Source organism: Persicobacter diffluens (assembly GCF_036244895.1).
Taxonomy (GTDB): Bacteria; Bacteroidota; Bacteroidia; order Cytophagales; family Cyclobacteriaceae; genus Persicobacter; species Persicobacter diffluens.
Map to the genome: position 1 here is coordinate 3,460,285 of NZ_BQKE01000001.1, position 115,343 is coordinate 3,575,627.

At 43.0% G+C, this 115,343-nt stretch carries 95 protein-coding genes, 8 tRNA genes and 1 riboswitch (2 of these 104 only partly in view); of the genes, 41 read left to right on the forward strand and 62 right to left on the reverse strand.

Annotated features, from left to right (window positions below):
• The 3 genes from AAA970_RS14280 to hemH form a co-directional block, all read left to right on the forward strand.
• Positions 1 to 484, forward strand: partial view of a Glu/Leu/Phe/Val family dehydrogenase gene (locus AAA970_RS14280; RefSeq protein WP_338237593.1) — the final stretch only. It extends 794 nt beyond the left edge of the window; only the last 484 of its 1,278 coding nucleotides appear in the window; its start codon lies beyond the left edge, outside the window; it ends in the stop codon at positions 482 to 484.
• A 133-nt stretch (positions 485 to 617) separates the two neighbouring features.
• Positions 618 to 1,286 carry a phosphatidylserine decarboxylase family protein gene (locus tag AAA970_RS14285; protein WP_060684908.1) on the forward strand — a complete coding sequence of 223 codons (669 nt, stop codon included), beginning with the start codon at positions 618 to 620 and terminating at the stop codon, positions 1,284 to 1,286.
• Positions 1,287 to 1,460: 174 nt separating this feature from the next.
• Positions 1,461 to 2,510, forward strand: coding sequence for a ferrochelatase (gene hemH / locus AAA970_RS14290; protein WP_338237594.1), 1,050 nt, complete (start codon positions 1,461 to 1,463; stop codon positions 2,508 to 2,510).
• A 405-nt stretch (positions 2,511 to 2,915) separates the two neighbouring features.
• Here hemH and AAA970_RS14295 read toward each other — a convergent pair whose 3' ends face one another.
• The 3 genes from AAA970_RS14295 to AAA970_RS14305 all read right to left on the reverse strand — a co-directional run bounded on the left by AAA970_RS14295 (position 2,916) and on the right by AAA970_RS14305 (position 5,944).
• Entirely contained in the window at positions 2,916 to 4,046 is a 1,131-nt protein-coding gene (locus AAA970_RS14295; protein ID WP_338237595.1) for a cysteine desulfurase family protein, read from the reverse strand.
• A 155-nt stretch (positions 4,047 to 4,201) separates the two neighbouring features.
• Positions 4,202 to 5,608 carry a phosphoglucosamine mutase gene (gene glmM / locus AAA970_RS14300; protein WP_338237596.1) on the reverse strand — a complete coding sequence of 469 codons (1,407 nt, stop codon included), beginning with the start codon at positions 5,606 to 5,608 and terminating at the stop codon, positions 4,202 to 4,204.
• A gap of 99 nt (positions 5,609 to 5,707) precedes the next feature.
• A complete protein-coding gene (locus AAA970_RS14305) occupies positions 5,708 to 5,944 on the reverse strand; it encodes a hypothetical protein (protein ID WP_338237723.1) in 237 nt (78 codons plus the stop codon).
• A gap of 185 nt (positions 5,945 to 6,129) precedes the next feature.
• Here AAA970_RS14305 and AAA970_RS14310 point away from each other — a divergent pair, with 185 nt between their 5' ends.
• From AAA970_RS14310 to AAA970_RS14325, 4 genes are all read left to right on the forward strand, one after another.
• Complete coding sequence (locus AAA970_RS14310; protein ID WP_338237597.1) at positions 6,130 to 7,188, forward strand: endonuclease/exonuclease/phosphatase family protein; 1,059 nt, start codon at positions 6,130 to 6,132, stop codon at positions 7,186 to 7,188.
• 133 nt (positions 7,189 to 7,321) lie between these two features.
• Complete coding sequence (locus AAA970_RS14315; RefSeq protein ID WP_338237598.1) at positions 7,322 to 7,555, forward strand: hypothetical protein; 234 nt, start codon at positions 7,322 to 7,324, stop codon at positions 7,553 to 7,555.
• A 124-nt stretch (positions 7,556 to 7,679) separates the two neighbouring features.
• Positions 7,680 to 7,783: riboswitch (SAM riboswitch) on the forward strand.
• A gap of 251 nt (positions 7,784 to 8,034) precedes the next feature.
• Positions 8,035 to 9,354, forward strand: coding sequence for an O-acetylhomoserine aminocarboxypropyltransferase/cysteine synthase family protein (locus AAA970_RS14320; RefSeq protein WP_338237599.1), 1,320 nt, complete (start codon positions 8,035 to 8,037; stop codon positions 9,352 to 9,354).
• 71 nt (positions 9,355 to 9,425) lie between these two features.
• On the forward strand, positions 9,426 to 10,457 hold the full coding sequence (locus AAA970_RS14325; protein ID WP_338237600.1) for a homoserine O-acetyltransferase family protein: 1,032 nt from the start codon (positions 9,426 to 9,428) through the stop codon (positions 10,455 to 10,457).
• A gap of 380 nt (positions 10,458 to 10,837) precedes the next feature.
• Here the strand turns inward: AAA970_RS14325 and AAA970_RS14330 are convergent, their stop codons facing one another.
• The 3 genes from AAA970_RS14330 to AAA970_RS14340 form a co-directional block, all read right to left on the reverse strand.
• The gene (locus AAA970_RS14330) at positions 10,838 to 11,770 is read right to left on the reverse strand and encodes a lytic transglycosylase domain-containing protein (RefSeq protein WP_338237724.1); all 933 of its coding nucleotides are present in this window, start codon (positions 11,768 to 11,770) and stop codon (positions 10,838 to 10,840) included.
• 76 nt (positions 11,771 to 11,846) lie between these two features.
• Positions 11,847 to 12,581 carry an LOG family protein gene (locus AAA970_RS14335; RefSeq protein WP_338237601.1) on the reverse strand — a complete coding sequence of 245 codons (735 nt, stop codon included), beginning with the start codon at positions 12,579 to 12,581 and terminating at the stop codon, positions 11,847 to 11,849.
• Between the two features lie 17 nt (positions 12,582 to 12,598).
• Positions 12,599 to 13,516 carry a TIGR01777 family oxidoreductase gene (locus tag AAA970_RS14340; RefSeq protein ID WP_338237602.1) on the reverse strand — a complete coding sequence of 306 codons (918 nt, stop codon included), beginning with the start codon at positions 13,514 to 13,516 and terminating at the stop codon, positions 12,599 to 12,601.
• A gap of 296 nt (positions 13,517 to 13,812) precedes the next feature.
• On the opposite strand from AAA970_RS14340, the gene AAA970_RS14345 reads away from it, so the two are divergent.
• Together AAA970_RS14345 and AAA970_RS14350 are read left to right on the forward strand one after the other, a co-directional pair.
• Entirely contained in the window at positions 13,813 to 14,151 is a 339-nt protein-coding gene (locus tag AAA970_RS14345; protein WP_338237603.1) for a carboxypeptidase-like regulatory domain-containing protein, read from the forward strand.
• A gap of 327 nt (positions 14,152 to 14,478) precedes the next feature.
• The gene (locus AAA970_RS14350; RefSeq protein WP_338237604.1) at positions 14,479 to 14,943 is read left to right on the forward strand and encodes a toxin-antitoxin system YwqK family antitoxin; all 465 of its coding nucleotides are present in this window, start codon (positions 14,479 to 14,481) and stop codon (positions 14,941 to 14,943) included.
• A gap of 247 nt (positions 14,944 to 15,190) precedes the next feature.
• On the opposite strand, the gene AAA970_RS14355 is transcribed toward AAA970_RS14350, so the two are convergent.
• From AAA970_RS14355 to AAA970_RS14410, 12 genes are all read right to left on the reverse strand, one after another.
• Positions 15,191 to 15,928 carry a hypothetical protein gene (locus tag AAA970_RS14355; RefSeq protein ID WP_338237605.1) on the reverse strand — a complete coding sequence of 246 codons (738 nt, stop codon included), beginning with the start codon at positions 15,926 to 15,928 and terminating at the stop codon, positions 15,191 to 15,193.
• A 64-nt stretch (positions 15,929 to 15,992) separates the two neighbouring features.
• Positions 15,993 to 17,195 (reverse strand): hypothetical protein, encoded by a 1,203-nt coding sequence (locus AAA970_RS14360; protein ID WP_338237606.1) that lies wholly within the window; start codon positions 17,193 to 17,195, stop codon positions 15,993 to 15,995.
• A gap of 120 nt (positions 17,196 to 17,315) precedes the next feature.
• A complete protein-coding gene (locus AAA970_RS14365; RefSeq protein ID WP_338237607.1) occupies positions 17,316 to 20,078 on the reverse strand; it encodes a TonB-dependent receptor in 2,763 nt (920 codons plus the stop codon).
• Between the two features lie 862 nt (positions 20,079 to 20,940).
• On the reverse strand, positions 20,941 to 21,924 hold the full coding sequence (locus AAA970_RS14370) for an AAA family ATPase (protein WP_053406522.1): 984 nt from the start codon (positions 21,922 to 21,924) through the stop codon (positions 20,941 to 20,943).
• A 191-nt stretch (positions 21,925 to 22,115) separates the two neighbouring features.
• Positions 22,116 to 22,188 (reverse strand) — tRNA-Gly (locus AAA970_RS14375).
• Positions 22,189 to 22,198: 10 nt separating this feature from the next.
• Positions 22,199 to 22,282: transfer RNA gene (locus AAA970_RS14380), tRNA-Leu, on the reverse strand.
• A 56-nt stretch (positions 22,283 to 22,338) separates the two neighbouring features.
• Positions 22,339 to 22,411, reverse strand: a tRNA-Gly gene (locus tag AAA970_RS14385).
• A gap of 66 nt (positions 22,412 to 22,477) precedes the next feature.
• A tRNA-Gly gene (locus AAA970_RS14390) sits at positions 22,478 to 22,550 on the reverse strand.
• Positions 22,551 to 22,560: 10 nt separating this feature from the next.
• A tRNA-Leu gene (locus tag AAA970_RS14395) sits at positions 22,561 to 22,644 on the reverse strand.
• A gap of 54 nt (positions 22,645 to 22,698) precedes the next feature.
• Positions 22,699 to 22,771: transfer RNA gene (locus AAA970_RS14400), tRNA-Gly, on the reverse strand.
• Positions 22,772 to 22,802: 31 nt separating this feature from the next.
• Positions 22,803 to 22,878: transfer RNA gene (locus AAA970_RS14405), tRNA-Gly, on the reverse strand.
• Positions 22,879 to 22,911: 33 nt separating this feature from the next.
• A tRNA-Gly gene (locus AAA970_RS14410) sits at positions 22,912 to 22,987 on the reverse strand.
• Positions 22,988 to 23,227: 240 nt separating this feature from the next.
• Here AAA970_RS14410 and ung point away from each other — a divergent pair.
• Positions 23,228 to 23,893, forward strand: a complete 666-nt coding sequence (gene ung / locus AAA970_RS14415; protein ID WP_338237608.1) for a uracil-DNA glycosylase — start codon at positions 23,228 to 23,230, stop codon at positions 23,891 to 23,893.
• Between the two features lie 1,409 nt (positions 23,894 to 25,302).
• A complete protein-coding gene (locus AAA970_RS14420; protein WP_338237609.1) occupies positions 25,303 to 26,400 on the forward strand; it encodes a Fic family protein in 1,098 nt (365 codons plus the stop codon).
• A 48-nt stretch (positions 26,401 to 26,448) separates the two neighbouring features.
• On the opposite strand, the gene AAA970_RS14425 is transcribed toward AAA970_RS14420, so the two are convergent.
• From AAA970_RS14425 to glyA, 3 genes are all read right to left on the reverse strand, one after another.
• Positions 26,449 to 26,874 (reverse strand): RpiB/LacA/LacB family sugar-phosphate isomerase, encoded by a 426-nt coding sequence (locus tag AAA970_RS14425; RefSeq protein ID WP_338237610.1) that lies wholly within the window; start codon positions 26,872 to 26,874, stop codon positions 26,449 to 26,451.
• 205 nt (positions 26,875 to 27,079) lie between these two features.
• Positions 27,080 to 27,952 (reverse strand): twin-arginine translocase subunit TatC, encoded by an 873-nt coding sequence (gene tatC, locus AAA970_RS14430; RefSeq protein ID WP_053406515.1) that lies wholly within the window; start codon positions 27,950 to 27,952, stop codon positions 27,080 to 27,082.
• Between the two features lie 164 nt (positions 27,953 to 28,116).
• Complete coding sequence (gene glyA / locus AAA970_RS14435) at positions 28,117 to 29,385, reverse strand: serine hydroxymethyltransferase (RefSeq protein ID WP_060684927.1); 1,269 nt, start codon at positions 29,383 to 29,385, stop codon at positions 28,117 to 28,119.
• A gap of 659 nt (positions 29,386 to 30,044) precedes the next feature.
• Here glyA and AAA970_RS14440 point away from each other — a divergent pair.
• The gene (locus tag AAA970_RS14440; RefSeq protein ID WP_338237611.1) at positions 30,045 to 31,172 is read left to right on the forward strand and encodes an AAA family ATPase; all 1,128 of its coding nucleotides are present in this window, start codon (positions 30,045 to 30,047) and stop codon (positions 31,170 to 31,172) included.
• A 77-nt stretch (positions 31,173 to 31,249) separates the two neighbouring features.
• On the opposite strand, the gene AAA970_RS14445 is transcribed toward AAA970_RS14440, so the two are convergent.
• The 8 genes from AAA970_RS14445 to ccoN all read right to left on the reverse strand — a co-directional run bounded on the left by AAA970_RS14445 (position 31,250) and on the right by ccoN (position 39,234).
• Positions 31,250 to 31,894 (reverse strand): hypothetical protein, encoded by a 645-nt coding sequence (locus tag AAA970_RS14445; RefSeq protein ID WP_338237612.1) that lies wholly within the window; start codon positions 31,892 to 31,894, stop codon positions 31,250 to 31,252.
• Positions 31,895 to 32,276: 382 nt separating this feature from the next.
• A complete protein-coding gene (locus AAA970_RS14450) occupies positions 32,277 to 33,053 on the reverse strand; it encodes a GNAT family N-acetyltransferase (protein ID WP_338237613.1) in 777 nt (258 codons plus the stop codon).
• Between the two features lie 26 nt (positions 33,054 to 33,079).
• Positions 33,080 to 33,787, reverse strand: a complete 708-nt coding sequence (locus AAA970_RS14455; protein ID WP_338237614.1) for a sulfite exporter TauE/SafE family protein — start codon at positions 33,785 to 33,787, stop codon at positions 33,080 to 33,082.
• A gap of 10 nt (positions 33,788 to 33,797) precedes the next feature.
• Positions 33,798 to 34,238, reverse strand: coding sequence for a FixH family protein (locus AAA970_RS14460; RefSeq protein WP_338237615.1), 441 nt, complete (start codon positions 34,236 to 34,238; stop codon positions 33,798 to 33,800).
• Positions 34,239 to 34,258: 20 nt separating this feature from the next.
• Positions 34,259 to 35,686: a cytochrome c oxidase accessory protein CcoG gene (gene ccoG / locus AAA970_RS14465; protein ID WP_338237616.1), complete on the reverse strand. Its 1,428-nt coding sequence runs from the start codon at positions 35,684 to 35,686 to the stop codon at positions 34,259 to 34,261.
• 310 nt (positions 35,687 to 35,996) lie between these two features.
• Positions 35,997 to 36,839 (reverse strand): cbb3-type cytochrome c oxidase N-terminal domain-containing protein, encoded by an 843-nt coding sequence (locus AAA970_RS14470; RefSeq protein WP_338237617.1) that lies wholly within the window; start codon positions 36,837 to 36,839, stop codon positions 35,997 to 35,999.
• Between the two features lie 20 nt (positions 36,840 to 36,859).
• Positions 36,860 to 37,045, reverse strand: coding sequence for a cbb3-type cytochrome c oxidase subunit 3 (locus tag AAA970_RS14475; RefSeq protein WP_053406508.1), 186 nt, complete (start codon positions 37,043 to 37,045; stop codon positions 36,860 to 36,862).
• Between the two features lie 56 nt (positions 37,046 to 37,101).
• Positions 37,102 to 39,234 (reverse strand): cytochrome-c oxidase, cbb3-type subunit I, encoded by a 2,133-nt coding sequence (gene ccoN, locus AAA970_RS14480; protein ID WP_338237618.1) that lies wholly within the window; start codon positions 39,232 to 39,234, stop codon positions 37,102 to 37,104.
• Positions 39,235 to 39,674: 440 nt separating this feature from the next.
• Between ccoN and AAA970_RS14485 the strand changes: the two genes are divergently transcribed.
• On the forward strand, positions 39,675 to 41,696 hold the full coding sequence (locus AAA970_RS14485) for an alpha amylase C-terminal domain-containing protein (RefSeq protein ID WP_338237619.1): 2,022 nt from the start codon (positions 39,675 to 39,677) through the stop codon (positions 41,694 to 41,696).
• Between the two features lie 37 nt (positions 41,697 to 41,733).
• Here AAA970_RS14485 and AAA970_RS14490 read toward each other — a convergent pair whose 3' ends face one another.
• On the reverse strand, positions 41,734 to 42,165 hold the full coding sequence (locus AAA970_RS14490) for a hypothetical protein (RefSeq protein WP_338237620.1): 432 nt from the start codon (positions 42,163 to 42,165) through the stop codon (positions 41,734 to 41,736).
• Between the two features lie 180 nt (positions 42,166 to 42,345).
• Between AAA970_RS14490 and AAA970_RS14495 the strand changes: the two genes are divergently transcribed.
• The gene (locus AAA970_RS14495; protein ID WP_338237621.1) at positions 42,346 to 42,798 is read left to right on the forward strand and encodes a hypothetical protein; all 453 of its coding nucleotides are present in this window, start codon (positions 42,346 to 42,348) and stop codon (positions 42,796 to 42,798) included.
• A gap of 389 nt (positions 42,799 to 43,187) precedes the next feature.
• Here AAA970_RS14495 and AAA970_RS14500 read toward each other — a convergent pair whose 3' ends face one another.
• On the reverse strand, positions 43,188 to 44,249 hold the full coding sequence (locus AAA970_RS14500) for an imelysin family protein (protein WP_338237622.1): 1,062 nt from the start codon (positions 44,247 to 44,249) through the stop codon (positions 43,188 to 43,190).
• Between the two features lie 168 nt (positions 44,250 to 44,417).
• On the opposite strand from AAA970_RS14500, the gene AAA970_RS14505 reads away from it, so the two are divergent.
• On the forward strand, positions 44,418 to 44,708 hold the full coding sequence (locus AAA970_RS14505; RefSeq protein WP_338237623.1) for a hypothetical protein: 291 nt from the start codon (positions 44,418 to 44,420) through the stop codon (positions 44,706 to 44,708).
• Positions 44,709 to 44,751: 43 nt separating this feature from the next.
• Here the strand turns inward: AAA970_RS14505 and AAA970_RS14510 are convergent, their stop codons facing one another.
• A complete protein-coding gene (locus tag AAA970_RS14510; RefSeq protein WP_338237624.1) occupies positions 44,752 to 47,190 on the reverse strand; it encodes a TonB-dependent receptor domain-containing protein in 2,439 nt (812 codons plus the stop codon).
• 228 nt (positions 47,191 to 47,418) lie between these two features.
• Between AAA970_RS14510 and AAA970_RS14515 the strand changes: the two genes are divergently transcribed.
• The 3 genes from AAA970_RS14515 (at position 47,419) to AAA970_RS14525 (ending at position 49,676) form a co-directional block, all read left to right on the forward strand.
• Positions 47,419 to 48,555: a Na/Pi symporter gene (locus AAA970_RS14515; protein ID WP_338237625.1), complete on the forward strand. Its 1,137-nt coding sequence runs from the start codon at positions 47,419 to 47,421 to the stop codon at positions 48,553 to 48,555.
• Positions 48,556 to 48,621: 66 nt separating this feature from the next.
• On the forward strand, positions 48,622 to 49,137 hold the full coding sequence (locus tag AAA970_RS14520) for a hypothetical protein (protein ID WP_338237626.1): 516 nt from the start codon (positions 48,622 to 48,624) through the stop codon (positions 49,135 to 49,137).
• Between the two features lie 149 nt (positions 49,138 to 49,286).
• Positions 49,287 to 49,676 (forward strand): DUF4890 domain-containing protein, encoded by a 390-nt coding sequence (locus tag AAA970_RS14525; protein WP_157601131.1) that lies wholly within the window; start codon positions 49,287 to 49,289, stop codon positions 49,674 to 49,676.
• Positions 49,677 to 49,738: 62 nt separating this feature from the next.
• Here the strand turns inward: AAA970_RS14525 and arsC are convergent, their stop codons facing one another.
• Positions 49,739 to 50,077, reverse strand: coding sequence for an arsenate reductase (glutaredoxin) (gene arsC, locus AAA970_RS14530; RefSeq protein ID WP_338237627.1), 339 nt, complete (start codon positions 50,075 to 50,077; stop codon positions 49,739 to 49,741).
• A gap of 14 nt (positions 50,078 to 50,091) precedes the next feature.
• Complete coding sequence (locus tag AAA970_RS14535) at positions 50,092 to 50,616, reverse strand: adenine phosphoribosyltransferase (protein ID WP_060684943.1); 525 nt, start codon at positions 50,614 to 50,616, stop codon at positions 50,092 to 50,094.
• Between the two features lie 186 nt (positions 50,617 to 50,802).
• Here AAA970_RS14535 and miaA point away from each other — a divergent pair, with 186 nt between their 5' ends.
• Together miaA and AAA970_RS14545 are read left to right on the forward strand one after the other, a co-directional pair.
• On the forward strand, positions 50,803 to 51,723 hold the full coding sequence (gene miaA / locus AAA970_RS14540; RefSeq protein ID WP_338237628.1) for a tRNA (adenosine(37)-N6)-dimethylallyltransferase MiaA: 921 nt from the start codon (positions 50,803 to 50,805) through the stop codon (positions 51,721 to 51,723).
• An 88-nt stretch (positions 51,724 to 51,811) separates the two neighbouring features.
• A complete protein-coding gene (locus tag AAA970_RS14545) occupies positions 51,812 to 52,948 on the forward strand; it encodes an acyloxyacyl hydrolase (RefSeq protein ID WP_338237629.1) in 1,137 nt (378 codons plus the stop codon).
• A gap of 43 nt (positions 52,949 to 52,991) precedes the next feature.
• Here the strand turns inward: AAA970_RS14545 and AAA970_RS14550 are convergent, their stop codons facing one another.
• The 7 genes from AAA970_RS14550 to AAA970_RS14580 all read right to left on the reverse strand — a co-directional run bounded on the left by AAA970_RS14550 (position 52,992) and on the right by AAA970_RS14580 (position 62,383).
• The gene (locus AAA970_RS14550; RefSeq protein ID WP_338237630.1) at positions 52,992 to 54,704 is read right to left on the reverse strand and encodes a Na/Pi cotransporter family protein; all 1,713 of its coding nucleotides are present in this window, start codon (positions 54,702 to 54,704) and stop codon (positions 52,992 to 52,994) included.
• A gap of 328 nt (positions 54,705 to 55,032) precedes the next feature.
• The gene (locus AAA970_RS14555) at positions 55,033 to 56,547 is read right to left on the reverse strand and encodes a GH3 auxin-responsive promoter family protein (RefSeq protein WP_338237631.1); all 1,515 of its coding nucleotides are present in this window, start codon (positions 56,545 to 56,547) and stop codon (positions 55,033 to 55,035) included.
• 29 nt (positions 56,548 to 56,576) lie between these two features.
• Entirely contained in the window at positions 56,577 to 57,308 is a 732-nt protein-coding gene (gene lptB, locus AAA970_RS14560) for an LPS export ABC transporter ATP-binding protein (protein WP_053406491.1), read from the reverse strand.
• A gap of 97 nt (positions 57,309 to 57,405) precedes the next feature.
• Positions 57,406 to 59,109, reverse strand: coding sequence for a single-stranded-DNA-specific exonuclease RecJ (gene recJ / locus AAA970_RS14565; protein WP_338237632.1), 1,704 nt, complete (start codon positions 59,107 to 59,109; stop codon positions 57,406 to 57,408).
• 105 nt (positions 59,110 to 59,214) lie between these two features.
• The gene (gene purE, locus AAA970_RS14570; protein ID WP_053406489.1) at positions 59,215 to 59,724 is read right to left on the reverse strand and encodes a 5-(carboxyamino)imidazole ribonucleotide mutase; all 510 of its coding nucleotides are present in this window, start codon (positions 59,722 to 59,724) and stop codon (positions 59,215 to 59,217) included.
• On the reverse strand, positions 59,721 to 60,863 hold the full coding sequence (locus AAA970_RS14575) for a 5-(carboxyamino)imidazole ribonucleotide synthase (protein ID WP_053406488.1): 1,143 nt from the start codon (positions 60,861 to 60,863) through the stop codon (positions 59,721 to 59,723). Before AAA970_RS14575 ends, purE begins: the two co-directional genes overlap by 4 nt.
• Positions 60,864 to 60,964: 101 nt before the next feature.
• Positions 60,965 to 62,383, reverse strand: a complete 1,419-nt coding sequence (locus AAA970_RS14580; protein WP_338237633.1) for a hybrid sensor histidine kinase/response regulator — start codon at positions 62,381 to 62,383, stop codon at positions 60,965 to 60,967.
• A 686-nt stretch (positions 62,384 to 63,069) separates the two neighbouring features.
• Here AAA970_RS14580 and glgP point away from each other — a divergent pair.
• The 3 genes from glgP (at position 63,070) to AAA970_RS14595 (ending at position 67,177) form a co-directional block, all read left to right on the forward strand.
• Entirely contained in the window at positions 63,070 to 64,743 is a 1,674-nt protein-coding gene (gene glgP / locus AAA970_RS14585; protein WP_338237634.1) for an alpha-glucan family phosphorylase, read from the forward strand.
• 73 nt (positions 64,744 to 64,816) lie between these two features.
• A complete protein-coding gene (locus AAA970_RS14590) occupies positions 64,817 to 66,673 on the forward strand; it encodes a TraB/GumN family protein (protein WP_338237635.1) in 1,857 nt (618 codons plus the stop codon).
• 30 nt (positions 66,674 to 66,703) lie between these two features.
• Positions 66,704 to 67,177, forward strand: a complete 474-nt coding sequence (locus AAA970_RS14595) for a hypothetical protein (protein WP_338237636.1) — start codon at positions 66,704 to 66,706, stop codon at positions 67,175 to 67,177.
• A 156-nt stretch (positions 67,178 to 67,333) separates the two neighbouring features.
• Here AAA970_RS14595 and mazG read toward each other — a convergent pair whose 3' ends face one another.
• The 5 genes from mazG to dapF all read right to left on the reverse strand — a co-directional run bounded on the left by mazG (position 67,334) and on the right by dapF (position 74,844).
• Complete coding sequence (mazG, locus tag AAA970_RS14600) at positions 67,334 to 68,149, reverse strand: nucleoside triphosphate pyrophosphohydrolase (RefSeq protein ID WP_338237637.1); 816 nt, start codon at positions 68,147 to 68,149, stop codon at positions 67,334 to 67,336.
• Positions 68,150 to 68,221: 72 nt separating this feature from the next.
• On the reverse strand, positions 68,222 to 69,409 hold the full coding sequence (locus AAA970_RS14605; protein ID WP_338237638.1) for a M20 metallopeptidase family protein: 1,188 nt from the start codon (positions 69,407 to 69,409) through the stop codon (positions 68,222 to 68,224).
• 6 nt (positions 69,410 to 69,415) lie between these two features.
• Positions 69,416 to 69,952, reverse strand: coding sequence for an SPOR domain-containing protein (locus AAA970_RS14610; RefSeq protein ID WP_060684952.1), 537 nt, complete (start codon positions 69,950 to 69,952; stop codon positions 69,416 to 69,418).
• A 597-nt stretch (positions 69,953 to 70,549) separates the two neighbouring features.
• Positions 70,550 to 73,909: a preprotein translocase subunit SecA gene (secA, locus tag AAA970_RS14615; RefSeq protein ID WP_338237639.1), complete on the reverse strand. Its 3,360-nt coding sequence runs from the start codon at positions 73,907 to 73,909 to the stop codon at positions 70,550 to 70,552.
• 158 nt (positions 73,910 to 74,067) lie between these two features.
• Positions 74,068 to 74,844 carry a diaminopimelate epimerase gene (gene dapF, locus AAA970_RS14620; protein ID WP_053406479.1) on the reverse strand — a complete coding sequence of 259 codons (777 nt, stop codon included), beginning with the start codon at positions 74,842 to 74,844 and terminating at the stop codon, positions 74,068 to 74,070.
• A 471-nt stretch (positions 74,845 to 75,315) separates the two neighbouring features.
• Here dapF and AAA970_RS14625 point away from each other — a divergent pair, with 471 nt between their 5' ends.
• Both AAA970_RS14625 and AAA970_RS14630 read left to right on the forward strand, forming a co-directional pair.
• The gene (locus tag AAA970_RS14625) at positions 75,316 to 76,002 is read left to right on the forward strand and encodes a DNA alkylation repair protein (RefSeq protein WP_338237640.1); all 687 of its coding nucleotides are present in this window, start codon (positions 75,316 to 75,318) and stop codon (positions 76,000 to 76,002) included.
• 9 nt (positions 76,003 to 76,011) lie between these two features.
• Positions 76,012 to 76,461, forward strand: a complete 450-nt coding sequence (locus tag AAA970_RS14630) for a DMT family transporter (RefSeq protein ID WP_338237641.1) — start codon at positions 76,012 to 76,014, stop codon at positions 76,459 to 76,461.
• 455 nt (positions 76,462 to 76,916) lie between these two features.
• On the opposite strand, the gene AAA970_RS14635 is transcribed toward AAA970_RS14630, so the two are convergent.
• On the reverse strand, positions 76,917 to 77,186 hold the full coding sequence (locus tag AAA970_RS14635) for a hypothetical protein (RefSeq protein WP_338237642.1): 270 nt from the start codon (positions 77,184 to 77,186) through the stop codon (positions 76,917 to 76,919).
• A gap of 27 nt (positions 77,187 to 77,213) precedes the next feature.
• Positions 77,214 to 78,674 (reverse strand): ATP-dependent DNA helicase, encoded by a 1,461-nt coding sequence (locus AAA970_RS14640; RefSeq protein WP_338237643.1) that lies wholly within the window; start codon positions 78,672 to 78,674, stop codon positions 77,214 to 77,216.
• Between the two features lie 290 nt (positions 78,675 to 78,964).
• On the opposite strand from AAA970_RS14640, the gene AAA970_RS14645 reads away from it, so the two are divergent.
• Positions 78,965 to 79,213, forward strand: a complete 249-nt coding sequence (locus AAA970_RS14645) for a GlsB/YeaQ/YmgE family stress response membrane protein (RefSeq protein ID WP_338237644.1) — start codon at positions 78,965 to 78,967, stop codon at positions 79,211 to 79,213.
• A gap of 841 nt (positions 79,214 to 80,054) precedes the next feature.
• On the opposite strand, the gene AAA970_RS14650 is transcribed toward AAA970_RS14645, so the two are convergent.
• On the reverse strand, positions 80,055 to 82,508 hold the full coding sequence (locus AAA970_RS14650; RefSeq protein WP_338237645.1) for a bifunctional UDP-N-acetylmuramoyl-tripeptide:D-alanyl-D-alanine ligase/alanine racemase: 2,454 nt from the start codon (positions 82,506 to 82,508) through the stop codon (positions 80,055 to 80,057).
• Positions 82,509 to 82,880: 372 nt separating this feature from the next.
• Between AAA970_RS14650 and AAA970_RS14655 the strand changes: the two genes are divergently transcribed.
• The 5 genes from AAA970_RS14655 to AAA970_RS14675 all read left to right on the forward strand — a co-directional run bounded on the left by AAA970_RS14655 (position 82,881) and on the right by AAA970_RS14675 (position 87,220).
• A complete protein-coding gene (locus tag AAA970_RS14655) occupies positions 82,881 to 83,240 on the forward strand; it encodes a phage holin family protein (protein WP_053406473.1) in 360 nt (119 codons plus the stop codon).
• Positions 83,233 to 83,631, forward strand: a complete 399-nt coding sequence (locus AAA970_RS14660) for a hypothetical protein (protein WP_338237646.1) — start codon at positions 83,233 to 83,235, stop codon at positions 83,629 to 83,631. Before AAA970_RS14655 ends, AAA970_RS14660 begins: the two co-directional genes overlap by 8 nt.
• A gap of 1 nt (position 83,632) precedes the next feature.
• The gene (locus AAA970_RS14665; protein ID WP_338237647.1) at positions 83,633 to 84,388 is read left to right on the forward strand and encodes a phosphoglycerol geranylgeranyltransferase; all 756 of its coding nucleotides are present in this window, start codon (positions 83,633 to 83,635) and stop codon (positions 84,386 to 84,388) included.
• A gap of 328 nt (positions 84,389 to 84,716) precedes the next feature.
• Positions 84,717 to 86,180 (forward strand): glycosyltransferase, encoded by a 1,464-nt coding sequence (locus AAA970_RS14670; protein ID WP_338237648.1) that lies wholly within the window; start codon positions 84,717 to 84,719, stop codon positions 86,178 to 86,180.
• On the forward strand, positions 86,177 to 87,220 hold the full coding sequence (locus tag AAA970_RS14675; protein ID WP_338237649.1) for a hypothetical protein: 1,044 nt from the start codon (positions 86,177 to 86,179) through the stop codon (positions 87,218 to 87,220). The genes AAA970_RS14670 and AAA970_RS14675 overlap by 4 nt, the downstream gene beginning before the upstream one ends.
• Here AAA970_RS14675 and AAA970_RS14680 read toward each other — a convergent pair whose 3' ends face one another.
• The gene (locus tag AAA970_RS14680) at positions 87,221 to 87,895 is read right to left on the reverse strand and encodes a hypothetical protein (RefSeq protein WP_053406468.1); all 675 of its coding nucleotides are present in this window, start codon (positions 87,893 to 87,895) and stop codon (positions 87,221 to 87,223) included.
• Positions 87,896 to 87,992: 97 nt separating this feature from the next.
• Positions 87,993 to 89,444, reverse strand: coding sequence for an RNA polymerase factor sigma-54 (gene rpoN / locus AAA970_RS14685; protein WP_338237650.1), 1,452 nt, complete (start codon positions 89,442 to 89,444; stop codon positions 87,993 to 87,995).
• 499 nt (positions 89,445 to 89,943) lie between these two features.
• Between rpoN and asnS the strand changes: the two genes are divergently transcribed.
• On the forward strand, positions 89,944 to 91,395 hold the full coding sequence (gene asnS, locus AAA970_RS14690; RefSeq protein ID WP_053406466.1) for an asparagine--tRNA ligase: 1,452 nt from the start codon (positions 89,944 to 89,946) through the stop codon (positions 91,393 to 91,395).
• Positions 91,396 to 91,713: 318 nt separating this feature from the next.
• Here the strand turns inward: asnS and AAA970_RS14695 are convergent, their stop codons facing one another.
• Positions 91,714 to 91,938 (reverse strand): hypothetical protein, encoded by a 225-nt coding sequence (locus AAA970_RS14695; RefSeq protein WP_053406465.1) that lies wholly within the window; start codon positions 91,936 to 91,938, stop codon positions 91,714 to 91,716.
• A 708-nt stretch (positions 91,939 to 92,646) separates the two neighbouring features.
• Between AAA970_RS14695 and AAA970_RS14700 the strand changes: the two genes are divergently transcribed.
• Positions 92,647 to 95,055 carry an efflux RND transporter permease subunit gene (locus AAA970_RS14700; RefSeq protein WP_053406462.1) on the forward strand — a complete coding sequence of 803 codons (2,409 nt, stop codon included), beginning with the start codon at positions 92,647 to 92,649 and terminating at the stop codon, positions 95,053 to 95,055.
• A gap of 39 nt (positions 95,056 to 95,094) precedes the next feature.
• Here the strand turns inward: AAA970_RS14700 and AAA970_RS14705 are convergent, their stop codons facing one another.
• Positions 95,095 to 96,528, reverse strand: coding sequence for a PP2C family protein-serine/threonine phosphatase (locus tag AAA970_RS14705; protein ID WP_338237651.1), 1,434 nt, complete (start codon positions 96,526 to 96,528; stop codon positions 95,095 to 95,097).
• A 245-nt stretch (positions 96,529 to 96,773) separates the two neighbouring features.
• Here AAA970_RS14705 and ileS point away from each other — a divergent pair, with 245 nt between their 5' ends.
• A complete protein-coding gene (gene ileS / locus AAA970_RS14710; RefSeq protein ID WP_338237652.1) occupies positions 96,774 to 100,085 on the forward strand; it encodes an isoleucine--tRNA ligase in 3,312 nt (1,103 codons plus the stop codon).
• A gap of 280 nt (positions 100,086 to 100,365) precedes the next feature.
• Positions 100,366 to 100,962: a lipoprotein signal peptidase gene (locus tag AAA970_RS14715; RefSeq protein ID WP_338237653.1), complete on the forward strand. Its 597-nt coding sequence runs from the start codon at positions 100,366 to 100,368 to the stop codon at positions 100,960 to 100,962.
• 128 nt (positions 100,963 to 101,090) lie between these two features.
• Here AAA970_RS14715 and AAA970_RS14720 read toward each other — a convergent pair whose 3' ends face one another.
• Positions 101,091 to 102,212: a hypothetical protein gene (locus tag AAA970_RS14720; RefSeq protein WP_338237654.1), complete on the reverse strand. Its 1,122-nt coding sequence runs from the start codon at positions 102,210 to 102,212 to the stop codon at positions 101,091 to 101,093.
• A gap of 102 nt (positions 102,213 to 102,314) precedes the next feature.
• Here AAA970_RS14720 and AAA970_RS14725 point away from each other — a divergent pair, with 102 nt between their 5' ends.
• From AAA970_RS14725 to AAA970_RS14735, 3 genes are all read left to right on the forward strand, one after another.
• The gene (locus AAA970_RS14725; RefSeq protein WP_338237655.1) at positions 102,315 to 102,485 is read left to right on the forward strand and encodes a hypothetical protein; all 171 of its coding nucleotides are present in this window, start codon (positions 102,315 to 102,317) and stop codon (positions 102,483 to 102,485) included.
• Positions 102,486 to 102,566: 81 nt separating this feature from the next.
• Entirely contained in the window at positions 102,567 to 104,222 is a 1,656-nt protein-coding gene (locus AAA970_RS14730; RefSeq protein ID WP_338237656.1) for a MutS-related protein, read from the forward strand.
• Between the two features lie 66 nt (positions 104,223 to 104,288).
• The gene (locus AAA970_RS14735) at positions 104,289 to 104,702 is read left to right on the forward strand and encodes a hypothetical protein (RefSeq protein ID WP_338237657.1); all 414 of its coding nucleotides are present in this window, start codon (positions 104,289 to 104,291) and stop codon (positions 104,700 to 104,702) included.
• 323 nt (positions 104,703 to 105,025) lie between these two features.
• On the opposite strand, the gene AAA970_RS14740 is transcribed toward AAA970_RS14735, so the two are convergent.
• The 5 genes from AAA970_RS14740 to AAA970_RS14760 form a co-directional block, all read right to left on the reverse strand.
• The gene (locus tag AAA970_RS14740; protein ID WP_338237658.1) at positions 105,026 to 106,243 is read right to left on the reverse strand and encodes an NADH-quinone oxidoreductase subunit D; all 1,218 of its coding nucleotides are present in this window, start codon (positions 106,241 to 106,243) and stop codon (positions 105,026 to 105,028) included.
• Positions 106,244 to 106,261: 18 nt separating this feature from the next.
• Complete coding sequence (locus AAA970_RS14745; protein ID WP_338237659.1) at positions 106,262 to 106,762, reverse strand: NADH-quinone oxidoreductase subunit C; 501 nt, start codon at positions 106,760 to 106,762, stop codon at positions 106,262 to 106,264.
• An 18-nt stretch (positions 106,763 to 106,780) separates the two neighbouring features.
• Positions 106,781 to 107,296, reverse strand: coding sequence for an NADH-quinone oxidoreductase subunit NuoB (gene nuoB / locus AAA970_RS14750; RefSeq protein ID WP_053406453.1), 516 nt, complete (start codon positions 107,294 to 107,296; stop codon positions 106,781 to 106,783).
• Positions 107,297 to 107,317: 21 nt separating this feature from the next.
• Positions 107,318 to 107,791, reverse strand: a complete 474-nt coding sequence (locus AAA970_RS14755) for an NADH-quinone oxidoreductase subunit A (RefSeq protein ID WP_060684978.1) — start codon at positions 107,789 to 107,791, stop codon at positions 107,318 to 107,320.
• Between the two features lie 159 nt (positions 107,792 to 107,950).
• Entirely contained in the window at positions 107,951 to 108,613 is a 663-nt protein-coding gene (locus AAA970_RS14760) for an LON peptidase substrate-binding domain-containing protein (RefSeq protein WP_338237660.1), read from the reverse strand.
• 259 nt (positions 108,614 to 108,872) lie between these two features.
• Here AAA970_RS14760 and AAA970_RS14765 point away from each other — a divergent pair, with 259 nt between their 5' ends.
• Positions 108,873 to 109,457 carry a porin family protein gene (locus AAA970_RS14765; protein WP_338237661.1) on the forward strand — a complete coding sequence of 195 codons (585 nt, stop codon included), beginning with the start codon at positions 108,873 to 108,875 and terminating at the stop codon, positions 109,455 to 109,457.
• Between the two features lie 56 nt (positions 109,458 to 109,513).
• On the opposite strand, the gene AAA970_RS14770 is transcribed toward AAA970_RS14765, so the two are convergent.
• The 3 genes from AAA970_RS14770 to radA all read right to left on the reverse strand — a co-directional run bounded on the left by AAA970_RS14770 (position 109,514) and on the right by radA (position 112,448).
• Positions 109,514 to 110,239, reverse strand: a complete 726-nt coding sequence (locus tag AAA970_RS14770; protein ID WP_338237662.1) for a hypothetical protein — start codon at positions 110,237 to 110,239, stop codon at positions 109,514 to 109,516.
• Positions 110,240 to 110,593: 354 nt separating this feature from the next.
• Positions 110,594 to 110,977: a DUF5684 domain-containing protein gene (locus AAA970_RS14775; protein WP_338237663.1), complete on the reverse strand. Its 384-nt coding sequence runs from the start codon at positions 110,975 to 110,977 to the stop codon at positions 110,594 to 110,596.
• A gap of 76 nt (positions 110,978 to 111,053) precedes the next feature.
• Complete coding sequence (radA, locus tag AAA970_RS14780) at positions 111,054 to 112,448, reverse strand: DNA repair protein RadA (RefSeq protein WP_338237664.1); 1,395 nt, start codon at positions 112,446 to 112,448, stop codon at positions 111,054 to 111,056.
• A gap of 430 nt (positions 112,449 to 112,878) precedes the next feature.
• Here radA and glmS point away from each other — a divergent pair, with 430 nt between their 5' ends.
• Positions 112,879 to 114,714, forward strand: coding sequence for a glutamine--fructose-6-phosphate transaminase (isomerizing) (glmS, locus tag AAA970_RS14785; protein ID WP_060684984.1), 1,836 nt, complete (start codon positions 112,879 to 112,881; stop codon positions 114,712 to 114,714).
• 108 nt (positions 114,715 to 114,822) lie between these two features.
• A protein-coding gene (locus tag AAA970_RS14790; protein WP_338237665.1) for a 3'-5' exonuclease crosses the window boundary here: on the forward strand, positions 114,823 to 115,343 show its 5' portion. It continues 76 nt past the right edge of the window; only the first 521 of its 597 coding nucleotides appear in the window; its start codon is at positions 114,823 to 114,825; the stop codon falls past the right edge of the window.

Consider the following 115,343-nt stretch of genomic DNA (forward strand, 5'->3'; position numbering starts at 1 on the left):
GGCTATTGATTACCGCGACAATAATGAGCGTACTTTAGAAGGCTTCGAAGGTGCTACCAAAATGGAAGATGCAGAGGAGCTTTTATTCCTGGACGTCGACGTATTGATTCCCGCCGCTAAGGAAGATGTGATCACCCCTAAGAATGCGGATCGCATTCAGGCCAGGTTAATTGTAGAAGGAGCTAACGGGCCGACCATGGCTGCGGCGGATGAGATCATCAACAAAAAGGGCATCATGGTGGTACCGGATATTTTGGCCAATGCAGGTGGTGTTACCGTCTCTTATTTTGAGTGGGTTCAGAACCGATTGGGTTATAAATGGACGCGGGAACGAGTAAACAGACGTGCAGACCGAACCATTCGTGCTGCATTTGAAAATGTTTATAATAAGCACAACCGCTATAATGTCCCTATGCGCATCGCTGCTTATATCGTGGCTATCAGCAAGATTAACAAAGCTTATAAATACAGAGGAGGATACTAGAAAATTGAAATATTTCGCTTTTTTAAAAGTGACCAAGGCAGGCAATAGAATATTGTCTGCTTTTTATTTATCTTTGTTTTTTTGTATGGCCTCAGGTCTGACAAGCAACATAATCCAAGAGCAATAAAATATCATGACTATACATAGAGAAGGTAGAACGTATTTAACGGTTTTACTATTGATTTTGGCGGGCATTAATGCAGCATTGATCTATTCCTTTCCGGATAAGGTAATTATGCACAGGGTAAGTCAGATTGTAAGTGTCATTTTCTTTTTATTAAATCTTCAGTTTTTCCGCATGCCCAAGCGCAAGCTGGAAATTTCTGAGGGTCAGGTCATCGCTCCGGCGGACGGGAAGGTAGTCGTGATTGAAGACGTAATGGAGAATGAATATTTCAATGAAATGCGCAAGCAGATTTCCATTTTCATGTCGCCACTGAATGTGCATAACAACCGGGCGCCTGTGAATGGAATCGTATCTTTCTGCAAATATCACGCAGGAAAATATTTGGTGGCATGGCATCCGAAAGCAAGCTCCGAAAATGAGCGTACCACTATGGTGCTTAAAATGGAAAATGGGGTAGAGGTATTGGTCAGACAAATTGCCGGTGCCATGGCCCGAAGAATCAAGATTTACGCCAATGAAGGGGATGAATACAAAGCCGGACAAGAATACGGCTTCATCAAGTTCGGTAGCCGTGTAGATGTTTTTCTTCCATTGGACACCAAAGTAAAAGTAGACCTGAATCAGAAAACCAAGGGTGGCAAAACAGTTATCGCAGAACTGGTGACTGAGGATTGATCTGCCTCATAAAGCTATGAGTAAAACTCTTTTTTGCTATTTTTACGCAGGAAAGAGTTTTTTTATGCCCTTTCCTCAGGCTACCCAAACAATCTAACGCAATAAACCATCACTGAAACTCCCCAATTGGAGAAGAGAACAGTGTGAACAAACCATTTTACGAAGAAAATTCCAATGAATACACCCAAAGTCAAAAAAGGCATTTTACTGGTCAATCTGGGAACACCGGATAGCCCTGCGACCCCTGATGTGCGCAAATACCTGCGTGAGTTCCTGATGGACAAGCGTGTGATTGATATTCCTTTTATCAGCCGATGGATGCTGGTGAATTTGATTATCGCACCTTTCCGAGCTCCTAAGTCGGCCAAAACTTATCAGGAGCTATGGGAAGACCGTGGCTCTCCCCTGATGTTTTATGGAACGGATGTGCAGGCTGCTTTACAGCAATCGCTGGGGGAGGATTATGTGGTAGCACTGGGCATGCGCTATCAGAACCCCAGCATACAGGTGGCTTTGGAGGAATTACGAAAAAATGATGTTGGGGAGATATTGGTCATTCCATTATTCCCACAATATGCCTCAGCAACTACAGGTTCTGTGGCGGACAAGGTGATGGAAATCGTGAAAGATTGGCAGGTGATTCCGACCATTAAATTCGTAGAGCAGTTTTTAGAGGAGGAGCTTTTCATCGCGACGATTAAAGAGCGCGCTTTGCCCCTAATGGAGCAAACGGATTACGACCATTTCCTTTTCAGCTATCACGGCGTACCGGAACGCCAGATTCATAAGGCCTCCAATGGCGGCTACTGTAAGCTGAATGATAAGTGCTGCGCCACTTACAACAAAAAGAACAAATACTGCTACCGAGCACAATGTTACCAGACCTCCAGACTAATTGCTGCAGCATTGGGCATTCCGGAAGAAAAATATACTGTAGCCTTCCAATCCAGACTGGGGAAAGATCCATGGATTCAGCCTTATGCGGATGAGCTCCTGAAACAACTCCCTGCAATGGGCCATAAAAAGGTGCTGGCTTTTTCACCCAGCTTTATTGCCGACTGCCTGGAGACCACTATTGAGGTGGGGGATGAGTTCAAGGAAGAATTCATGGAAGCCGGCGGAGAGCAGTGGGATCTCGTTGAAAGCCTGAATAACCATCCGCTTTGGGTAGAGTGCTTAAAGCAAATCGTATTGAAAAACCAATCGGATTTGGTGAATGCCTGATCTGGCTTAGAAAATAAAAAAAGGCTGTCCGGAAGAAGACAGCCTTTTTTATTGGCCGAAGGCCTTGGAAAAGGGATGGAGTGGGCCTGTCTGAGCTCTTTTTGCCTGCCTTGGTTTTGGAGTAAAATCAGGCAAAAAAGCGAGCCACGACAGCCCGACCCGAGCTCGCGAGGGATTTCCCCTTAAGCCGAATTATTCACCACTAGATTTAGTGGGTTACCACAAACACCTATACTTCAGCGCTTTCCGGTTAGTTTTCTCGAATTATCAATAGCTCAAATTGGGTATACTTGCTTTCTCCTCCTTCATCTGCTTCATTGGAAATAACGAAATCGGAAAAACTCTTTCATTTTTCTCACCTTTCAGCTCAATGAGGATTTAGGCCTGTATAACTCTGCTTATAAATTATAGAATCGCCAGCAGTTGTTCTACCACATAATCTACTTCCTCTTTGGTATTATAGCGTCCAAAAGAAAAACGCACGCTTGGGCGATTTTCGTCGGCCTTAATACCGGTCAAAACATGAGAACCCGTCAGGGCACCGGAGGAACATGCACTCCCGCCGGAAGCAGAAATCCCCTTCAGGTCAAGGCTGAAAAGCAGCATACCGGCATCTTTGGAAGAAGGCAGGCTCACATTCAGTACGCCATACAGGCTGGCCTCCAAGTCTCCAGAGCGTCCATTGAACTGAACTTCGTTCAACTTGGCCTCCAAACTTTCTTTTAAATAGGATTTGATAGACTTTCCATGGGCAATATCAGCCTCCATGCGATCATGGGCTATCTCCAGAGCCTTCGCCATCCCTACGATGCTGGCCACATTCTCCGTACCGCCACGCATACCGCGCTCCTGTCCACCACCATGAATAAAGGGACCGATTTTATTTTCTTTAGCGACATAAAGAATACCAATTCCTTTTGGGCCATTAAATTTATGGGCAGAGGCTGCCAGAAAATCCACTTTTGTTTCGGAAAGGTTAAAAGGATAATGCCCCACCGTTTGCACGGCATCGGTATGAAAGCGGGCTCCGTATTGATGGGCCAGCTCCCCGACAGCTTCCAGATCCAGTAAATTCCCGATCTCATTATTGCCATGCATCAAAGTCACCAGGCTTTCGGCGCCATGCGCTTCTAATAATTCCTCTAAATGGGTAAAATCAATATTTCCCTGCTGGTCAACTTTCAGCAAATGTAAAGTCACCAAGCCCTCTTTTGCTAAATGCTCCACGGTATGCAAAACGGCATGATGCTCCAGCGGGGAAGTAATGATATGCTTTAAACCAAAAGCCTTTACTGCTCCCAGAATGGCTGTATTGTCAGACTCTGTACCGCCGGAAGTAAAAAATATTTCATTGGTTTGGGCGCCCAGTTTCTGCGCCACCAGCTTGCGGGCTTTTTCAATGGCCGAACGGTTTTCTCGCCCGTGGGAATGCTGTGAATTAGGATTACCAAAATGATCCCTCAAAAAAGGAATCATCTCCTCAAATACCTCGGGAGCCACCGGAGAGGTAGCTGCATTATCAAAATATACCTTCATATCTCCTGTTTGCCACGACTTACCATGGTCCTAAAAATCTTAATTCTGACTGCTAATTTGTTTTTCAAAGGCTATAATAAGCACCTTTTGGATGAAAAAAAACCGTACAGCTACTGCCATACGGTTTTTTTCAGATTTTTACTTATATCAATAGATTATTCGGCCTCGCTTTTGGATTCCATAATAATCTCCCGAATGTCTGAAATAATTTTGTTGGCCAGGTGCTCTGCGGTTGCCAAGGAAGGAGACTCTGCATAAATGCGGATAATCGGCTCCGTATTCGACTTACGCAGGTGTACCCACTCGTCTTCAAAATCAATTTTCACACCATCAATGGTGTTAACCGGATGCTTAGCATATTTCGCAGCAATTTTTTCTAAAATCAAATCCACATCCACATCCGGAGTCAATTCAATTTTGTTTTTGCTAATGAAATAATTGGGATAGGTTGATCTCAGGAAGGAAATCGACTTACCGAATTTTGCCAGCTGGGTCAGAAATAAAGCAATTCCTACCAGCGCATCACGTCCGTAATGCAATTCCGGATAAATCACACCTCCGTTACCTTCTCCACCGATCACCGCATTGGTGGCTTTCATTTGCGTCACCACATTGACTTCACCCACTGCGGCAGCCGTGTAAGTACCACCTGCTTTCTCGGTTACATCGCGCAGCGCACGTGTGGAAGACAAATTAGATACCGTGCTTCCACCACCATTGGCTTTCAATATGTAATCTGAAATGGCCACCAAAGTGTATTCTTCTCCGAAAGACTCCCCATCTTCCTTCATGAATACCAGGCGATCCACATCAGGATCCACAACGATTCCTAAATCGAAATCACCACTTTGCAACTCCTGAGAGAACTGACGAAGGTTTTCCGGTAATGGTTCCGGATTGTGCGGGAAGTGACCGTTTGGCTCACAGTAAAACTCTGTTACTTCTTCCACACCCAAGGCTTTCAATAAGGGAGGAAGAGAAATTCCTCCGGTTGAGTTCACGCAATCAATGGCTACTCTGAAATTGGCCGCCTTAATGGCTTCAACATCCACTAATGGAAGTGCCAAAATCATTTCAATGTGCTTATCAATATAGTGATCTGCCTTGCTTACTTTACCTAAAGCCTTCACTTCCGCAAAATTGAATGCTTCTGCCTCGGCAATTTCCAAAACTTCGGCACCATCCTGAGCAGAAATGAACTCACCTTTGGCATTTAGTAATTTAAGGGCATTCCATTGGATAGGGTTATGGCTGGCAGTAAGGATAATTCCTCCGCCGGCCTCCTCAAGCGGCACCGCAATTTCCACAGTCGGTGTGGTGGAAAGACCTAAGTCTACCACATCAATTCCCAATCCCTGAAGCGTAGCCACCACAAGGTTGGACACCATCTCTCCGGAAATACGTGCATCACGTCCAATTACGATTTTTGGGTTGTTCGTTTGCTTTACTACCCAACTACCAAAAGCTGCAGCGAATTTAACCACATCCACAGGAGTCAGGGCCTCTCCAGCTTGTCCTCCAATCGTACCTCGGATACCCGAAATTGATTTAATCAGTGTCATCTATAATTCTAATGATTCTCGGCAAAAATAATAAAAAAAAACTTAGACCTGTCTCTTAAAATGACAATAAATAAACAGATTAAGATACAAAAAAGCACACTACTGCTTGCCCGCTAAAAGGTCGTCAACAGTGGGAGCGTTGCTGAGGTTTTTGCGATTTTTACATTGTTCCGGTGTTTTTCCACAAAAGCCACAGGGTTCCCCCGATTTGTTTAGAAAAGGACTTTGAGAAGCACAAGTACCTCTGAACTCTCCATCTTTTTTCAAAATCAGACGAACAGACATCATCACAAAAAAAGCTGCGAAGAATCCGATAACAATTAGAAAAGTTGCCATAGCAAATACTCTTTTTTTTATTTGACGCCAAAGGTAATCAAAAGGATCCATTAAATTCGGTGGAAATAACCTTTATTATGCCCTATTGTCATTTATATAACAGGATTCAAAAACCACCAGCCCTTAAATACTACTTAGTATAAAAAAAGGACAATGATTCAGTTTTGTTTTGCCCTAACTTCATTATGCTCAGGATTCTCAATATCTTTTTAATCATCACCAGTCTGCTGATATATGGCAGTATTTTTATTCCGCCTACACTATTCTGGCCCGCGGGAATCCTTTCCTACGGCATACCGGTTTTAATGCTTTGCCTGTTAATGAATATTGCTTTTCAGCTCATCCTCCGTCACCGGATTCCCTTCTTAAGCTTAGGCTTGTTACTCTTTGGGGTATTTGTAATGCCGGAAATTTTTCAGTGGAACTCCGTAGTAACCGACCAAGAGAGAAAATCTTTTGAAGTGCTGAGCTACAATAGCCGGTTGATGCGAGAATATAAGGCGGAGGAAGCCAAAGGCTGGGTGTACTCTCAGGAAATGATCAATTTCATAGTCGAAGATACTTCCGCTATTAAATGCCTGCAGGAATATTACAGCGACGGCCGATGGAAAGCCCTGAATGTGAGTCAAAAATTAAAGCAAAAAGGCTATGAGCCTTACGTGTTGAATTATCATCAATTTGCTGAAAATGACGAATTTGCCAGGGGGATGGCGATTTTCAGTAAGTTTCCGATTTTAAAGCGAGGAAAGATAGATATCGGAGAGTCGAGCATCAATCAGGCCATATTTGCGGATGTTTTATTGTCCCCAAAAGACACCATACGTGTCTATAATTTACATCTGCATTCCATGGGAATCAATCCGGAATTGGAATGGCAAAAAGCCAGTGAAGCATACCCCATACTCCTCTCAAAACTTAAAAGTGGTATTCAGAAAAGGGTAAACCAGACCCATCCGATACTAGTGCATATTGCCCAGTCTCCGTATCCGGTATTGGTTTGTGGTGATTTTAATGACCCTCCGTTTACCTATAATTATCAACAATTTCGAAAAAACCTTCACAATGCCTTTGAGCAAAAGGGGAGGGGTTTTGGTTTCAGCGTGAACAGCCCGATGTTTTTCCTCAGAATAGACAATCAGTTTTATTCAGATGCTTTTGAATTGAATAATTTTAAAACACTTCGTGAAGTCCCATACTCCGACCACTTTCCAATTAAATCTACTTTCAGACTCTCCGCTCCATAAAGGTTTCATTCAGGAAAAATCAAGATAACAAATGGGACTTTTTGTTTAACAATATTTAACACGGAAATAACCTTATACTATTGATAATCAAATTCATGATCGGTATCTTAATAGAAATTTTTATACCTGAATTATGAAGCATTCTCCTACAAATCATTTGGGCTTTGAATTTGTCAGAATTTCAGAATTACCTATTCATCAGGCGGGTGAGCTCTTGCAGTGGATTCCCCGAAATTTAATACAGTCAATAAGAATTGATAGTCAGGTATGGAAGGACTGTGTTCCTTATGCGGATTATGATTTTTGGTTTGACTTTCATTTTGTATATCAGCAAAATAAGGCTGGAGATTTAGAATTTGAAATCTAATTAGCCATACCGGACCTACCCCCTATAAATTTTGGCCATTACCAAAAAAATCAGGCATTCATTTGGATTTCAAAAATCCGCCCCTCATCTTTGAGGCATCAAGTCAAGGCTCAATCTGAGCATTGATTTATATAGAAGAGTGGAGAGACAGGCTCGAAGAAGCTCTAGCAACCTGACCCTCGTTAAGGTGCTAATTCCTGAACCATAGTTAATTGGTGAATATAAATTGTTAGACAATGAGATTAATTCAGCTTCACAAAGCGATTCAGATCGCACCTTCTGATATTATTTCCTCAGCTACTGCAAACCGTAGCCTGATGTGTTTTCGTGCATTTCAACGAATGCGCCCTTAGTGGCATTATAATTCATCTACTTCCGACCACGGTGCGTTTTCACGCATCGTAACATTGGCATCACCCAAAGGTGATCAGCATTGTTGAATTAGCATATCAATCGTTGAAATAAAAAAATCAGAAATAATGTCTCAGTCTTTAAATTTCGAAACCCTTCAATTACATGCCGGTCACACTTTGGATAGCGATACGCGTTCGCGAGCAGTGCCATTATTCCAGACCAGTTCCTATGTATTCAAGGATTCCGACCATGGCGCTAATTTATTCGCCCTGAAGGAATTTGGCAATATCTACACCCGTATCATGAATCCGACTACGGATGTTTTCGAGCAGCGCATTGCCGCATTGGAAGGCGGGGTAGCTGCTTTGGCTGTGGGTTCGGGACAAGCTGCACAGTTTATTGCCCTGAATAATATTGTGAATGCCGGAGACAATATTGTGAGTAGCCCCAATTTGTATGGAGGAACTTACAATCAGTTCAAAGTAGCATTTAAGCGCCTGGGAATTGAGGTAAAGTTCACTGAAGACAATGAAGCGGAGCATTTTGACCAGCTCATTGATGAAAACACCAAGGCGATTTATCTGGAAACCATTGGCAACCCTTCTTTTAATGTGCCGGATTTTGAAAAAATCGCTGCTGTCGCCCAAAAGCACGATGTGCCATTGGTGGTGGATAACACCTTCGGTGCTGGCGGCTATTTATTCCGTCCTTTAGAGCACGGCGCCAATATCGTGACCGCTTCTGCCACCAAATGGATTGGAGGACACGGCACCAGTATTGGAGGAGTAATTATTGATGGTGGAAATTACAATTGGGGAAATGGAAAATACCCACAATTCACAGAACCGTCAGAAGGATACCACGGCCTGAATTTCTGGGAAACCTTCGGTAGTGACTCTCCTTTCGGAAATATTGCCTACATCATCCGCGCCAGGGTGGAAGGCTTGAGAGATTTTGGCCCTGCACTGAGCCCATTTAACTCTTTCCAGCTCATTCAGGGATTGGAAACTCTGTCCCTTCGGGTGGAAAGAACCGTGGAAAATGCCCAGTCTGTCGCAGAATGGCTGGAAGCGCATGAATTAGTGGAATCCGTTAGTTATCCCGGACTTCCTTCGCACCCGGGCCATGAAATTGCAAAAAAATATTTAAAGAGAGGATTTGGCGGTGTGCTATCTTTCTCTGTAAAAGGAGATTTGGAAACCACTAAAAAATTCGTGGACAGCCTGAAATTAGTGAGTCATTTGGCCAATGTAGGAGATGCCAAAACACTCATTATTCACCCGGCTTCCACCACCCACCAGCAATTAAGTGAGGAAGAGAGAGTAGCCGCAGGCGTTACGCCAAATGCGCTCCGCCTTTCTGTTGGTTTCGAACATATTGATGATATCAAAGGTGACCTGACGCAAGCATTCGAAACTGCATTTGCATCAGCGCTCGCCCAATAAATAAGCATTTTTATTTCAGGCACGGCATCTTTTTTGACCGTGCCTTTTGCCTGTAACATAAAACCCCAAGCATGGTCTCGCAACACGAATTTCATTATACCCAACCCTATACTACCGAAGAGGGCAAAACACTGCCGGAATTTACGCTGGCTTATGCCACTATTGGCCAGCTTAACGAAGCGAAGGATAACGTCATCTGGGTTTGTCATGCCTTTTCCGGCAATGACAATGTATTGGATTGGTGGCCGGGACTTTTTGGCGAAGGGAAACTTTTTGACCCGGAAAAACACTTCATTGTTTGCGCCAATATGCTGGGCAGTTGCTATGGCTCTACCGGGCCATTGAGTATTAATCCTGCAACCAAGACACCCTATTTTCACGACTTTCCTTTGCTGACCAACAGAGACATCATTGGTGCCTTTGATATTTTAAGACAGCATTTAAATATTGAAAAGGTAAGCCAATTAATCGGCTGTTCTCTGGGCGGACAACAGGCTTTAGAGTGGACCATCAGTCAGCCGGAAGTATTTCAAAGTCTGATCTGCATTGGAGCCAGTGCCAAGCATTCTCCATGGGGTATTGCTTTTAACCAGACACAACGCATGGCCATTGAGCAGGATCCTAGCTGGCAGGAAAAATCAGTGAAAGCCGGATTGGAAGGAATGAAAACAGCCAGGGCGGTCGCCATGCTTTCTTATCGTAATTATCAGACTTATCTGGCGACTCAGCAGGATCCGGATGACAGCAAACTGGATAATTTCCGTGCCTGTACCTATCAAAGCTATCAGGGGGAAAAAATGGCTAAAAGATTCAATGCTTTCAGTTATTGGTACCTGTCCAAAGCGATGGACTCCCAAAATATCGGAAGAGGCAGGGGTGAAATTGAGGCTATTTTGGGCGAAATTCAGATTCCATGCTTATACATCGGGCTGAGTTCCGATATTCTGTTTCCAATAGAAGAGCAAAAATTTTTAGCGAAGCACACGAATAATGCGCATTATTCAGAAATAGACAGCCTTTACGGTCACGATGGCTTTTTAATTGAATCTACTCAACTGACAGAGGTTGTGAATCAATACTTTGAACAAATCGCAACGATTTAAGCCGGATAGGCAAGCTTAACTCGTATTATTTATGCTTAAATCCTCGTTTAGCTGTAAGGCGGAAAAAATGAGGGATAAGTTCTCTATTTCGAAGTTTTGCCAACGATGCAGATGGAGGAGGAGAAAAAAAGCTTCGAAAATTTGGGCTATTAAAAAGAAAAGTAGAAGTAATGATCTGAGGGTAAGTGATTTGCACTGGCCCAACAAATTCAGCGGTGGATAATTTGGCTTAAAACCAGATATCTGCTTCAAAAATACAGGAAACTTCGCTTCTGAATCCTTGAATTGAGAGAGAGAGAAAGAAAAGGTCGGTGATGTATTCGCTGACCTTTTTGCATAAAAAAAAGCGAAACTTCAGAGCTTCGCTTTTTATAAATATCTTATGCCGGTAATTTAATTTGATAAGTTTTGCCAGACTTAATCGTCAACGTATTTTTTCTCAACCAGCTGTTGTATCTTTTTAGGGTCTTGTAATTTACCCCATGTTCCAAAGCCCAGGACGTCAGGTCTGGAATAGAGCTTTTTACCTCCACCACTTTCAATTGCTCGGGCTTATACTTTTCGCTCTCCGGAATCTGAAAACCAAATTTTTCCGGATCGTTTAAAATTTCCTTTACGGCCAATATTCTGAAAACATAACGGCTTGTTTCCTGATTTAAAAGCAAATCATAATAAGAATCCACACGCTGCTTGGCTAAAGCTTTACTAAATCCATTTCTTCCCATATTATAGGAGGCCGCCACATTGGTCCAATTCCCATACTTCTCATAAGAAGCCAGCATATACTTACAAGCCGCCTCGGTGGATTTTATCGGATCATAGCGCTCGTCCACTTCCTCATTGACCTCCAGCCCTAATTCCCGGGCCGTGCCTTTCATCAACTGCCAGTAACCTGCAGCTCCGGCAGGAGACACCACATTCGCCAGCCCACTTTCGATGGCCGCCAGATACATCATATCCTCCGGAATTCCTGCTTCTTTTAAGATAGGCTCCATTTGCGGAAACCATCGGGTACTACGCTTAATCAAAAAAATTGTACTGGAATGGAAATAAGTATTCACATACAATTCCTTATCCATGCGCTCATAAACCTCTGGATCATCCAATGGCACAGATTCCCCCGCCAGATTTAAATCCTTCGGCATTTTGACCACTTTGGCATTAACAAATACCGGAGTATTCGTTCCAGGTGCTGTCATTGTTGCACTTAGCACCTCGGCTTGAGATGCCGCCTTGGCCATTATTGTTTCTTCTTCAGCCTTTACATACCACAGACCGGCCATCACCCCAGCAACGCCCAAGCCCAAAATCATTTTCTTCACCAAAAGTTTCTGTTATTTAGTCGGTTAATGCTCCCACAAAAATCAATCTCTTTTGCTTCATCCGACATTAAAAATTCGGACTAAGCAGGTATTTAGAATAAAAATCATCTATGACGGCCACTGCCTCTTCCGGCGTATCGACTACCGAAAACAGGTCGAAATCACCTTCACCAATGTTTTTCTCCTTTTCACAAACGACTTTTCTGAGCCAGTCCACCAATCCACTCCAATATTCCCGCCCCACTAACACGATTGGAAAGCGACCGATTTTCTCTGTTTGAATAAGCGTTAGGGCTTCAAAAAGTTCGTCTAATGTTCCCATTCCCCCCGGCATTACCACGAACCCCTGAGAATAACGGATGAACATTACCTTTCTCACAAAAAAGTAATCAAAGGTAATCAACTTATCGGGATCGATATAAATATTGGAGAATTGTTCAAAAGGCAACTCAATATTTAAACCCACGGATTTGCCGCCAGCCTTATGTGCTCCGCGATTACCGGCTTCCATTATCCCGGGTCCACCACCTGTAATTACCCCATAACCATGACGCACCAGCATTTCACCAATTTTGGAGGCCGTCTGGTAGTATTCATTCTTTTCGTCAGTACGGGCTGAGCCAAAGATGGAGACACAGGGACCAATTCTTGCCAACTTATCAAAGCCTTCCACAAATTCCGCCATTACCCGGAAAATAGTCCAGGAGTCTGAGCTTTTTATTTCGGACCAGTCTTTTGTTTTAAATGCTTCTCTGATCTTTTTTTCCCCTTCGGAAGCATTAATTTTTTCCAACTCACTCATAATAGAAAAATTTCAATCTACTTATCCAGTAAATGCTGCAAGGCAGTTTTCAATTCCGGATATTTAAATACAAAACCGGCATTCATTATTTTTTCGGAAGACACCTGTGCTCCTCCTAACAATATTTCAGACATTTCCCCCAATGCCATTTTCAACACTGGCGCGGGCACTGCCGGCAACCATAATGGTCTGCCTTTCACTGCGGCCAGCTGTCGGGTAAACTCCTCATTGGAGACCGGGCCAGGCGCCACGGCATTGTACACGCCATTCATTTCCTCATCATTGATGGCAAAAGCAAACATGGAGACCAAATCCTTTACATGAATCCAGCTCATCATTTGCTTACCGCTGCCCAGAGGACTTCCTAATCCAAATTTCACTGGGAGCAGCATTTTTTCCAAAGCGCCACCTTTTTCACTGAGCACAATGCCAATACGGAGCTTTACTAATCGCTTTACCAATTGATTTTCTTGTATTTTATCCACCTCGTCTTCCCATTGCTTGACCACATCGGCCAGAAAATCATTTGCATATGGACCTTTCTCCGTCACGATGCCTTCCGGGACATTTCCATAAATCCCAATGGCAGAAGCGCTCACCAAGGCCTTCACCTGATGTTTTTGTTTCTGCAAGGCTAATCTCAGCAATCGGCTAGACTTCAACCTGCTTGTCAAAATCAACTGTTTCTGCGCCTGTGTCCATCGTTGATCAGCCACTCCCGCACCTGCCAGATGAATAATATAATCCACGCCATCCAATGCTCTTGGGTCTAAATAATCCGATTCCAAATCCCAAAGAAAGGAATGAATGCCATTTACCAAACCCTCCACTCTTCTACTGAGATGATGTACTTTCCATCCTTTTTTAAGAAAATATTGGGAGAGGGAAGAACCGACTAATCCTGTCCCACCTGTAATAAGCACTGAATGTGTCAATTTTATAGATATTAATGTATTTTTTCAACGGATTGAGAATTATCCTAGTTGATGATTTAAAGAAAAAATACTGCTCAGATCCGTATCAGTCCGCCTTTCCTGTAGCTTGAAGGTCTTCCCCTCATTAAACTTACAGGACAACCCACCTCCTAACCATTTGATTATCAAACCCCCAGAGAGGAAGTAATTTAATACTGGTAAAACTCGGGTAACACTAAGAAAATATTTTATTGATATGGATAATAGTGCTAAGCCAAATTTCTTGTCGTACTTTTGAAGCAGTTAATAACAGGAAAATGAAAAAATTACTTTCTCTCATTCTTTTCAGTCTAGTTTCGATGTCAGTTTTTGCTGGTGGTGAAAACAATAATGCCAAAAGCACTACCGTATTAGCGGGAAAAGTAGTAGATCACCGAACAGGTGAGGCTTTGGTTGGAGCAGAAGTAGTCATTGCGGGTACTACGATTAAGGCCATGACAGATTTTGACGGTAATTTCAAATTTTCCAATGTAAAGCCAGGAGCTTATCAGGTCAATGTGAATTTCATTTCGTATGAGTCTGAATCAGAAAAAATCATGGTTTCAACAGGGCAGGCTCCGACATCCAGCGTTTTCAAAATGATGGAAATTGAATAGACGTGCATTCCTTTAAGATATATAATCCTCTCGATCACCGGGAGGATTTTTTTTGCCTATTTGCTGAAAGGAGAAGGAGCATGATGTTCTCCAAAGCCTCCCTCCAAATGATAAAACCAGCACTCCTCTATATTATGTTAACGTTAAGCCACCTAACAGACACCTCCTTAATATCCTGACTTAAAGCTATTTAACCTTCCGTATTTATTTAAATTCAATCTAAAAGAAACGATAAGTTAATTTTGTTAACAATTTGATAACATTGGGCGAATTTTTCCGTATATTTGATCAACGAACAAGATCAAAGACTTTTTAAATATATCCGTCATGAGAAATTTAGTTTTAATATTTGCCGCTGTTTTGATGTCTGTTAGTGCGTTTGCTGGTGTGGATAACCTGATCGAGCGCAATGGTAAGTATTACGGAGAGGACGGTCTCTTATTTTCAGGCCGCTTCGAGAACACCTATGATAACGGCGCTACTAAAGCGATTTTCACCTTGGTAAGAGGGAATAAGCATGGATTAGCCAACACGTATTACGTTTCCGGCGAGCAGAAAGAAATGGGAGGATATGCTAATGGCTTAAAGGATGGCAAGTGGGTGAAATGGAACAAAGAAGGGGTAAAAGTAAGTGAGGCTTACTACAAAAACGGACAAAAAACTGGTAACTGGACCATCTGGGATGATAATGGAACGGTACGATATGAATTAGAATACGCCAATGGTGAGAAAACCGGTGAGTGGAAAGTTTATGATGAAAATGGTCAACTGACCCAGGAGATTAATTATTAAGATCTGTTTAGTCGTCATTCAATTACGATCTTCATAATAACAAAAGAAAGCGATCCCCAACGGCTCGCTTTTTTTATGTAAATCAAGTAATTTTCTATTAACATTTAGATAACTCTATTGAATACCGTATATTTGTATTCGTGTCCATAAGGACGCATAAAGGAGATATAAAATATCATTTGAATAAATTAGAAAAGGGCAGCCAATTATTGGTCGCCCTTTATTTTTATAGTGAAATTGAGTTGTCTTATTTTAGGTTGAAAAGCAGGTTTTCATTCAGCTGTTGATCAATTTTTTTACGCTGCTCCAATAAATCAGCAATACGATGTTCAAATGCATCGCGAACTGGCTGAGATTTACTTCTATTTCCTCCCGGACGAAAATCCAATCGATAGGAACCTTCCGCTATAATTTGCTTTAACTGCTTCCAATCCGCCTTAGCCTCTTGCTCATTGGCAAAGTACTTAAAGAAACGCATGGGATATTCCTTACCAAAGGCCACCGTGTCCAGCCCCACCATGGTGTGGACAAAAAAACGATCATCCATATAGAACCGGATTTCCAGCAAATCATAAAATTGCCAAATGGAATCCTGCTCAAAAGTACAGGTATAAGGAATTCTAGAATACTTCCTGTCTTGATAGGGTTCTTCCAATTCAAAATGAGACAGTTCCTTAAAACGCTGCTTTTTGGCAATTTCAAAGGCGATGGTGGCAGAATCTACTTTTCGGTTAATCTCATTCCGCTCTGCTTTTAAAATCGCCAATCCGGGTTGCGCCTCACCGTATTGGGCGTAGGTCAATTTGGAGAGTGCGCGCTTTAAGGTATCATTTTCAACCTTTCGTAAGGTCGCCAATGCCGTTTGATTTAAATCTTCCTCCAAGGCCAAGGCGCCCAAATCCTTTTCTAAGGTTTTAAAATCAATATTTCGGTCCTTCACCTCACATGCGACAAAGAACAAGAGTATCCAACACCAGTGTTTCATAAAAAAAGGTACAAAAAAAAGTCACCCTTACCACAGGGTGACTTTGTATTTATAATTCCCAAAATTAGTTCTCAGGAAGGTTATCTGCTACAGCAACTGACTTACCCCAGGTTACCAAAGCCTCCGGAGCACCGGTAGCAGCAGCATCCATTGCCGAAGAGAAAAATGTTCCGATAGTTGCTTCTTCCGCCTCAGTAGCATCTTTCACTTTCAATGAGTATGCATCCTGACCTGCAGCAGGAATAAAGTTCCAACTTGCAATAGATGCATCTCCATTGATAATGTAACCAACCGTTTCAGCAGTTTCTACCTCGATCGTACTTTTATTGTCACGACCAAATCCTTCAATTACCAAATTTTCAAAGTTGAAAGAAGTACCATTACGCAATTTCAAACCGGAAGTACCTACTTGATCAGCATCCTTTAAAGTAATGTTCTCAATAGTAGGGTTAGAGAAAGGTGTAGCAGCGAAGTTAGAAGAATTCGTATCTGCCTCAATTCCACGATCATTCTCACCGTTATTGATAGCCGCATTATGCTCGCCATACACATTGGTTGCCGTACCAACCCAACCATAAGTCCAGTCATAAATATCATCCTGAGTACCGTAAGCAAACAAGTTTGAAGCATTTACAGTACCACCGAACCACTCATAAGCATCATCTGAAGCGTTGTAAACAGCAATGTGATCGATTGTGGTTGCACTACCTACACCATTGAAAGTTACGCCATTGTGCTCTTTTTCTGAATTAATTTGCGCACCACCGTATTTGAATACTGCGTAAGAGATAGATCCTGAATTGTCGGATGCGTTATCGCCACCGTAAGCTACATCTCCTACTTCAGCAATAGCAGAACCACCGGATACGTTAATAGGAGCTTTACCATTGATGATCAATCCACCCCAGGCACCAGGCTGAGGAGTCTGCGTGTTTACTGTAAACACCACTTCTTCACCCGCCTCACCATTGATGAAGATCTGAGAACCAGTCTCCACTAACAGGTACGAGCTTTCGCCATTTCTTACGGTAACTCCTTTTTCAATGGTCAGTTTAGCGTCACTCGTAACGTGAATACCTTTATTGATAAAGTAAGTTTCTCCTGCCATCAAAGTAATATCTTCATTGATATCTTTAACGATTTCGTTCTGATCGTTAATGATACCGCCCGAAGGATTTGTTGGAGTAGAGTCATCATCTGAACAAGACGTCAACGTCATGCCGAAAGCAATGGCAGCGTAAAGTGGAAGTTTGAAAAGGTTTTTCATTTGAATAAATTAGTAAAATAGTTTCTGTTCTTATTTCGAAAGCAAATATAGACTCGATTTATTAACTTAAATCAAATCCTGCATTTACTTTGTATTAATAAATATTAAATAATTTTATATTTACTTAATCAAATAACTAACACCAACACTAAAAGAAACACCCTCATAGAAGCTATCCACAGTTTGATCCTGAATAGCCGTATCGCTGAATTCCTTTTGGTACCTTTCAATCTCCGGGTTCAGGATATTTTTTACTTTCAGGTCAACAGACCATTTGTCTGAGAAAGTGTTTTTCCACACAAAGTCTAATTTTGGAACTGCCTTTTCATAAATATCTCCTGCGCCTTGCTGACCTGCAGAAAACACCCGATCTCCAAACATGTTAAATACGCCGGAAAAGGTAGTGCTCCAAGCGCCAAATTCTTTATTATAAGCCAGGTTAGCATTCACCAAATAGGGGGAGGCCCCTTGTAACTGACGACTTTTATTGGTAAGGATTTCCGATTTGGGATCCCCTTCTTTCAGCACAATTTCGGAATACATATAGGTGGCATTCAGCCCAATACTTATCCCCTGAAAGGCATCACCAAGGACATTTTCCAAATTCTTATTGAATTCCACCTCAGCTCCGCCAATATTCGCTCCCTCGGTATTGGTATAGGTAAACAGGTTACCACCGCCTTGAGCAACCTGCGTTAGCTCAATGGCATCATATATTTTCTTTCCAAATAAAGAAACAGAGAACAACTCTCCCGCATTTGGAAATATTTCCCATTTCAAATCCAGGTTATAATTAGTAGAATTCTGGAGATCTCTGTTCCCTTCGAACAAGTTGCCATCCACATCCTGATACTGGAAAGGAATGATTTCTCTCATACCTGGCCTAGTCAAAGTTTTACTGAAAGCAAATCTTAAGTTAGATTTATCATTTACAGCATATTTTAATGAAAGGCTTGGTAGAATATCATTGGTCTTATATTGACTGATCTGATAGGGATCATCATACGAGTTTCTAAGGTTTCTGAATCTTACTTCCTGCAAACCATTTTCAAAACGAACACCGATTAAAGCCTTCAAGCGTTCGTTAATATTATAGTCATAAGAACCATAAAGTCCATGCACATTCATATCCGCTTCAAACTCATGCTGAGCAACATCAATACCATTGGAATAAGTATAATTTCCTTTTAAATAATTTTCATCAGAAAAGAATTCATTCGGATTTTCAGGATCTACATTTTGATTCAGTCCATCACCGGAGGCTCTTATATTGTACTGGTAGTTCTGCATCTGACGGCCTTTGAATTTACCTTGATAACCAAATGCTACAGTTCCTTTGGCCTCATCATCGGCCATCGCGCCATGCTTCCAAAGCAAACCGGTCTTGGCCGCAATTTCATGCTCATCCATATCAGACCAAAATCGATGATTTTGAGAAGCGTTTAGCTGCAATAATTTTTGGGAATCTACTCTAAAACTGTTCTGACGTCGATCTGGTTCCACTCTATTGGTAGTAGAGTAAGACACTCCCCAATCCAGGGTTAATGTTTCATTGTCATTCAAAAGGTGTTCTCCCAACAATTGGTTTGTTAATAATCGGGATTGCACGTAAGTGTTTCGACGGATCAAGATATCATTTGCGGCTACATCCTGCACATAACCGAATAATTCTGAAGTGGTATTATCCGAAGTATTGGCAAAAAGCAGGTTGTATGTAAAATCATGTCTTGGATTTAACTGATAATTCACCCCTAACAAAGCGGTAGTCAGAGTAGCGTAATTATACTCATCTCTCTGGAAATTATTTAATTCGACGGCCTGAGCATTTAGGTTTCTTCTGGAACCACCTCTGTACTCAAAATCATTCTCATGGGCTACAGAGGCGATAAAACCAATTTGCCCTTCTGAACCAACATCAAATTTATTTCCACCACGAATATTAAAATCAAAACCCACTGGCGCCTGAATGGTGGTTGGTGTAAAGCCTGTTTTGAAAGGATCTCCCCCAGTTTCACGAGAGGAAGGAACATTTCTTTGATTTACAGTATTCTCTCTACCGTTACCGGAAAAGCCTAATCTTTCAAATTGGCCATCCTGGAATGTTTTAAAGTCTTTTCCTGTGACGATACTGTTACCGCTGGCACCAACTCCTACCGACAAAAAGGCCTCTTCCGGATAAGTCTTCGTCCCAATATCTATCGTTGCACCACCAAAGTCGCCATACTGGCTGGCGTTAAAGGTCTTGCTTACTGAAATCGCTTCCACCACATCTGTAGGAAAAATAGAGAGGGGAATCATTTTCATATCCGGATTGGTGGCCGGAACCGGTAAGCCATTCAAGGTCGCACTATTATAGCGGTCTCCCAAACCACGCACGTAAACTCCTTTGGAGCCTACCTTTGCAATACCGGACATCTTCGTCAAACCATCTTCCACATTGGAAACCCCTTTTACGGCCATTTCCTTTACCCCAATGTTTTCTACCATTGTGGCCGCTTTCTTTTGCTCTAATAGCAAAACCTCTGAACCGGATCTTTCTGCTTTGGATTTAATTACCACCCCTTCCAGTTCCACCAAATCAGGATCAAGGTTAACGTTCAGGGCAGAGGTTGAACCGGCAGCAACGGTAACCGTCCCGGTCCAGTCTTTGTAACCAATATAAGATACTGTAATAGAGCGCTCTCCGGCAGCAGCTTTAAATTCAAAATTACCAAATACATCAGTGGCAGCACCAGAAGTGGTACCGGTGATCAAAACATTGGCACCAATAATCTCTTCGCCCGTCGTCTTGTCCTTCACTGCGCCTTTTATTGTACCACTTTGCGCGAAAGCGGCTACGGATGCAAAGGCTGTCAACCAAAAGGTTAGTAAAATGTTTTTCATGGATCTTTTATGTAACTCAATTTTCGAGAGCAAAAGTAGGGCGCCACTATTACTAAACGAGTTCTTAAAAATTAATTTAGCTTTATGGATTATCTAATATTCTTTAACCGAATATTAAGAACATCAATTCAAGATGATGCACTAAATCACTTCCAGCCTCTCCATGAAAAGCCCAACAAGGAATTACCCCTTACAAACCAGTCCTTTTTACCATTTTAACGAGTATTCACCGACAAAATCCTTAAGGTAATATTGCAGTAACATTCCGCTCTCAATCATTAAAAATCAATAATGAGATTAAAATCACTTTAGACCCCTTCTATTACAATAAAACCTCATCACCATCGGCCTTTTGCTGCTGCTTCGTAAAAATGAAATTTGCTTACTTAAATCCTCCTTGGGCTGCAAGGAGGAGAAGATAAAGCAATAGCCCCTATGTCGAGTTTTTACAAAGAAGCTGGTGAATCTAAAAAACGGAAACACCCTCCCATATAGGCCATTGATACGGTCCAAGGACTTCATGAACGACTAACAACAATGGCTTTGAAAAGGGACAATCTACAAAAGTGCGCATCACTCGGCTGCGCTGAATGAAGCATGCTTTCGTCAGGCTCGAGCTGAAAGGTGGGGAAATGAAGAAATAGCTCCCTATTTTGAGTTTTTCCAAAAAAGCAGATAAATGAGGAAAAAGTCAGCTCATCACAATATGGTCTATTAAAAAATCAGCAAACATAACTAACATTATCAATCTGAAGGCGAGCAACTTAAGGTGATCTACTATTTTTAGAGATGAAAAATTCGGCTTAAAATGCAAAAAGCCTTCCCGGTTTGGAGAAGGCTTTTTGTTCGTATTTCTATCTTTTTATTGAATCGGCACCTTTTTAAGGATGGCCTCGATTACATCTCTGCTACTTACCCCGTCTGCTTCTGCTTCATAATTCAGTAAAATTCGATGACTTAAAACATCCGGCGCAATTTCTTTAATATCTTCCGGCAGCACATAGTTTCGGTTATCAAAATATGCAGTAGCCTTAGCTGCCAAATTCAAGGCAATAGAAGCTCGTGGCGACACCCCAAACTGAATGTAATGCTCATAGTCATTCAAACCATATTCTTTAGGATTACGGGTGGCGAACACCAGTTCGATCAGATATTTCTCTAAAGATTCCGAAATAGTTACGGCATTGATATCATCACGAATGGCAAATACATCCTCCTTGGTAAGGATAGTTTCCACCTTGGAGTTAAACTGCATATTGGCCATTCTACGCATCACCTCCAGCTCGTCTTCTTTAGAAAGGTAGTCCACGTATACTTTCATCATAAAACGGTCTACCTGTGCCTCAGGAAGCGGATAAGTACCTTCTTGATCCACCGGGTTCTGGGTCGCCAATACCAAGAATGGGCGATCCAATGGGTAGGTGGTCTCCCCAATAGTCACCTGCTTTTCCTGCATGGACTCCAAAAGTGCTGCCTGCACTTTAGCAGGAGAACGGTTCACCTCATCGGCCAAAATAATATTGGCAAATACAGGACCTTTCTTCACCTCAAACTCTCCGGAACGCTGGTTGTAAATCATGGTACCGATCAAATCTGCTGGCAAAAGATCCGGTGTAAACTGAATTCGCTGGAAATCCAGCTTTAAAACTTCAGCCAGGGTATTAACCGTTAAGGTTTTTGCCAAGCCCGGAACTCCTTCCAAAAGAATATGCCCCTGGGTAAAAAGCCCTATCAATAGGCGGTTTACCATGTACTCCTGTCCGACGACTACTTTACCAACCTCTGAAAAAACCTGCTGAATTTTTTGCTGACGTGCTTCTCGCAATTCGTTATTTACGGTATCCATTATAAAAATCAGGTATGATTATTTTTATACTCTCCAAAAACCGCCCTCATACTTAAAATATTAAGGGAGAGGATTAGCTCCTTTGCGGCGGGCTGCCAAAATAATAACAAAGAATGGAAAACAAAAGAGGGAAAGGGGGCTCCTTAAAAAAAGCATAAAAAAACCTTCCCTGAAATTCAGAGAAGGTGATGAGCGAAAGACGAGATTCGAACTCGCGACCCCAACCTTGGCAAGGTTGTGCTCTACCAGCTGAGCTACTTTCGCAATAATATAGTACCAGGAGCGGGGGTCGAACCCGCACGTCCTAACGGACACAAGATTTTAAGTCTTGCGTGTCTACCAATTCCACCATCCCGGCCCGACCACCAGTAAACTGATGCGGCTCTTTAAAAAGATCCTGTTGATCTTTTCTTGAGCGAAAGACGAGATTCGAACTCGCGACCCCAACCTTGGCAAGGTTGTGCTCTACCAGCTGAGCTACTTTCGCGTATTTGAGCTTGCAAGATTAATCACCTTTGAAAAATTTTGCAAATACTATTTCAATAATTTTTTGAGCGAAAGACGAGATTCGAACTCGCGACCCCAACCTTGGCAAGGTTGTGCTCTACCAGCTGAGCTACTTTCGCAATAATATAGTACCAGGAGCGGGGGTCGAACCCGCACGTCCTAACGGACACAAGATTTTAAGTCTTGCGTGTCTACCAATTCCACCATCCCGGCCCGACCATCAGCGAACTGATGCGGCATAAAAAAGATCATGTCGATCTTTTTTTGAGCGAAAGACGAGATTCGAACTCGCGACCCCAACCTTGGCAAGGTTGTGCTCTACCAGCTGAGCTACTTTCGCAGAATAAAATATTTTCCAACTTATCTCTAAGTGGAGCGAAAGACGAGATTCGAACTCGCGACCCCAACCTTGGCAAGGTTGTGCTCTACCAGCTGAGCTACTTTCGCTTAATGAAAATATTTTATCAACTTATTTCTAAGTGGAGCGAAAGACGAGATTCGAACTCGCGACCCCAACCTTGGCAAGGTTGTGCTCTACCAGCTGAGCTACTTTCGCTTATTTTTCATTCCCTTGATTGCTTAAGGGACTGCAAAGGTAATAAAGGAAATTTGATTTGCAATCCCCTGCAGTAAAAAAAGTGAAAAAATAGAGCTTTAACGGTTCTCCACTAGGTTTTAGGCAATACCATAAAGCTCAAATACAAAAATGCCGTAAAATGAGGGATCATTTTAAATATCGTGACTTTTCCCCAAATTGGGTCGATTTAAATTATTAAGAAAATCCAGCCCAATAACGATGGTAGCTTTCCAAATCAAAAATGACTGGTCCTCCGTTCTTCAGGAAGAATTCCAAAAGGCCTATTTCAATGATCTGAAAGCCTTTGTACAGGAGGAATACAGCAAAGAAATCATTTTCCCACATCCGGATTATATCTTCAATGCATTCAACAGGTGTTCATTTAAAGACACCAAAGTGGTGATTCTGGGGCAGGATCCCTATCACGGCCTGGGACAAGCGCATGGGTTAAGCTTTTCTGTTTTAGACGGCGTGGCCTTTCCGCCCTCTCTCCGAAACATTTTTAAAGAACTCAAAAGAGATCTGGACATTGATCCCCCTTTTTCAGGCAATTTGGAACGCTGGGCTGATCAGGGGGTATTGCTTCTAAATGCAACCCTTACCGTACGGCAGGGGCAGGCGGGTTCTCATCAAAAAAAGGGTTGGGAGACTTTTACAGATGCTGTGATTCAAAAGATTGCAGAAGAGAAAGAAGGAGTCGTGTTTATGCTTTGGGGAGCCTTTGCGCAGAAAAAAAGCAGTATGATTGATGAGAATAAGCACTATATTCTTTCCTCCGTTCACCCTTCTCCTTTGTCTGCTCACCGGGGGTTTATTGGCAATGAACATTTCAGCCTGGCGAATAAGTACCTGGATAGTAGAGGTGAGTCAGTTATTCAGTGGTAGCTGGAAGCGGCAATTACCAGGGAAGGATTTCTTCAGCGTAAAATTTACCTGCGATAAGCAATCAAAGGTAAATTTTACAGTTTTTTACCTTTCAATTTCTTTCAAGAGTAAATTTAAGGAGAGTGCTCTCTCGGAATTACCAGTTTTCAAGGCGGAAATAATCAAAGTTAAGGTATGCTGTAAATTCCCCTTCAAACTCTGAAAGCCGACGCTCATAGTCAATTTATAGGGAAAAAATAACCCTTTTTACCCTTGAAGATAAAGCAATGACCCTTTCTACCTTCGAAACATTTTCAAAGGTAAATTTTATCATTTATTACCTTCGAATTGATCATGATGTGGCTTTAAAATGGTCGATCCAAAGAACGCTTCAGCCTGGTCTATCCCTCAATTCCGCTAAAGGGTGAATATGGGAGGGCTCTACCTTAGTTTCTTTCAAGAGTACATCTACCTTCTTTCCACTTTGAAGTGTAAAAACCCTCTATTTTTACCCTTCAAATTAATATTGGAACCCTTTCTACCTTCGAAACATTTTCAAAGGTAAATTTTATAATTTATTACCTTCAAATTGATCATGATGTGACTTTAAAATGGTCAATCCAAAGAACGCTTCAGCCTAGTCTCTCCCTCAATTCCGCTAAAGGGTGAATATGGGAGCAGCTTCCTTCGTTTTTTCCAGGAGGATATCTACCTTTTTTCCGCCTTCAAGTGTAAAAATTCTCTATTTTTACTCTCCATATTAACATTGGAGCCATTTTTACCTTCGAAACATTTTCAAAGGTAAATTTTATCATTTATTACCTTCGAACTGATCATGATGTAGCTTTAGAATGGTCGATCCAAAGAGCGCTTAAAGGTGAATATGGAAGGGTTTACCTTAGTTTCTTCCAAGAGGGCTACTACCTTCTCACCTTTTGGGAGGGTAAAATCTTATTTCTTTTACTCTCCCTTTTAGTATTGGTATCCGAATTACCTTCGAAACACTCTCAAAGGTAATTATTGCAATAAATTACCTTTGAAATGGTTATAAAATGGATGTAAAAACATGTAATCTTGAGCTGCACCTTGGAATAATTCTTTGGCAATTCAAAAACAGCCCGCATTCCTACAAAAAATAGAACACCCTAAAATTCAGAACCATAACAGGGACTCATTTACCTTCACCAAAAAATGGGAAGTAAAATATTCTAGTTTTTACCTTTGATGCGAAGTTTAGGCATAATACTACACTCGAAAAAAACTAAAAGGTAATTTTCATTAATAATTACCCTCATTTTGAGGGAGCAGCAATACTTTTAAAGAGTAAAAAACTGAAAAAATTACATTTAAAGGGGCAACTAAACTGATGTTTACCCTCGTTATTATTTGCAGAGTAAAAAGTGAAAAAATTTACCCTTGTTTAAATCGCCATGACTTATCATAAAGATCTTCCTTATAATGCACTTCCGCCATTACCCCCTAAAATTGATCTTTATTCTAAAAATATCATGGTGAAGTTAGTCACTACCAGCAGGGCCTTAGCGCAATTGAACGGGGCACTCACCAAACTGCCAAACCCCAACCTTTTCCTGGATACTCTATATATACAAGAAGCCAAGGCCAGCTCGGAAATTGAAAATATTGTTACCACCAATGATGACCTTTTTAAGGCTCTATTGGTGGAGAAGCGCTTCGCTAATCCGGCCAATAAGGAAATCTTCCATTACAAAAAGGCACTATGGTTAGGCATGACAGAATTTGAGCAAAGGCCATTTATCACCGTTAACCTTTGCATAAAAATTGTGCAGTGCATTAAGCAAAACATGGCTGGCATCCGGGATTTTCCAGGTACCAGATTAGCCAATTCCAGAGGCGAGGTGGTTTATACGCCTCCAGAAGGAGAGGAGACCATACTGAAAAAACTAAAAGCATGGGAACGGTACATTAATGATCCAGAGGATGACCTGGACCCTTTGATCAAAATGAGCCTGATGCACTACCAATTTGAAGCCATACATCCCTTCAGCGACGGAAACGGTAGAACCGGAAGAATTCTTTTCCTATTGTATTTAAAACAAAATAAACTGTTGGATATCCCGGCCCTTTTTCTGAGTGAATATATTTTAAAAGAAAGGGAGTCCTATTACAAAAAGCTTAGAGCAGTAACAGAAAAAGAGGCCTGGGAAGATTTCATCCTGTACATGCTGGATATGGTGGAGATTACCGCCAAACAGGCCTTATTCCGGATGGAATCGGTGATTGAGTTAATGGAGCAAACATCGGAGGCCATTAAGGCAGAGTTCCCTAAATTCCATAGCTATACCCTGATGGAGGTATTATTTAAACTCCCCTATTCTAAAAGACAGACATTGGTAGAGGCAGAGCTTGGCACGGCTAAAACAGTGGGGAACTATTTGATCAAACTGGAGAAAGCCGGCTATTTAAAATCCGTGCGGGTAGGAAAGGAGAAGCTTTATTTAAACCACCGCCTGATGTCCATCCTGGAAGGAGAAAACATATTACAATAAAGCCGCTCCCTTTTCCGGAAGCGGCTTTTATTTCATTACTGTTGCTGATCAGATACAGATCTTATTTACACGGTTCTGATGGCGACCGCCTTCAAACTCCATGGAGAAAAACTCATCCACCATTTCGATCACCTGCTGCTTAGCCGTGAAACGCGCCGGAAGCACCAAAATATTGGCATCATTATGCTGACGGATCAAAGTCACAATCTCCTTCGTCCAGCATAAACCCGCACGCACATTTGGGTATTTGTTGGCCGTCATGGCCACGCCATTGCCAGAACCACAGATTAGAATACCACGCTCAAATTCGCCATCATTCACGCCCTTGGCTACCGGATGCGCGAAATCAGGATAATCCAAAGAATTGGTTCCATAATTTTTCACCTCGAAGCCTTTTGCTTCCAAATGCTCAATGATGGCTGCTTTGTATTCCGGAGAAGCGTGATCACCACCAATTGCTACTTTCTTAGACATCTTTATGCTGTTTTATTTGAAATAAATGCTCTTCAATAATATTAGAACGTGTTTAAAAGCACACCCTCCGGCTGCAAATTCGAATTATTGGAAACGATTTTGGATAATTGCTCAACAATAGCAATGCTATTCTCTCATAATAATCGGATATCGCTCCTGCAATACTTCAAATTTTCGCTACGAATTTTGGTTTTTAAACTCGCTCTTAATCCGGCATCTGATCCAAAGGACCGTCATAAGTTGTCGGCTCCTTTTTAGATACCACCAATTCCTCGCTTTGCTCCCGCTTTTGGATCCGCTTGGCAATCACAATACTGATCTCATATAGCACTACCAAAGGAATGGAAAGCAAAATCTGACTGACCACATCCGGAGGAGTAATAATGGCTGAAACCACCAAAAAAGCTACAAATGCATGCTTTCGGTAAGCCTCCAGTATGGCCGGCGTCACAATACCTGCCTTGGTCAGAAAATAGATCACTACCGGAAGCTGGAACATCAGCGCACAGGCCAATACGACCATGGTCACGGTACCAATATAACTGATAATGTCAAATTCATTCTGAATAGTTGGATCCAGTTGATAATTGGACAAAAAATTCAGCGAAATTGGCAACACCATGAAGTAGCCAAACATCACGCCAAGGGCGAATAAAAGACTTACAAAAAATACAGCACCACGTGCCGCATTTCTTTCTTCATCATATAATCCTGGGGCCACAAAGCGCCATATTTCCCAAAAAGCATAAGGAAAAGCGAAAATCAAGCCTACCACAAAAGAAGACTGCACGTGCATCATAAACTGCCCCGTCACCTGACGAGATTGTAGAATAAAAGGCAACTCCTCTATACAGAAAGCATCAGAGCCTGTCAGATACTGCCCCAATTCACAAAACATGCGGTAAGTCCAAAAATCAGATCTGGAGGGTGCCAGAATGATATGATGGAACAGAATATTCTTGGAAAGAAAAGCAATGATGGAAAAAACAAAAATAGAGGCAAAAGCGCGGATCAAATGCCAGCGTAACTCCTCCAAATGGTCCAGAAAGGACATATCCTGTTCTTGCTTGATTGACATACGAGTAATTTTCGGAAAACCGAATTGTAGTTGATTGAAACCATAGCGGCTGCTATAGAAATTATTCACAGCCCAAATGCGAAAATAAAAAAAGGACGGGGCTTATAAACACCCGAAAAGCATTTATTCGCCCCGCCCTGAATATTATTCAAATTCTCTAAGAATTAATACAATGGGAAGTTTTTCATCCAGGCGTTGATCTCGCCTTTTACCTTTGCCAGATTTGCTTCATTTTCCGGATCAGTCAAGACCGCATCAATGAAGGCAACAATCTGCTCCATATCTGCCTCCTTCATGTTACGGCTGGTTACGGCTGCTGTACCCACACGCATACCGGAAGTGACAAATGGAGATTTATCATCAAACGGCACCATATTTTTATTAATGGTGATGTCCGCTTTTACCAATGTATTTTCCGCTAATTTACCTGTCAAACCTTTAGAACGCAGGTCAATCAACATACAGTGGTTATCCGTACCACCGGAAATGATATCGTAACCACGCTCCACAAATGCTTTCGCCATGGCGGTTGCATTTTTCTTCACCTGGTAAACGTAATCCATATACTCATCACTCAAAGCTTCTTGGAAAGCCACTGCTTTGGCTGCAATCACGTGCTCCAAAGGACCACCCTGCGTACCCGGGAAAACGGCCATATCCAATTGTGCGTTCAGGCTACGAACCTCTCCTTTTGGAGTAGTATCCCCTTTAGGGTTCGGCATCTCCTCGCGAGTCAAGATCAAACCTCCACGTGGACCACGCAAAGTTTTGTGAGTAGTAGTCGTTACAATATGACAATGATCTAGTGGGTCATTCAACAAACCACGTGCGATCAAACCTGCCGGATGAGAAATATCCGCCAAAAGGGTAGCCCCTACCTCATCTGCGATTTCACGGAAACGCGCATAATCCCAGTCACGGCTGTATGCAGAAGCACCACAAATGATCAGTTTCGGCATTACCTCTTTGGCAGTAGCCTCCACCTTATCCATATCGATGATACCGGTCTCTTTCTCTACGCCATAAAAATGGGGCTTGTAAGTTTTACCGGAAAAATTCACCGGAGAGCCATGAGTTAAGTGACCACCATGAGAAAGGTCAAAACCCAAAATGCTATCACCAGGATTCAAAATTGCCAACATGACTGCTGCATTCGCCTGCGCCCCGGAGTGAGGCTGAACGTTTGCCCAGTTCGCGGCAAACAATTCCTTCGCACGATCAATCGCTAATTGCTCAATTTCATCCACTACCTGGCAACCGCCGTAGTAACGTTTCTTAGGCAATCCTTCCGCGTATTTATTCGTCAACACACTTCCCATCGCCTCCATCACCTGGAGAGAAGTGAAGTTTTCCGAGGCAATCAACTCAATGCCCTCTTCCTGTCTTTGTTGCTCTTTGGCAATCAGATCAAAAATTACGTTGTCTCTTGTCATGACCGTGAGTGGTATGGTTATATTTTAGATCCCGCAAAAATAGCAGATCTGCCTTTGACAAACAAAACAACTGATAATTATCATTAAAATTGCCCGTTTTACGGGTTTATGCCAATATTTCAATTGATCCCTCCTATCCCAAAACATGACAAACTTCAGTTTAAAGGCATCCCCGATAGCTAAAAAAAACGCCATTGTTAAAAATTACCAATCAAGTCCGGAAAGATGCGCAGAATGAGACAAATGAAGCTTTTTCTGACCCAATCAAAACAATAAATTAAAGACCATTATATTGACCATAATTAATTAAAAAGTGTAAACTAAAATTATCATTATAGAGTCAATCCCGAATTCTATAAAAATCGATACCACCCCCTAATTAACTACTCCAAAAGTGATTGAATAAGTTGCCAATAAAGGCTATGGAATGCCAAAGTTTAATTCGCAAAAAAAATCACCGATATCCCTAATACACAAAACTCAACAGTCTGATATTTTTCACTCCTAAACCGCTACAGAAGCGATTCATAATTAGTTTAGAAAAAGAAGTATCAATTGTGAAAATTACAACTTACAATTGTCTCAAAATATGCTAAATTGGATCGTAGTATTTTTACTCATTATAAAGGTATCCTTTGCAATTTTTTAAATTATCAGACATGAGTACACTTCTTCTCCCGGTGCAAACGTGCCTCATTCCTCGCTTTATTGATCAACAAATTGATTGGAAGCACCCTTTAATTGGTATCATTGGAGGGCAGGCTTCAGGCAAAACCTCCTTCCTGCAACTCAAAAAGGATGATTTTGGAGATAAAGCCCTTTATTTGAATGCCGGAGATTTTAAATTCACCCATGAGCAAATATTAGATCATCTCACGCTCTTTGAGGCAAGAGGAGGGAACAGCGCCTTTATTGATGATTTCCACCGACAGCCAGACTGGATCAGTCAGCTCATCAGCATCCGGAAAGCCTTGCCCAAATTCCAGATTATATTCAGTATTCCGCCCATCCATCAGCATCACCGGAAATTTACTGCCATTCAGAGCGATGGAAAAATCTATCAGCTTCCCTCTTTTTCATTCCGGGAATATCTTGCGGTCAAACACCAAATTACGGCACCTCCACTCACTTTAGAGGAAATCCTGTCCCATCAATATTTGGACTGGCTGGAAAAATCCAAAATCCGACCGCTGGCGCTATTTGAAGATTATCTGCATCACTTTAATCAAGGGGATGCCTTGGAAGACTTGGGACTGAGTCTGGAAAGAGAGCTGGTACAATTCGCACAATTAAAAGCCAGCACGGGATTTAAACTGAAGCACCTGTGTTACCTTTTAGCCAATCAGGCTCCCGATAAGCCCAACACCTCACAGTTGGCTCTAGCCATTGACATGAGCCGGCCATCTCTTAATGAACTATTACAATTATTGGAACAGGCCGAAATCATTCATTTTCTAAAAAAGGCCACCAAAGGCATCAAGGCCATCCGGCCTGTAGATAAATTATTTTTCGGAAACCTGAGCACGTATCGGGAAATCATCAAAAACCAATCCCCACAAAACCTGTATGAGGCCTTCGCTTTTACACATTTAAAGGTGAAACATGAATTGGCAAGTCCCGAATTCGGAGATTTTTTGGTAGATGAAAAGCTGGTGCTGGCCGTGGGGGAAAAAGCCAGAAGTAAGAAAGAATTGAAAGCCCTTACCGAAGCCATAAAAGTCAATCCTTTGATAGAGAAAGGGGAGGAGCGGAATATTCCGCTTTGGGCATTGGGGTTATTGTACTAGCAAAAATGCCTTCAATCAAAAGTGCGAACAGATTCTCGAAGTAACGTCTGTTCGCACTTTTAGTTCAATGAAAAACTTTAATCAAATTCACCCACCCAAACCACTCCTCTTCTGAAAGAATAAAGTTCAACTTCTTCTCCATCAGGGGCAATAATCTTCGATATTCGATGGGGCTTCCGCTTGATTTTCTCTAGCCATTTTCGCTCCCAATCATATTCCTCCTCAAAATCATAAATCCCTTCGGTTTGCTGGCCATTATCCCAGTGATCTTCATCCCAATGATAACTCCACCTAAAATCAGAAGCTGGTTCATTTAATAAAATTCCTGTTGGTCGCTTTTCCTCACTACCTTTTGGCTTATAAAAAATGCTTTCATAGTAATTTATAGACTCTCCTATCGCAGCCACCACCTGAGATTGCGAAACCCGGGGTTCATACCACCAAATTTTCAAATAATAAGGCACTCCCATTGCTTCCAAATCCCTTTTCCAAACATCGTAAATCTCCATCAAGCCTTCCAGCATTTTTATCCGGGTCTTTTTACGGACTTCGGCAAATTCACTCTCCGTAATGGAAATTCCATTCCAAGGACGAACACCGATTTTCGTATACGCCCGTTGATATTGCCGGAGATAGCCCAAATCAAGGTGTCTATCATACTCAACCCAATGGTCAATCGCCCGCCACCTTCTTCTATGTCCTCTAACTTTCTTTGTCTTCATTAATTAATTTTTTTTTTCAGGGGCTTCCCTTCGCTGGCTCAGGGCGGGCTGTCGGTAGTCGCTATTTTGGCGGAAAAATCTCTAAAATCAGTAATACTCTGCACTTGCCAAAATGAGCTTCAACAATACCTCCATCCCTAAGCCGGATAATCATTCTTAATTCCACGTTCAGCTACAAGGCAATAAAATGAAGGTTAGCTTACCTGCTTCGGTTTTTCCAAGGAAACAGGTAAATGACGAAATACAAGCCCTCCCAGATTCGGGCTGCGAAAAACAACCCATAAACCACTATTAATAAATTAGTTAAAAACATCAACTCACTTAGCAGCTTATAATTCAGGTTATGCCACAGCATGGTGACCTACAAAGACCGGATGACTAGCTAAAGCAATTGCAACTTGCTCATAAATTTATCAAAGCGGGCTTCCATACATACACTCAAATCAGTGGTGAGGAATTTTCCTTGATAAAAAAGACTAAAGATCGTGGCAGGGGAGGGGCAATTTTGCGCCTGCATTTTGGATTCCAACCGGATCAATTTTAAAGGGATTCCTTTGCTTTCTGCGGTGGCCTGTAAGGAGTGCTGCACATGATATTCCGCAAAAGGACAACGATGAGAATAATAGGCCACCAGTCCTTCATTTTCCTCACATTCGCCACTCCGGCAATTTTCATTGAATACAGGATCCGGGGCATCCGTTTTGATTTTCTTTACCAAAAGACTAAAACCACTGTCCAGTCTTTCCACTTCCACAAAGCCCTGACGTTGCAACCATTTCCCGTCGGTCATAAAATGGAACTTTTTGGTGCCCACCACCGCTACCAGGCCATTTTTGCCCGATTGATCGGCCTCTTCAAGTGCTTTTTGGATTAAGGCCTTGCCATAACCATTACCCTTGTATTTTCCGGATACCCAAAAGCAGTTCAACATCAGATAATCCGGCGCTATTACCGGAATCCAGGCATTTTCTGCCGGTACATATTCCAGAAACACCTTGGCCCTTTCATCCAGCCGGAGGAAGGTAAAGCCATTTTCAAACTCCTGTTTGAGCCATTCCTTCTTCAGCGCATAGCTCTCCTGGCATTTCTTGTCTGAGAATGCACAACAAATATGTTCCTGATCAATATTTTCTGAGGTGAGTTGAATGAAATCTTCCATGGGCGCAGGGGATTTAAGTTAAAAAATCAATCACAGGCCTCTATCTGCTCCCCTGCCGAGACTCTGATCTCCGGACTCAGATAGGGAATTCCGAGATTTAACCCCCGGAGGATAAACATCACCGCAATCACAAAGGTGAAAACGGGTACCGCTTTATAGAATTTATGGCGCCATTGACTCGACGCCCACCAGTTACCTGCCAGATTTACGGACACCATCATCGGCCAGGTCCCTAATCCGAAAATGCCCATATACAGAGCGGATTGTTGCCAGTCGCCGATGGCCAAAGCACTTGCAAGTGCCATGTAGACGAGTCCACAAGGTAAAAACCCATTTAGGAATCCAACTCCGGCAAAAGCCAGTGTGGTTCTTTTTTTGAAAAAATAGCCGAAGCCTTTCTTAATCTTTCCTGCCACTGGATTCCCGGCGGCCTGCTCCAATCGAAGGCGGTATTTTTGGGGTAATAAAATCGCTACCAACATCAATGCGCCCATTACGATGGAGAGGACTTGTTGCGTTCCGGCCAAACTGAATCCAAAGCCAATGATACCGAGCAGGGCACCCAGCAACATATAGCTGAAGCTCCTTGCCAGATTGTACATCAGCGTAACTTTCAGCACCGTTCCCAACTTCCGGTCCGGCATCGGCAAAGCCATACTGATCGGGCCACACATGCCAATGCAGTGCATACTGCCCATCAGGCCGATTAAAAAAGCGATTGACCACAACACCATCTCTCTTGTTTTAAAGCATGATCACCTTTTCGTCATAATATTCCTTCTGCCCATCAGACCAACTGGTGCGCACACGCCATTTGCCCTTTTTCATTTCTGACAGGTCACATACCCAACGCGCGATTTCATTGTCTTCCATCGGTACGGACACATCCTGAGTAGCATCGTCCTGACGGAACCAGTAAATTTCGCCCTCTTTCAGGGAGCCAATCACTTCCTGCGGTAAACTCACAATGGCCGTCTGTTTGTCTTCCGACAACTCCACCCGCACTTCCTCGCTCAATGCCTGTACATTTTTGATGCGCTCAATCTGCTCCTGATAGGCCAATTCTTGCTTATAATAATCCTTGGATACCAAATGCTGATCCGAACGTACCATCATCACCACCAATGAAACAATGAAGATCATAAAGGCCGCAGTGGCTAAAATAATTCCTTTTCCCCAACTCATGATATTATCCTTTTCGCTTGCTATTTTTTCAATACTATCGGCCCGAGAAAGTTAATATCCTCGGTCACCATTAACTCCCCGTCCTGATAAACCCCGACTTCCAATTTAGTCTTGGTGGCTGATATTTGACTTTTGGGAATTCGAATAAAGAAGGTGGCATCGGTCAGAGCATTGGCCCCCACTTGAATGGCTTCTCCACCAACCCGCTCAATGACGCCATCCGGGAAGTTTTCCAGCTTCACTTCCAGGTTGACCTCTTCGAAGGTTTTATTGACAAATTTAACATTATAGAGGTTCTGAATTTCTCCCTCATCCGTCTCCTGATACAACATGCCCGGTACACGAAGCATCGTTACCTCCACATCCGTTCGGGTAGCCAATAAAATGGTCAATAATCCCAAAATCAGACACAATACTACCGAATAGGCAATAGAGCGGGCATTGAAAATCTCATTGTGTCCGTGCTGAATTTGTTCTTCTGAAGTGTAGCGAATCAGGCCACGAGGCTTGTCCACCTTGTCCATTACCTCATCACAAACATCGATACAAGCCGTACAATTCACGCACTCCAATTGCGTCCCATTGCGAATGTCAATACCCGTTGGGCAAACATGCACGCAAAGTTTACAATCTATACAATCTCCCTGATCTGGTGCCGGAGCCTGATTTTTCTTCAGCTTTCCACGCTTCTCCCCGCGCAACCAGTCATAGGCTACCACGATGGATTTCTTGTCTAAAAATACGCCCTGAAATCTTCCGTAAGGACAAACCGTCGTACAGGCCTGCTCCCGGAATTTGGCAAATACGCCATAGAATATCGCGGTAAAGGCAATCAGCCCGATGAACCCACTTAGGTTCTCCATAGGGGACTTGCTCACGATCTCCTTCACCTCCTCAATCCCAATCAGATAGGCCATGGCCGTATGGGCAATCAGCAGAGAAATTACGATGAAAATGATGTGCTTTGAACCCTTTTTAAGGATCTTTCCCTGTGTCCAGGGGGCTTTGTCCAGCTTACGCTGCTGTGGTGCATCTCCTTCAATCCAATACTCAATCTTGCGAAAGACCATCTCCATAAACACCGTTTGTGGACATGCCCAACCGCACCAAAACCGCCCAAAGACGACCGTAAAGAGCACGATAAAGACGACGAAAGCAATAAAGGCTAATGCAAAGAGGATGAAATCCTGTGGCCAGAAAGCCACGCCGAAAATGATGAATTTTCGCTCGAATACATTAAAAAGAAAGAAAGGGTGGCCATCGATCTGAATGAATGGCGTCACAAAAAACAATGCCAATAAAAAGATGGCGACATAAACTCTGGCTTTATGGAATCTGCCCGAAGGTTTCTTGGGGTAAATCCATATGCGTTTTCCCTGTTCATCCACCGTGGAGATGGTATCCCGGAACTGGGAATCATATTCGTAAAAATTGGTTTCCTCCGCCATGACTTTGATATTTTCGGCTAAAAACCGAGGGGGTTTGACCGGGTGATTCAAACATCATTCACTGTTCAGCCACAAGGTGTAAAATAAGAGGGAATAGGAAAACTATTTCGAATGATTTATCACAAGGCATCCAGGCAGTGAGAATGTCCGCTTACTAAAATAAGTAAGTTGTTTATTTTAATGCTCCGTTTTTAACAATCTTATTGATCACAACAATATGTTAACTACTCACCGCGATGAATAATCCGGTTAAAACCAAAAAGCGGGAGAACTCCAGTCCTCCCGATTTTTCCGGCTATGTTCATTTATTTTAATTCGCCACATACTTTTCTCCCTCTGCTTCTTTCGCATTGGGAGGGTTAGTACCCTGTAGGGTCAGAATATAAGAAGAAACAGCCTGCATGTCTTTTGCGGACAACTGCTTCTTCCAGGAAATCATCCCTTTCCCAGGGCGACCACCATCTTTCACCACCTTGAAGACATCCTTAATACCTCCGCCGTGGATCCAGTACTCATCCGTCAGGTTAGGGCCAATTTTTCCTTCGCCCTGCTTTCCATGACAAACCACACATTTACCCACAAAGATTTCCTCTCCGCGTGTAAGGCCGGCATCATCCGTCAATAACGTCACATTGGATTCATCGATGTCTGCAGCTTTCAATGCGGCTTCCGCCATTTCGATATCATAAGCTTTGCCGGACAATGGTGCCAGATTGAAAACGTGGTAAACCCCTACGTAAATGACCCCGAAAACCACCGTGGCCGCAAAAAGGGCTTTCCACCAGGGTGGCAAATGGTTATCCAGTTCCTGAATGCCATCATAATTATGGTCCAACAGGATTTCCTCCTCCTGTTCGATTGGAACGGCTTCGTTCGCAATTCCCCACCACCAGGACTGACGTACCAACTCTTTTCCTTCCGCCTCTGCCTTTTTCTCCGCTTCCTGTTGCATCACGGTATTCACCACCTTCAGGGTGAAAATCGCCACCAACAAAACCCCCAGAGAAATCGCCGTCGTCAACCCAAGCATGATTTTGAGGGCTGTGGCTTCATCAAGCCCCCCTCCGGACTGCGCAAAGGCCAGCTCGGGCATCATGCCCATCAGCAAAGCCATTGCCGCCACCGCTTTATATTTGAATGCTTTAGTATTCATAAGATTTAGGGTTATCCTTTCTAATTATCCTCCAAATCATCGTTCGGGTCCTCCTCCAGTGGCATATTGCTCATCTTGTCAACATGTGATTTTGACATTTTCCAAACATACCACAGCAAGCCCACAAAAAATGTAAAGAAGATGATCAGCGAAATAATCGGCCAAACTTCTACATTGTATACCCGCTCGAAATAATGTTTAAACATAATTGGATTCGTTTTACAAAAACCTCCCCGGTTGCACCAGAGAGGATTTTGGTGAATTATTTAGCTGCTGCTACCTGCTCAGGCTTCACTTTAATGTCGGTGCCCAATCGCTGCAGATAAGAAATCAAAGCCACAATTTCCGCTTCCGGTTGAACGTCCACATTAATCTCTGCTTTCAGGTTTGCGGCAATTTGCTTCGCCTGCTGCTGTACATCCATCACGACCTGATCCTCGTAGCCCTCTTCATAAGGAACTCCCAAAGTGCGCATGGCAGTCACTTTAGCAGGGATCTCGTTGGCATCATAAGCCTGCTCAAACAACCATGGATAAGGTGGCATAATAGAGCCTGGTGATGTACTGGTAGGATCCATCATGTGGTTGTAATGCCAGGAGTCGGAGTAACGACCACCTAAGCGCGCCAAATCCGGACCGGTACGCTTGGACCCCCAAAGGAATGGGTGATCGTACACGAATTCTCCGGCTTTGGAGTACTCGTCGAAACGCTCGGTTTCAAAACGGAAAGGACGAACCATCTGAGAGTGACAACCCACACAACCCTCTCTGATATACAGGTCACGACCATGTAGTTCCAGCGGTGTGTAAGGTTTTACATTTTCAATCGTTGGAATATTGGAATCTACCAGGAAGGTAGGGACCATCTCAACTGCTCCACCAATCGCGATCGCTACTAAAGAAAGCGCCGAGAAAACGATGGATTTACGCTCTAGCTTAGAGTGCCAGTGGCCTCCGATAATTTTCTTCTTCTCCAAAGCAGGTGCTTCTGCTTCTTCCTCTTCTTGGAATACACCCTGAGCGGCAGTTTTGTAAAGGTTGTAGGCCATGATGAAGGCACCACCCAAATACAAGAATCCACCAAATGCACGAAGCACATAGAATGGGATAATCTGCGTAACGGTATCTAGGAAATTACCATACTGCAATACACCTTCAATGGTGAACTGACGCCACATCAAACCTTGTGTTACGCCGGAAACGTACATTGGAATGGCATAGAAGACGATTCCCAAAGTACCCACCCAGAAGTGAACATTGGCCAATTTTGCAGAGTACAATTTGGTGTTCCACATTTTTGGCACCAAATAATACAACATACCGAAGGTCAGAAATCCGTTCCATCCCAAAGCACCAACGTGAACGTGGGCAATGATCCAGTCGGTAAAGTGAACGAAACCATTCACATTTTTCAAAGAAAGCATCGGTCCTTCGAAGGTCGCCATACCGTAACAAGTCACCGCAACGACCATGAACTTCAATACTGCATCTTCACGAACTCTGTCCCATGCCCCACGAAGGGTCAGTAAACCATTCAGCATACCCCCCCAGGATGGAGCGATCAACATCACTGAGAATACGGTTCCCAAGGTCTGCGCCCAATCCGGTAATGAGGTGTACAACAGGTGGTGAGGACCCGCCCAGATGTAAATGAAAATCAATGCCCAATAGTGAATAATGGACAGTTTATAAGAATATACCGGTCTGTTCGCCGCTTTAGGCAAGAAGTAGTACATCAGACCCAAATAAGGTGTTGTCAGGAAGAATGCTACTGCATTGTGTCCATACCACCACTGCACCAAGGCATCCTGCACCCCGGCATATAGGGAATAGGACTTCCAAAAAGTAACGGGTAATTCAAAAGAGTTGACCACGTGCAATACCGCCACCGTCACAAAAGTGGCGATGTAGAACCAAACGGCCACGTACATATGACGCTCTCTTCTCTTGATGATGGTACCCAACATGTTGATACCAAAAACGACCCAAATTAAGGTAATGGCAATATCAATCGGCCATTCCAATTCAGCATACTCCTTTGAGGTGGTTATTCCCAAAGGTAGTGTAATTGCTGCCGCAACAATAATCAATTGCCAGCCCCAAAAATGGATCCATGAAAGGGCATCATTAAACATCCGTGCTTTCAGTAAGCGCTGTAATGAATAATAAACCCCCGCAAAAATACCATTGCCCACAAAGGCAAAAATCACCGCATTGGTGTGCAATGGACGGATACGGCCAAAAGTTAAAAACGCCGTATGAAAGTTGAGGTCCGGAATGAAAAGTTGCAACGCAATGATTAAACCCACCAACATACCGACGATACCCCAGATGACGGTGGCGATAGCGAAATACTTCACTATCTTGTTGTCATAACGAAACTTCTCTAAATGCATAGCTTAAAAGTACAATAGTTCATCTTAACGAAGTTAAAGAGATGAATTACCTCAAAACATGACATTTGTCAGTTGAGATTATAACTTTTGTCGGTTGCGTAATAAACCAAAAATCAATTTTTGTACTTTACTTATTAAATGCATCCATAAGTTGCATTAACATATGATTAAATTAATATTCTAATAAATTACCCAAATCGAGGCCTGCCCAAAAAAATATTCTTTTTTTAAATAATTCCCCTCCTTCGGGCTTATTACAGATGGCGATTTTCTAAAATTATCAGCCTGAATTTCAGAATATGATCAGGCGCATTTTTTAGGCCGTTATTTATCCCTTTTTTTATTTAAATTGGACAATATCAACTTAATTCCATAACTAGTAGAAAGAACTTTACCTTTTTTCACTTTTCGGAATTTCATTCCCCTAACCCTCAATTTATATGTCAAAAACTACTGCCAACAAACCAAAACTGGTTCAGGATGATCCGTGGCTGGAACCCTATACCGAAGAAATCAACGGTAGAATCAGCCGCTTTCAGTCAGCACTAAAAGAAATTGAAAGTGCCAGTGGAAGCCTTGTGGACTTCGCCGGTGCCTATAAAGAAATGGGCTTGCATCTGGACAAAAGAAAAAAGCGGTGGGTCTATAAAGAGTGGGCGCCAGAGGCACATTCTCTGCATTTGGTAGGAGAATTTAACCATTGGAACCGGGAAAGTCACCCGCTAAGCAGAGGGGAAGGCGGCATTTGGGAAATTTCGCTTCCTGAAGAAGAACTGACCGAAAACTCTTTGTTTAAGGTGCAGGTAGTGGGCAATAATGGCACCTGGGATAGACTCCCGGCTTATGCTCGTTTGGTAGAACAGGATCCGGAAACACATCTTTTCTCCGCAGTAGCCTTAAATGAAAAAGCTTTCCGCTGGGGGGACAAATCTTTTTCTTCCAAAAAACAAAAAAAGCAACCCATCATCTATGAAGGACATGTGGGCATGGGAAGTGAGGAAGCCAAAGTAGGAAGTTACCGGGAGTTTGCAGATGACATTTTACCAAGAATAAAATCGCTTGGATACAATACCGTACAATTAATGGCCATTGCGGAACATCCTTATTATGGCTCTTTCGGTTATCATGTCTCTAACTTTTTTGCCCCTTCCAGTCGCTTCGGCAATCCGAATGATTTCAAATATTTGGTCAATAAGGCACACAAACTAGACCTGGCCATCGTCATAGATCTGGTACATTCTCATGCGGTAAAAAATCTGGCAGAAGGCATTAATGAGTTTGATGGCTCCGACCACCAGTACTTTCATGCTGGCGGACGAGGAAACCACGATGCCTGGGACTCCAAATTGTTCAATTATGGAAAATGGGAGGTGAAGCAATTTTTATTGTCCAATGTGCGCTACTGGATGGAGGAGTACCATGTGGATGGCTTCCGTTTTGATGGCATTACTTCCTTAATGTACCTACACCACGGGGACCATGTGAGCTTCGATCACTATGACAAATATTTTGTGGATCTGGTGGATTGGGATGCCTTGAGCTATTTACAATTAGCCAATACGCTTGCACATGAGATTAATCCGGAAGCAATCACTATTGCAGAGGATATGAGTGGAATGCCCGGGCTCTGCCGACCGGTAAAAGAAGGGGGATTGGGCTTTGATTTCCGTTTGCAGATGGGCATTCCGGATTTCTGGATCAAATACCTGAAACATAAAAATGATGAGGACTGGAACGTACAGGAGTTATGGAGTGTGATGACCAACCGCCGATACCAGGAGCGCTCTATTGCCTATGCAGAATCTCATGACCAGGCCATTGTCGGGGATAAAACTGTTGCCTTTTGGCTCATGGACAAGGAGATGTACTGGCACATGAGCAAGGAGGGAGAAAACCTAATCATTGACCGCGGCATTGCCCTGCACAAGATGATCCGCCTCTTCACCATGTCTTTGGGCGGGGAAGGCTATCTGAACTTTATGGGGAATGAATTCGGGCATCCCGAATGGATCGATTTTCCAAGGGAAGGTAATAACTGGAGCTATCAGCATGCCCGCCGCCAGTGGAGCCTGGCGGATGCAGAATATCTGAAATACCATTACCTGAAAGATTTTGATGCCGCTATGATCGATGTGATCAGTCAGCACAAAACCCTGACGGTGAATCCGGCCGAACAATTAAACCTGGACGAGGTCAACAATACCATTATTTTCAAAAGAGGTGATTTGATTTTTGTCTTTAACTTCCATCCGGAAAATGCCATTCCGGCCTATCAATTCTGGGTACCGGAGGAAGGAGATTATAAAATCATACTTTCCTCGGATGATCCGGAATACGGAGGTTTTAACCGGGTGAACACCAAAATGGTCTACACAACCAATGAGGAGCAAAAGCTCAGCATTTACCTCACTAACCGTACCGCACTGGTTTTCCAAAAAGTAAAAAAGAAGAAAAAGAAATAACGAAAAAGCCCGAATCCATTTCCGATTCGGGCTTTTTTTATGATCGACGGTAAACCCTCCGATCATTCCGTATATTCCTTTTCAATATGGGTTCCTGCCCCAGATGAAGCACATAATCAATATCAGCGCCTTGCTCTGAAAAACCCCAAATTCCACCCCTTCGGCCATGATCGGATTTGAGCTCCATGACATAATCCACCTTTCTCCAGCCTCTTCCCGGACTCAAAACCTCATAATATACTTCATAGGCACCGGAATTTAATTTATAAGGCACGCCCATCTTAACAGTGGAATCTTTGGGCAGCGCAATATTGGTGGAAAAGTTACGTATCGGCAAATAATGATCACCTGGGAGGAATGTTGCACTCACTTTACCCTCCAGATTCATTTCACTATTGAACCTCCAACTTATAAAAAAAAGCCCTAGAACGACTAAAATCCACTTTTTCATCCCCAATATCGCATGCATAAAAACTAACATTGGAGCAGCTTCAAATAATATGCCATCTGACTTTTATTACATCACAGATATAAAAAAGATAAAAAAAAGATCACAAAACTCATCATAAAACACTCATTTTCATACTTTTATGACCAATAATACATTTGACTCTTAGGTAAAAAAGAACTTTTTATTCCGATTTGGCTTATGCATTTAGAACAAGTGAAGATGAAAATGCGGTATTCCACTCCATTGACTTCTGTTGATCACCAGGTTTACAGAGAAGGATTTGCGAAAGCAACTTTTTATTATAACAATTGGCAGGAAACACTCCGGTCATTTGTCACCAATCGGCATGAAGACTCCGGAAAACTTGATGTGCTATTAGGGGATCAGGATTTTGACTTATGGCTCGAAAAACAATTTATCCCGGCCTTTCCCACTTACCCCATGTTAAAAAGCCTGATTGTCCATCAAAAAAAACTAAGCTCCTCCGTAAAAAATTTAATATTTAGTAAGCGAAATGGGGCTTCTCAGACTGAAATCATTAAAAACTATCAGGATTGTGTAGATGATCTGAATTTTTGCTTAGACACCGTAGCGCTCATTCGAAAAGACATTTCCACTCCCGGCTCCTCCCAATACCTCTCAACCAATTAAAAGCACGATAATTTTTAAAGTAAAGCTTAAAAAAAGGCGGTCATCAAAATGACCGCCTTTTTTGTATTCTTGCCAAGAATTTACCTCTTATTTTTGAGGGTGTGTTTAACCCTATTATGCCACTACCGCCGTATAACCGTAACACTATCATCAATTTTACAGGGTGTTATACACGTTTTTCCTGATTTTTTAAACCTCAAATTTGAGTAAGCTTACTTTCGCCACATTTACTGCTTCTCTTTCAAAAGTTCCTTACGGCAAATTATGCTTTCTTTTTCCCACTTTGCAGCAAAAAGAAAACTTAAGAAAACAGCCTCTTTTTAAAATGAAATACCAGACCGAAATCAGGTGTTTTTAAAGAATCAATATTTAAACAAGATTCCTTACGATTAATTCACTGCAATCCCCATACTAGATGGTAGGGAAAGCGTCAACACTTCCATTTCTTCCAATGCGGTTTGAAGGGCCTGCATCTCTTCAGGAAAGTAGGTAATGGCCTTTCTCATATCTTTTAAATTCACTTGGGCGAACAGTACATCCACTTCCGCCATTTTTTCAACCAATTGTTGACGTTGTTCCCCCTCTCCTATGATTTCTCCCAATCCACTAAACACCATCTCGTAATCTTTGACATTAATTTCCCCTTTCCACAAACCCTTCCAAAATGCCCATTGTAATCGCAAAGCACTCATCGACTCCCCCGAGTAAGTACCTTCAATCAATTCAAAGTCAACCTCACCTCCGCCAATGCCCATCGGCCTGCCTAACTTTTTCCCATTCATTAAAGAAATCGTCTTAATGGCTGCGCTCACCAGCTGGGAAACAGATTGATCTTCTTCCACTCCGGTTTGATTTGCGAAATTACTTTGATAAGATTGCCACTTTAGTTGATATTGGGTACTTAGTTCATTCATTTCAGCTACTTTCCGCAGTAAGGCCTGACGAAAGGTCTCTGAATTTCGAACTTCCTGCAAAGTTTCTTCTGTGGTGGCCGAAAAAATCATATATTCTACCGCCATCAGACCCTTTTCTTCCGCCAGCAGTCTATTATTGTCATCAGGAACTACCGCTGAAGGATCTACCGGGAATTTACCCACCAGGTCGGCTAGCATTAATTCTTCTGCTGGCCCAAAATCTAACAGGCTAATCATTTGCCAGGTAAAGTAAGTCTCCACCCAGGCCAATTTCACGGTATTCAGGGCATCTTCATTCCTAAGAGATATCAGTTTATCCACCGCTACGTTCAATGCGCGCATGTCCTTCAAAAAGACAACAGAAGAAGGCATAACGTACGCCTCAGTAACATCAGTTACTACTTTTTCAAAAAGGGCAACGTCATGTTGAGCTTGTTCCTCCAAGCTTTTCTGATTGGTGCATGCAAAGGCAAGGGACCAACTTATGAAAAAAAGTACAGACCTGAGGAAGCCAATATTTTTATTTCTAATCATCATCGAAAGAGGATTTATAAGATTAGTTCCATTCAATCCTTGAACGTCACGAGATGTAGGTGATAATCTTTCAAAAATATATTCAAATTTCAAAAATGTTAAAAAAAGACCAAAACATTACGCGCAAGAATAACATTTTTCCAAGTAAATGACGCTATAAATATCCATATAATGAAATTAATTATGTTTTTTTTTATAAGAAAGTCACTCAATCACATTATTCCTCAGACAAAAAAAGAGCATCCTTACGGACACTCTATTTTCGTTTTTAGTTTCTTTTATGTTAAAGCCGGATTATTTAAGCTTAAATCCTCTTTTAGCTGCAAGGCGGGAAATAATGAAGGAATAGTATCCTATTTCGGGTTTTTTCCAACAAAGCAAATGAATGAGGAAAAAGCAAGCTTGCCCAAATTTGGACTAATAAAACATCAGCCGACACGAATGTACTGCGCTAATAATTAACTAATAAAAGCGAGTTCCTGAATCTGGCGGTGAATAATTCGGGTTAAAAAGTCAGCTTTACTCCCGCCATTACCACAGAGGGCATATTAGGTCGAACACCAGCTGGTCTTCTGGAAACCACATAAGTGGCATTGGTAATGTTATTCCAGTTCGCATAAAACTCTACATTATTCCCCCAGAAATAATGGGCGCTCAAGTCCATGGTCATAATCTCGTCTGTGCTTTGGGTAGGCTCCAAGTCTCCCTGGCCAGCAATGGTTCGCATTGCGGACTGATATTTTGTAGCCATATTAATAGAGAACTTTCGGTGCTCCAAACCAAGACTCAATGCTAATTGATGCGGAGCCACATAAGGCAGATAATCACCCGCAGTAACGGTTCCCCATGGCTCAAAATCACTTTCAAAATCGTTTTGGAAACGCGCGGAAGTATAGGAATAAGTAAAGAATACCGGCAATTTGAAATGAGTGGAAACCTGATGCAACAAATTCCCCACGGCCTCCAGCTCCAGGCCTTGGGAATGTACCTGTCCGCCATTAAATAACTCGCCTGAACCAGTTCCGCCATTCCCGGAAAGATCTGCCCCCAACAAATTCTGATAATCATTATAGAAATATACTACAGACAGATTCCAGGCTGAGGAATTTGCCCGAATACCTAATTCATAGTTGACGCTTTCCTCCGGATTGGTATCTTCTTTAGAGCCCGGAGGGGAAAACCCTTTATGAACACCGGCAAATGTTGACAGTAAACCGGAGATTTTATATTCAGCACCAATCCCTGGAAGCAATACAGCAACTGCATTGGAACTTTTCTTTAAATCAGCCCCGCTACGTTCTACATCATTTTTTCCGTAATCATTTTTGGTTTGGTAAATGTTTTCATAGCGAATGCCTGGAATCAGGGACAAATTTCCCAATGTTAATCCATATTGGAAATAGCCGGAAAAAGCATAGGCATCTTCCAATCGGTTACTATCCGTACCCGGCTGTCCTTTGGTGGTCATCATCAGTTCTCCGCCGGTCATTTTATAATCATCCACCCATTGGAATCTATCCAGACCATCTTCATGGTATCGAATCCCTATTTCCGGTGCATGCTTTATATTTCCGGTTTCAAAATAAGCATTCAGTCTGGACTGAATGCCCTGAGCATAATAAGTTCTGTTATTGGCTTTGACTTCAAAAATGTCGTCCGGTGAGTCCTGCTGGCCGGTCAACCATAGATACTCCTGCTGGAAATCTGCCGGATTTCCCATAATTCCGGAGATACCATTGCCATTCACCTTATTCAGTTTGTACCAGTTTCTGGCAAATTCAGTGCGGTAAAGGGTAGTGGTGACCGATAAGAAATCAGTTGGTTCAATCACATGCTCCAAAGAATAAAGCTGCTGGCTCGTCTCCATCTTATCTTTGGCAGATGCAGCATAGCGCTGAAAAGGATCAGCCTCAAAGTCAGCATCCGTCAGCCCCAGATAAGTCTCATTCGACACCTCTTCATTATACCCTATTTTAAAGGATAAAGCCTGATAAATTTTTGCCTCTTTTCCCGTGTTAATACGCCCTTTCACCATATAATCGGATTTATTAAAACCGGTAGGGTCACCATTAGGCAAATTTTTAAAACCATCTGCGCTTTGCTGGAAGGTCTCTACCAACAATCCAAAATGCTCCGTTGAAGTCCCTGCATGGGCATGAACATTTTTCATTCCATAGGACCCCACATTGGCATTCAACATCCCCGAAAACTGCGTAGGAATAGGAGTGGATACCATATTAAAAGCTCCTCCGGTAGTATTTGGTCCATATTTTATCTGACTGGCGCCTTTCAATACCTCAAAAGCCTGCATTCTTCCGGCAGAAGGAAAATAATAGGCTGCTGGAGCAGTATAAGGCGCCGGCGCCACCAATATGCCGTCTTCCATTAAAGTGATTTTGGAACTACGCTCTGAGCCCGTCCCTCGGATACCGATATTTGGCCGTAAGCCCCAGCCATCTTCCTGCACCATATTCACGCCGGGAATAAAGGCCAGTACATTATTCACATCAGTGTAATTAAATACCGCCAATTCTTCCGGGCTGAGATAATGGGTGGAACCCGGAATATCCTCTATTGCCTTTCCTGAACGCGTTAAGGAGCCTCCGTATACGGTTACGTTGGCTAAATCAGTGGTAGAGGCCGCTAATACAAAATTTAGATTTTCAACAGGGCGCTTTTTAACAACAACTACCTGCTTTTGGGTTTCATAACCCACAGAGGAGATCGTTAACAGGTGCTTGCCCGCCTCCACAGATTCAAAAGTAAAGACGCCATCTTCATTCGTTACCGCACCATTAGTCCCCAATTTCACCGTAACCCCTGGTAATCCATTTTTATTGGCTTCAGTGACTTTCCCCTTTATAGATACCTGAGCTAAGGCTGCAAAAGTCGTAAAAAATAGGGCTAGCATTAATAATGCTCCCTTTTGTAATCTTTTGTCCATATCGTAAGTAAATTGTAGCTTATTTTTCGAAGGCAAATTAATTCTTATTTAGACTTACTAAAAATAATTTTCCAATATTTTTTTAATCCCAAGTCCTATTTTTTGAAATCGGCTTTTACTAACGCTAAGCACCTAATGATTTAACAATGATTTTACATTGGCTTTGCCATTAAAGAAAATTCACTTCCTAACTTTGCAAGCCTTGCCAAATTGCAGGGCAACGCAGCAATGAAAGATCATTTTAACACGCATAATACTATCATACAAGCTACCATGATGTCGAGAGAAAAACGGAAAAATGTCCTTAAGGGGATTATCTCCATTCTTGCGACACTAATACTTTTTGCTTTCTCCCTGGAATTAATGGTAAAATCCTTCTCCGTTGTAGAAGGAAAAGCCACTGATTTAATGGTAGAGAATAACTTTGGCCCTTTTGTGGGCTTATTTGTCGGGCTATTGGGTACAGCCATCCTTCAGTCAAGCTCCACTGTAACCTCCGCTGTAGTAGCGGTTGTAGCGGCTGGCTCCATTTCTTTTGCAGATGCGGTACCGATGATTTTAGGGGCTAATATTGGAACGACATTAACGAGTACATTAGTCTCTTTAGGGTTTATCAGTGACCGAAAGTCTTTTCAACGGGCTATTTCTGCCGCTTCCATGCATGATCTGTTCAATATATTGACGGTAATCATGGTGCTACCCCTTGAATATTTTTTCCAGACTTATACTACGACTGCTCAATACATTGCCGCTTTTATTCCCATTATTGAACTGGACAATGTTTTCTTTTTAAAATGGCTTTCCATAGAACCTTTGGTTTACTGGTTGATCAATGTCATCGATAATGGCCCAATAACCATCATATTCTCTATGGTCCTGCTTTTTGCCTCCATTAAGTTATTGGCAAAAATCATTTACCGTTATCTGGATGCCGAGCTTAAAAACACATTCCAGTCCTTTTTCAAAACAGAATGGAAGTCTTTTGGTACAGGCACGGTTTTAACCCTTTTGGTACAGTCCTCCTCCCTGACGACCTCTTTAATAGTACCTTTAGCCGCCACCAAAAAAGTGGGTTTGAGTAGAGTATTCCCTTATATTTTAGGCTGCAACCTGGGCACAACCATTACCGCTCTGATGGTCGGACTTTTCCTTTCCCCAACCGCGCTGGCGATGGGATTGGTGCATTTCTTATTCAACCTCACGGGAGTCATTATCTTTATGCCGATCAAGGCCTTCAGGCATTTTGCGGTAAATATGGCCATTTGGCTGGGAAAAATGACGGTAAAATACCGCGCTGCCGGTTTACTGTATTTGATCATCACCTTCTTTATTGCTCCCTTCCTGTTGATTTATTTCAACCAATAATAGATATTGCAGCTATTGTTTTAGTTCACAGGGTTATTTTTTCCTGTATCACTTGAAATTTGCGTTATGAAAGATAAAACGATCCATTGCTGTAAATCCATTTTGGTATGCCTTGGCTTAATTGTCGCTTTTGCCTCTTTTAACAACTGTTATGCTCAATATTATGGTAACCGCGGCTATGGTTACGGAGGAGGCTATGGGACCCGTGGCATTCCACAGGCAGGGGCTGATCACCAACCCAAAGAGCCTACCAAAGAGGAATTAGCCGAAAAAGCGACCGAAGAAATGAAGAAAGACCTTAAATTGTCTTTCGAGCAGGAATTAAATGTCAATGTGGTGAATCATGATCACTACACCAAAGCATTTGCACTTCGTGAAAAGGCTATGAGCGGGCAGGGCGACCAACAGGATCTGGCCGATCAGTTCAGAGGACTTCAGGAAGACTATAAAAAGAAGATGGAAGGCATACTGACCGAGAAGCAGTTTGAGCAATGGAAAAACGGGGGTAAGAAGAAGAAAAAGAAGAAGAAGAAAAAAGATAAAAAGAAAAGCAAGGATACAGAAGCATCCAAAGAGGATTAAGCCTCTTAAAGAAGCACTTGAGTCATCAGGTGCTTTTTTTATGCCTTTGATTGAAAGTTTACCGCCATTGATTGAAGATTTTTTTTCGTCTCAGCATTAAACTTCTTCTTTGTAGGGTAATCAAACAGAAAAACAAAAAATTAAGCGATATGAAAAATCTGATTTTAATGTTCGGTATCCTGCTAGCTTCTTTCTCCAGCCTAATGGCACAAGGCCCGGGGGGACGTGGAATGATGGAAGGAGAACCTGCAGAGGTAGCCGCAAAAATGACCGAAAGAATGACCGAGCACCTGGGGCTAAATGAGGAGCAATCAACGAAAATCCTGGCATTGAACACCAAGCACATCACCGAGATGCAAGCCATGCGGGAAGAAAGCCAGGGCGACCGGGAGACCATGCGCGCAGCCATGAAGGAACACCGCACCACTTATGAAGGAGAATTGAAAGAAATTCTTACGGAGGAGCAGTTTACCACTTTCCAGGAGCAGCAAAAAAATCGCCAGGGCAGGAAAGGCGGTAAAAAACGTAAAAAATCATAACGTATATATCCCAAATAAAAAAGGACCAGCAGCGATGTTGGTCCTTTTCATTTTATTATTCCCTAAAAAAATACTGCCACATTTTCCGGCGGACGGCCAATCACAGCCTTGCCATCTTTAATTACAATAGGACGCTCAATCAGCTTAGGATGATCCACCATAATCTGAATCCATTCGGCATCCGTGTGGCTTTGCCCTTTGAACTGCTCCTTAAAAATGGCTTCTGTCTTGCGTAATAGCTTTTCCGCCGGAATGCCCAATTGTTTAACGACCTCCGTAAGTTCTGCCACAGTAGGAGGGGTTTTCAGATATTCGACAATTTCAACTTCTGCTCCCTTTTCCTGTAGAAGCTGAAGTGTCTGTCGGGATTTTGTACACCTTGGGTTATGAAATATTTTCATAGGATTTGTTTTGATTAGTAGCTAATCATCGAATATACTTCTTTTGCCGAAGACAAGCGTTCCGTACCATTCAAAAAGGCTAATTCTATCAGGAAGTTAACATAAACCTCCCTTGCTCCAACCTCCTGAACCAATTCCAAAGCGGCCAAAGCCGTTCCGCCTGTGGCTAACAGATCATCGTGCACCAAAACCACATCCTCTTTGCCAATGGCATCCTTGTGCATTTCAATGGTATCTTCGCCATATTCCAGTTGATAGGATTTCTGAATCGTATCAGCAGGTAATTTTCCCGGCTTGCGAATTAAAACAAAACCAGCACCTAAACGGGCAGCCAATGCAGCCCCTATAATAAAGCCACGGGATTCAATGCCAGCCACCTTCGTGATCCCTTTATTCTTATAATGTTCATAAAGGTGATCCACCATAAAAGATAAAGCTTTCGGGTCCTTCAATGCGGTGGTGATGTCCTTAAACTGAATGCCAGGCTTCGGAAAATCCGGAACATTTCTTACTACTGACTTTACATATTCTAAATTCATGCTGAAGTTTTATTTTTTCAAATGCCGGGCAATAGGATTCCGCTACTGCCGCTATTTTTTTGATATATTTGCAGGAGGCATCTCCGCAAAACACAATTCGCAAGATAACCAAAAGCGAAGCGAAGCCGAAACACAGGGGCGGAAAATCATGCTGGAGGAATCACCAAAAACAAAAGTACTTTGAGGATGGAAAAAAATAATACGCTGATTACAATTTTAGGGCCAACGGCCTCGGGCAAAACCCATTTGGCGGTGCATCTGGCGGAAAAGCTTTCCGGAGAAATCATCAGCGCAGATTCCAGACAGGTATATGTGGGAATGGATATCGGAACCGGAAAAGATTTGGAGGAATACCAGATCAGTGGACAACAAATTCCCTACCACCTCATTGACATTCATCCTCCTGGGTATGAATACAATGTTTTTGAATTTCAGCAAGATTTTCTGAAGGCCTTTGATCAAATTACCCAGGCTGGACAGCAAGCCATCATGTGTGGGGGAACCGGCATGTACATTGAATCTATTTTAAAGGGCTATCGACTCCAAAAGGTACCGGAAAACGTGGCTTTAAGGGCGGAATTAGCCATGATGGAATTGGAGCAACTTATTGAGCAATTACAATTGCTGAAGCCACTGCACAACACCACAGACATAGCGGACCGAAAGCGGGCGATTAAAGCCATTGAGATTGCCACTTTTGAGCAGCAAAATCCCCCTGAAAAAAGCCGATTACCCGAGATCAACCATGTGGTAGCCGGCATACAGTGGGAGAGGAGTACTTTAAAAAGGCGCATCACTAAGCGACTAAAGGCGCGATTGCAGGAGGGCATGGTAGAAGAGGTGGAAAATCTGCTTGGTAAAGGCTATACCGCGGAACAACTAAAATTTTATGGGCTGGAGTATCGTTTTATCACCCAATACCTCGAAGGGGAGATTAACAAAAACGACATGTACCAAAAATTGAATTCGGCCATCCATAATTTCGCTAAACGGCAAATGACCTATTTCCGAAGAATGGAAAAGCAAGGGATCCACATCCACTGGTTGGAGGGAGATTTGCCTTTAGAGCAAAAAATCGAAAAAATTCTAAACTTATCCCCTATGTAAGTATTTCTTACAATACAGTCGTTATTTAGGAGCGACTGGCATAACCCCACCAATCTGTTTAAATGATTTTTCATCAACGTCAGATTGCATGAAGCAAGTATTACTATTGCTTTTGTTTTTGGGGTATGGATCTTTTTATGCGCACGGTCAAAAGTCCCTCCTGAAACAAAAGGGACTTTTCATAGAGGCGAGATATAGCTATGGAGATGTCATTGCTCACAAGCCCGCCTTACAAGCGATCACCTCCGAGCCTTACCATTTTTTAGATATCAGACTTGGAAAGCAAGGCCTGGGGAGCCATGCATTTGAGGTCTTATTAAACCATCCGCTATATGGCCTGGGATATTTTCGCGGGGATGTGGGGAGCAGTCAAATTTTCGGAAACCCTAATGCCCTTTATGGTTTTATTGCTTTCCCTGTTTTTCGACACAAAAACTACTACCTGGCCCTTGAGCCTTCCATCGGACTGGCTTTTAACCTGAACCCCTTCCATGAGACTAAAAACCCTCGAAACGTAGCCATTGGATCAGGGGAAAATGCCTTTTTAAGATTAAGAATTGCCAATACCTTTACCATATCCCCTCAGTTGGATTTGGATATCTCCATGGATTATACCCATTTCTCTAATGGAATGACCCGCGCCCCCAATTTGGGGCTGAATAATCGGGGGCTAAGTATTGGGCTGAAATATTTCTTCCACCGGGATTACTCACTCACCAATAATATTGAAAAAGCGGCCACTATCCGACGACTTTGGGGCGATTTCCAGGATAAGCAGAGCATCTTCCTCCGCTATGGCTATGGTGTAAGATCTTCTGATCTCACTTTTAAATACTATCAGGTGCATGATTTTAGTCTGGGCTACCGGAAACAAATCAGTTACATCTTTGCCTTCAGCTTGGCCCATGACCTCTTTTACAATGAAATTGCCAAAGTAAGGAATAAACAGCTCCAAAGTCCTCTGGAACGGTACCAGCTCCTCAGCCTGGGGCTTTATGGAGAAAATGAGCTTATCTTAAACCGACTCAGGTTCATCCTGGGGCTGGGGGCCTATTATTATCATGGGGATAATGCTAATGAGGAACTTTTATACTGGAGGCTGGGAGCAAGATATGCAGTTTTGGAAAAATTATGGTTTCAGGTCGCCTTAAAGGCCCATGCCTCGGTGGCAGATTTTGTAGAATGGTCCGTGGCTTATGAAATTCCAATCAAAAAAAAGAGGTAAACCTTTCGGCTTACCTCCATATATTTTGAACATCAATAAGGGCTTATCTATTCTGTCCGACTAAATCCCGCGTTACATTGAAAACGTGGTCATTTACCCTGGAGTAAACCATAATCAAATCGGTATAGATCAAACCGGACTTAATGTTATAATCATCCATATCTGCTTCTGATACCAGACGCTTATTCAATGCTTTTACCGTATCGTAAACATCTCTTTGGGCTTCACTTGCGGTCTCAAAGTTTACTTTAGATGGTGAAGTCACCTCTTTAAGGTTGGCTTTCATTGCATCAAAACCAACTCTTAACTTATCAGAAAGTAACACCAACTGCTTTTTCTGCTCCTCCGAAAGTTCTACCTCCTGCTCTGCTTTCTTCGCAAAGGTACGGGTTCCGTGACAGAAAATATCTCCGATTCTTTCCAAATCATTGATCACAAAGTGAAGATCAGAAATCATCTCAGAAGACTCTCTGCTCAGGCGGTTGGTAGAAATTCGCAAAAGATACTTCGCAATTTCCTCATGCACCTCATCCGTGGTAGCCTCAATCTTTCTGATCTTTTCGATCAGCTTCTTTTGTTTTTTAGGCTTCTCTTCAACAATAAGCTTACCCATTAGGTTAAGCATCCTTTCAGTATATTCTGAGAATCTCACGACTTCCAACTGTGCCTGAAGGATAGAAGATTCCGGGGTTTTCATCAATCCGGTAGAGATATACTCCAATCGATAATCATCCTCTTCCAAATCATTCGCTGGCAATAGTCCCGTCACGATATCGGCAATCTTATTTACAAAACCAATCATCAGGAAGGTGTTGGTTAAGTTAAAAGTGATATGGAATAGCGTCAATCCCCACTTGATAGAATCCGTTTGCGCAAAAGGATCTCCCAAACCCAGGTAATTGTCCATCACATAAGCGATGCCCAAAGTAAACCAGTGGAAAACCACCAACATCCACACTACACCGAACATATTGAACATGAAGTGGGCCAATGCTGCACGCTTGGCATGAACGTTTGCAATCATTGCTGCAAGGTTCGCGGTAATCGTCGTACCAATGTTTTCTCCTAAAATAATGGCCGCAGCCGCTTCAAAAGGAATCCATCCACTGTTACACATCACCAGTGTAATGGCCATGGCCGCACTGGATGACTGAACGATAATGGTCAGAATAGTACCAATCATCACAAATAACAGGGTGGAGAAAATTCCTCCAGGGCCTAAATTCGTCCATGATTTTACAAATTCCAATACTTCAGGGTTGGCACTTAAATCTGGTACTGCATGTTTTAATTCATCCAGTCCCATGAATAATAAGGCAAATCCAATAAAAAACTCTCCCCAACTTTTGGCTTTGTTGTTACTTAAGAAGAGTAGCGGGAAGCCGATTGCAATAATGACCAGGGCGTAAGAAGAAATACTTACTTTGGAAAATCCAAAAACCGTCAACAGCACCCCCGTCATGGTGGTACCGATGTTGGCTCCCATAATTACACTAATCGCCTGAACCAAGGAAAGCAAGCCTGCGTTAACAAAACTCACTACCATTACTGTGGTTGCTGAGGAGGACTGTACCAAACTTGTGGTGATGAAACCTGTCAGCATACCCATGAATCGATTCTGGGTCATCTTACCCAAAATCTCTCGCATCTTATTTCCTGCAACCTTCTGAATCCCCTCAGACATTACTTTCATCCCGTAGATGAAAAACCCAAGAGCTCCTACAAGCTTCAAGAAATCAATTAATCCGTATTCCATTTACAATTTATTCCGGCAGAACCGAGCCTGATTTTTTCGCTGACAAAAATGGCATTAATTAAGCCAATGAACGCCATTTGTATGTTAAGGATTTGTTACCAAACACCATTTTTTTGGTTTGAGTAACTTTGCAGGAGAAACTTGAACAAATCCAATAAATTAACCCAAGCAAAGAAGAGGAAGATCAACCTAAAAGATGACCTATTTCAGTTAAATGCGACTTCAAAGCGCAATCAGATTATGACATTGTTCTCCTGAAATTAAAATACCCCAAAATCCGCCTTAATTATTGACTAGTAACGCAAACAATATTTACAATTTGGCAACACTATAATAATTTTAAGATCTCCTCCACATATTCCCGTTTATTGGACAATCGGGGGACTTTATGCTGACCACCGAGTTTACCCCTGTTTTTCATCCATTTATAAAAAGTTCCTGCCGGCGCCACATGTACCTTTGGTATTTCTAAAGCAATATTCTTATAGCGCTTGGCATCATAATCCGAATTGATCTTGCGTAACGTTTGATCTAAAACCTCGGTAAAACGCTGGGCATCGTCCGGATCTTTCTCGAATTCTACGATCCATTCATGGCCTCCTTTCACCCCCACTTCCAAAAAGATGGGAGCGGCGGTATAATTGGACATAATCGCTCCGGTAGCCTCACAAGCCGTCGTTATGGCCTGATCGGCATTCTCCACGATCACCTCTTCGCCAAAAGCATTAATAAAGTGTTTGGTGCGACCGGAAATCCTCACCCGATAAGGGGAAATGGAAGTAAAACGAACCGTATCTCCGATCAGATACCGCCACAAGCCGGCATTGGTGGAAATGACCATGGCATAGTTCTTTCCAAGCTCAACATCCTCCAGGGTGATGGTCTTTGGTTCTTCATTTTCCCATTCTTCCATGGGAATAAATTCATAATAAATCCCATAGTCCAGCATCAGCAATAAATCTTTGCTGTCTTTCTGATCCTGTATTCCAAAAAAGCCCTCTGAGGCATTATAAGTCTCCATATAATGCATGCCTTCTTTTGGGATCAGCGCATTAAAGGAAGACTCGTAAGGCTCAAAAGCCACCGCTCCATGCACAAATGCCTCCAGGTTAGGCCATACTTCTTTGATATGACTTTTGCCGGTAATTTCCAGTACCCTTTGCAATAAAACCAGCGTCCAGGTGGGAACCCCCAGAAAATGGGTGACATCATCCTGAATGGTGGATTGTGCCATCTGCTCAATTTTATCTTCCCATTCGTCCATCAGGGCGATGTCCAGACTAGGGGTACGGTAAAGCTGGGCATAAAAGGGAAGGTTAGCCATAATCACCGCGGACACATCCCCGTAATGGGAGTTTTCATTCAGATCAAACTCATTGGCCTGATGGGTTCCTCCAATGGCCAGTCCTTTTCCGGAGAAAATATGGGTATCGGGATAATTATTGGAGTAGAAAGAATAAAGGTCTTTTCCGCCTTTAAAATGACATTCATCCAAGGCCTCTTTGGAGACCGGAATGAATTTACTGCGGGCATTAGTAGTTCCGGAGGATTTGGAAAACCATTTAATTTCGGTAGGCCATAAGATATTCCTTTCCCCCTTCATCATCCGATCGATAAAGGGGAATAAATCTTCGTAGTGGTGCAAGGGCACCCGCTCCCGAAACTCCCGGGCCGTTTTGATTTCTTTAAAATGATATTTCCGGCCAAATTCCGTATCAGCGGCCGTTTCGATCAACCGCTGAAAAATATCAAATTGTACTTCATGAGGGTATTTCATGAAGAGTTCTATCTGGTGGATGCGTTTCTGCATCACCCAGGTGATAATAGAGTTGATAATGGTCATAAAGATAAGTTTGGCCCGGCAGCCAACAGCTATATCTTTCGTTTTAGCTCAAAATACTCCCCCAAATACACTCGTCTCACTTCCGGATCATTGGCTAAATCCTCAGCTGTTCCTGCTCGGAAAAGTTTTCCTTCCACCATCAAATAAGCACGGTCGGTAATGGCCAGTGTCTCATTCACATTGTGGTCAGAAATCAAGATTCCAATATTTTTATTTTTCAATTTGGCCACGATCCCCTGAATTTCCTCTACCGCAATCGGGTCTACTCCGGCAAAAGGCTCATCCAATAGCACAAATTTGGGATCCACCGCCAGCGCACGGGCGATCTCCGTACGACGACGCTCTCCGCCGGAAAGCACCATCCCCAGGTTTTTTCGAACGTGCGTTAAAGAAAACTCCTCCAGCAACTCCTCCACTTTGGCATTTTGCTCGGCCTTTGAGAGCTTGGTCATTTCCAAAACGGCCTTTAAGTTCTCCTCCACCGTCAGTGTCCTAAAAACAGAGGCCTCCTGCGCCAGGTATCCAATCCCCTTTTGGGCTCGCTTATACATGGGCAAAGCCGTGATGTCTTCCTCATCCAAGAAAATCCTCCCGTCATTGGGCTTAATCAGGCCTACGGTCATATAAAAGGAAGTAGTCTTACCGGCACCATTTGGCCCCAATAATCCAACAATTTCTCCTTGCTCCACTTCCACGGACACCTGATTAACAACGGTCCGCTTTTTATATTTTTTGACCAGCTTTTCAGAACGTAGCTTCATAATCTAAATTACAAATCATTTTTTGATTAAGGTGAACAATCTGGCCGACAAAAAAAATACTTTTCCGACTTCCGTGATGATCAATTCCCCTCAAAAATTATTCCTCGAATTTGATGTCTTTCACATACAGCTGTAAACTTTTCCGGCCCATATAAATATTCTCTTCCACAGAATAAGCCATACGGAAACGCATACCACTATTGACCAAATCGAAGTATTGACCGAAGCCAAAGCCAATGGCTTCCAAAGGTTGCTGGGTGCCATCCTGAACTACTTTAAACTTCAGGTGTTCCCCTTTCAGCAATCTGGGGCGTTCGGTAATTTTCAAATCTTCGCTGACAAAAATCGGGGTCATATTCTCCGGCCCAAAAGGCGCCATCTGCTTCAAAATATTATAAAGCTTATAATTGACCTCGTCCAGCGTAATCTTTTTATCAATATTCAATCGAGGCACCAATTGGTCCTCGGTTATTCTTTCCTCGACTACCTTATTAAACCGACGGCGAAACTCATCCACCTTATCAATCTCCAAAGTAAGTCCTGCCGCATAGCGGTGCCCACCAAACTGCTCCAGCAAATCCGAGCATTCGCTGATCGCTTCATAAATATCAAAGCCGTCAACTGATCTGGCGGAACCCGTCGCCTTTCGGTTGGATTCGGTTAAAATAATGGTGGGGCGGTAAAATTTATCGATGCAACGGGAAGCCACAATCCCAATCACCCCTTTGTGCCAGTCACTTTTGAAAAGCACGGTAGATTTTGCTTGTACTCCTCCTGTCTTTTCAATCATGCTGATGGCTTCAGCAGTGATATTGGTATCAAAGTTCCGGCGGATTTCATTCTTGGTTTCAATCCGCTGAGCCAAAATATCGGCCTCCTCTTTATCGCGCGCCAATAATAATTCGACGGCTCCGGAGGCATGCGCCATACGGCCGGCAGCATTAATTCTTGGGCCAATGCCGAAAACGATAGAGGAGATGGTCATTTTGGAAATGCCGCTGCCTAAATTCATCAGGGCCTGTAAACCGTGAGAAGGCTTTTTATTCAAAACCTTCAAACCGAAATAGGCCAAAACGCGGTTTTCTCCTGACACCGGCACGATGTCAGATGCAATACTCACCGCCACCATATCCAGATAGGTGAAGAGCTTTTGCTCCGGAATATCAAACTTTCGGCAATAGCCCTGCATCAGCTTAAAGCCTACGCCACAACCGGAAAGCTCCGTAAAAGGGTACTGGCAATCTTCTTGCTTGGGATCCAGGATGGCCACAGCAGGAGGTAAAACACTTCCCGGGCGGTGGTGATCACAGATAATGAAATCAATGTCCCAATCCTTGGCTTGCTGCACCCGGTCCACGGCCTTAATTCCACAATCCAGTGAAATGATCAGCTTAAAGTTATTATCTCGGGCGTATTCAATCCCTTTTTGTGAAACGCCATAGCCTTCCTTATAGCGATCCGGCACATAGAATTCCAAATTCGGGTAATACTCCTTCAAAAAACCATAAACCAGAGCGACTGAAGTCGTACCATCTACATCATAGTCGCCATAGACCAGGATTTTCTCTCTTCTTTGAAAGGCCTCTTGCAGGCGATCCACTGCCTCGGCCATTCCTTTCATCAAAAAAGGATCATGCAAATGCTCCAGTGAGGGGCGGAAGAATTGCTTCGCCTCATCATAATCGGTGATTTGCCTTTGGGCAAGCAGGGTCGCGACAGTCTCCGAAACTCCTACCTGAGTCATCAACCGATCGACATCCTCTTGCGGCGGTGCCGCCTTATATACCCACTTTTTGACCATATTCCCTTCAAAGAAAAAATAATAGCGCCACAGATTCTCTGCAGCGTAAATTTGCTTTTGGAAAATTAGTAAGATCTTCCAAAAGCAATACTAAATTACGGAAAATTAAAAGGCCTGATAACCTTTTTCCTCTAATTCTGCAGCAGCATCCAATACTTTTTCTTTCATGGCCTGCTTGAACTTGTCCAGATTTTCCGCAATATCTGCCTCAAAAGCACCCACCATTTGGGCGGCAAGGATACCGGCATTTTTCGCGCCATTCAACGCTACCGTCGCCACAGGCACACCGCCCGGCATTTGCAAAATAGAAAGTACCGAATCCCAGCCATCAATGGAATTGCTGGATTTTACCGGAACACCAATGACAGGAAGGCTGGTCATAGAAGCCACCATTCCCGGAAGGTGAGCGGCCCCACCGGCTCCGGCGATAATCGCTTTTATGCCTCTGGCTCTGGCCTCATTGGCATAAGTTACCATACGTTCGGGTGTTCTATGTGCGGAAACGATCGTTACCTCAAAGCTTACGCCCAACTCTTCCAATACTTCTGCGGCTTGCTTCATTACCGGAAGATCAGAGTTACTTCCCATAATAATGCCTACTTGCACCTTACTCATGCTTTTATTTTTAGGGTATTTTTAATGAAATCTGCTTTTTCTTTCAGTCGATCCAGGTCCTCATCGACAATGGTCACATGACCCATTTTCCGGAAAGGCTTGGTGTAACTTTTTCCGTACAGGTGAATATGTGCACCATCAACGGCCATGGATTCTTCCATTCCCTCATACTTCGCTAAACCTTCGTAACCTTCTTCCCCTAGTAAGTTCACCATAGCAGATGGTTTCAGGGCAGCGGTATCACCAAGCGGCGCCCCCATAATAGAACGCAGATGCTGCTCATACTGGGAGGTATGATTCGCTTCTATGGTCTGGTGTCCGGAATTATGTGGACGCGGCGCTACCTCATTCACCAAAACCTCTCCCTCTTTGGTCACGAACATCTCCACGGCCAACAAGCCGATCATGTCCAGTTTGGTGATGACATCAATGGCGATTTTCTCCGCCTTATCTGCTACTTCGGGGCTGATTTTCGCTGGTGCAAAAAGGTATTCCACCAAATTAGCCTCCGGATGGTAGACCAACTCCACCGCAGGAAAAGTGCGTACCTGCCCTTGTGGGTTTCTGGCCACAATCACCGAAATCTCAGTTTGGAAATCAATCAGCTTCTCCAAAACGCCCGGTTTATCAAAAGCCTTGGAAATATCTTCCACCTGACGTAGCATTTGCACCCCACGCCCGTCATAACCCTCGCGGCCTAATTTATGAACCGCTGGCAGAAAGTCTGCATGGCGCATGACCTCATTGCGATCTTCGGTTAAAATGAAAGGGGAGGTAGGAATATTGTGGTCTTTGTAAAACTGCTTCTGAATACGCTTGTCCTGAATCAGCTCAATGACCGCTGGCTGCGGGTAAACCTTTTTACCTTCCAGTTCCAGCTGCCTTAACGCTTCCGTATTCACATTTTCAATCTCCACCGTGATCACATCACAGCCTTTTCCGAACTCATATACGTCGGTATAATCTTTTAATGAACCCACCTTGAACCGACTGGCAATCCTGGAGCAAGGAGCCTGATCATCCGGATCCATAATGGCGATATCAATATTAAAATCAAAAGAGGACTGAATCAGCATTCTGCCCAGCTGTCCGCCACCCAGAATACCTAATTTTAAATCTTGGAATAAAGAGAATGCCATGTTTATCGCAATTTGCCTGTCTTAAAGTTTTTGACATACAAAGCTAATCCTTTTTCCAAAGTAAAGAAGGCTATTGGGCAAGAAAGCGGACTGCTTTAAGCTCAAAATTCAAAAAACTCCTCAAGGGTGCGTTTCATCAGGGCCGGATTAATAGGCTTTGTTAAATAGCCATTCATTTGAGCCAATTCTGTTTTATCTTCCCACTCATCATAGCGGGTGGAAGTCAACGCCAAAATGGGTATTTTGTGGTAATGCGCATTCATGTGGCGAATGGAACGGGCCAGCTGTTCTCCATGCGCATCCGGAAGGTGGAGATCCATCAGGATCAAATCAAAAGTTTCCGCCTCCACCCATTGTAATACGCGTTTTCCATTTTCCGCCAATTCAGGAACAATCCCAAATTTTGACAGATAGCGTTTGGCTATCGCCTGATTGATCGGCTCGTCTTCCACCAAAAGTACTTTGGCATCACGAAAAGCCTTAAGGGTTGCTGGAATAAATTGCTGCTGCTCATCCTGATGGCGCTCCATTGGCAAGCTCACAAAAAAACGCGTGCCTACCCCTGGCTTACTTTCTACCCTGATGTTCCCTCCCATACTTTCAATCAGGAACCTACTGATCGTTAAACCCAGGCCTGTACCACCGTATTTCCGACCGGTGGAAGTGTCAGCCTGGCTGAAAGGCTCAAAGATCTGTTGAATTTTATCGGGTGCAATACCAATGCCGCTGTCCTCAATCGTATAACGCAACCACAGCATATTCCCCCCTCTGGGCAGGCGCTCCAGCTTAACGGTGATACCTCCCTCTTCGGTAAATTTAATAGCATTATTTATCAGATTGATTAGCACCTGCTTCAGACGATGATCATCGCCCTTGACCTGTTCGGGCACCTCATCTCCAATCAAAACCTTCAGGAAGATCTCCTTATTCAAGGCCCTGCTTTGCAGCATGGCCTTAATCTCTTTGCACTGCATTTTGGGATTAAAGGACCGTGGATCAAGCTGAAGTTTTCCTTCGAAAATTTTACTAAAATCCAATACATCATTGATCAGTCCCAAAAGGTGCTCTCCCGAATATTGAAGCGTATGCAGGGTTTCCACCAAACCCTTTTGTTCATTTTCCTGATTCACCAACTGAGTCAGGCCCAGAATGGCATTAAGAGGAGTGCGCAGTTCATGCGCCATCATGGACAAAAATTGCGTATCCTGAAAAGGGGATTGATTGGCTTCTTCCAAAGACCAAACCTCTCGGTCATCCTCCTGATTAATACGTTTTAGGCGCCATTTTTTCTGAGGCACCCTGGAATTCGGAAAACTTACCACTTCTTCTTCCTGCCACCGGCCAATAATGGACAAAATTTTCCCATTTTGAATAGCTTCCGCGGCTATTTCACTGAAAAGCGCTATGAAAGCCTGATTCGCAAATAAGGATGTACCGTGAGGACCCAGCACAATAATGGGGCAGGGCAGGCGCTTTAGGAATGTTGGGTCAACAGCATAGTGGTATTCGTTCAGGTTCATAGGCAATATGTCAGTATATATTTGAAAGGAGATTTATTTGGATATTGTTCACCTTTTTGAGCAAAAAGTTACCTCTATTTTTTCCCGCTAATCAATAGGTTTATATACCTTTATTGCTTTTCAATCGGATTCGTCCTCCATAAATCGTAAAAATTGGTTCAAAATCTGATTATGTACTAAAATCCAATAAAAAAAATGGAGCTATTGACTACTTTGACTTTTCAGGAAATCGTTGTTTTCCTTTTATTTTTGGGAGCACTATTTCAGCTTTTAAAAAATAGCATTAGACCGTTTCAGAGGCAAAAAAAAGAGTGTCATGAAAAAAATTGCCGATGCGAAGAGTAAATTTCAACATGGACATTCCAATTATTACATCTTCAGGCACTTAAATTTTTTAGGTATTTTTTAACTCAAAAATCTTTATTTCGTTTTTTATGCTCTAGACAGTATTTTTAATGACTCAAATCATTTTTCAAATCTTTGTTAATCACTAAATAAGCAGGATAAAACTAAAAAAAGAGCGCCTTGAAGCGGTCACAGAAAACGTTTGCTAAAGCAAAAAATCAAAAAGAATTTCAAACAAACTATTACATATAATAAAAATCCATTAATTGCATAATCCAACTGGATTTTTTCGTGTATAAACAATCACACAATCTTGGTTTAATACTAATTTTTGAATAATAATGAGCTTACCTAAGAAATTCCAACACCCTTATAAATTCGATCCTAAATACAGTAAAAAAACCGCTTATTTCTGTATGGAATTTGCGATCGATCAGTCTTTCAAAATCTATTCCGGAGGATTAGGCTTTTTAGCTGGTTCCCATATGCGTAGTGCTTATGACCTGAAGCAAAATATGGTCGGGATTGGCTTGCTATGGAAATATGGCTACTATGATCAGATTCGTGCCAAGGATCAGTCCATGGACGTTTTATTTCAGGAGAAAATTTACTCTTTTCTGGAAGATACCGGCATCAAATTCTCTATTAACCTGAACAATCACCCGGTATGGGTAAAAGCCTATTATCTGGATCCTGAGCAGTTTGGTACCGTGCCGATGTTCTTCTTATCTACAGACTTACCGGAGAACGATTATCTGGCACAAACGACAACTCACCGCCTTTACGAATCCAACACAGAGGGTAAAGTAGCACAGTCTATTCTTTTAGGCCTTGGCGGTGCGAAACTTTTGGATGAACTGAACTGGGAGCCGGAAATTTATCACCTGAATGAAGCACACGCGCTTTCTGCTGCTTTCCACTTATATAAGAAGTTCGATTCTGTTGAAGAAGTGAAAAAGCGTATGGTATTTACCACTCACACTCCTGAGGAAGCAGGTAACGAAAAACATAATATTCACCTGCTAAACAAATTGGGCTTCTTTAACGGGGTGCCATTAGAGACGGTACGTGAGCTTACGGGTATTAAGGATGATATTTTCAACCACTCTTTAGTCGCTTTGAGACTTTCTCATTTTGCCAATGGGGTTTCTAAACTACATGGAGAAGTTTCCAGAGAAATGTGGAAAGGTCATGAAGGCATTTGCCCGATTACCCATGTGACCAATGCGCAGAATGCCCGCTACTGGCAGGACCCACAGCTAAAAGAAGCTTTGGCAAAGGATGATGATGCCTCCCTGGTAGAGCGGAAGAAAAAACTGAAAAAGAACTTGTTCCAGATTGTGGCGGACCAAACCGGGAACTGGTTTGACCCTAACGTTTTCACCATTGTTTGGGCGCGTCGTTATGCGGAATACAAACGTGCTGATTTGATCACACGTGATATGGAGCGTTTCCATAAATTATTGACCAATACAAAATATCCGATCCAGATTATCTGGGCGGGTAAGCCATACCCAATGGATTATGGTGCGGTGGGGACTTTCAACTCACTGGTGCACATGACCAAGCAATATAAAAATGCAGCGGTTTTGGTAGGCTATGAGTTACAGCTTTCCCGCATGTTGAAATACGGTTCCGATATGTGGCTGAACAACCCACGCGTAACCCGTGAAGCTTCCGGTACTTCCGGTATGACTGCTGCGATGAACGCCGGCATCAACTTCTCGACTTATGACGGTTGGATTTGTGAGTTTACCCGCCATGGTTCCAATGGATTCATCATCCCGGCTACGGATCACCGCAAGCCTCACCATATGCAGGATCAGGAAGATATGGAAGCGATGTACTACTTGTTGGAGCATGAGGTATTGCCAACTTATTACGACAAGCCAGAGGAGTGGACCAAGATCGTAAAAACCTCCATGAAGGATGTAACGCCCTATTTTGATGCGGACCGCATGGCGCATGAATATTATGAGCACGTTTACAACAACCCGGAACAAGAGAAATTTTAAGGAAAATTCACCTCCTACGGAATCCCGCCAATGGCGGGATTTTTTTTATCTTAAGGGCATATTTAATGAAACTATGAGAAAACACTTTTTATTATTTTTTATCCTGCTGATCAGTCAAACCCTTACGCTGGCTCAATCTCTTTTATGGGAAGTGAGCGGCAATGGTCAGCAAGAGCCCTCCTACCTTTATGGGACCATTCATCTTCAGGAAGAAAAATTATTTGTTTACAGTGAACAGGTAAAGGATTATATCAATAAATGCGAACAAGCTGCTTTTGAGCTTGACATGCAGGGAGACCAACTGATTAAAGCAGCGCAAATGATGATGTATCCCGGTAATGAAAAAATCACGGATCATATCAGCACAGCGGACTTTCAAAAGATTCTGAAAGTATTTGAAAAAAGCCAGTTTAATTCAGAGATCCTGAAGAAATTCAAGCCCATGGGCATCTACTCCCTGATGGTTAGCCTGAATCGCGCTCAGGATATGGAAGAATCCATGGACCTCTATTTTCAGAATTATGCGGTCAGTCAGAATAAGCCTCTCTTTGCCATTGAAACCATTGAAGAGCAAATGTCCGCTTTTGATGATTTTGACACTGAAATGCTGATGGAGGCTGTTGCAGAATTTGGTCAGCGTGATAAAGAACTGAAAAAGCTCAGCAAGTATTATCTTAAGGGCAACATTAAAGAATTAGCGAAAATAGAAACCAAAAACGAAAGTGAAGAGGAACTTTCGGATAAGCTATTCGCCAAAAGAAATGTCACCATCGCCAACCGGCTTGACGAACAATTTCGTCGTCAAACCACCATGGCACTTTTTGGTGCGGGCCATTTGGGAGGAAATGACGGTGTCATTGCTTTATTAAAAGAAAAGGGCTGGACCGTTAGCCCGGTAAAAATGCAGGTCAATCAGAAAAAACCACAAAGCAGTGGTACCGTCTGGAAAGATTATAGCCAGGACACCTCCTATTATGCGGTTCGATTTCCACAAAAACCTCAGGTCGTGACCCAGACCGTGCAATCGGAAATTGGTCCTTTAGAGGTTACCAGTATGGTGGTTTCTAAAAGAGGGAAGATGGTCAGTACTTATAACCTGACGATGACTACCTATCCGGAGGGAACAGTTCATTCCAATATGACCAGCCGCCTGGATCAAATTTTTGATGGCGGGATCGGAGCGATGCTCAACCAGTTGCCCAATGCGCAAATACTTGAGAAGTCCTCTATTGAAAAAGCCGGATTTCCGGGAAGAGACGTTAAAATAAAAGCAGGGGAGGAGACCATTATTCTGAACTATTATCTGGTCAACAACAAAATGTATTTGGTGATGGCCTCCACCTTTAGTGTGGAAAAAGGAGCGCAGGATCTGTCAGAATTTTTTGGAGGATTTGAGATCAAAGATCAAAAAGATACCAGTCGGGCAGAAATTGCCTTCATCGATATTGAAACTTATTCTGATAATGAGGACTGGTTTTCCATAGAAGATGAAGATATCGGATATGCCATACAATTTCCCACCACTCCGGTAACGACGCATGAAGAGGTGGATTTACAAGGAAAGAAAACCGTGGTTTTCTCCAGAATTTCCTTTGATACCGACTCCACGGTCATGTTTAATATGACCGATTTCCCCTATGAATGGGAGGCGGAAAATTATGAAGAGTTGTCCCTGATTCTGGAAGCAGAGTTAAAAAGTATGCTGGACGCCGATTATCAGGACATCAGCGATTTTCAGTACCTGAACTTTGCGGACTATTTCTACGGAGCTGAAACCACCGCCAAAGTGGATGGAAATGACGTCAAAATCAGGTTATGGATTTCCAATAACCATATGTTTGTACTTCAATACCTGAATGCAGATTTAAGTGAAGACGGAATTAATTATGCCGAATATTTCCTGACGACTTTCCGACCGCATCCCCTATAATTTAGGGTGAAGTTAGATTAAATAATACCTATGATGAATCTCTCACGAGACGTCCAAGATTTATTCGATATCCTCCATGACGGATCAATTGGTGAACTGGTAAAAATTAATACCCAAATAAGATTCAAGATCGAAATTGAATATTTGGCTGAATTAATAAATGAACATCACGATCACCTCTTTCTTTTCTTTGAAAAGCCCAAAACCGTTATTTTCAAACCATGGTCGGATGAACACGATTCAATAACAATCTTTGAAGTAATCTCTCGTCTCGAGTTGGAAATTTTAAGCTGTGACATCGAAAATAAAACATGCGTACTTCAATGCACCTGCCATGAATCCTCTCATGGTTTTCCAGGAGGAGAATTAATATTCGATTTTTCAACCTTCATCATCAAGGATCAGGATGAAAATGATATCACCATAGCGCATCTAAGAAACTTGGCAAATCAATATTGGAATTCATTTGATTCAGATGCGGGAAAAAACGATTACAGCCTTTGAGTCGCAAAGTATCGGAAATCGGAATTTAGGTTTCATTTCGATAAAAATTCAAAGCTTTATTGCCCTTCGACATTTGACCTAGGACTTTATGAAAAAAAAAGCCTGCCATCATTTCACTGATCGCAGGCTTTTTATAAATGATCATCTATAAGATGACTATTTTCCTTTGGCCTCATTCCAATAGTGATCCATCTCTTCTAGTGTCATATCCGACAGGTTTTTCCCAGCCTTTTTGGCTTCGGCCTCCAGGTACTGAAAGCGGTAAATGAATTTTTTATTGGTGCGCTCTAAAGCTTCCTCCGGATTTATATCCAAAAAGCGAGAATAGTTGATCAGGCTAAACAACAGATCTCCGAATTCGGCCTGCGCTTTTTCTTTATCAATGGGCTCGCCATTATCAATATTGAATTCCGCCTTGAACTCGGCCATCTCTTCCTCCACTTTTTCCCAGACTTGCGCTTTGTGTTCCCAGTCAAAACCAACCCCACGGGCTTTTTCCTGTATGCGCATCGCCTTAACCAAAGCGGGCAGGGAAGTGGGTACGCCTCCCAAAACCGAGACATTTCCCTTTTCTTTCAGTTTGATTTTCTCCCAATTCTGCTTGACGGCTTCCTCATCATTGGCTTCCACATCACTGTATATATGCGGATGACGGTGAATCAGCTTATCACAAATGCCATTCAGCACCGAGGCCACATCAAAGCTCTTGCGCTCTTCCCCGATTTTGGCATAAAACACAATATGAAGAATGATATCGCCCAGTTCCTTGCGGATTTCCTCTTCATCTCCTTCCAAAATGGCATCTGAAAGTTCATAAACCTCCTCTATCGTCAGGTGACGAAGGCTTTCCAGCGTCTGCTTTTTATCCCACGGACAGTTCAACCGCAACTCATCCATGATGGTCAACAATCGATCAAAAGCTTCCAGCTTGGCTTTTCGGTTAGTATCAATGGGCGGGGTGATCATCGGCATAAGGCTTCTTTTATATTTTTCAACAATCGCAAAGATCAAAAAAGCCTCAACATATGCGAGGCTTTCAATATTTTAATTTTCGGTCAGTTCCTGAATGGCCAGATAAGCCATAAATCCTGCGCCGATTTCCAGGGCATCCTCATCTATATCAAAGGTGGGCGTATGCACTGCGGAGACAATCCCCTTGGATTCATTTCGTGTTCCGAGGCGGTAGAAACAAGCTTTCATTTCCTGGGTGTAGTAGGAGAAATCTTCGGCTCCCAGCCAGATGTCCAGGTCCACAATATTTTCCTCGCCCAGATAATCCACCGCTCTTGCGCGGTTTTTATGGGTCAGCTGTTCATCATTTTCCAGATAAGGGTAACCCTTGCGAATTTCAAATTCCACGGTTCCCCCCATGCCTTCCACAATGCCCGTGGCCATTTTCACCATGCGCTCATGTGCTTCGGCTCTCCACTCCTCATTCATGGTGCGGAAAGTCCCCTGAATCTTCACCTCATCAGGAATCACATTGGTCGCCCCATGTCCATGAATATCACCGAAGGTCAACACACATGGAATTTTAGGTGGTGCACCACGGCTGACAATCTGCTGCAGGGAAACGATCATATTGGCCGAAATCACAATCGGATCGATCGTCAATTCCGGCAAAGCTCCATGACCACCTTTTCCTTTCACAGTGATATGCAATTCATCACAAGAGGCCATATACATGCCCGCACGGAATCCTACTTTACCGACAGGAATCAAAGGCATCACATGTTGGCCGATAATAGCTTCCGGATTCGGGTTTTGCAATGCACCATCCTTAATCATTAAAGAAGCACCGCCCGGCAACTGCTCCTCCCCCGGTTGGAAGATCAGCTTTACCGTACCTTCAAACTCTTCCTTCAACTCATTCAGAATTTTGGCGGCACCCAATAAAGAAGCCGTGTGTACATCATGCCCGCAAGCATGCATCACGCCTTCATTTTGAGATTTGTAGTCCACCTCATTCTGCTCGATAATCGGAAGGGCATCCATATCCGCCCGAAGCGCAATCACTTTTTTATCCGGATTTTTTCCTTTGATCAAAGCTACCAAACCAGTCTCCGCTTTGGATTCCTGAAGGTCAATGCCCATTTCCTGTAGCTTTTCAGATACAAACTTCACCGTATTGTACTCCTGAAAAGAAAGCTCCGGATTTTGGTGTAAATGTCGGCGGTTGGTAATCACTTCCGACTTTATATTTTTGGCTAACGCCTGAATTTTCGCTTTCATATTCCCTTAATAATCCGCTCCCTCCGTCTTTTTTTCACCCAACTGGACTTTATAAGGCACCACGATCGCTCTTCTGAAGGATCTTCTCAGCTTTTCATAAGTCAAATAGGCATCTACCCGATTATAAAAATCACCAACACGCACACGGTAGGTAGGCTGCTTGTAAGTAACCTTTGGATTTCCGCTGGGAAAATCTTCATAAACCCGCTCCTTAATTTCATTGGCCTCTTCCCGACTGGTACCGGAATACACCTGAATGGTGTATTTAGTCGCATTGCTGCCGGCATTGGCCTCTGCAAAATGCGCTAATTGATTCTCCACACCGGTGGTGATATCATTGGTTACAGGAAATGTGGTAGAAGTAGTCGTTTGCTTTCTGACTTCTTCTTTCTCTCTGTTGGCTTTTTGTTCTGCCTTCAGCTGCACATAGTCAGGACGATAAACCGACAGGTCTTCTTGATAATTGCTGCTGCTTGGGGTGGTCTTGGGCGAACAAGCCGCTACCAAAAGCAAAAAGCCGAATAAGGTATATATATTTCTCATCTAAAAATATTTTGCAAAACAAGATTGACGCAATAAAGGCACAAGTTACAAAAAAAAGCGCATACCATCAGGGCATCGCTTGGGCTTCCATATTTTACAACCAGAATCAGAAAAGCTGTTGGTCCGCAGACTTCAAAATGCTTTCAATACCACAATGATTAAGTGGTAAAAAGAAAGCCGTCAAATGCTCTTGTCCTCTTTTAAAGCGTAATTTCCTTCAGAAAAAGCTCGTTTGGTCACTCAAGGATTTTATTTAATCGTTCTGTTTTCATTTTTTCTTGATAAAAAACGAAACAAAAAAATCAAGGCGGTGATCAATTTTGGCGACCCATTGATCCTGCTACCGGAACCCATCAAGGCGTTATTTGACGATTGTAGCGATTGGTGGGAAATAGCGTGGAAATAACGCTGTGATGACTTCTGATCGGCAGCAGCACCCATGGCTTTTCGCCAATTGATCAAGGCCGGGTTGTTGGCGTGGAAGATTTCGTATTATAAATATATATTCTTGGATATTGGAGCAGGGAAAATCAACATAAAAAAAGAGGCCTCCATATCAGAGCCCTCCTTTTAAAAAGCATTTATATTTTCAATGAATTAGTCAATCAACACACATTTGTTGGCCGCTAAATCATTTTCTACTTTCTTAAATTTCACATTCTCCTTCACGGTGCCATCTGCATAACGAACCGAAACCACATCGTTTCTACCGTGCGTATGCTCTTTGCGAATCGGAGCGGTTTTCTCTACCTGTGGCGCCTGAGTAGGATGTGCCTTTGGCGTATCCTGATTCAGCGTAGAACGACTCTCTTCCTTAGAAGCATTATACTGCTGCTTTGGTCTTTCCTCACGTGCCTCCTGTACTTTCTCCGGCTCAGCCGTCGGGATAGAAGCCTTCATCAAGAAACTGGTCGTCTCCTGGTTCACATCTGCCAGGAAGGCTTTGAACAATTCGAAAGCTTCGAACTTATAGATCATCAATGGATCTTTCTGCTCATAAACCGCATTCTGTACCGACTGCTTCAAGTCATCCATCGCACGTAAATGCTCTTTCCACTTCATATCGATAATGGCCAAAGTCGCCATTTTCTCCATATCCGTGACCAAAGTCTTACCACGATCTTCCAGATTTTTCTGCAGGTTGGTCACAATGCCCAACTGCTTCTTACCATCCGTGAAAGGCACCATGATGTTTTCCACCACAGCACCACGCTCTGCATTCACATGCTCCAAAACTGGCATGGCACGCTCACCGATGATCTCATTTTTCTTTTTGTACTGGCTGTAAGCCTCTTCAAAAAGCTTCTGAGTTAAATCTTCTGCAGAGGTTTTATTGAAATCTTCTTCTGAAAGGTGCAAATCCACACCCAAAACGCTTAATGCTTCCAGTTTATAACCTTCATAGTTAATGGAATCCTTATGCGCTACGGTCAGGTTTTCAGCCACATCGTACAGCTGATTCATCAGGTCAATCGACAAACGCTCTCCGAAAAGTGCATTATGACGACGGCTGTAAATCACCTCACGCTGCTGGTTCATGACATCATCATATTCCAACAGACGCTTACGAATACCAAAGTTATTTTCCTCTACTTTCTTCTGTGCACGCTCAATAGACTTGGTAATCATGGAGTGCTGAATCACTTCCCCTTCTTCCAAGCCCATACGGTCCATTACTTTGGCAATACGCTCAGAACCGAACATACGCATCAAAGAATCTTCCAAAGAAACGAAGAATTGAGAAGAACCCACATCCCCCTGACGACCGGAACGACCACGAAGCTGACGATCCACACGACGAGATTCATGACGCTCAGTACCGATGATGGCCAAACCACCTGCTTTTCTGGAGTCCGGAGATAGCTTAATATCCGTACCACGACCCGCCATATTGGTTGCAATGGTGACCATTCCTGCCTGACCTGCTTGCGCGACCACGTCCGCCTCTTTGGCGTGTTGCTTTGCGTTCAGTACCTGGTGAGGAATCTGGCGCATGCCCAACATACGGGACAATAGCTCCGACATCTCGACAGAAGTAGTACCCACCAAAATCGGACGACCTGCTTCACGAAGCACGACGATCTCATCCGCTACCGCATTGAACTTCTCACGGATGGTTTTATAAACCTTGTCCTCATCATCATTACGCTGGATCGGACGGTTGGTAGGAATCACCACCACATCCAATTCATAAATGTCCCAAAGCTCTCCTGCTTCCGTCTCAGCAGTACCGGTCATACCACCCAATTTGTGGTACATACGGAAGTAATTCTGCAAAGTAATGGTCGCATAAGTTTGGGTAGCGTCCTCTACTTTTACATTTTCTTTGGCTTCCAAAGCCTGGTGCAAACCATCAGAATAACGACGACCGTCCATCACACGACCGGTCTGCTCATCGACGATCTTCACCTTGCCATCCTGAAGGATATATTCGGTATCTTTTTCGAATAGCGAGTAAGCTTTCAAAAGCTGGTTTACCGAGTGAATACGTTCCGCTTTCTCTGCATAGTCCTGCAACAACTCCTCTTTCTTCACGATGCGATCATCGTCCGCAAGAGAAGCGTCATTTTCCAGATTCGCTACCTCGGTACCGATATCCGGTAAAATGAAGAAGTTTGGATCTTCACCTTTTCCGGTGATATGGTCAATCCCTTTTTCCGTAAGGTCAACCGAATTTTGTTTTTCATCAATAATGAACAACAATGGCTCATCTGCCTTCGGCATTTCGCGGTTGTTGTCCGCCATATAATAGTTCTCCGTTTTCTGCAGGATCTGGCGAATACCATCCTCAGAAAGGAACTTAATCAATGGCTTATATTTTGGGAAAGAACGATAAGCACGGAATAGCGCCAATCCTCCTTCGTCTTTATTTCCTTCTTTGATCAGACGCTTAGCATCATTCAAATAAGCTTGCGTCAATTTGCGTTGCTCCGCTACCAAAGCCTCAATACGTGGCTTCAAAGTATGGTACTCATGCTGATCTCCCTTGGGTACCGGACCGGAAATGATCAATGGCGTACGGGCGTCATCAATCAATACGGAATCGACCTCATCGACCATCGCATAGTGGTGCTTGCGCTGTACCAACTCATCCGTACCACGTGCCATATTATCACGCAGGTAATCAAAACCGAATTCGTTGTTAGTACCGTAAGTAATGTCTGCACGGTAAGCATTACGACGCTCCTCAGAGTTGGCCTGCCACTTATCGATACAGTCAATATTCAAACCGTGGAACTGGAACAAAGGCGCCATCCATTCGGAGTCACGCTTTGCCAGGTAGTCGTTCACGGTGACCACATGCACCCCACGACGGGAAAGACCATTCAGGAAGGCTGGCAGGGTCGCTACCAACGTTTTACCCTCACCCGTGGCCATCTCGGCTACTTTACCCTGGTGTAGTACAATACCACCGATCAGCTGTACATCGTAATGTACCATTTCCCATGTTAGCAGGTTACCACCAGCGGTCCAGCTGTTGTGCCAGATGGCAGTGTCGCCTTCTACCGTCACACAGTCAGACTTTGCAGAGATGGTTCGATCGTGCACCGTCGCCGCTACACGCAATTCTTTATTATCGCGGAGGCGTCGGCCAGTTTCTTTCATAATGGCGAAAGCCTTTGGCAATATCTTGTTCAAGACTACCTCCAGTTCCTCATTACGCTTTTCTTCCAGTTTATCTACTTCTGCATAAAGATCTTCCTTCTTAAATACATCCGTCTCAGGCAATTCGGCTTCCGCCTTCAGTTTTTCAATCTCAGCATCCAAATGCTTCAATTCTTCCTGAATTTGGTCCATCAAATCCTGAGAAGCCTTACGAAGATCCTCATCAGTAATAGAGCTCAACTTATCGAACTCCTCATTAATTTGCTTTACGATCGGTAGGATCGTCTTAATATCGCGATCGGATTTAGTACCGAACAGCTTCGCAAAGCCTTTAGTGATTTTATCTAACATGGCAAAAATTATTTGCAAACAGTATCTGCAGGAGTGTCCACCAAAAGCGCCCAAACCGGACTACTCAGACCTCCCTAGTCAAAGGTAAATGATTTAAAAATATTTTAAGGTAAAATCGCTCATGATTAGCAGGATTTCCACCAGAAAATAATTAAAAATTATAGTTTTATTGTTCCCTCAAAAACCTGCTCGGCTGGTCCTATCAGGAAAATGTTTTCAAATTCATTCGGGCCCACCTGCTCAAAGCTCACTTTCAGGTTACCACCCATTACTTTGATGTTCACCGGAGAGGGCATGCCTTCAATATGCGAAGCCAGGGCACAAGCGGTCACACCCGTTCCGCAGGAAAGGGTTTCATCCTCCACACCGCGCTCATAGGTTCTGACGAAAATGTCCTGCTCGCCCAAACGCTGTACGAAGTTCACATTGGTGCCTTCGGCCTTGAAGCGTTCATTATAACGAACGGCCTGTCCTTCCTGATAAACCTTCAGGTTTTCCACATCCTCCACAAAGCGCACATAGTGTGGTGATCCGGTATTGATGAAATAATCCCTGCCGATTTGCTCCGCCCCTTTCACATTAGGCATTTTCAGGTGAATCAGCTCCGGCGTGATCTTCGCATGCAAGCCTCCTTCAATCGTAAGGAAGTAAGTTTCCTCCTTCACCAAACCCAAAAATTCCGCAAAGCGCACCCCGCATCGGCTACCATTTCCGCAAAGACTTTTCGTCCCGTCGGAATTGAAATAGACCATTTCGAAGTCATAGCCTTCCTTATGCTGAATCAGGATCAGACCGTCGCCGCCTATGCCAAATCTGCGGTCGCATAGTCGCTGCACCAATGCAATATTTTCAGGATCGAAAACCATCTCGCGGTTGTCGATCATCACAAAGTCATTTCCAGTACCCTGATATTTATAAAATGCTAAGGAATCCATTCCGTATTTTCTTCAATAATAACCTTAAAATCAAGCCATTGACCAGCCCACTCAGACCTCCTCACTTCAACGACGGCTCGAAACTACTCATTTCATGGCAAAGATTATACAAAGCTCTGAAAATATGACAAAAAGACAGCTAATCCTTTTTTTACTTTGGGGCTTCCCTTCGTTACACTCGGTCGGGCACTCGCAGCTCGCTCTTTTTGCGCGCCCGCTACGCTTTCCCGCTGCAAAAAGGAGCTCAAACAAACCTGCTCCATCCCTAAGCCACGGCATTTGGGAAAATGCACCAGTCGGGCTAAGGATAGAGGCCTTTGCGAAGCTCCTTTGAGGGTGCTCAAGGCGTAATCCCTCAAAGAGCGACGGCCGAAAGCCTGACCTGAACAGCGTGAAGGAAGCCCCCGAAAAAAGCACTTCCATTTTTATCATCGATCCCTTAGCTTGCAGAAAACCAAGCCTGTGTTCACCATGAACCCTACCGAATATTTCCAACCCCTCCGACAAGCCTTTGAAGCATTGGCCAATCCGGATGAGCAAAAAAGCATGAAAGCCTATATGAAGGGCCAATTTGATTATTATGGCATTCGGGCACCGGAAAGACGGGAGGCCATCAAATATTTTTTGAAGGAAGCCAGGCTCCCTCTGGCGGATCAACTGCCGGATTATCTACACTATTTATGGGAGCAGCCGGAGAGGGAGTGGCAGTATATGGGCATTGAGCTGATTCAAAAGATGAAGAAAAAGTGGGGGCCGGAATTCATTCTGACACTGGAAGAGCTGGTTTTGCAAAAATCCTGGTGGGACACCATTGATTTTCTGGCTACCCATGGAGTGGGGGCGCATTTCCAGCGCTTTCCCGAGCAAATGAAGGATTATGTGGAGAAATGGTGCGTACAGGAAAACATCTGGTTGCGTCGGACGGCTATCCTGTATCAATTAAAGTACAAGCAGGCGACGGATCTGCCCTGGCAGCAGTGGATTATTGAACAAAATCTGGGGACCAAGGAGTTCTTCCTCAATAAAGCCATTGGCTGGTCCTTGCGGGAAATCTCCAAAACCAATGCCGCCTGGGTGGAGCAATTTGTGGAAGATCATCCAGAATTGGCCCAATTGTCCAAAACGGAGGCCTTAAAATGGATTAAGAAAAATGCTTAATTTGAGCTTATGAATTTCATATACTATATCGTTGCCGTATTGATTGGCGCCGCCGCAGCCGTACAGGTAGGGGTGAACAGCTCCCTGAAAATCAGCACGGGAAGCCCGATCCTGGCGTCCTTTGCTAATTTCTCGGTAGGTTGGCTGGCCATCTTTGTACTTTTAATGATACAGCAAAAAGGACAAGTTGGGGAAATTATCCAATCCTATTCAGGGCTTGAAAAATGGAAGTTTACCGGTGGCTTATTGGGGAGCTTTTTTGTAACCAGCCTGGTGATTGTAACGCCCAAAATTGGCATGACCTCCACGCTGACACTGGTGATTGCCGGTCAGCTGGTATTAGCGCTAATTCTGGATCATTTCGGCTGGCTGGGCATGCAACAACAACCGATCAGCTGGATGAAAATTTTGGGGATTGGCATAATGGTGCTGGGGGTGTGGATTATTCAAAAATTCTGAATGCTCAGATTTAACGACTTGACTAAGTGCGTTTTAATGCATCTCAGGTGTTTTTAGCTACTTTTTGATTGAACTGGTCTAGATCCATAATCCCAGGTGCATTATTTAAAATTTTCTTAGCTAGTTTATCTGGTAACCCAATCCAAAGCGTAGCACTACTATCCCAGCAAACTATTTCAAACAGAGAATCTTTAAGTTGTTTTTTAGGACTGCCTTTCCAAAATCCTGGATTACCCTCTACATAAGGTTTTTTACTTAACCCGGATTATTCATGCTTTAATCCTCGTTTAGCTGCTAGGCGGGAAAAATGAAGGAATAGTTTCTTATTTCGAGTTTTTTCCAACGAAGCAGATGAATGAGGAGAAAGCAAGCATAGCCAAATTTGAGCTATAGATAATTCGATAAAATTAATAATAACAATTTGACAACTAGGTTTTTATATCGACTAACTAAATCTAGCGGTGAATAATTCGGGTTAACCTAGGTTCTGCTCCTGAAGGAAAAGCTGAAATTACAGCCCATATAAATTGATAATCGTCCTTATTAATTCTCAACTTCAATTCTCGTCCAGTGATCCAGGTGGGATCTTCCATTAGAGTCCAGCCTCCTTCAATATCAGAAAAATGCCAGTCATAATCTTCCAGATTAATTTCCATCCATTTCTCAATAGCTCTTAAGCTGGTGAACCATTCGACTTCTTTAGTATTTTCCTGAATTAAATTCATTGTTTAATTTGTAGCTAACAACAAAACTTATCTCACCACCAATAAATGCCCTTTAGCGCGGGTTACGGCGGTATAACTCCATCGAATGGACTCCTTTTCATCCCGCATATATTGGGTGCCTTCAAAATCCACAAATACAAACTGCCACTCACCGCCCTGGGCTTTGTGGCCGGTAATGGCATAACCGTATTTCAAACGAAGCGCATTGAAGTAAGGATCTTCCCCCAGCTTTTCGTTGAACTTCTTGCTGCCTGGCTTCAGCTTGGGGTATCGGTTGCGGAAATGCTGATAAAGGGCCTTCCTTTCTAAAGCGGTGATGTCCCGATTGGGAGAATCCAGCAAGCTGTCAATAATTTTCCCCTCAATTTCCTGTGCTTCCCCCTCACTATCGATCACTTCCAGGAACACATCCCGAAAGCGCAAGACCACTTCCTGCTTACTCCAGTTTTTAGTTTCAGGATCAAAAACATCCACCCTCACCGCTTCTTCCTCCGCCTCCGGATCCATATCAATCACCCTGGCAAAATCCCCATTCAGCAGTTCCACCTCATAAGCATAATTATTCGTGCAAAGCATCAGGCGATCGCCGATTTGCAGGCCATGCTGATGGGGAAAAAGCTGTTGTCGAATGGCCTGATTATATTGCAAGGCCAATCGGTTAGAAAAAGTCACCAGAATCACTTCCTCCAAGCCTGATTTCTTCTGGGCCCGATCATAATAATCCACTATATTTTCACGGGGAGCGCGGTGCACATCCGAAAGGGAAAAATTAAAGGCAGGGCGTAAACCTTCCCCGCGTAAATGATTCCGCAGCTGGGTGGCATATTCCAAAATCCCACTGTCTTTTCCCTGCCGAACCACCTCGGTGAGTTGAAAGCTCTCACAATTCAGCTCGTAAGTTTCCCGCAAATAATCCTTGGAAAGAGCACAGGAAAATGATGCGCCCACCGGTGGCAGCTGCCCGGGATCACCCACAAACAGAATCTTCCTGCGGCAAGTACCTTTTTCCGGCTCTTGTTTACTGTATTTGATAAAATCCTGCAATAAGCGACCGCTCCCAAACTGGTACATCTCGCCATCATTGGCGGTATCATTCACCATAGAGGCCTCATCCACGATATAAACCGTATTGCCTACATCATCATTTTGGCGAGTTCTGTAATGGTATTTCACATTGCCTAAATGCTTACCTTTTTTCCCACCACGCTCTTCTTCCATCAATGAAAAAGAATAAATGGATTTATGAATGGTATAGGCCGGCTCCTGCGCTTTGGTACCTAAAACCTTGGCGGCCCTTCCGGTTGGAGCCATCAAACGATACTCCCGCTCGCGGGTATCCAGCCATTCGAGCAGTTGTTGGACTAAAAAGGTTTTACCGGTACCGGCATAGCCCTTTAAAATCATCACTTCCGTCTCTTTGGATTTGATGAAAGCCTTGAACTTTTCAAAGAATTCGGCTTGCCCTTTCGTCAATGTGATGGTTTTCATTTACAAACAGCTTTGTGGATAAATCAGGAACAAAAATGAAATCTTAAAACGAATTTTCCGAAAAATATTCCCTGATCCTTTCTTTGTGGACAAGTAAGGTTAGTAAGTATATTTGTCGGATTTAAAATCAAATATAAGTCGGATTTATCAACATAGTTGTCGACTATCCACATAGTTGTTCACTTTTCCACATTTTATAGCATTGATTTACAATTGATTATCAAATTGTATTATTCCTAAAACCTTTTCCAATGGATTGTGGTAAAGTCTGTGAATCAAAACAATTCATTATGGGAATCATTTCTTGGATTATCTTCGGCTTGATCGCCGGAATTTTGAGCAAATGGATCATGCCCGGAAATGATCCGGGAGGTTTCATTGTTACCATTATCATCGGGATTGCCGGAGCGGTGGTCGGGGGATTTATTGGTTCATTACTAGGATTCGGTGGTGTGGATGGATTTAATATCGGCTCTTTTGCCATTGCAGTAGTCGGGGGACTGGTTGTCCTCTGGGGCTATCGGAAAATAAAAGGGTAAACAAAAAATCGCATGTTCCACAAAGTTTCACGGATGCATGCGATTTTTTATTTTACTGATTTACTGATAATTATGTTTGTTTCACAGTGTTCCACATATTTATCTTAAGCCGAATTACGGATGCTTGAATCCTCATTTAGCTGCAAGGCCGGAAAAATGAAGGAACTTTTCCTATTTCGAGTTCTGATAGCATTTGACTAAAATATTGTTCAAGTTCAAAATGATTATCATTTTCACTCATTCCAGCTAGAACCAACAAAAATTCAGACTCAAGGCTTTCTTTCAACCCGCTAATGGCTGCTAGTAGTTGATCTGAAGTCCTATACTCAGGTACTGGGCTTTTTCAAAAAAAGCTAGACCGGCTATTCAATCGTTTCTTTTTCATTTTTTCTTGATAAAAAACGAAACAAAAAAATCAAGGCTGTGATCAATGTCGGCGGGACAAAGAACCTGCTGCCGGAATCCATCAAGGCGACATTTGCAGATGACGCGAGTCTGGTATAGTATTGCAGAAATGTCGCTGTGATGCCTTCTGTTCGCCAGCAGAGCCTTTGTCTATCCGCCCATTGGGAACTTGATCATTTCTATAATTTGTAGTTTTGTGAAAAAGCCGTGTTCTCAAGTACAAAATCTGCTATTTTTTCTCTGAACGTCACTTAAACCTTCTCTTTAATTTATCCATAACAAAAGACTTTCCCCTCGACCACTTTATCAATAAGGATCAAGGGGAGCGCCCTCACTTCCGCTCATTATCTGCTGTTCCACGGCGTTTCACAAAGAAACCACAATAAGTAATTCACTCATTAACAAGCCAATCCAATTGTTCCACGAAGTTCCACAACTATTCATGGAAATAAACCCGCTTTACCCGGTTACTGATCAGCGTGAGCACCTCATAGGGGATGGTTCCGGCCGCCTCAGACAAGGCCAACAGACTTTTCTGGTCATCAAACAAAATCACTTCATCTCCTTCTTTGGCAGCAATTCCTGTGACATCCACCATGCACATGTCCATGCATACATTTCCGATAATCGGTACCCGCTGTCCGTTAATTTTCACTTTCACCCGTCCATTTCCAAAAGCACGCTGAAAACCATCGGCATAACCTATGGCAATGGTGGCAATTTTTTTAGTGGCTTCCACTTTTCCTTTTCTGCTATAGCCTACGGTTTCTCCGGCGGGAATCTCCTTAATTTGAGAAATAAAGGTTTTCAGACGAGCAGGAACTTTTAATGCCTGATCATATTTTCCGGTGACCTCCACTCCGTGCAATCCAATCCCAAGCCGGACCATATCAAAATGGTACTCCGGAAAACGAACGATTCCGGCAGAATTACACAAATGACAAAGCGGATCTATATTTAATTCCGCCTTCAAAAGCGATACCGCTTCCTGAAAACGCCTGGCCTGTTCATGGGAAAAATCATTGAACTGCGCTTCATCGGCTCCGGACAGGTGACTGAAAATCCCTTTCACTTTAAGCTCCGGATAATTTTTCAATTGCTCAATCAAAGCAGGTATTTCACTAGGCATAAAGCCCAGACGATGCATACCCGAATCAATTTTTAAATGGATGGAAGATTGTTTTCCATTGGCTCTCAAAAACTCCCCAAAGGCTTTCAGTTGGCCAAAACCAAAAATTTCCGGTTCTAACTGGTAGCGCACCAGGGCCTCAAAGGTATCCTCATGACAATTCATCACCATGATGGGCAGGTGAATGCCATTTTTCCTTAACTCAACACCTTCATCGGGAAAAGCCACGCCCAGATAATCCACCCGGTGATATTGCAACAGCTGCGCCACTTCCAGATTTCCACTGCCATAGGCAAAGGCTTTCACCATCACCATCAGTTTGGTTTTAGGCTTTAAAAGGGAGCGGTAGAAATTCAAATTCTCGGCCATCGCGTCCAGACTCAGTTCCAGCCGTGTTCCATGAACCTTAGCCTCCAGCTCCCGCACTACCTGCTCAAATCCAAAATGCCGGGCTCCTTTTACCAAAATCAACTCCTCCTGCCAGGGAATCTGATGCTCCAGGCTTCGCAAAAAGCTTTCAGTATCAGGAAAAAAAGTAGCTTCTATGCCCTGGAAAGCGGATTGATATGCTGAAATTTGCGAACCGATTCCTACAAAATGTGTGATTCTGCGATCTGATAGCAAACGATTCACCTGTTGATACAATTCCTCTTCTGACATGCCCGACTGCGCTATATCTGAAAGAATCACCCGCTTTACCGGCCGTTGATTTTGTTGCACCAAAAAGTCGAGCGCCATTTCAAGCCCCAGCAAATCGTTATTGTAAGTGTCGTCAATAATATAGTTTTCCTGCACCCCCCGCTTCAACTCCAGGCGCATAGATGGTGCTTTAAACTGCTTGACAATTCGTTGGATATCCTCCATGGAATATTCCAAAAATTGCAGGACCGTCAGAATATGAAAGGTGTTTTCCAGAGAAGCTTCATCTACAAAAGGCAAAAACAGTAAATCCTGCTCATTTACCTTCACAATAGTTTGGCCTTTTTCCTTACCCACAATTTTATAGCGATAAGGCGCCTGATGTTCAGTAGACCAGGCAAGCAGCTTGCTGTCTTTTAAAAAACTTTTGACTTGTTTATCAATCAGCTGATGATCTTTACAATAAACCAATGCCTCCACTTCCTGAAACAGCATCAGTTTTTCCCGCACCTTTTGCTCCTGACTTTCAAAACCAGCCGCATGCGCACTGCCTATATTGGTGAAGATTCCCAATGTAGGCTGAATAATGACCTGCAGTCGCTGCATCTCTCCGGCTTGAGAAATTCCAGCCTCAAAAAGTCCGATCTGATGACGCTCATTCAGGGCCCAAACCGATAGTGGCACCCCCACCTGTGAATTATAACTTTTAGGGCTGCTGCAAACTACCCAACGCTTAGAAAGGGCCTCATGCAACCATTCCTTCACCACTGTCTTGCCATTACTCCCGGTAACCGCAATGACCGGTATTCCGAATTGAGCACGATGTTTGGCCACCAGGGCCTGCATGGCACGCAAGCTGTTGGGTACAATAATAATATTCGCATCCGGGAAATCCCTCAAAGTCCCTTCCCACTTTTGAACCACAAATTGCCGGATACCCTGACGGTACAATGTTTCCACAAATTGATGGCCATCATGTCGGGGGCCTTGCAAAGCAAAAAACAAAGCGGATTCGCTGATCACCGCCTTTCGACTATCGATTAACAGGCTTTCAATTTTCCTGTTTTCCACCATTTGGAGGATTTCCCCTCCCATAATTTTTGCTAACTGACTAAAATTCATGGATCTTCCGCATTTAATGTGATGCGCATTCTTAAACTGTCCTCCTGCCAAAAGCCCATAAAAGACCCTTTATTACTTTTGGATTATTCCTAATCGTTAGGTGAATTAGGGCCCTGAATCGGCCCTAAAACTGGCCTACAGGACCAGGTGCTCCAGAGGATGATTTTCAAATACACTAAAGCCTGCCGGCGATTTGCTCAATGTACGAAAAGCACTTTATTTTTTATTAAATTCTTACTTCTCTACCTTCTATTTTTATAATTTGAGGGTGTGAAATAATATTTTTCAGATATTCCTCTAAATTCGTAAAGCAATACCGCCAATTATCAACAGGCACTCCCGGAAGCGGCCCTGTTGAGTTGAGATGATCATATGAAAAAAGAAACATCAAATATAGAAAGCCTGGTCAGTAACCTCACCGGCTATGTGGAGTCCAGAATAGAACTGGCGAAATTACAGGTGGGGGAACAAGCGGCCTGGGTACTTTCACGCGCATTAATTTCTATAGTGCTCATTTTCCTATTCGGCTTATTCTTTCTATTTGCCACCATAGCGCTGGGGTATTTTCTCAACGCTGTACTCAATAGCGTTTATCTGGGCTTTGTAATCATTGCCGGTTTTTATTTGTTGATCATTGTGCTGATCGCGGCCCTCAGAGCAAAAATAATTAATACCATTATGAACTGGTTCTATGAAATAATGGAGACCATGGAGGAGGAAACCAATGAATGATGTAAAAAGCAAATTCAAAGCCCGTAAGCTGGAGCTTAAGAAACAAAATAATGAACAGCTTACTGCCTTAACCAATGACCTGATTGGCATTAAGAACGATACGGTCAATATGGGTAAAAAGGTAACCAAAACCTCACTGGGTATTTTGGGTGGATACATTGGACTGAAAGTCATTAGCTGGATCAGTGGTTCGAAAAAGAAAAACACCTCTCATATTGCACCCATGGCAGCAGCAGCTCCTGCAGCACCAACAGTGGAAGCATCAAAAGGAGATAAAGACCTGGGCAATACCATCAAAAAGTCTCTGGCTGAAAATCTCGTTTACTTCCTGGTAAGCTTAGCGAAACAAAAAATGCAAAATGAACTCTCTGGAAAAATGGGGGAAGAATAGCATGAATCATATTTACCCAACCATTGTAAAAAAGCAAACCTCCGCAAAAAAAATGCTGGCGGTTTTAATTGACCCTGATAAAGCCCATGACCAGGAAAGCTTAACGCCTCTGCTAGAAAAATGTCAGGATTCAGGGGTTGATTTCATATTCGTGGGCGGTAGCCGAGTTCCGGAAGGTTATACGGAAAAGGCCGTCAATGTAATAAAAGAACATACCCATATTCCGGTACTCTTATTTCCGGGACATTCCAACCAAATTTCTCAAAAGGCCGATGCCTTACTGTTCCTTTCTCTGATTTCGGGAAGAAATCCGGAATTTTTGATAGGACATCACATCAAAGCTGCCCCCCAACTCAAAAAATGGGGACTGGAGAGTATTCCCACTGGCTATATTCTGATAGATGGAGGAAAAATCACTTCGGTGGCAGCAGTAAGTCAAACGGTACCCCTTCCTTCGGACGAGCCTAAACTTATAGCCAATACTGCCCTGGCCGGCCAATTTTTGGGAATGAAACTCATTTATCTAGAGGCTGGAAGTGGAGCGCTCGAGGCGGTAAGCAGCCAGATTATCCGACAGGTAAAAGACGAATTGGAGATTCCTCTGATCGTCGGAGGCGGAATCAACACCGCTGACAAAGCAGCCTGGGCCTGGGCAGCAGGGGCAGACTTAATTGTGATGGGAAACAGCCTGGAGCGTAAACCTGCGCTTTTGGAGGAGGTTTTGCGCATTAAGGAAAATTACAATAACAACTTATAATCATAATAAAAATTACAACTGATTTTTATTTATTATTCGGGGGAATTCCTTTACTTGCTTATAACAAACTGCCCTGGTAGTTAATCCGAATTATTCATTGCCAAATTAACCGACTCGTCTTAAACAGTTTATTTTCAAATCAATAATGCTATACTGCTGATTTGTTAATAGCCCCGATTTGGGCAAGCTCGCTTTCTCCACCTTCATCTGCTCTCTTGGAAAAAATTTGGAACAGGAAAAATTCCTCCCTTTTTCCGCCATGCAGCCAAAGGAGGGTTTAAACATGAATAATCCGGGTTAAGCATTTCATAATTTTTTCACCCATATCATGCCAAATCAAAAAATACTCATGCTGGGCTGGGAGTTCCCTCCCCTTCTGAACGGAGGACTAGGAATTGCCTCTCTGGAATTATGTAAAGCCCTCAGCAGACTCGTGGATATCAGCCTGATTCTCCCCCGGGCTGATCAGGCCTACCGCATTGAACAAGTCACCACCTATGGCATGGATGAGGTGGAGATCAACGAAATTCTGGAGGAAAAAGGGCATGAAGCTTACACGGAATTCGTAAAAAAAACGCGCTATATTGATGTCAACCTGGACCCTTACAGCGACATCAAAACCTCCGTACCACAAACTTACGAAGAAGCTGTTCACGGCTTTCGGCCAGTGACCACCTATCGGGAAATACCATACAAAAAACAAATTCCGGCCACACCGACCACTGTGGAAAAATTAATTCCTTTACCGGTCAGTCAGGAAGTTTTCCCAGATATCCCTAATGTCTTTAAAGTGGGGCCTGTTTATGGAGATAATCTTATTCAAAAGGTAAAAGCCTATGCCGAATATGTGAAGGTGATGGCGGATGAATTTGATTTTGACATTATCCATGCCCATGACTGGATGACCTTCCCAGCAGCCATGGCCCTGAAGGCGATCACCGGTAAACCTTTGGTGGCACATGTCCATTCCCTGCAATATGACCGGAGTGGCCTGACCCAGGAAGATTACATCACCCATATAGAGCGGGAAATGATGAAAACTGCTGACCGCATTATCCCGGTTAGTCGATATACCGCAGGTAAGCTCATTCAGGAATATGACTGCGATGTACGCAAAATCACCCATGTGCATAATGGCATCAGTTGGCATCAGGTAGAGCGAAAAGCCAAACCTTTCCCGAATCCGCTGGTCATGTTTGCAGGCAGGCTCACCCAGCAGAAGAATCCGGAGATGTTTGTGGAAGTCGCGGAAAAAGTGCTGGAGCATTGCCCCGATTGCCGGTTTGTGGTGGTGGGTGATGGCGATCAGTATGCGCGGGTCATTGAAAGAGCGGCATCACCAACACTGATCGGGAAATGCCATTTCACCGGCTATATGCCACATGAGCAAGTGCAGGAAATCTTTGCCATGGCAGATGTTTATTGTCTCACTTCTAATTCAGAGCCCTTTGGCCTGACGGCCCTGGAAGCTGCAATGCTGGGTATTCCTGTCATTCTGACTAACCGAGCAGGAGCCGGGGAGGTCTTACGCTCCGCACCAAAAGTTGGCATCAAGCAATCCAGACGAATGGCGCAGGAAATTATTGCCTTGCTCAAGGATGATTATCACAGAGCAGCGCAAAAAGAAGCCGCCTATATGGATTTAAAAAATGCCACCTGGGGAACTTCGGCTTATAAGATCAAGAAAATTTACCAACAGATCGTGGCGGCTCAAACTTCTGAAAACACTTTCATAGCAGCAGGAGAGTCCCCAACCAATACGCATTTAGAAGAAGAGGCTTTGGTACCATGAAAAATAGCAAAAGCATATTCCTCCACTGGCAGTTTCACCAGAACTTAAGCCTGAGGAAAAGTCATTTTTTTGCGCCAAATCCACAAGAACTTTTGGATCAGGAAAAAATGGTGGCGGATACATTGGAATGGGTTCACCGTATTGGACGACCCTGGCTGGATCAGTTTCAGGAAATTACCAACCAACATCCTGATTTCTTTTGTATGCTCCAGTTTTCTGCCTCGCTATTACAAAGGCTGGAACGTTTTTATCCGGAAATGCTGGAGAAATTACAAGTGTTGAAACAAAAGGGCAATATTGACTTTTCCTGTGCGCCATACTATAACGGATTGTCCTACCTACTAAATGATGATCAGTTGGAGGAACAAATTCATCTGCATCAAAAACAGATAAAAGCATGCTTCGATTCAGATGTGGAGACTTATTGCGGACCCGCATTATTATTTCACCCTTCCTTATATCCAGCATTAGAAAAGCGGAATATTCGAAGCATCATCACCTGGGGATTTGGATTTCCTTATAACCAAATGCATCCGGCGGAGGGATCTGATCTGGAAATTATTGCCGGCAATGCCGGAATAACGCAACAACTGAACTATCGGGCGGCCTCCCTGCTTCAGCAGGTCAGCCCAGAACGATATGTGGCATATTTAATGGAAGAGGAGGGAAAGCAGCTGAATATATTACTGGATCAGGAAGTCTTCCTTCAAAAAGACAATCAATCTGCAGTCTTTGATATTCTTAAAACATTGGCCGAACAAAATAGTGTGCATTGGGCCATGCCTTCCGAAGTAATAGGAGATGCGGGAGCTTTTGAAAAGCTGGCGGGAGACCTATGGGGCAATATGAATCTACTTCCGGATTTAATCGAAACCAATAAACTGCAACATGCCGCCATGGAAGCCATTTATTATGGAAATAAGCCAACGCTACAATTGCTTCAGGCGATTGACATTTTCCAAAGGCTCAGCAGCAAAGACGAAAATCGACATCGCTTTTATGCTAATCTGAATAATCTGATCGGAGAGACTATCGCCTGATTACATAAAAAAACTTGCTCCTCCAAAACAAACGACCATGCCCAATAGCCATCCCCAATAAACCTCATCGGGTTTGTGGGCATTTAAATACAAACGAGCACTCATCGTAAGTCCTGAAAACAGGGTAATCAAAGCCATCAGCTCCATTACGCCTTCCACGGGTTGGCTCAACTGGAATGCCAGCACAAAGCCTAACAACCCACCCCAGCCGGCACTGTGTACACTGATCTTATAGAAAAGGGTAATGCAGGAAAGAAGGAAAATTAAAAAAGTCATGATGACTACCGCCTTCCAAAATGGGCCCGTCAGCCCCCATTGTTCATGAAGCATATAGGCCGTTAGCCCGTAAAAAAAAGACACAAAGAAAAAAGGTAAAATCCGCTCCTCTCGGCTTTCCATTTTCAAAGACTTTACCAACTTCCGACTAACCGCCATAATTAGTAAAGAGGACAAGGGTAGTGCTGAGGTTATCAAAAACATCACCCCCACAAATTTCAAGTTTAATGCCTGAGGTGGTAACTCCACCAGGAAAGGAAAAAGGTAAACCACTATTGCACTAAAATAGGTACACATCAATAAAGGATGCGACAATACAGATATTATGTGTGCGAGGGTACGGTTCACGGAAAATTTTGACGTTTGATTGATGGCCTGCTGTTCTACTGGTAAAGACAATTTGGGAGAATTTGGCTTAAAAATATAATATCTAAAAATACACGGACTAAATCCTACTGTCTCAAAAATACAAAGCCCAATTGAATTGGGCCTGCTATTAAATCTGTTTTCTTAATCGTGCTACCGGAATATTAAGTTGCTCCCGGTATTTGGCGACAGTCCGGCGGGCAATTTTGTAGCCTTTATCTTTGAGCAATTTCTCCAGTTTATCATCTGAAAGCGGCTTTTTCTTATCTTCCTCATCAATCAGGCCTTTCAATACATGCTTCACTTCCCGACTGGAAACATCCTCTCCGGTGTCAGTGGTGATCCCTTCTGAGAAGAAATATTTCAAAGGAAAAATCCCGAATTCCGTCTGAATCGCTTTACTATTCGCTACACGAGAAACGGTCGAAATATCCATTTCAATTTTATCAGCAATATCTTTCAGAATCATTGGCCTCAACTTGGCCTCATCTCCGGTAAGGAAAAATTCATTCTGATGCACCAAAATACATCCCATGGTATTAAGCAAAGTTTCCTGACGCTGGCGAATGGCATCAATAAACCATTTGGCCGCATCCAGCTTTTGCTTCACAAACATGACCGTATCCCGCAAATTCTTATCCTTTTTGTCACTCTTATCATAAGCGTCCATCATTTCCGCATAAGAACGACTGACTTTCAGGTCAGGAGCATTTTTGGAATTCAGACTCAAATCCAACTTGCCATTATCATTGGTCAGGATAAAGTCCGGAATTAAATATTGATTTTTCACCAGGCCTTCCGTAATCCCGCCCGGTTTGGGGTTTAATCTAACAATGGTTTCAAAAGCTTCTCTCAGGCGATCCTCCTCTTTAATATTCAGACGACGCATGATTTTCTCATAATGCTTTTTGGTAAAATCATTAAAACATTCCTCCATGATGCGGATCGCATCTTCCGTTGCTTCATCCGGATCCTGACGACGCTTCAGCTGCAGCAGCAAACATTCCTGCAGATCACGGGCCGCGATACCGGCCGGATCAAATTGTTGGATCTGCACCAATACCGATTCCAATTCCTCCAGATTAGTCTCAATATTTCGGGAAAAAGCCAGATCATTCACGATCATTTCCAAGTCACGACGGATATAACCGTCATTCTCAATACTTCCAATCAGCTGCTCTCCCAATAATTTTTGATGATCATTCAGAGGAAGAAAACTCAGCTGGTCTTTGAGCTGCTCCTGCAGGGTGGTCATGGAAGAAATCGGAATATCCTTTTCCTCTTCATCACCGCTACCATCTCCGTACATTTTATAACCACTGAAATCATCATGCAGGTACTCCTCTACACTAATTTCATTGTCCATATATTCATCAGAACCTTCTGAGGCTTCAAAATCATCCTGTTGCGCATAGGGATCTTCCGCATCATCACGTCCTTCTTCCAGGGCCGGATTAGCCTCCAGCTCTTCCTCCACACGTGCTTCCAACTCGGCTGTCGGTACCTGCAACAGTTTGATAAACTGTATCTGCTGCGGGGAAAGCTTCTGCGATAACGTTTGAGTAAGTCCTAATTTTTGCATGGGCTTTTGTGATTTTTTCTTCTGAACCTAAAATAAGGCAAGATTTTTGTTAGTGCGAGCAAATCTTTGAGAATTTTTCGGAATTTAAACAAAATCATGTCCGATTCTAATCTCTTCTTGATAAAAGACATTAATAATACCGATAAAAACCCTTAAAAGTTATTCAATTGACCAAATTTTCAGCTATTTCCTATAATTTGGATAGGTTTTTGTTGGGCCGATTTTTCATTTCTGCCCTGAACAAAATACGATAAATATCTAACACTCAGCACATACCTCTCAAATTTCTTTTTCCTCCTAAAAAAAATACCCATGTAATAAATTACAGAGAATTTTAATCTAACTATTGCGCAAATAACACCTAAGAAAAGGACAAATTGATTTCCAGTACCAAAATACTAGGTGGAAGATTGTGAATAAGTTTTGAAAGTATTTCCTTTGCCTAATTAGATGCAATTGAAATGCATCGGCTGTTTTAGAACTAAAAACTTTGTGTAAAGTGGCAGAATCAAAAAGGACAAAAATTAAAGCCCTGCTCACAGGAGAGCAGGTAGATGTAAATGTTCGCGTAAAAGGCTGGGTAAGAACCAAAAGGGGGAATAAAAATGTATCCTTCATTGCCTTAAACGATGGATCATGTCTTGCTAACCTTCAGATTGTTGCTGATCCTAATAATATTTCGGAAGATATTTTGAAGCGCATCACTACCGGTGCCTGTATTTCCGCTGAGGGTCAATTAGTCGCTTCACAAGGTGCCGGACAGAAAGTAGAGCTTAATGCCGAGACCATTGAAGTGTTAGGGGAGGCTGATCCGGAGACTTATCCATTACAGCCTAAGCGCCATAGCTTGGAGTTTTTAAGAGAAATTGCACACCTGCGCCCTCGCTCCAATACTTTCGGTGCGATAATGCGTGTGCGTCATGCCATGATTTTCGCCGTCCATAAATTCTTCCATGATAAAGGATTTGTGAACGTACATACTCCAATCATCACCGGTTCAGATGCCGAGGGAGCAGGAGAAATGTTCCGCGTTACGACCATGGATTTGGCCAACCCTCCAAAAGATGAGGAAGGCAATATTGACTTCAAGCAGGATTTTTTCGGTAAGGAAACCAACCTGACAGTATCCGGTCAGCTCGAGGCTGAATTAGGCGCTATGGCACTAGGGGAAGTTTATACTTTCGGTCCGACATTCCGTGCAGAAAATTCTAATACCACTCGTCACCTTGCGGAATTCTGGATGATTGAGCCGGAGGTAGCTTTTGCCGACCTGGAAGACAATATGGATTTGGCAGAGGAGTTCCTGAAGTTCCTGGCGAAATACGCATTGGACAACTGCCGTGAAGATTTGGAGTTCCTAAAGGAGCGCGCGCTACAGGAGGAGAAAAACCTTCCTGCAGATAAGAAAAACGAATTGAATCTGATTGAAAGATTAGAGTTTGTGGCCAACAACGATTTCCAACGCCTGACTTATACAGAGGCGATTGATATCCTGAAAAACTCTAAGCCAAACAAGAAAGGTCGTTTCCAATATAAAATTGAAGAGTGGGGTGCTGATTTGCAATCCGAGCATGAGCGTTTCTTGGTAGAGAAGCACTTCAAAAAGCCGGTAATTTTAACAGACTACCCGGCCAAAATCAAGGCCTTCTACATGCGTTTGAACGAAGACGAGAAAACCGTTGCCGCCATGGACATTTTGTTCCCGGGTATTGGCGAGATCGTTGGAGGTTCTCAGCGTGAGGAACGTTATGAGGTATTGGTAGAGAAAGTGAAGGCCATGGGTATTCCGGAAGAGCACGTTTGGTGGTACCTGGATACCCGTAAATTCGGAACGGCTCCTCATGCCGGATTCGGTCTTGGATTTGAGCGTTTGATCTTGTTCGTAACGGGCATGACCAACATTCGCGACGTAATTCCATTCCCACGTACTCCTGGTACGGCGGAATTTTAACCCGAATTATTCACCGCTAGATTTAGTAGATCACCTTAAGCAACTTATTTTCACCCTGATAAGATCGTTCTTACTAAATTATTAGTAGCCCAAATTGGAGCAAGCTTGCTTTCTCCTCATTCATCTGCTTCGTTGGAAAAAAATGAAATAGGGAACTATTCCTTCATTTTTCCCGCCTTGCAGCTAAACGAGGATTTAAGCATGAATAATCCGAGTTAAGAAAATATTAACCATAAGAAAAAGGCAGTGAAAATTCATCACTGCCTTTTTTTTCGTAGATAGGTTAGCGTTGGTAATAAATATCTTTGATTGGGTAAGCTAATCTACGTTTTTCTTGATCATCGTCTGTCTTTGCTGCGTCCCCTCCTCGGTTATGGAGCGCGCAAAAAATTGCAGCAGCAATAGCATAAGGATGAATCCGGTTCCGCTTAATACCCCTTCCCATTTCATTCCCTGAACAAACATTTCATTCAGACACCAAAGGGAAAGCGGCATTAGAATAACCAGAAACAACCGCTTGACTTGAATTGGTAAAAAATCCATCTTTCTAAAAATAATAGAAGCTTATTTTAAAATAACAATAACTTTTTAATAACACAAGCTTCACATCCACTCAAAATTTCAATATTTTAAGTCAATTCTTAAAAATGAGCTTCTTTTAAGAATTATCCAAATGATGTCACAAATCACAAGGAAGTGCGACTTAAAACCAATCCAGGCCATAATATCCTCTGAGAGGTGAACAGGTCAAACTGCCAGCCCTTCCCCAGGTTTGATGCTGATGAACTATTTTGAAAATAATCCAAATTTGAAATAATTAAGCCGGAATACACCTGCTTAAATACTCGTTCAGCTGCAAGGCGGAAAAAATGATGGAATAGTCCTCTATTATATTTTTTCCAACGAAGCAGATGGAGCGGGAGAAAGCAAGATTGCACAAAAATGGGCTATTAATAAATTAGCAGGCGCAATCTTATTATTCTCAAAATAAACCACTTAAGAGGAGGGACTAAATCCAGCGGTGAATAATTCGGCTTAATACTGTCTATGGGGTTGCTCGCTGGCAAAAAAAGCTCAAATTGAAAATCAAGCCCTTCTTTTTTTTAGCGATCCACTAAATGGTGATTTAAGTTTGAATAATCCGGATTAAAAATCCTTAAATTTGCCCCGCTTCAGCATGATCCTTTGGTCAAAGTCTCTAAGGGAAAGCAGCTGATCTAAGAAATAATACCAAAAAAATATAATTGCACAATGTGGAATCAATTCGCCCAATTTGTACTTAGGTACCGACTGGCCCTGATCATGATCATCGGGGTAATCACGGTATTCATGTATTATCAGGGGAAAGATATTGAGATGAGCTACGAATTTGGTAGCACCGTTCCGAAGACCGATTCGGAAATGATTACTTTTTTAAATTTCAGAGAAGACTTCGGGGAAGATGGCAACTTGCTTGCCATTGGAATGAAAGACAGCGCTGTTTATGAGCTGGAAAATTTCCGCCGACTGAAGTACCTGGGTGAGGAGCTGAACAAAATTCGGGGCGTCAATGAGGTGATGTCCATCCCCCGAATGGTGCATCTGGTGAAGAATACTGAGCTCACGAAATTTGAAGCGAAATCCATTTTTGAGCAATTTCCGGACAATCAACACGACCTGGACAGCCTGCTAGGGATTGTGGGCAATCAGCAATTATACACCGGGCAGATGATCAATATGGATAATGGCGCCAACCTGCTGCTCCTTTCCATTAATAAGGACATCCTGAATTCCAAAAAGCGCTTTCAGTTGATGGATGACATCCGCATGGCCTGTGATCAGTTCAGCGAAGCCACGGACATCAAGCTGCATTATGCCGGATTGCCATTCGTGCGAACGGAAAATGCCCGCATGGTGCAAAAGGAAATGGTGATGTTCCTGATCCTTTCGGTGCTGGTCACCGGACTCATTATGCTTTACTTCTTCCGTTCCTGGGATGCGGTACTCTTCCCGTTGATCATGATCGGGGTAATCGTGATCTGGTGTGCCGGAACGCTGGGCATACTGGGTTATAAAATCACGATTCTGACGGGTGTCATTCCGCCCATTATCGTGGTCATAGGAATTCCGAACAGTATTTACCTGTTGAATAAATACCATCAGGAAATCCTGAAAACGGGAGATAAATACAAGGCCTTAACTTCAGTAATCAGTAAAATTGGTGTGGTAACCTTCCTGACCAACTTCACCACCGCAGTCGGCTTCGGTGTGTTGGCTTTTACTGATATCAAAATTCTGAAAGAATTCGGTACCGTAGCAGGCATTAATATTATCGCCACTTTCTTTGTGAGCATCATTTTCATTCCGGCAGTATTCAGCTATTTACCCAAGCCGGAATTGAAGAGGTTAGGCCATTTGAATAAAAAAGGGCTGAATAAAATCCTCAATGGCATAGACCTGATGGTGCACCGCCATCGCTATTCTGTACTGGTAGGAGCGGCTGCCATCATCGTGGTTTCTGTGATCGGTTTGTACAAAATCAAGGCGGTTTCTTTTATGGTGGATGATGTGCCGGATCACAGTGAGGTAAAGCAGGATTTGCTTTGGCTGGAGAAAAACTTTGCCGGAATCATGCCGCTGGAAATTGTGGTAGACACCGGAAAGAAAAAGGGCGTAATGAAAGAATCCATCTGGAAAAAAGTGGATAAGCTCGAGCGTGTACTGGAGCAGAACCCGAATATTTCCAGCCCGATTTCCATTGTGGAATTTATCAAAATGGCCCGGCAATCCTATTATAATGGCAATCCGGATTATTACGATTTACCCAAAAGAGATAAGAATTTTATCCTGCGCTATCTGCAGGGACAGGACGATAACTCCGGATTTCTGAACAGCTTTGTGACAGAAGACGGTCGCAAGATGCGCATCTCTTTCAAGGTAGCCGATATCGGATCGCACGAATTACATGATCTGGTAGAGGAGGTGGTAAAACCACAAGTAGAAGAAATTTTTGGTGGTAGCAGCAAAGTAACGGTCACGCCAACCGGCACCACGCTCTTATTTGTGAAGGGAAACAGCTTCCTGATTGACAACCTGAAGTCCTCCATGCTTTTGGCTTTTGTGATTATTTCCATCATTATGGCCATTTTGTTCGGACGCTTCCGCATCATCCTGATCTCCCTGATCCCGAATATGATTCCGCTATTGGTAACCGCAGGCATCATGGGATTTGTGGGCGTAGCTCTGAAGCCGAGTACCGCTTTGGTGTTCAGTATTGCCTTTGGTATTTCTGTGGATGACTCCATTCACTATCTGGCCAAATACCGACAGGATCTTTATGAAGATAATTTCTTTGTTCCCAAAGCCATCAGCAGATCCATTCATGAAGTGGGTGCGAGTATGATTTATACCTCCATCGTATTATTCTTCGGATTTATCATCTTCGGATTTTCAGAATTTGGTGGCACGCAGGCCTTGGGGCTCTTAACTTCCATGACGCTTCTGATTGCCATGAGTACTAACCTGATCATCCTTCCGGCATTATTAATGGTGTTTGATAATGGAAAGAGAAGTAAGGCGGATGAACATCTCCTGATTGATGATGTAGAGTTTTACCATGAGCATGACGACGAAGAAATCAATATTTCCTCCATCAAAATAAAGAAAGAGGGAGAGGAGTAAACCTCATAAAAAAGGCAGTCTTTCCGGATTGCCTTTTTTTTATACCCGAAAACCGAACACCATAAAATCATCCACCTGCTCGGCCCCTTGCTGCCAATCATTAAAAAAGGTTTCCAGGGCCTTAGACTGCTCCTGCATGGGAAAGGTGGTGTGCTTCAAAAGTTCAGACTTGAATCTTTTCAATTTCATTTTCTCCCCGTCTTGCCCGTTCACCTGATCATAAAATCCATCCGTAAAAAGGTAAACAGCATCTCCCTTGTTCAACTTAACGCTATGGCTTACAAAAGGGACCTCCACCACATGAGCCCCCACAGGTTGCCGGCTGCCCTTCACTATTTGTAGGCCCTGTTGACCAATTACCCACACTGGGTTATAAGCCCCGCTGTATTCCAACTCATAACGCTCAGGGTCAAATATCAGAATCGCCCCATCCATACCCTCTTGCCCCAAATCCAGCTGTTCTCCTTTGCCCAGGGCTGCCTTCATTCTCCGGCGTAATTCGTCCATCAAAAGGGCAGGATCTGCCGCACCGAAATCTTTGGCCACGTTTTCCATCAGACCAATGGCCAGCATACTCATAAAGGCCCCGGGCACTCCATGCCCCGTACAATCTGCTAATAACAACATCAGTTTTCCTTCCACCACCTTGAGCCAGAAAAAATCTCCGCTCACCACATTGCAGGGACGCTCCAGTAAAAAATAATCTTCTACATAAGGGCTTAGGATCTCCGGGGAGGGAATCACCGCTTTTTGTAGCTGCTGCGCATATTGAATGCTTTCATTCACCCGGTCTCTTTGATATTCCAGTTCTTCCTTCTGTCTCATTAATGCATTACGCTGCTCCCCAATCTCCTGCTTTTGATGGGTTAGTTTCTCATTGGCGTCCAGTATCTTTTGCTCCATTCGAAAAGCTTCTTTCACGAACAAAAAAATCATCAATGAGGTAAAGCCCACAAAGAGGGATATATTAAACAGGAAAAAAGAATGTCTCAGCCATGCGGGCAGGGGGGATTCCAGGTAAAGACCGGAGGTCCAAATGTAGAACCCAAAATATGCCAAGGAGAAGAATGCACTGATCAATACCCTTTCCACAATGGGGTATTTATAAAATATGAAGCTTAGAATTACGGGTAGCAGCAGATAAATATGGAATCCTGTGGACAAACCCAGATAAAAAGTCGCCATCACGGCATGTACAATCAGTTCTCCAAAATTCAGAATGGCCACCAGATTGAACTTCCTGAAATGAGCGGCCCAAAAGGTCAGCAGATATAAAGGAATACTAAAATAAAGATTAAGCGCGGCCATTTCCTCCGCTCCGAAGTACCGAAATAGTAATAGAAAAAATAAGTGAATAAGCCCGGCCAATAAACAGGAAAACTTCATGATGCGCTCATATCGGGCCACATCACTGCTGGCTTCAGGCATAAAAAAGGCGGTCCCAAAATGGGATTGGCTCAGGGGAATACTCATAATTGGGTTGGTTGGACTGTTGAGGCGTAGCGACTCGCTGATAGGTCATTTATTTGACCATTTGACTTGAAAATGAAAATCTGATTTTTTTTTCAGGAATCAAAATAGATTTTTTAGTAAGCTAAACTTCTCAAATTTATCATTTTAAATTCTATTGCTTAACTTAGCGGAACTTTTTTGGGAAGGTCTGCTTTGGACTTTCCCAAGCTGTTTTTTGCGCCTAATTCTAATGCCAATATAGATCAATGCAGTATAAAGAATACAAACAGGTAGATTTCGCTCAAGTAGGGCGCGATGTACTTCAAGAATGGAAAGATAAAGCTACTTTCGACAGTTCTGTGAAATTGCGCGAGGGAGCTCCTGAATTCGTGTTTTTTGAGGGTCCTCCTTCAGCAAACGGAACTCCGGGAATTCACCACGTGATGGCCCGTACGGTGAAAGATATTTTCTGTAGATACAAAACCCTGAAAGGCTTCCAGGTGAAGCGTAAAGGGGGATGGGATACGCACGGATTGCCCGTAGAGCTTCAGGTAGAAAAAGAATTAGGCATTACGAAAGAAGATATCGGGAAGTCCATCACCGTTGAGGAATACAATCAACGTTGCCGTGAGTCGGTAATGAAATTCAAGGATCAATGGGATGAGCTGACTGAAAAAATGGGTTATTGGGTGGATTTGGATGATCCGTACATCACCTTTGACCGCAAATACATGCAGACGCTTTGGAGCTTGTTGAAAAAGCTTTATGACAAAGGTTTGCTTTATAAAGGATATACCATCCAGCCTTACTCTCCGGCGGCAGGTACCGGATTGTCTTCGCACGAATTGAACCAGCCAGGGACTTACCGTGATGTAAAAGACACTTCAATCACCGCGCAATTCAAGTTGAAAGGTTCGGAGAATGAATTCTTCCTGGCCTGGACGACAACTCCATGGACGCTATCTTCCAATGCGGCTTTGGCGGTTGGAAAGAACATCGACTATGTGAAGGTGCGTACTTTCAACCCTTACACTTTCAAGGAGATTTTCGTGATTTTGGCGAAGAACCGTTTCAACGCGTACTTCAATGCTAAAAATGCCGAATTGAAAATTGAAGACTACAACGAAGGAGACAAGAATATTCCTTTCGAAGTAGTAGGCGAATACAAAGGAAGTGAATTGGTAGGGCAGGCTTATGAGCAATTGATGCCTTACGTTCAGCCGGTGAAAAATGCGGAGAAAGCTTTCCACATCATCGAAGGGGACTTCGTAACCACTGAAGATGGTACCGGTATCGTTCACATTGCGCCTACTTTTGGTGCGGATGACCAACGCGTCGCTTTCCAGGCGGGTGTTCCTGCGATCACCATTTTGGATGAAAAAGGAAATGAGTTACCACTAGTAGACAAGACCGGTCGTTTCGTGAAAGAAATGGGCGAGTTTGGCGGTCAGTTCGTGAAAGCGGATTATGAAGACGAGTCGGTAACTTCTGCCAAAGATTATAAGAATGTGGATGTTTTGATTTCCATCAAATTGAAAGAGGAAAACAGAGCATTCAAAGTAGAAAAATACGAGCACAGCTACCCACACTGCTGGAGAACAGACAAGCCTGTATTGTATTATCCATTGGATTCCTGGTTCATCAAAACCACCGAATACAAGGATCAGTTGGTGGCTTTGAACAAAACCATTAACTGGAAACCGGGCTCTACCGGATCCGGTCGTTTCGGTAACTGGTTGGAGAACCTGGTCGACTGGAACCTTTCCCGTTCCCGTTACTGGGGTACGCCACTTCCTATCTGGAGAACAGAAGATGGAGAGGAAGAAATCTGCATCGGTTCTATTGCAGAATTGGCGGCGGAAGTAGAAAAATCGAAAGCTGCCGGATTCATGACTGAGTCTCTTGCGGAAGATTTCGACTTGCACCGTCCATATGTAGACGATGTGGTATTGGTTTCTGCTTCCGGTAAGCAAATGTTCCGTGAGCCGGACCTGATCGACGTTTGGTTCGATTCCGGTGCGATGCCATACGCGCAATGGGGTGCATTAGCGGATGAAGTAAATGCTGCTGAGGCTAAATATACCGCTGACTTTATTGCGGAAGGTGTTGACCAGACACGTGGTTGGTTCTTTACCCTGCACGCTTTGAGCACCATGTTGTACGACAAAGTGGCTTTCAAAAACGTAATTGCGAACGGTCTGGTATTGGATAAAAATGGAAACAAGATGTCCAAGCGTTTGGGCAACGGTATTAATCCATTTGAAATCATCGACCTGCACGGCCCGGATGCGGTACGTTGGTACATGATCTCCAACGCGAACCCATGGGATAACCTGAAATTTGATCCGGATGGCGTTACGGAAGTAAAACGTAAGCTTTTCGGTACCCTTCAGAATACTTACAACTTCTTCGCCCTTTATGCGAACTTGGATGGCTTCACTTACGGTCAGGATATCGTTGCGGTAGAAAACCGTACGGAGTCAGATCGTTGGATCATTTCCCGTTTGAACTCTTTGATCAAATTGGTAGATGAAAACCTGGAGGCTTACGAGCCTACGCGTGCCGCACGTGCGATTCAGGATTTCGTCAACGATGATCTTTCAAACTGGTACGTTCGTCTGAACCGTAAACGTTTCTGGAAAGGGGAATTCAATGAAGACAAAAAAGCGGCTTACCAAACCTTGCATGAGTGTTTGTTGACCGTAGCACAATTGAGTGCGGCTTTCGCTCCATTCTATATGGATACGCTTTTCCAAAACCTGACGGCAGGCATGGAAGGCACTGCGGAATCTGTTCACTTAACCAACTTCCCGACTGCCGACGAAGCACATATTGATGCAGATCTGGAAGCTAAAATGACTTTGGCGCAATCGGCTTCTTCTTTGGTACACTCCCTTCGTAAGAAAGAGAAAATCAAAGTACGTCAGCCATTGCAGCGCGTGATGATCCCGGCATTGGATGATACTTTCAAGGCACATGTTGTGGCGGTGGAAGACATCATCAAGAATGAGGTGAACGTGAAAGAAGTAGAAGTTATTGACGATACTTCCGGTATTTTGGTAAAAAACATCAAGCCTAACTTCAAGACTTTGGGTAAGGCGTATGGTCCGAGAATGAAGGATATCGCCAAGGCAATTGGTGGTTTCCAACAGGAGGATATCGCCAAAATCGAAGCAGACGGCCAGTACGTTTTAGCTTTGGAAGGCGGAGACATCACTTTGACCCTGGAAGATGTGTTGATCACTTCTCAGGATATTCCAGGCTGGTTGGTAGCCAACGAAGGCGCTTTAACGGTAGCTTTGGATATCAACTTAACCGATGAATTGAAAGAAGAAGGCCTGGCGCGTGATTTAGTAAACCGTGTTCAGAATATCCGTAAGGATATGGGCTTGGAGATTCAGGATAAAATCAAAATCGCCATTTTGGAAGAGGAAACCATCACTAAGGCGGTGGCTTCAAACAGAGATTATATCACTACCGAAACACAAGCTACGGCTTTGGAATTGGTAGCAACCCTTTCAGACGGCACGCCATTGGATATCGATGGCCTGACGGTAACTTTGAAAGTGTCGAAATAAAAAACAAAAGAGGATACTTTGCTGGTATCCTCTTTATTTTTTTGCTAATTCGTTTCGGTTTTAGAGCGTGTTAAAAAACCAAAATTCGCAACGAAAATTTGATTATTGCGGAAGCGGTACCCGATTTTTTTGAGAGAATAGCATCGCTATTGTTGAGAAATTATCCGAAATCACTTCCAATAATTCGAATTTGCAGCCGGATGGAGGGCTTTTAAAAATACGCTTAGTAATGATTTTTTGAATCAAGGCTCCTGCCTGGTTTTTTAAATAGATTTCTACAATGAAATACGGAAAATATTTCCTGATTGCGCTGGCCGTAATCATTCTGGACCAGATCGTGAAAATGGCGGTTCATTTCAATATGCCATTGGGATCGGCGGGTCAGATTCAAGTTTTTGGAGACTGGTTCAAGCTACACTATACCCTGAATCCCGGCATGGCCTTCGGTATGCAGCTGGGTTCTGATTATGGAAAATTAATCCTGACCTCCTTCCGCCTGGTTGCGATGTTTGGAATAGGCTGGTATTTGGTTCATTTAGCCAAAAAAGGAGCACATACCGGTTTATTAGTTTGTATTGGATTAATTCTGGGAGGTGCTATCGGTAATTTGGTCGACAGTATATTCTATGGTGTTTTGCTGGACAATGCCCCATATAATGCTCCCAGCCCCTGGTTCCACGGACAAGTCATCGACATGTTCTACTTCGATATCTGGGAAGGCTATATGCCCGACTGGTTGCCGCTTTGGGGTGGAAAATACATGGCTTTTTGGCCGATTTTCAATGTGGCAGATTCCGCCATCTTTATTGGCGTAGCACTGATCATTTTGTTCCAAAAGAAATTTTTAGTGACAGCATCCGGTGAAAGAATCGGATAGAGAAAAATATATTTCTATATCAAACGCCAATCCTTGATTTGAGGGTTGGCGTTTTTTTTTGTCTTTCCGGAAAGAGAAACCAATAAGATGACTAGCTATTTCAAAATTTGACCTCCGAGCATAAGATATTAAAAATCTGTTTTTTTTGCTGCTTCAATTAATTTAGTCATTTCTGCTTTTAGGTCAGATGGAGGGACTTCTGACCAATTTCGATCCAACTCTTCATAATCAAGGTCAATTAATGGGGATTGAATTTCAGCTATTAATGATTGATGATCCAAAATTGCTTTATGCTGATCCCATACCTCAAGAAGAAGGGCGGGCTGCTTGGTCAATAGTTGAAGGAGGAGTGTGGCGCTGAATTCAGAAAATTCAATATTATTTTTACAACGGTCATCAAAAGTTAATAGAAAGTCCAAGACATATTCTGCTGTAGGGGCATCTAGTGATTGATTCAACTGCAAACAATAGTCTATGTTGCATTCGTAAAGGTCAAGGGTATCCAAAAGATGCGGTTTTCGTCCATCCCGAAAGTAAACAACCGGAATATCTTCAGAGTAATCATAACCGGCAAATAGATAATTTTCCTGGTTGTATTTTTTTGACTTCCCATAATCCATCAAGACCTTGCCCTCCACCATTTCATATACTTTGAAGGGTGAATAGGTACCCAATTTAGCATCAATCGAATCGATCTCTTGAAAGGTCTGCACAAAAGAAGATGATCCAATGATCTCCAAAATGCCATTTCCATCCAAATCCTCTATGGATGAGACTTGAAATTCTTGATCAAAAACAATCTTTGGAAGCTTATCGGTCAAGGCAAAAATAGTGGTCTGAACAGGACAACAGCTGTACTGTGTTCCTGAAAGCAGGAGGTAGTTAACTTCTTCACTTCTGGTCAAAAACAATTTATCAGAGCTGATTTCATTATTTTTCGCTGTCCAGATGAGCGTATCCCATGCTGTTTCCCCTTGAAAAGACATGGTATCGGCATTAATGCTGAAAAGGATTTTTTTGAATATCCCCGGATCCCCAAGCGGAGGCTCTAATAAAAATATAGTATCCAGATTTCCATCGTTGTTAAGATCATAAGATAATACTTCCACCAACTGCTCAGGATCAATGGTCAGTCGAATCGGAATCTTTTCAGCAGATGACTCATTCCGCTGTTTATTTGCATGCCTCGCGTCCTTAGGCGCACAGGCAAAAAGTATAAATACTGAAAAAAGCAGAGGTATTCTTCTCATAGGTATAAAGCACAACATTTTTGATATAAATGTACCACTGATTGCATAAAGAAATTCAATGGCGTAAATTACATCATTAATCTTATTTAAAATATTAATATTATGATCAAGGGTAGAAAAATAAGCAAACCTTTTCCACTATTGGCCATCCTGTTTTTCATGGGAATAGCAGTCGGTTATTTTTTTCACACCGACATTCGGGAGGCTAAAGAAGATTTTATGAGAGGTTTCTCCGGAGCCCGGGAAAAAACATCTGTGGAAATTACGGAGTAAATAAAAACCTCACCGGACAGACCAGCCTTAATCCATTGGCTCAATTTCCTTTAACCTATTGACTCCGGAAGTTAATCCTCTATGACGTTCCTTTTTTTATTACTCCTCATTACAGGCAGCCTCGCCATTTTCCATTTCCTGACCAACAGAAAATCAAAAACCGAACTCTCCGCTTTAAAAACAGATTTCGCAAATTTAGACAAGGTCAAGCCCAATCCTCATGACTTCCGCCTGTATGACCGGTATTTTGGAGATCCCCATTCCTGCATTTCAGCGCAAACGCAACAAGACCTGAATTATGAATCGGTCATCCCCTATATCAACCATTGCCTCACAGAGGCTGGAAGTAATTATTTATATCACATCTGTAAGCAATTTCAATATGAGCAAAAGGACGGCTTAACCCATTACGCCCGATTTCTTCAAGAAAATACCATGGCAAGAAATGAACTCCTGGAAGCCCTTTGGGGTCTGAGAAAGGTGAAGGTAGCGGCTTTTTTAAAATACCTCCACTATTGCCCTGCTCACACTCCATGGTATTTCAATTATGCCTTTATTTCCTCTTTTGCTTTTCTGAGCTGCCTGATTTCAGGATTCTACCTCCCCACATTTTGGCTACTCCTTGTCCCGATATTTATAATCAACCTCCTGATCCACCTTTCTGGAAAATCATTCTTTACCGGCCTCACCTCAACCTTGAACACCCTCCGGCTTTTAAGCCGCTTTCATCAAAAAACAAGAAATAATCCGGAGCTACAGCGCTTTATAAAGAAGCTGGATTTGAAAAAAATAAATCGAATCAGCGCCATTCCCCTCGCCTTTGGCCCACTATCAATAGAAAATGAACTGGCCATCCTCTTTTGGTACCTGAAAGAACTCCTGAATATTGCCTTGTTAATCGAGGTCAATTTGGCTGCGGTATCCAATGCTCAAATTCGGCAGCACAAAAGCACCCTGTTGTCGTTATTCGAGCTAACCGGCTTCTCAGACACCGCCTTATGCCTTGCTTACTTAAAAACAAAAACGGGAATAACTGAAAGCCGGATTATTTCTGATAAGGCTATCTATGCGGAGGAAATCCGTCACCCACTAGTAAAAGATTGTGTGCCAAATTCCCTGACCATCACGCAAAACATGATGCTTTCCGGAGCTAATATGACGGGAAAAAGTACCCTGATCAGGACAATGGGCATAAATATGCTCCTTTCCAATAATCTTGGTATCGCTTTTGCCAAAACTTTCCATCATTATCCCTTCGCGGTTTTTTCCTCCATGTCCATCAAGGACAGCCTTGCCAGGAATTCCAGTTATTTCAATGAAGAAGTGGAAAGCCTGAAGCATATTCTTGAGTACCCGGCCGCTCATAAGCTTATTCTGCTGGATGAACTCTTTAAAGGAACCAATACCAATGATCGCATCCATTACGGCGCATCGGTGTTAAATTACCTTGCCGATCAACCGCATAAAATTATCATTTCCACCCACGACCTGGAACTGGAAAATGCACTGAATGATGCTTTCCGGCATTTTTGTATGGGCTTTGAAATACGGGAAGGCAGCCTGATTTTCAACTATAAGCTTTCCGGAAAGACCGGCAACCATCAAATTGTTCCTTTTATCCTTCAAAAACATGGGTTTCCCGAAGAAATCCTTCAGATGAGTCACGCTTCCACAATTTCCCCAGGACGTCCATCAAAAGAAAATTCACAGCGTTTAAGTAGGTTATTAAAAAGTTAAATACTGTTAAATAGTTGAGATCCAATATCTTGTATCTTATATTAGGTTAACATCAAACGATTTATCATGCAACGGTTCACTCAGCTCCTATTGAAATTTTCCTTTGCCCTGGCCATCGTATTCAGCCTTGCATATGATGCTTTGCAGCAAATAGATCATGTCAAAGTCGAATTAAAAGTCCAAAAAGCTTTGGCCTACCATTGTCCGGATACGCCATGGGCAGATGTTAATGTGGGTAAAATAAAAGCGGAAATGGTTAATCCTATCGCTATGGCCAGTCAGTTTTTCCAGTTTAATGCATTGGACCTGAAAATTTACGATTTCCTGGGACATCAGCTGGTGCTAAAAACTTATGTCAATCATCCTGGATTCCAACCGGATCCTTGTGAGGCCTATTTCCATACCAAATCCCTTCGATTGGAATGTCCGGGCCCCTGTCAGGAAGGCTCCATTTTTAACTATGCGGTGGTTTATTCTTAAACCGAATTATGCATGCTTAACCCGGATTATTCATGCTTCAATCCTCTTTTAGCTGCAAGGCGGGAAAAATGAAGGAATAGTCTCCTATTTCGAGTTTTTTCCAAAGAAGCAAATGAATGGGGAGACAGCAAACTTACCCCAATTTGAGCTATCAGAAATTTAGCAGGTTAAATTATACCCAATTGACAAACAAGCCTTTGTAGTGAACCCTAAAACTAGCGGTGAATAATTCGGGTTAAAAATCAGGAAAACTGCTACAACATACTGAAATCAGGTTTCCTGATTAGCTTTACAAGAGGGATGGTGCACCATTAAGGTTAAGCTTAGCGGTCCACTTCTCCCAATACCACATCAATAGAGCCCATAATCGCAATCAAGTCGGCCAACATGGTGCCTTTTGACAAAGCGGGCAAAATAGATAAATTCACAAAGGAGGCTGATCTTGCCTTGCAACGCAATGGTTTATCGGCACGGCCGTCTGCTTCAAAATAGAATCCCAATTCTCCCTTAGGACTCTCCCCGCGGAAGTACAGGCTTTGCGCCTTCGGTCGTATCCTTTTAGGTACAATGGCTTGCGGATCAAATTCCTTATCCCGTTTATAATCTCCCTGAAGGCGTTCCAGGCATTGCTCAATGATCTTTACAGATTCTTTACATTCCTGCGCACGCACCCAGGAACGATCCCAGCAATCTCCGGTGGTACCCATTTCACCGTTGCCCACCGGAATATCAAATTCCAGTTCCGGATAAACCGAATAGGCATCTACCCGGCGAAGGTCATATTTCAATCCGGAAGCGCGCAGCATCGGACCGGTAATGCCATAATTAATGGCCAGATCTCTCGGCAATACCCCCACATTGGCGGTACGCTCCACATAAATTTTATTCTCAATCAACAGCTTATCCGTCTCCACCAATTTCGGTTTCAGATAATCGATAAAGGCTTTACACTGTTTTTCAAATCCTACCGGAAGGTCATAATACAAACCACCCACCCAAATGTAGTTGTACAGCATACGCGCGCCACAAACCCATTCCAGCAATCTCAGAATATGTTCCCGATCGCGCATCATCCACAAGAAAGGCGTTGTCGCACCGATATCCAGACCATAGGTTCCTAAAGCCACAAAGTGGGAAGCAATCCGGTTCAATTCCGACACCAAAACCCGGATATACTCCGTACGCTTCGGAATTTGGTCGGTAATGCCCAGCATTTTCTCCACGCCCATACAGTAAATGTGCTCATTATTCATGGCCGTCATATAATCCATCCGATCCACATAAGGGATGATCTGATTATACATCAACGCTTCCGCATGCTTCTCAAAACAGCGGTGCAAATAGCCCAAATGCGGCACCACATCCACGATAATCTCCCCATCGGTGACCACTTCCAAACGCAAAACGCCGTGTGTGGAAGGGTGCTGTGGACCGATATTGATGATCATCTCCTGATGCTTCAAATCTCCTTCGCCGTATTTCGCCGGCTCGGAAATATTCAGATGTTGGGGATCATATTGGTATTGAATCTTATTCGCCATCGTCTTGCTGTCGGAAAATTAATACTTCACTTTTATGCCATGATAATACTCCTGCGCCTCATAATCCTTGCGCATTGGATGCCCCTCCCAGTCGGCAGGAAGGAGAATTCTCCTCAAATCCGGATGATCACTGAAATGAATCCCATAAAGGTCAAAAGCCTCTCTTTCATGCCAGTCTGCCGTTTTCCATAAGTCTGAAACGGTGGCAATTTTCGGTGCTTCCTCCTTTTCCTCATTCCTCGGCAATTTCACCTTAATCATCAAATGGTGATTGTACGGAATAGAGTACAGGTTGTAGACCACACCCAGCGTGCCGGCTTTGGGCCCGTCATCTGTTCCGGAAAGGCAAGAGAGCTGATCAAAATACAGTTCCTCTTCATCTTTCAGAAAAGCACAAAGCGGATGGATATTTTCTGCGGCCACCGTGATAGAGTGGGGGTGATCCTGCAAATGCTGCGAAAGGATCATTTCCTCCCCGAATCGGGCGGTAATACGATTGACGATTTCTTCAAAATTCATGATTGACCAATTCAGGGACTACATTTCTTTTAATAATTCCTCTACGGCAGTCGGAGCCATCAGGCTTTCCTGTCGGATTTTTTCCTGTAACTTCAAAAAACCACCGATCAGTGCCTCCGGTCTGGGCGGACAACCCGGCACATAAACGTCTACCGGGATAATGCGATCCACGCCTTTCACCACATGATAGCCATGGTCCCAATAAGGGCCTCCACAGTTGGAGCAGGAGCCCATAGAAATCACATAGCGGGGCTCCGCCATTTGCTCATACAATCTGCGGATCCGATCCGCCATTTTGAAAGTTACCGTGCCGGCTACAATCATCACATCAGACTGTCTTGGTGTTCCTCTTGGAAAAACGCCCAGCCGGTCCAAATCATAATTAGAAGCATAGGCACCCATCATTTCAATGGCACAGCAAGCCAGTCCGAAGCCCATCGGCCACAGGGAAGAAAGACGCGCCCAATTCAATAAATCATCTACCTTGGTCACAATCACGCCACCCTTGGTAAATTCCTGATCCAATAATCCCATTGTAAAAGTTTTAAGGGTGGTTTAATAACGATTATTCACCGCATCATACAACTGATCCGGTACTTTGGTATCCACTTTGGGCGGAATCACCTCCGGCTTATCCCAATTCAGGAATCCCTTGCCCCAGGCGTAAGCCAGTCCCAATACCAAAATAAAGATAAAGACGAACATCTCCACGATAGCAAACCAGCCCCACATGCCGTCGGTTTCTGCGATCAATTGTGCATCACCAAAGACCGTGGCCCATGGAAATAAAAAGATAATTTCTACTTCAAAGAGAATAAACAGCAATGCGACAATATAAAAGCGCATATTGAACTGGCCCCAGGCGGTGCCTACGGTATCTTCTCCGGACTCGTAAGTGGTATTTTTCTCCTCATTAGGACGATGCGGACGAAAAAGCCAGGAGCCGAAATAGGTCAGCAGTACGAAAAGTACCGAACCGATGATATATAAGAGAATTTCTCCGAAAGCGGAGACTTCAGTGGCGATCATAACGAAATGTTGATATAAAAATGCACTAATGCAAGACAAAGCTAATGAGCTCCCTGAAAAAATGAAAATGCCAATTTTTAAAAGATCGGAAATGTCACTTTGATGTCGAAATAATTACAATCCAAACAAATATAATTTGGCTTGTTGAGAATTAAGTCCTTAATTCTCTCCCATCGGAAAATCAGGATCAATGGGATCTCCTAGATCAAAGTATTTATAATGCCCGTTCATCCGGATCCGGCGTTTGGCCTCATTGAACTGTTTGGCAATGGGAATGGTCGCCTTCAAGTGTTCGATCAAATAATGCTGGCGTCCCTTTTCTTCTTCAATCTTCAGCAACTCATACTTTTGTTCCAGGGACAAGCCCAAATAGTGGCCAATACCAAAAGCTTTGGGCTGCTGATTGAATTCTACCCGTCCCACCATTTCTAAGGACTGGAAAAACTCCCGCACCTTTTCCTTAAGTTCCAGCACTTTATCCTCATCCACCTCCATATCATTATCCAAATAGCGTACTAAGCCAGCAGAATATTCTCTGGAAGTCTTTACTTCATCAAATTCTTCCACAATAAAAGCTCTTTGCCCCATCACCTGAATGTCCATTCTGCCATCCGGATACACTTTGTTAATCGCACGCAAATACACAGAGGTACCATACATCTTTTCATTATCCACTGCCGACAGGATTCCAAATAAACGATCACCCCGCAGGCAATCGTGTACCATTTGCTTATACTTTCTTTCGAAAATATGCAGGTTCACTTTCTCCGAGGGAAAAACCACAATTTTGAGGGGAAATAATGGGATGTATGATTGTAGCATATTTTTTTAACGGCTTGATTTAGTCCTTTGATTATAGAAATGACCAATAATAAACAGAAAAAGCGGATCTAAACACTCACCACCTGCTCTCCTATTTTTCGCTCTTAACCAGGAAAAATCGATTAAGAAATTAACGCATTTAAATTCCATATTATTCAAGTTCAAAGCGTTAGATTACAATCAATCATTTTTGGCATGGCCTTTGGAATATAGCAACAAGTATCCTAAAAAAAATACAAGGACTCAAAACTTAACGATTATGAAAAAGCTGAAATTTATTTTCTCAGGTTTGTTCTTACTTTTGGCTTTCCAAAGCCAGGCTCAGGTTCACCTCATCCCCGCTGCTGGGGTTACCATAGCAAAACCAAATGATGATGCATTCAATGCAAAAGCCGGCTATAAATTTGGAGCCAGTGTTCGCATCGGGGATAAATGGTTTATTCAACCAGGACTTTTCTATACCAAATACAGCAGCGAGGTAGACCTGAATGACCTTCAAGCTACCCAAAGCACAAGTAATATATCTTTCGATCAGACCGGCTGGGAAGTTCCTGTGATGGTAGGTTATCAATTCATCAATTCTGATATGTTTAAATTCCGTGCCTATGCCGGACCTCAGGTAGGTTTTGGCTACAAAACAGATGGAAATAATTTTGCCGATGTCTTTGATACCCAATCTACCCAATGGGCCGTGAAAGCTGGTTTAGGGGTAGACGTCCTTTTCTTCACATTAGATGCTGATTACGGCTGGGGGCTGACGGATAATTTTAAATTGGATCAGGCCTTCTCCAACAGTTCTTTTCAAAACAGATCTTTTAACATCACGCTGGGTGTTCGGATATAGGATCACCCCCGCTTCCCAGTAAAAAACGGGGCTCCATGATGGGGCTCCGTTTTTTTTTAATAATTCAAACTCGCCTGATAGGTGGGGGACTTTTGGTAATAGAATTTATTGTTTTTAGTAAGCGGAAAATTCAAGCTAATAGCCCAAACATTAGCATTAATACCCTGATAAGGCATCAAAATATTTCCATCCAAATCTACCGTCTGGAAATCTTTGTTCAGAAAATTATTCAAATAATACTGCACCTTCAAATGCGTTCCCGATGGGAAAACTACTCCTGCAAAAAGGCCATGCATCAGTCTAGGAGCACGATCGGAAAACCAATGACGACGAACGCTTTCCTTTTCGCCATTCAAAAACAACTTCTCCTTATAATGAATGGGCACTTCAAATGAATAGCCCCCATAAAAATGCCATTTATTCAATTTCCCGAATTTAAGGGCAATAGGGATTTCAAGATTATAAGTGCGGTGTTTGATACGCTGTTTAATATCCGGATAACTAGCGATAAAGCCCATATTTTTCACTCCGATACCTGTGAACAGTCCAAAATGTCGATTAAAATCAAAATGGTAATGGGTATGAATATTAAATACCGGTGCCCACCGAAGGGGGCTTTCACTGCTAAGACCTTCATTATTCAGATCCGCATAAGAAAAAATCATTTCTAATTCGGTCTGAGAATAATACAGTCTTCCCTGGCCCAAAACAGGAGATTTAAACCATAAGGTCAAAAGCATCAGCCATAGGGCATATTTCGAAAAGAGGGTAGTTTTTGGCATTTACTTGAATTCAGTAAAAAAAGAAAACGTTTGGAAGCAAGCCTCCTGATATTAACCCGAATTATTCACCGCTAAATTCATCAACCATGCACAAGTAGTTTATTTTAAGCTTATTATAATATATTTTCTTTGATTTATAATAGCCCCAATTTAGGCAAGCTTGATTTCTCCTCATTCATCTGTTTCGTTAGAAAAAAATCGAAATAAGAAACTATTCCTTCATTTTTTCCACCTTACCGCTAAACGAGGATTTAAGAATGAATAATCCGGATTAAATTAGTGAAACAAATCTAAAAAAAATGCCAAATGATTCTTCTTCATTTGGCATTATTCTTCTTAACCCTCATCAGCTTATTAAAAAGTTTGCGCGCTTGCGCCAGCGGGTCCCAAATATCGAATGCTGCTATCCAAGCCTAATATCAGGTAAAAAATGGGACTCAGAAAAATCAGCCCGAGGGTAAAGCCAATGCCCTTTCCATAAGATTGAGAGGTCAGGTGACACATCATGACATAAATAAATAAGTTGATAATGGGTAAAAATAACAATAACAACCACCACCAGGGCTTTCCGATGATTTCCAATAAAATGATGATATTATAAATAGGAATAATCGCCTTCCAACCTTCCTGTCCCGCTTTTTCAAATATTTTCCACAAAGCGACAATTTGAATCACGATCAACGCAAAGTAGACGATCATCACTAAACCCGATCCGGCTGCATTTTCATAATTTTCCATAGAACACAAATTTGTTTGACCATATAACTGATCTTTCTCAAAAAGTGTGTTCTGAGGTAAAAATTATTGCAGCCGTTTATTGGAAAAGATCCTGAAAAATATCCTCCAGCTTGCCAAATGCCCTGATCTGAATGCCGTACTTTTTGAAATCTATGCCTTTCAATCCAAACTTCGAGACATAAATAGTGGAGAAGCCCATTTTTTCCGCCTCCGCAATTCTGGATTCCACATGTGTTACAGCCCTGATTTCTCCTCCCAGGCCAATCTCCGCCGCAAAACAAATGTGTGGCGGAATGGCTATTTCTTCAAAAGAAGAAACCATAGAAGCAGCCACCGCTAAATCCAATGCAGGATCCTGCACTTTCACCCCTCCCGCAATATTTAAAAACACATCACGCATACTCAATCGGTAGCCACCTCTTTTTTCCAGTACGGCAATCAACATCTGAAGACGTTTATTGTCAAATCCGGTGGTCGCTCTTTGTGGCGTTCCATAGGTAGAGGGGCTGGCCAAAGCCTGCGTTTCGATCAAAAGGGGGCGGTTTCCTTCCAGGGTTGCACCGATGGCTACTCCGCTTAATTCTTCCTCTCTTTGGGAAATCAATACTTCTGAGGGGTTATTCACCTCTCTTAACCCATCATTTCGCATTTCATAGATGCCCAGTTCACTGGTGGATCCAAAACGGTTTTTAATCGTCCGTAAAATCCGGTAACTCAAATGGCGATCTCCTTCAAATTGCAAAACCGTATCCACCATATGCTCCAAAACCTTCGGGCCGGCAATATTCCCATCCTTATTAATATGGCCAATAATAAAAGTGGGAGTATTGGTTTCTTTGGCAAAACGCATCAACTCTCCCGTACAATCCTTCACCTGAGAAATACTTCCGGGTGCAGAATCAATAAGCGAGGATCCCAGGGTTTGAATCGAATCAATCACCAATACTTCTGGCTGAATTTCCTTCACCTGATTAAACACTTTGTCCAAATCAGTCTCGGTCAACACAAACAGGTTATTGTTCTTATTGTGCAGGCGATCCGCACGCATCTTAATCTGCTGTGCACTCTCTTCCCCCGAAACATACAGTACTTTTAGTGCAATTAATTTCAAGGCCACCTGCAACATCAAAGTAGACTTTCCTATCCCGGGCTCCCCTCCGATTAGCACCAAAGAGCCCGGCACAATGCCTCCTCCAAGTACGCGGTTCAATTCGGTATCCTGCGCATCAAAACGCTTTTCCTGCTGTACCTGAATATCTTTCAGCGTTACCGCTTTCTGAGCTGTCTTTCGAAAAGAACTTCCGGCTGCTACCGCATCTCCACTGGCAAATCTGGATTTTGTCGTTTTCTCAATCACTTCCTCTGCAAAAGTATTCCATTGCTGACAGGACGGACATTTGCCCAGCCACTTGGGTGCCTCATAACCACAATTTGAACAGAAATACGCTGTTTTAACTTTTGCCTTTGCCATATGAATATTGATCTTGAGAAAAACGAATTTCTACAATTTCTCAGGAATAAAAAATCAATCCCTAAAATCAGACTTTTTAGCGAAGAAAAAATTGATTTTACCAAGATGAAATAGAAATTTTAATTTTTGATGAAAAATACTTTTCCTTCAAATTTAACTTTCCTCCACTTTAATTCCCCCTTCCAAATTCACCCTATTTCTATTTTTATCTTCCATTTTTAGATAATATTCTGCTTGAATAAATTCAACTCTTTTCGAAAACCGTATACACCGATGCGCTGTTACCTAAATAAGTAAAGAAAATTATTTAATCTCATTAGAGCATAAAATCCGGTAATGGCCATTTTTTTGATATTCAAGTACAAATGGCTTACTTCATGAAAATTTTTGAAATAAAAACCATCAAAATTAGATAAACCTTTCTCCAATTATGTGTGGAATTGTTGCTTATAAAGGACACCGACAGGCCGAGGAAATCATCATTAAAGGCCTTCAACGCTTAGAATACCGTGGATATGACAGTGCCGGAATTGCCTTATTGACCCCCGAATTATCCATTTATAAGAAAAAAGGCAAAGTAGCCGAATTACAGGCGCATATCGCCGATCAAAACACTCAATCTACCATTGGAATCGGGCATACCCGTTGGGCCACGCATGGAGAACCAAACGATGTCAACGCGCACCCGCACTATTCTCAAACGAAAGATTTGGCCATTATTCATAATGGTATCATTGAGAATTATGCCTCCGTCAAGAAAGAATTAGTGGCGCATGGCCACGAGTTTACTTCTGAAACGGATACTGAGGTCCTGATTCATTTCATCGAATACATCCAACAGTCTAACAATGTAGACTTGGTAGAAGCGGTTCGATTGGCGTTGAAACGTGTCGTGGGAGCCTACGCCATTGCGATCATTTCCAAAAACGATCCGGATTTGATGATCGCAGCAAGAAAAGGAAGCCCATTGGTGATTGGTTTGGGAAAAAATGAATTCTTCCTGGCTTCAGATGCGACTCCAATTGTGGAATACACCAATGAAGTGGTTTATCTGAATGACAATGAAATTGCGGTAATTCGTGGCAACGAATTGCATATAAAAAATACAGATGATGTTGTTTCCACTCCGGAAATCACCCTCTTGGATTTGGAGTTGGAGGCTATTGAAAAGGGTGGCTATGATCACTTTATGCTCAAAGAAATTAATGAGCAACCAAGATCCATCAATGACTGTTTGAGAGGACGATTAAATGCAAGCGAAGGGCAACTGACCTTGGGCGGAATCAGCGATTATCTGAGCAAATTGCGCCAGGCGGATCGTATCATCATTGCTGCCTGTGGTACTTCCTGGCATGCGGGCTTGGTTGCTGAATACATTTTCGAGGAATTCTGCCGTATTCCGGTTGAAGTGGAATATGCTTCTGAGTTCCGTTACAGAAACCCGGTTATCCACGAAGGCGATATTTTAATTGCTATTTCTCAATCCGGTGAAACTGCCGATACGCTGGCTGCCATGGAATTAGCAAAGTCCAGAGGAGCGACCGTATTAGGGGTTTGTAATGTGGTTGGCTCTTCTATTGCGCGTATCTCAGACGCCGGCGTCTATACGCATGCGGGACCTGAAATCGGGGTGGCTTCAACGAAGGCATTCACCGCTCAGCTTTCTGTTCTATCCATGATTGCATTAAAAGTAGCGCAGCAAAAAGGAACCATCTCTGAAACACGCTTCCGTGAAATGTTGGCGCATTTGGAACAGATTCCAGCAAAAGTAGAAGAGGCTTTGAAGTCCGAAGAACAGATTCGCGGAATTTCGGAACTTTATCAGGATGCCAAAAACTTCCTTTACCTGGGGCGTGGATATAACTTCCCGGTGGCATTGGAAGGCGCCTTGAAACTGAAGGAGATTTCCTATATCCACGCAGAGGGGTATCCGGCGGCAGAAATGAAGCACGGACCGATTGCTTTGATTGATGAAGAAATGCCGGTATGTTTCATTGCTACCCGTGATGGCTCTTACGATAAGGTAGTTTCCAATATTCAGGAGGTAAAAGCCCGTAAAGGGAAAGTGATCGCCATTGTTTCCGAAGGGGACGTTTTGATTCCTAAAATGGTGGATCACGTGATTGAGGTGCCGAACACGCATGAAGCCTTCATGCCACTTGTTGCAACCATTCCATTGCAGCTATTGTCTTACCACATCGCCGTAATGAGAGGTTGTAATGTGGATCAGCCACGAAATTTAGCAAAGTCGGTGACTGTAGAGTAAAAAATTTCCATAGATCAATTTTTAAGGCGCATTCTGATAAGGGAATGCGCCTTTTCTTTTTGCGGATTCATACAAACCTTTATATTTACCGCAAACATTTTTTCAATTATGCCATATTTAGTTTTTGATCTGGAGATGAGTGGTCCGGATCCGGAAATCCACGATATTATTCAAGTAGGGGCCGTTTTGGTGGACGACCGATGGAAGGAAATCAGCAAATTCTCCTCGAATGTTTGTCCAGAGAATATCAACACTATTTCGGCCAAATCAGAAGAGATTCACGGGCTTTCCAAATATGATCTGATGGATGCTCCGGCCATGTACGAAGTGTTGGAGAAAATGGAGGATTGGATTATGGAGCAACTAAATCGTGACAATACCAATCAGCTGCGTGATATTATCCTGGCCGGACAAGGGGTCATGAACGACATTAACTTTCTGCGTGAGGCTTACTATCGGGAAAATATGAAATGGCCATTTTCCTTTAAAATTGTTGATCTGCTAAGCATCAGCACTTTTGCTTTTATGATTTTGGAAAACAATGGCAAAGAGGTGCCCAAAAGGCGTGGACTCAACCATATCGCAGAATACTTCGGGCTGAAAAGGGAAGGAGAGGAGCACAACGCCCT

Bases quoted from the DNA above. Each gene is read 5' to 3' on its own strand.
- AAA970_RS14650 (WP_338237645.1), bottom strand. From the start codon at position 82,508: ATGAATTTTAGTCAGTTAGCAAAAATTATGGGAGGGGAAATCCTCCAA.
- secA (WP_338237639.1), bottom strand. From the start codon at position 73,909: ATGTTAGATAAAATCACTAAAGGCTTTGCGAAGCTGTTCGGTACTAAA.
- AAA970_RS14635 (WP_338237642.1), bottom strand. From the start codon at position 77,186: ATGAATTTAATTCAGGAAAATACTAAAGAAGTCGAATGGTTCACCAGC.
- AAA970_RS14660 (WP_338237646.1), top strand. From the start codon at position 83,233: ATGAATGATGTAAAAAGCAAATTCAAAGCCCGTAAGCTGGAGCTTAAG.
- glmS (WP_060684984.1), top strand. From the start codon at position 112,879: ATGTGTGGAATTGTTGCTTATAAAGGACACCGACAGGCCGAGGAAATC.
- AAA970_RS14335 (WP_338237601.1), bottom strand. From the start codon at position 12,581: ATGAGTGAGTTGGAAAAAATTAATGCTTCCGAAGGGGAAAAAAAGATC.
- AAA970_RS14505 (WP_338237623.1), top strand. From the start codon at position 44,418: ATGAAATTAATTATGTTTTTTTTTATAAGAAAGTCACTCAATCACATT.
- AAA970_RS14590 (WP_338237635.1), top strand. From the start codon at position 64,817: ATGAGAAAACACTTTTTATTATTTTTTATCCTGCTGATCAGTCAAACC.
- AAA970_RS14740 (WP_338237658.1), bottom strand. From the start codon at position 106,243: ATGGCGAATAAGATTCAATACCAATATGATCCCCAACATCTGAATATT.
- ileS (WP_338237652.1), top strand. From the start codon at position 96,774: ATGCAGTATAAAGAATACAAACAGGTAGATTTCGCTCAAGTAGGGCGC.
- ung (WP_338237608.1), top strand. From the start codon at position 23,228: ATGGTAGCTTTCCAAATCAAAAATGACTGGTCCTCCGTTCTTCAGGAA.
- recJ (WP_338237632.1), bottom strand. From the start codon at position 59,109: ATGGTCAAAAAGTGGGTATATAAGGCGGCACCGCCGCAAGAGGATGTC.
- AAA970_RS14655 (WP_053406473.1), top strand. From the start codon at position 82,881: ATGAAAAAAGAAACATCAAATATAGAAAGCCTGGTCAGTAACCTCACC.
- AAA970_RS14760 (WP_338237660.1), bottom strand. From the start codon at position 108,613: ATGCTACAATCATACATCCCATTATTTCCCCTCAAAATTGTGGTTTTT.
- AAA970_RS14670 (WP_338237648.1), top strand. From the start codon at position 84,717: ATGCCAAATCAAAAAATACTCATGCTGGGCTGGGAGTTCCCTCCCCTT.
- AAA970_RS14550 (WP_338237630.1), bottom strand. From the start codon at position 54,704: ATGGAATACGGATTAATTGATTTCTTGAAGCTTGTAGGAGCTCTTGGG.
- ccoG (WP_338237616.1), bottom strand. From the start codon at position 35,686: ATGGCGGAGGAAACCAATTTTTACGAATATGATTCCCAGTTCCGGGAT.
- ccoN (WP_338237618.1), bottom strand. From the start codon at position 39,234: ATGCATTTAGAGAAGTTTCGTTATGACAACAAGATAGTGAAGTATTTC.
- AAA970_RS14470 (WP_338237617.1), bottom strand. From the start codon at position 36,839: ATGAATACTAAAGCATTCAAATATAAAGCGGTGGCGGCAATGGCTTTG.
- AAA970_RS14605 (WP_338237638.1), bottom strand. From the start codon at position 69,409: ATGAAAGCGAAAATTCAGGCGTTAGCCAAAAATATAAAGTCGGAAGTG.
- nuoB (WP_053406453.1), bottom strand. From the start codon at position 107,296: ATGGGATTATTGGATCAGGAATTTACCAAGGGTGGCGTGATTGTGACC.
- AAA970_RS14545 (WP_338237629.1), top strand. From the start codon at position 51,812: ATGAAGCAAGTATTACTATTGCTTTTGTTTTTGGGGTATGGATCTTTT.
- AAA970_RS14460 (WP_338237615.1), bottom strand. From the start codon at position 34,238: ATGAGTTGGGGAAAAGGAATTATTTTAGCCACTGCGGCCTTTATGATC.
- AAA970_RS14580 (WP_338237633.1), bottom strand. From the start codon at position 62,383: ATGAACCTGAACGAATACCACTATGCTGTTGACCCAACATTCCTAAAG.
- glyA (WP_060684927.1), bottom strand. From the start codon at position 29,385: ATGACAAGAGACAACGTAATTTTTGATCTGATTGCCAAAGAGCAACAA.
- AAA970_RS14330 (WP_338237724.1), bottom strand. From the start codon at position 11,770: ATGATTTTGGGCTTGGGCGTTGCTGGGGTGATGGCCGGTCTGTGGTAT.
- AAA970_RS14320 (WP_338237599.1), top strand. From the start codon at position 8,035: ATGTCTCAGTCTTTAAATTTCGAAACCCTTCAATTACATGCCGGTCAC.
- AAA970_RS14735 (WP_338237657.1), top strand. From the start codon at position 104,289: ATGCAACGGTTCACTCAGCTCCTATTGAAATTTTCCTTTGCCCTGGCC.
- AAA970_RS14355 (WP_338237605.1), bottom strand. From the start codon at position 15,928: ATGAAACACTGGTGTTGGATACTCTTGTTCTTTGTCGCATGTGAGGTG.
- AAA970_RS14610 (WP_060684952.1), bottom strand. From the start codon at position 69,952: ATGAGAAATATATATACCTTATTCGGCTTTTTGCTTTTGGTAGCGGCT.
- AAA970_RS14525 (WP_157601131.1), top strand. From the start codon at position 49,287: ATGAAAAATCTGATTTTAATGTTCGGTATCCTGCTAGCTTCTTTCTCC.
- AAA970_RS14535 (WP_060684943.1), bottom strand. From the start codon at position 50,616: ATGAATTTAGAATATGTAAAGTCAGTAGTAAGAAATGTTCCGGATTTT.
- AAA970_RS14640 (WP_338237643.1), bottom strand. From the start codon at position 78,674: ATGAAAACCATCACATTGACGAAAGGGCAAGCCGAATTCTTTGAAAAG.
- AAA970_RS14645 (WP_338237644.1), top strand. From the start codon at position 78,965: ATGGGAATCATTTCTTGGATTATCTTCGGCTTGATCGCCGGAATTTTG.
- AAA970_RS14490 (WP_338237620.1), bottom strand. From the start codon at position 42,165: ATGCATGCGATATTGGGGATGAAAAAGTGGATTTTAGTCGTTCTAGGG.
- AAA970_RS14305 (WP_338237723.1), bottom strand. From the start codon at position 5,944: ATGGCAACTTTTCTAATTGTTATCGGATTCTTCGCAGCTTTTTTTGTG.
- radA (WP_338237664.1), bottom strand. From the start codon at position 112,448: ATGGCAAAGGCAAAAGTTAAAACAGCGTATTTCTGTTCAAATTGTGGT.
- AAA970_RS14755 (WP_060684978.1), bottom strand. From the start codon at position 107,791: ATGATCGCCACTGAAGTCTCCGCTTTCGGAGAAATTCTCTTATATATC.
- AAA970_RS14775 (WP_338237663.1), bottom strand. From the start codon at position 110,977: ATGGAAAATTATGAAAATGCAGCCGGATCGGGTTTAGTGATGATCGTC.
- lptB (WP_053406491.1), bottom strand. From the start codon at position 57,308: ATGAAGCTACGTTCTGAAAAGCTGGTCAAAAAATATAAAAAGCGGACC.
- AAA970_RS14665 (WP_338237647.1), top strand. From the start codon at position 83,633: ATGAATCATATTTACCCAACCATTGTAAAAAAGCAAACCTCCGCAAAA.
- AAA970_RS14520 (WP_338237626.1), top strand. From the start codon at position 48,622: ATGAAAGATAAAACGATCCATTGCTGTAAATCCATTTTGGTATGCCTT.
- AAA970_RS14745 (WP_338237659.1), bottom strand. From the start codon at position 106,762: ATGAATTTTGAAGAAATCGTCAATCGTATTACCGCCCGATTCGGGGAG.
- AAA970_RS14350 (WP_338237604.1), top strand. From the start codon at position 14,479: ATGAGAAATTTAGTTTTAATATTTGCCGCTGTTTTGATGTCTGTTAGT.
- AAA970_RS14705 (WP_338237651.1), bottom strand. From the start codon at position 96,528: ATGAGTATTCCCCTGAGCCAATCCCATTTTGGGACCGCCTTTTTTATG.
- AAA970_RS14345 (WP_338237603.1), top strand. From the start codon at position 13,813: ATGAAAAAATTACTTTCTCTCATTCTTTTCAGTCTAGTTTCGATGTCA.
- rpoN (WP_338237650.1), bottom strand. From the start codon at position 89,444: ATGCAAAAATTAGGACTTACTCAAACGTTATCGCAGAAGCTTTCCCCG.
- AAA970_RS14455 (WP_338237614.1), bottom strand. From the start codon at position 33,787: ATGGTGTTGTGGTCAATCGCTTTTTTAATCGGCCTGATGGGCAGTATG.
- AAA970_RS14575 (WP_053406488.1), bottom strand. From the start codon at position 60,863: ATGGCATTCTCTTTATTCCAAGATTTAAAATTAGGTATTCTGGGTGGC.
- AAA970_RS14675 (WP_338237649.1), top strand. From the start codon at position 86,177: ATGAAAAATAGCAAAAGCATATTCCTCCACTGGCAGTTTCACCAGAAC.
- glgP (WP_338237634.1), top strand. From the start codon at position 63,070: ATGAGCTTACCTAAGAAATTCCAACACCCTTATAAATTCGATCCTAAA.
- AAA970_RS14730 (WP_338237656.1), top strand. From the start codon at position 102,567: ATGACGTTCCTTTTTTTATTACTCCTCATTACAGGCAGCCTCGCCATT.
- AAA970_RS14695 (WP_053406465.1), bottom strand. From the start codon at position 91,938: ATGGATTTTTTACCAATTCAAGTCAAGCGGTTGTTTCTGGTTATTCTA.
- AAA970_RS14700 (WP_053406462.1), top strand. From the start codon at position 92,647: ATGTGGAATCAATTCGCCCAATTTGTACTTAGGTACCGACTGGCCCTG.
- AAA970_RS14630 (WP_338237641.1), top strand. From the start codon at position 76,012: ATGAATTTCATATACTATATCGTTGCCGTATTGATTGGCGCCGCCGCA.
- AAA970_RS14770 (WP_338237662.1), bottom strand. From the start codon at position 110,239: ATGCCAAAAACTACCCTCTTTTCGAAATATGCCCTATGGCTGATGCTT.
- AAA970_RS14765 (WP_338237661.1), top strand. From the start codon at position 108,873: ATGAAAAAGCTGAAATTTATTTTCTCAGGTTTGTTCTTACTTTTGGCT.
- AAA970_RS14725 (WP_338237655.1), top strand. From the start codon at position 102,315: ATGATCAAGGGTAGAAAAATAAGCAAACCTTTTCCACTATTGGCCATC.
- AAA970_RS14360 (WP_338237606.1), bottom strand. From the start codon at position 17,195: ATGAAAAACCTTTTCAAACTTCCACTTTACGCTGCCATTGCTTTCGGC.
- AAA970_RS14315 (WP_338237598.1), top strand. From the start codon at position 7,322: ATGAAGCATTCTCCTACAAATCATTTGGGCTTTGAATTTGTCAGAATT.
- hemH (WP_338237594.1), top strand. From the start codon at position 1,461: ATGAATACACCCAAAGTCAAAAAAGGCATTTTACTGGTCAATCTGGGA.
- AAA970_RS14475 (WP_053406508.1), bottom strand. From the start codon at position 37,045: ATGTTTAAACATTATTTCGAGCGGGTATACAATGTAGAAGTTTGGCCG.
- AAA970_RS14425 (WP_338237610.1), bottom strand. From the start codon at position 26,874: ATGTCTAAGAAAGTAGCAATTGGTGGTGATCACGCTTCTCCGGAATAC.
- glmM (WP_338237596.1), bottom strand. From the start codon at position 5,608: ATGACACTGATTAAATCAATTTCGGGTATCCGAGGTACGATTGGAGGA.
- AAA970_RS14595 (WP_338237636.1), top strand. From the start codon at position 66,704: ATGATGAATCTCTCACGAGACGTCCAAGATTTATTCGATATCCTCCAT.
- AAA970_RS14450 (WP_338237613.1), bottom strand. From the start codon at position 33,053: ATGGAAGATTTCATTCAACTCACCTCAGAAAATATTGATCAGGAACAT.
- AAA970_RS14370 (WP_053406522.1), bottom strand. From the start codon at position 21,924: ATGGATACCGTAAATAACGAATTGCGAGAAGCACGTCAGCAAAAAATT.
- AAA970_RS14715 (WP_338237653.1), top strand. From the start codon at position 100,366: ATGAAATACGGAAAATATTTCCTGATTGCGCTGGCCGTAATCATTCTG.
- AAA970_RS14420 (WP_338237609.1), top strand. From the start codon at position 25,303: ATGACTTATCATAAAGATCTTCCTTATAATGCACTTCCGCCATTACCC.
- AAA970_RS14285 (WP_060684908.1), top strand. From the start codon at position 618: ATGACTATACATAGAGAAGGTAGAACGTATTTAACGGTTTTACTATTG.
- dapF (WP_053406479.1), bottom strand. From the start codon at position 74,844: ATGGATTCCTTAGCATTTTATAAATATCAGGGTACTGGAAATGACTTT.
- AAA970_RS14445 (WP_338237612.1), bottom strand. From the start codon at position 31,894: ATGAAGACAAAGAAAGTTAGAGGACATAGAAGAAGGTGGCGGGCGATT.
- tatC (WP_053406515.1), bottom strand. From the start codon at position 27,952: ATGTCAATCAAGCAAGAACAGGATATGTCCTTTCTGGACCATTTGGAG.
- AAA970_RS14555 (WP_338237631.1), bottom strand. From the start codon at position 56,547: ATGACCATTATCAACTCTATTATCACCTGGGTGATGCAGAAACGCATC.
- AAA970_RS14500 (WP_338237622.1), bottom strand. From the start codon at position 44,249: ATGATGATTAGAAATAAAAATATTGGCTTCCTCAGGTCTGTACTTTTT.
- mazG (WP_338237637.1), bottom strand. From the start codon at position 68,149: ATGCCGATGATCACCCCGCCCATTGATACTAACCGAAAAGCCAAGCTG.
- AAA970_RS14485 (WP_338237619.1), top strand. From the start codon at position 39,675: ATGTCAAAAACTACTGCCAACAAACCAAAACTGGTTCAGGATGATCCG.
- AAA970_RS14295 (WP_338237595.1), bottom strand. From the start codon at position 4,046: ATGAAGGTATATTTTGATAATGCAGCTACCTCTCCGGTGGCTCCCGAG.
- AAA970_RS14325 (WP_338237600.1), top strand. From the start codon at position 9,426: ATGGTCTCGCAACACGAATTTCATTATACCCAACCCTATACTACCGAA.
- AAA970_RS14625 (WP_338237640.1), top strand. From the start codon at position 75,316: ATGAACCCTACCGAATATTTCCAACCCCTCCGACAAGCCTTTGAAGCA.
- purE (WP_053406489.1), bottom strand. From the start codon at position 59,724: ATGAGTAAGGTGCAAGTAGGCATTATTATGGGAAGTAACTCTGATCTT.
- AAA970_RS14495 (WP_338237621.1), top strand. From the start codon at position 42,346: ATGCATTTAGAACAAGTGAAGATGAAAATGCGGTATTCCACTCCATTG.
- AAA970_RS14310 (WP_338237597.1), top strand. From the start codon at position 6,130: ATGCTCAGGATTCTCAATATCTTTTTAATCATCACCAGTCTGCTGATA.
- AAA970_RS14510 (WP_338237624.1), bottom strand. From the start codon at position 47,190: ATGGACAAAAGATTACAAAAGGGAGCATTATTAATGCTAGCCCTATTT.
- AAA970_RS14365 (WP_338237607.1), bottom strand. From the start codon at position 20,078: ATGAAAAACATTTTACTAACCTTTTGGTTGACAGCCTTTGCATCCGTA.
- AAA970_RS14720 (WP_338237654.1), bottom strand. From the start codon at position 102,212: ATGAGAAGAATACCTCTGCTTTTTTCAGTATTTATACTTTTTGCCTGT.
- AAA970_RS14440 (WP_338237611.1), top strand. From the start codon at position 30,045: ATGAGTACACTTCTTCTCCCGGTGCAAACGTGCCTCATTCCTCGCTTT.
- AAA970_RS14515 (WP_338237625.1), top strand. From the start codon at position 47,419: ATGAAAGATCATTTTAACACGCATAATACTATCATACAAGCTACCATG.
- arsC (WP_338237627.1), bottom strand. From the start codon at position 50,077: ATGAAAATATTTCATAACCCAAGGTGTACAAAATCCCGACAGACACTT.
- miaA (WP_338237628.1), top strand. From the start codon at position 50,803: ATGGAAAAAAATAATACGCTGATTACAATTTTAGGGCCAACGGCCTCG.